At 67.7% G+C, this 85,579-nt stretch carries 85 protein-coding genes (1 of these 85 only partly in view); 32 read left to right on the top strand and 53 right to left on the bottom strand.

Features of this window, described 5'->3' with window-relative positions; genetic code table 11:
* On the bottom strand, window positions 1-441 hold a 441-nt coding region (locus tag ACTIF2_RS19885), incomplete at its 3' end, for a saccharopine dehydrogenase family protein (protein WP_439498848.1).
* A gap of 117 nt (window positions 442-558) precedes the next feature.
* On the opposite strand from ACTIF2_RS19885, the gene ACTIF2_RS19880 reads away from it, so the two are divergent.
* Both ACTIF2_RS19880 and ACTIF2_RS19875 read left to right on the top strand, forming a co-directional pair.
* On the top strand, window positions 559-990 hold the full coding sequence (locus tag ACTIF2_RS19880; protein ID WP_439498847.1) for an Lrp/AsnC family transcriptional regulator: 432 nt from the start codon (window positions 559-561) through the stop codon (window positions 988-990).
* Window positions 991-1,078: 88 nt separating this feature from the next.
* Window positions 1,079-1,306, top strand: a complete 228-nt coding sequence (locus tag ACTIF2_RS19875; protein WP_439498846.1) for a transcriptional regulator — start codon at window positions 1,079-1,081, stop codon at window positions 1,304-1,306.
* Between the two features lie 189 nt (window positions 1,307-1,495).
* Here ACTIF2_RS19875 and ACTIF2_RS19870 read toward each other — a convergent pair whose 3' ends face one another.
* Both ACTIF2_RS19870 and ACTIF2_RS19865 read right to left on the bottom strand, forming a co-directional pair.
* Complete coding sequence (locus ACTIF2_RS19870; RefSeq protein ID WP_439498845.1) at window positions 1,496-2,110, bottom strand: alpha/beta hydrolase; 615 nt, start codon at window positions 2,108-2,110, stop codon at window positions 1,496-1,498.
* A 64-nt stretch (window positions 2,111-2,174) separates the two neighbouring features.
* Window positions 2,175-3,107: a ring-cleaving dioxygenase gene (locus ACTIF2_RS19865; RefSeq protein WP_439498844.1), complete on the bottom strand. Its 933-nt coding sequence runs from the start codon at window positions 3,105-3,107 to the stop codon at window positions 2,175-2,177.
* A 187-nt stretch (window positions 3,108-3,294) separates the two neighbouring features.
* Here ACTIF2_RS19865 and ACTIF2_RS19860 point away from each other — a divergent pair, with 187 nt between their 5' ends.
* Complete coding sequence (locus ACTIF2_RS19860; RefSeq protein WP_439498843.1) at window positions 3,295-3,720, top strand: DoxX family protein; 426 nt, start codon at window positions 3,295-3,297, stop codon at window positions 3,718-3,720.
* Between the two features lie 86 nt (window positions 3,721-3,806).
* The gene (locus tag ACTIF2_RS19855; RefSeq protein WP_439498842.1) at window positions 3,807-4,739 is read left to right on the top strand and encodes a LysR family transcriptional regulator; all 933 of its coding nucleotides are present in this window, start codon (window positions 3,807-3,809) and stop codon (window positions 4,737-4,739) included.
* Window positions 4,740-5,027: 288 nt separating this feature from the next.
* Here the strand turns inward: ACTIF2_RS19855 and ACTIF2_RS19850 are convergent, their stop codons facing one another.
* A complete protein-coding gene (locus ACTIF2_RS19850; protein ID WP_439498841.1) occupies window positions 5,028-5,531 on the bottom strand; it encodes a YciE/YciF ferroxidase family protein in 504 nt (167 codons plus the stop codon).
* 180 nt (window positions 5,532-5,711) lie between these two features.
* Here ACTIF2_RS19850 and ACTIF2_RS19845 point away from each other — a divergent pair, with 180 nt between their 5' ends.
* Window positions 5,712-5,873 carry a hypothetical protein gene (locus tag ACTIF2_RS19845; protein WP_439498840.1) on the top strand — a complete coding sequence of 54 codons (162 nt, stop codon included), beginning with the start codon at window positions 5,712-5,714 and terminating at the stop codon, window positions 5,871-5,873.
* A gap of 24 nt (window positions 5,874-5,897) precedes the next feature.
* Here the strand turns inward: ACTIF2_RS19845 and sugE are convergent, their stop codons facing one another.
* The 7 genes from sugE to ACTIF2_RS19810 all read right to left on the bottom strand — a co-directional run bounded on the left by sugE (window position 5,898) and on the right by ACTIF2_RS19810 (window position 10,689).
* Window positions 5,898-6,212, bottom strand: a complete 315-nt coding sequence (gene sugE / locus ACTIF2_RS19840; RefSeq protein ID WP_439498839.1) for a quaternary ammonium compound efflux SMR transporter SugE — start codon at window positions 6,210-6,212, stop codon at window positions 5,898-5,900.
* A 177-nt stretch (window positions 6,213-6,389) separates the two neighbouring features.
* Window positions 6,390-6,950 (bottom strand): MerR family transcriptional regulator, encoded by a 561-nt coding sequence (locus tag ACTIF2_RS19835; protein WP_439498838.1) that lies wholly within the window; start codon window positions 6,948-6,950, stop codon window positions 6,390-6,392.
* Window positions 6,947-7,261 carry an integration host factor subunit alpha gene (locus tag ACTIF2_RS19830; protein ID WP_439498837.1) on the bottom strand — a complete coding sequence of 105 codons (315 nt, stop codon included), beginning with the start codon at window positions 7,259-7,261 and terminating at the stop codon, window positions 6,947-6,949. The genes ACTIF2_RS19835 and ACTIF2_RS19830 overlap by 4 nt, the downstream gene beginning before the upstream one ends.
* A gap of 187 nt (window positions 7,262-7,448) precedes the next feature.
* Window positions 7,449-8,426 (bottom strand): beta-ketoacyl-ACP synthase III, encoded by a 978-nt coding sequence (locus ACTIF2_RS19825; protein WP_439498836.1) that lies wholly within the window; start codon window positions 8,424-8,426, stop codon window positions 7,449-7,451.
* Window positions 8,427-8,437: 11 nt separating this feature from the next.
* The gene (plsX, locus tag ACTIF2_RS19820; RefSeq protein ID WP_439498835.1) at window positions 8,438-9,493 is read right to left on the bottom strand and encodes a phosphate acyltransferase PlsX; all 1,056 of its coding nucleotides are present in this window, start codon (window positions 9,491-9,493) and stop codon (window positions 8,438-8,440) included.
* A 106-nt stretch (window positions 9,494-9,599) separates the two neighbouring features.
* On the bottom strand, window positions 9,600-10,160 hold the full coding sequence (locus tag ACTIF2_RS19815; RefSeq protein WP_439498834.1) for a YceD family protein: 561 nt from the start codon (window positions 10,158-10,160) through the stop codon (window positions 9,600-9,602).
* A complete protein-coding gene (locus ACTIF2_RS19810; protein ID WP_439498833.1) occupies window positions 10,150-10,689 on the bottom strand; it encodes a ubiquinol-cytochrome C chaperone family protein in 540 nt (179 codons plus the stop codon). Before ACTIF2_RS19810 ends, ACTIF2_RS19815 begins: the two co-directional genes overlap by 11 nt.
* 113 nt (window positions 10,690-10,802) lie before the next feature.
* On the opposite strand from ACTIF2_RS19810, the gene ACTIF2_RS19805 reads away from it, so the two are divergent.
* Window positions 10,803-11,306 carry an outer membrane protein assembly factor BamE gene (locus tag ACTIF2_RS19805; protein ID WP_439498832.1) on the top strand — a complete coding sequence of 168 codons (504 nt, stop codon included), beginning with the start codon at window positions 10,803-10,805 and terminating at the stop codon, window positions 11,304-11,306.
* Window positions 11,307-11,378: 72 nt separating this feature from the next.
* Here the strand turns inward: ACTIF2_RS19805 and ACTIF2_RS19800 are convergent, their stop codons facing one another.
* The 14 genes from ACTIF2_RS19800 to ACTIF2_RS19735 all read right to left on the bottom strand — a co-directional run bounded on the left by ACTIF2_RS19800 (window position 11,379) and on the right by ACTIF2_RS19735 (window position 24,050).
* A complete protein-coding gene (locus ACTIF2_RS19800) occupies window positions 11,379-12,296 on the bottom strand; it encodes a DMT family transporter (RefSeq protein WP_439498831.1) in 918 nt (305 codons plus the stop codon).
* A gap of 200 nt (window positions 12,297-12,496) precedes the next feature.
* Entirely contained in the window at window positions 12,497-14,653 is a 2,157-nt protein-coding gene (locus tag ACTIF2_RS19795) for a sodium-translocating pyrophosphatase (protein ID WP_439498830.1), read from the bottom strand.
* A gap of 372 nt (window positions 14,654-15,025) precedes the next feature.
* Window positions 15,026-15,823: a (S)-ureidoglycine aminohydrolase gene (gene allE / locus ACTIF2_RS19790; RefSeq protein ID WP_439498829.1), complete on the bottom strand. Its 798-nt coding sequence runs from the start codon at window positions 15,821-15,823 to the stop codon at window positions 15,026-15,028.
* Between the two features lie 74 nt (window positions 15,824-15,897).
* A complete protein-coding gene (locus ACTIF2_RS19785) occupies window positions 15,898-17,103 on the bottom strand; it encodes an MFS transporter (RefSeq protein ID WP_439498828.1) in 1,206 nt (401 codons plus the stop codon).
* A gap of 41 nt (window positions 17,104-17,144) precedes the next feature.
* Window positions 17,145-18,143: a thiamine-phosphate kinase gene (gene thiL / locus ACTIF2_RS19780; RefSeq protein WP_439498827.1), complete on the bottom strand. Its 999-nt coding sequence runs from the start codon at window positions 18,141-18,143 to the stop codon at window positions 17,145-17,147.
* Between the two features lie 7 nt (window positions 18,144-18,150).
* Window positions 18,151-18,618: a transcription antitermination factor NusB gene (gene nusB / locus ACTIF2_RS19775; protein ID WP_439498826.1), complete on the bottom strand. Its 468-nt coding sequence runs from the start codon at window positions 18,616-18,618 to the stop codon at window positions 18,151-18,153.
* Window positions 18,615-19,124, bottom strand: a complete 510-nt coding sequence (gene ribH, locus ACTIF2_RS19770) for a 6,7-dimethyl-8-ribityllumazine synthase (RefSeq protein WP_439498825.1) — start codon at window positions 19,122-19,124, stop codon at window positions 18,615-18,617. The genes nusB and ribH overlap by 4 nt, the downstream gene beginning before the upstream one ends.
* 40 nt (window positions 19,125-19,164) lie before the next feature.
* Complete coding sequence (locus ACTIF2_RS19765; RefSeq protein ID WP_439498824.1) at window positions 19,165-19,806, bottom strand: riboflavin synthase; 642 nt, start codon at window positions 19,804-19,806, stop codon at window positions 19,165-19,167.
* Window positions 19,806-20,936: a bifunctional diaminohydroxyphosphoribosylaminopyrimidine deaminase/5-amino-6-(5-phosphoribosylamino)uracil reductase RibD gene (gene ribD, locus ACTIF2_RS19760; protein ID WP_439498823.1), complete on the bottom strand. Its 1,131-nt coding sequence runs from the start codon at window positions 20,934-20,936 to the stop codon at window positions 19,806-19,808. The genes ACTIF2_RS19765 and ribD overlap by 1 nt, the downstream gene beginning before the upstream one ends.
* Window positions 20,929-21,426: a transcriptional regulator NrdR gene (nrdR, locus tag ACTIF2_RS19755; RefSeq protein WP_439498822.1), complete on the bottom strand. Its 498-nt coding sequence runs from the start codon at window positions 21,424-21,426 to the stop codon at window positions 20,929-20,931. The genes ribD and nrdR overlap by 8 nt, the downstream gene beginning before the upstream one ends.
* A gap of 9 nt (window positions 21,427-21,435) precedes the next feature.
* Window positions 21,436-21,891 (bottom strand): PIN domain-containing protein, encoded by a 456-nt coding sequence (locus ACTIF2_RS19750; RefSeq protein ID WP_439498821.1) that lies wholly within the window; start codon window positions 21,889-21,891, stop codon window positions 21,436-21,438.
* Window position 21,892: 1 nt separating this feature from the next.
* Window positions 21,893-22,141: a hypothetical protein gene (locus ACTIF2_RS19745; protein ID WP_439498820.1), complete on the bottom strand. Its 249-nt coding sequence runs from the start codon at window positions 22,139-22,141 to the stop codon at window positions 21,893-21,895.
* A gap of 56 nt (window positions 22,142-22,197) precedes the next feature.
* Entirely contained in the window at window positions 22,198-23,493 is a 1,296-nt protein-coding gene (gene glyA, locus ACTIF2_RS19740) for a serine hydroxymethyltransferase (protein WP_439498819.1), read from the bottom strand.
* Between the two features lie 110 nt (window positions 23,494-23,603).
* Window positions 23,604-24,050, bottom strand: coding sequence for a helix-turn-helix domain-containing protein (locus ACTIF2_RS19735; protein ID WP_439498818.1), 447 nt, complete (start codon window positions 24,048-24,050; stop codon window positions 23,604-23,606).
* A gap of 68 nt (window positions 24,051-24,118) precedes the next feature.
* Between ACTIF2_RS19735 and ACTIF2_RS19730 the strand changes: the two genes are divergently transcribed.
* Window positions 24,119-25,327, top strand: coding sequence for an MFS transporter (locus ACTIF2_RS19730; protein ID WP_439498817.1), 1,209 nt, complete (start codon window positions 24,119-24,121; stop codon window positions 25,325-25,327).
* A 183-nt stretch (window positions 25,328-25,510) separates the two neighbouring features.
* A complete protein-coding gene (nhaA, locus tag ACTIF2_RS19725) occupies window positions 25,511-26,764 on the top strand; it encodes a Na+/H+ antiporter NhaA (protein WP_439498816.1) in 1,254 nt (417 codons plus the stop codon).
* Window positions 26,765-26,822: 58 nt separating this feature from the next.
* On the opposite strand, the gene ACTIF2_RS19720 is transcribed toward nhaA, so the two are convergent.
* From ACTIF2_RS19720 to ACTIF2_RS19705, 4 genes are all read right to left on the bottom strand, one after another.
* Window positions 26,823-28,064 (bottom strand): L,D-transpeptidase family protein, encoded by a 1,242-nt coding sequence (locus tag ACTIF2_RS19720; protein ID WP_439498815.1) that lies wholly within the window; start codon window positions 28,062-28,064, stop codon window positions 26,823-26,825.
* Window positions 28,065-28,367: 303 nt separating this feature from the next.
* Window positions 28,368-28,880, bottom strand: coding sequence for a transcriptional regulator LdtR (ldtR, locus tag ACTIF2_RS19715; protein ID WP_439498814.1), 513 nt, complete (start codon window positions 28,878-28,880; stop codon window positions 28,368-28,370).
* A gap of 206 nt (window positions 28,881-29,086) precedes the next feature.
* Entirely contained in the window at window positions 29,087-29,545 is a 459-nt protein-coding gene (locus ACTIF2_RS19710) for a DUF6163 family protein (protein ID WP_439498813.1), read from the bottom strand.
* A 3-nt stretch (window positions 29,546-29,548) separates the two neighbouring features.
* A complete protein-coding gene (locus ACTIF2_RS19705) occupies window positions 29,549-30,604 on the bottom strand; it encodes an enoyl-CoA hydratase/isomerase family protein (protein WP_439498812.1) in 1,056 nt (351 codons plus the stop codon).
* A gap of 184 nt (window positions 30,605-30,788) precedes the next feature.
* On the opposite strand from ACTIF2_RS19705, the gene hemB reads away from it, so the two are divergent.
* The 12 genes from hemB (at window position 30,789) to ACTIF2_RS19645 (ending at window position 42,130) form a co-directional block, all read left to right on the top strand.
* Window positions 30,789-31,862 carry a porphobilinogen synthase gene (gene hemB, locus ACTIF2_RS19700; protein ID WP_439498811.1) on the top strand — a complete coding sequence of 358 codons (1,074 nt, stop codon included), beginning with the start codon at window positions 30,789-30,791 and terminating at the stop codon, window positions 31,860-31,862.
* Between the two features lie 139 nt (window positions 31,863-32,001).
* Entirely contained in the window at window positions 32,002-33,339 is a 1,338-nt protein-coding gene (locus ACTIF2_RS19695) for a branched-chain amino acid ABC transporter permease (RefSeq protein ID WP_439498810.1), read from the top strand.
* A 12-nt stretch (window positions 33,340-33,351) separates the two neighbouring features.
* On the top strand, window positions 33,352-34,596 hold the full coding sequence (locus ACTIF2_RS19690; RefSeq protein ID WP_439498809.1) for a threonine ammonia-lyase: 1,245 nt from the start codon (window positions 33,352-33,354) through the stop codon (window positions 34,594-34,596).
* Between the two features lie 55 nt (window positions 34,597-34,651).
* Complete coding sequence (locus ACTIF2_RS19685; protein ID WP_439498808.1) at window positions 34,652-35,125, top strand: RDD family protein; 474 nt, start codon at window positions 34,652-34,654, stop codon at window positions 35,123-35,125.
* 73 nt (window positions 35,126-35,198) lie between these two features.
* Entirely contained in the window at window positions 35,199-35,948 is a 750-nt protein-coding gene (locus ACTIF2_RS19680; RefSeq protein ID WP_439498807.1) for an arginyltransferase, read from the top strand.
* A gap of 230 nt (window positions 35,949-36,178) precedes the next feature.
* Window positions 36,179-36,829: an RraA family protein gene (locus ACTIF2_RS19675; RefSeq protein ID WP_439498806.1), complete on the top strand. Its 651-nt coding sequence runs from the start codon at window positions 36,179-36,181 to the stop codon at window positions 36,827-36,829.
* Window positions 36,830-36,831: 2 nt separating this feature from the next.
* Complete coding sequence (locus tag ACTIF2_RS19670; protein ID WP_439498805.1) at window positions 36,832-37,146, top strand: UxaA family hydrolase; 315 nt, start codon at window positions 36,832-36,834, stop codon at window positions 37,144-37,146.
* The gene (locus ACTIF2_RS19665; RefSeq protein WP_439498804.1) at window positions 37,143-38,342 is read left to right on the top strand and encodes a UxaA family hydrolase; all 1,200 of its coding nucleotides are present in this window, start codon (window positions 37,143-37,145) and stop codon (window positions 38,340-38,342) included. The genes ACTIF2_RS19670 and ACTIF2_RS19665 overlap by 4 nt, the downstream gene beginning before the upstream one ends.
* Before the next feature lie 81 nt (window positions 38,343-38,423).
* On the top strand, window positions 38,424-38,807 hold the full coding sequence (locus tag ACTIF2_RS19660; protein WP_439498803.1) for a hypothetical protein: 384 nt from the start codon (window positions 38,424-38,426) through the stop codon (window positions 38,805-38,807).
* 36 nt (window positions 38,808-38,843) lie between these two features.
* Window positions 38,844-40,196, top strand: a complete 1,353-nt coding sequence (locus ACTIF2_RS19655; RefSeq protein ID WP_439498802.1) for a PepSY-associated TM helix domain-containing protein — start codon at window positions 38,844-38,846, stop codon at window positions 40,194-40,196.
* 207 nt (window positions 40,197-40,403) lie between these two features.
* A complete protein-coding gene (locus ACTIF2_RS19650; protein WP_439498801.1) occupies window positions 40,404-41,396 on the top strand; it encodes a DUF2336 domain-containing protein in 993 nt (330 codons plus the stop codon).
* A gap of 125 nt (window positions 41,397-41,521) precedes the next feature.
* Entirely contained in the window at window positions 41,522-42,130 is a 609-nt protein-coding gene (locus ACTIF2_RS19645) for an outer membrane protein (RefSeq protein WP_439498800.1), read from the top strand.
* A 124-nt stretch (window positions 42,131-42,254) separates the two neighbouring features.
* Here the strand turns inward: ACTIF2_RS19645 and parC are convergent, their stop codons facing one another.
* Both parC and recO read right to left on the bottom strand, forming a co-directional pair.
* Entirely contained in the window at window positions 42,255-44,501 is a 2,247-nt protein-coding gene (parC, locus tag ACTIF2_RS19640; RefSeq protein WP_439498799.1) for a DNA topoisomerase IV subunit A, read from the bottom strand.
* A gap of 234 nt (window positions 44,502-44,735) precedes the next feature.
* A complete protein-coding gene (recO, locus tag ACTIF2_RS19635) occupies window positions 44,736-45,464 on the bottom strand; it encodes a DNA repair protein RecO (RefSeq protein WP_439498798.1) in 729 nt (242 codons plus the stop codon).
* Window positions 45,465-45,530: 66 nt separating this feature from the next.
* Here recO and ACTIF2_RS19630 point away from each other — a divergent pair, with 66 nt between their 5' ends.
* Window positions 45,531-46,346, top strand: coding sequence for a hypothetical protein (locus tag ACTIF2_RS19630; RefSeq protein ID WP_439498797.1), 816 nt, complete (start codon window positions 45,531-45,533; stop codon window positions 46,344-46,346).
* A gap of 18 nt (window positions 46,347-46,364) precedes the next feature.
* Here the strand turns inward: ACTIF2_RS19630 and ACTIF2_RS19625 are convergent, their stop codons facing one another.
* Complete coding sequence (locus tag ACTIF2_RS19625; protein ID WP_439498796.1) at window positions 46,365-46,748, bottom strand: tautomerase family protein; 384 nt, start codon at window positions 46,746-46,748, stop codon at window positions 46,365-46,367.
* A gap of 116 nt (window positions 46,749-46,864) precedes the next feature.
* Here ACTIF2_RS19625 and ACTIF2_RS19620 point away from each other — a divergent pair, with 116 nt between their 5' ends.
* A complete protein-coding gene (locus ACTIF2_RS19620; protein WP_439498795.1) occupies window positions 46,865-47,716 on the top strand; it encodes a LysR family transcriptional regulator in 852 nt (283 codons plus the stop codon).
* A 130-nt stretch (window positions 47,717-47,846) separates the two neighbouring features.
* On the opposite strand, the gene era is transcribed toward ACTIF2_RS19620, so the two are convergent.
* The 4 genes from era to ACTIF2_RS19600 form a co-directional block, all read right to left on the bottom strand.
* A complete protein-coding gene (gene era, locus ACTIF2_RS19615) occupies window positions 47,847-48,758 on the bottom strand; it encodes a GTPase Era (protein WP_439498794.1) in 912 nt (303 codons plus the stop codon).
* Window positions 48,751-49,527 (bottom strand): ribonuclease III, encoded by a 777-nt coding sequence (rnc, locus tag ACTIF2_RS19610; RefSeq protein WP_439498793.1) that lies wholly within the window; start codon window positions 49,525-49,527, stop codon window positions 48,751-48,753. Before rnc ends, era begins: the two co-directional genes overlap by 8 nt.
* On the bottom strand, window positions 49,479-50,246 hold the full coding sequence (lepB, locus tag ACTIF2_RS19605) for a signal peptidase I (protein WP_439498792.1): 768 nt from the start codon (window positions 50,244-50,246) through the stop codon (window positions 49,479-49,481). The genes rnc and lepB overlap by 49 nt, the downstream gene beginning before the upstream one ends.
* A gap of 107 nt (window positions 50,247-50,353) precedes the next feature.
* The gene (locus ACTIF2_RS19600) at window positions 50,354-51,478 is read right to left on the bottom strand and encodes a mechanosensitive ion channel family protein (RefSeq protein ID WP_439498791.1); all 1,125 of its coding nucleotides are present in this window, start codon (window positions 51,476-51,478) and stop codon (window positions 50,354-50,356) included.
* Window positions 51,479-51,803: 325 nt separating this feature from the next.
* Here ACTIF2_RS19600 and aqpZ point away from each other — a divergent pair, with 325 nt between their 5' ends.
* Window positions 51,804-52,529 (top strand): aquaporin Z, encoded by a 726-nt coding sequence (aqpZ, locus tag ACTIF2_RS19595; protein WP_439498790.1) that lies wholly within the window; start codon window positions 51,804-51,806, stop codon window positions 52,527-52,529.
* A gap of 82 nt (window positions 52,530-52,611) precedes the next feature.
* Here aqpZ and ACTIF2_RS19590 read toward each other — a convergent pair whose 3' ends face one another.
* From ACTIF2_RS19590 to ACTIF2_RS19580, 3 genes are read right to left on the bottom strand one after another with little or no spacing between them, the layout of a single operon-like run.
* A complete protein-coding gene (locus ACTIF2_RS19590; protein ID WP_439498789.1) occupies window positions 52,612-53,673 on the bottom strand; it encodes a DUF2332 domain-containing protein in 1,062 nt (353 codons plus the stop codon).
* Window positions 53,670-54,083: a holo-ACP synthase gene (gene acpS, locus ACTIF2_RS19585; RefSeq protein WP_439498788.1), complete on the bottom strand. Its 414-nt coding sequence runs from the start codon at window positions 54,081-54,083 to the stop codon at window positions 53,670-53,672. Before acpS ends, ACTIF2_RS19590 begins: the two co-directional genes overlap by 4 nt.
* A 9-nt stretch (window positions 54,084-54,092) precedes the next feature.
* Window positions 54,093-54,845 (bottom strand): pyridoxine 5'-phosphate synthase, encoded by a 753-nt coding sequence (locus ACTIF2_RS19580; RefSeq protein WP_439498787.1) that lies wholly within the window; start codon window positions 54,843-54,845, stop codon window positions 54,093-54,095.
* Between the two features lie 226 nt (window positions 54,846-55,071).
* Between ACTIF2_RS19580 and ACTIF2_RS19575 the strand changes: the two genes are divergently transcribed.
* From ACTIF2_RS19575 to ACTIF2_RS19550, 6 genes are all read left to right on the top strand, one after another.
* Window positions 55,072-56,787 (top strand): ATP-binding protein, encoded by a 1,716-nt coding sequence (locus ACTIF2_RS19575; RefSeq protein WP_439498786.1) that lies wholly within the window; start codon window positions 55,072-55,074, stop codon window positions 56,785-56,787.
* Window positions 56,788-56,894: 107 nt separating this feature from the next.
* Window positions 56,895-57,287 carry a DNA-directed RNA polymerase subunit omega gene (gene rpoZ / locus ACTIF2_RS19570; protein WP_439498785.1) on the top strand — a complete coding sequence of 131 codons (393 nt, stop codon included), beginning with the start codon at window positions 56,895-56,897 and terminating at the stop codon, window positions 57,285-57,287.
* A 149-nt stretch (window positions 57,288-57,436) separates the two neighbouring features.
* Window positions 57,437-59,644 (top strand): RelA/SpoT family protein, encoded by a 2,208-nt coding sequence (locus ACTIF2_RS19565; protein WP_439498850.1) that lies wholly within the window; start codon window positions 57,437-57,439, stop codon window positions 59,642-59,644.
* Window positions 59,645-59,759: 115 nt separating this feature from the next.
* Window positions 59,760-60,344 (top strand): orotate phosphoribosyltransferase, encoded by a 585-nt coding sequence (gene pyrE / locus ACTIF2_RS19560; protein WP_439498784.1) that lies wholly within the window; start codon window positions 59,760-59,762, stop codon window positions 60,342-60,344.
* 168 nt (window positions 60,345-60,512) lie between these two features.
* Window positions 60,513-61,133, top strand: a complete 621-nt coding sequence (locus ACTIF2_RS19555; RefSeq protein ID WP_439498783.1) for a LabA-like NYN domain-containing protein — start codon at window positions 60,513-60,515, stop codon at window positions 61,131-61,133.
* 125 nt (window positions 61,134-61,258) lie between these two features.
* On the top strand, window positions 61,259-61,993 hold the full coding sequence (locus ACTIF2_RS19550) for a superoxide dismutase (RefSeq protein ID WP_439498782.1): 735 nt from the start codon (window positions 61,259-61,261) through the stop codon (window positions 61,991-61,993).
* A 182-nt stretch (window positions 61,994-62,175) separates the two neighbouring features.
* Here the strand turns inward: ACTIF2_RS19550 and smpB are convergent, their stop codons facing one another.
* Genes smpB through dapA form a run of 3 tightly spaced genes read right to left on the bottom strand, consistent with a single transcriptional unit; the run spans window position 62,176 to window position 64,240 of the window.
* Complete coding sequence (gene smpB / locus ACTIF2_RS19545; RefSeq protein WP_439498781.1) at window positions 62,176-62,649, bottom strand: SsrA-binding protein SmpB; 474 nt, start codon at window positions 62,647-62,649, stop codon at window positions 62,176-62,178.
* Complete coding sequence (locus ACTIF2_RS19540) at window positions 62,646-63,293, bottom strand: FMN-binding negative transcriptional regulator (RefSeq protein WP_439498780.1); 648 nt, start codon at window positions 63,291-63,293, stop codon at window positions 62,646-62,648. Before ACTIF2_RS19540 ends, smpB begins: the two co-directional genes overlap by 4 nt.
* A 53-nt stretch (window positions 63,294-63,346) precedes the next feature.
* Window positions 63,347-64,240 (bottom strand): 4-hydroxy-tetrahydrodipicolinate synthase, encoded by an 894-nt coding sequence (dapA, locus tag ACTIF2_RS19535; RefSeq protein ID WP_439498779.1) that lies wholly within the window; start codon window positions 64,238-64,240, stop codon window positions 63,347-63,349.
* Window positions 64,241-64,408: 168 nt separating this feature from the next.
* Here dapA and ACTIF2_RS19530 point away from each other — a divergent pair, with 168 nt between their 5' ends.
* Together ACTIF2_RS19530 and ACTIF2_RS19525 are read left to right on the top strand one after the other, a co-directional pair.
* Window positions 64,409-66,601, top strand: coding sequence for a lytic transglycosylase domain-containing protein (locus ACTIF2_RS19530; protein ID WP_439498778.1), 2,193 nt, complete (start codon window positions 64,409-64,411; stop codon window positions 66,599-66,601).
* A gap of 29 nt (window positions 66,602-66,630) precedes the next feature.
* Complete coding sequence (locus tag ACTIF2_RS19525) at window positions 66,631-67,524, top strand: alpha/beta fold hydrolase (RefSeq protein ID WP_439498777.1); 894 nt, start codon at window positions 66,631-66,633, stop codon at window positions 67,522-67,524.
* 5 nt (window positions 67,525-67,529) lie between these two features.
* Here the strand turns inward: ACTIF2_RS19525 and ACTIF2_RS19520 are convergent, their stop codons facing one another.
* The 6 genes from ACTIF2_RS19520 to ACTIF2_RS19495 form a co-directional block, all read right to left on the bottom strand.
* Entirely contained in the window at window positions 67,530-68,588 is a 1,059-nt protein-coding gene (locus ACTIF2_RS19520) for a hypothetical protein (protein ID WP_439498776.1), read from the bottom strand.
* 11 nt (window positions 68,589-68,599) lie between these two features.
* Complete coding sequence (locus ACTIF2_RS19515) at window positions 68,600-70,921, bottom strand: OmpA family protein (protein WP_439498775.1); 2,322 nt, start codon at window positions 70,919-70,921, stop codon at window positions 68,600-68,602.
* A 170-nt stretch (window positions 70,922-71,091) separates the two neighbouring features.
* On the bottom strand, window positions 71,092-72,444 hold the full coding sequence (locus ACTIF2_RS19510; protein ID WP_439498774.1) for a porin: 1,353 nt from the start codon (window positions 72,442-72,444) through the stop codon (window positions 71,092-71,094).
* 576 nt (window positions 72,445-73,020) lie between these two features.
* The gene (locus tag ACTIF2_RS19505) at window positions 73,021-77,346 is read right to left on the bottom strand and encodes a translocation/assembly module TamB domain-containing protein (protein ID WP_439498773.1); all 4,326 of its coding nucleotides are present in this window, start codon (window positions 77,344-77,346) and stop codon (window positions 73,021-73,023) included.
* A gap of 33 nt (window positions 77,347-77,379) precedes the next feature.
* A complete protein-coding gene (locus tag ACTIF2_RS19500; protein WP_439498772.1) occupies window positions 77,380-79,329 on the bottom strand; it encodes an autotransporter assembly complex protein TamA in 1,950 nt (649 codons plus the stop codon).
* A 250-nt stretch (window positions 79,330-79,579) separates the two neighbouring features.
* On the bottom strand, window positions 79,580-80,335 hold the full coding sequence (locus tag ACTIF2_RS19495) for a fumarylacetoacetate hydrolase family protein (RefSeq protein WP_439498771.1): 756 nt from the start codon (window positions 80,333-80,335) through the stop codon (window positions 79,580-79,582).
* A gap of 193 nt (window positions 80,336-80,528) precedes the next feature.
* Here ACTIF2_RS19495 and ACTIF2_RS19490 point away from each other — a divergent pair, with 193 nt between their 5' ends.
* Window positions 80,529-80,882: a VOC family protein gene (locus tag ACTIF2_RS19490; RefSeq protein ID WP_439498770.1), complete on the top strand. Its 354-nt coding sequence runs from the start codon at window positions 80,529-80,531 to the stop codon at window positions 80,880-80,882.
* Between the two features lie 247 nt (window positions 80,883-81,129).
* Here the strand turns inward: ACTIF2_RS19490 and ACTIF2_RS19485 are convergent, their stop codons facing one another.
* From ACTIF2_RS19485 to ACTIF2_RS19465, 5 genes are all read right to left on the bottom strand, one after another.
* On the bottom strand, window positions 81,130-82,047 hold the full coding sequence (locus tag ACTIF2_RS19485) for a dihydrodipicolinate synthase family protein (RefSeq protein ID WP_439498769.1): 918 nt from the start codon (window positions 82,045-82,047) through the stop codon (window positions 81,130-81,132).
* Window positions 82,048-82,099: 52 nt separating this feature from the next.
* Window positions 82,100-83,611, bottom strand: coding sequence for a tripartite tricarboxylate transporter permease (locus tag ACTIF2_RS19480; protein ID WP_439498768.1), 1,512 nt, complete (start codon window positions 83,609-83,611; stop codon window positions 82,100-82,102).
* A gap of 30 nt (window positions 83,612-83,641) precedes the next feature.
* Entirely contained in the window at window positions 83,642-84,130 is a 489-nt protein-coding gene (locus tag ACTIF2_RS19475; protein ID WP_439498767.1) for a tripartite tricarboxylate transporter TctB family protein, read from the bottom strand.
* Window positions 84,131-84,285: 155 nt separating this feature from the next.
* On the bottom strand, window positions 84,286-85,281 hold the full coding sequence (locus tag ACTIF2_RS19470) for a Bug family tripartite tricarboxylate transporter substrate binding protein (protein ID WP_439498766.1): 996 nt from the start codon (window positions 85,279-85,281) through the stop codon (window positions 84,286-84,288).
* Window positions 85,282-85,345: 64 nt separating this feature from the next.
* Window positions 85,346-85,579: the 3' portion of a 4-hydroxythreonine-4-phosphate dehydrogenase PdxA gene (locus tag ACTIF2_RS19465; protein WP_439498765.1), read on the bottom strand. 804 nt of this gene lie beyond the right edge of the window; only the last 234 of its 1,038 coding nucleotides appear in the window; its start codon lies off the right edge, out of view; the stop codon is at window positions 85,346-85,348.

Raw genomic sequence — 85,579 nt, 5'->3', positions numbered from 1 at the left:
CAGCTTCAGGCTGTCCAGCGAATCGAAGCCGCGGGCCAGGTCGGCCGCGACGATCGAGATGAAGCCCGGCGCCAGGCCGCATTGCGGGATGAGCGCCGCCTTGGCCGTCTTCGCGAGCTCCTTGACCCGCTTCGTGCTGGCGACATCCTCGGTCAGGTCGAGATAATGCACGCCGAGCGGGGCCGCAGCTTCCGCGATGCGGGTCGTCAGATCGTAGGGCGCGGCGCTGAGCACGGCGAAGCGGCCCTCGAGCAATGCCGTCAGCGCATCCTCGTCGCCGATATCGACCTGCCGAGTCGAGACATTGGCACTGGTCCGGATGCCGACGAGCTGGGCATTGGAGCGGTCGGCGACGGTGACGCGGTAATCCCCGCTGCCGCCGAGCAGGTCGGCGATGGTCGCGCCGATCTTGCCCGCCCCGATGACGACGACATCCTTCATGGCCCAGCTCCGTCTCTTGGTTGAGCCTATGCTCGCCGCGCCTTTCGTCGGATAGAAGCCATCAACACGACGATTCATATGGGAACTTACGGCGATATGCCGTAAGCTTCCGGCATTATGCCGATCGACCGGACCGACAGACAGCTCCTCATTCTTCTGACCGAGAACGCCCGCGCGCCAGTGGCCGAACTCGGGCGCAAGCTCGGCCTGTCGCGCACCACGGTGCAGAGCCGGATCGAGCGGCTCGAACGGCGCGGCACGATCACGGGCTATACCGCCCGCCTTTCCGACGAGCACGAGCGCGGCCAGGTCAAGGCGCATATCCTGATCACCGCCGTGACCAAGCTCGCACCCAAGGTCGAGGCCGAGCTGCGCCGCATCCCGGAGGTGCGGACCCTGCATTCGGTCAGCGGCCATTTCGACATGATCGCCATCGTGATCGCCCCCTCGATCGGCGAGCTCGACGAGTTGATCGACCGGATCGGCGCGCTCGACGGCGTCGAGCGGACGATGTCCTCGATCATCCTTTCGACCCGTGTCGAGCGCTGAGCCCGCGCACTTCCTGCGATCGCGGCTCGTATCCCGCCACAATCGCGCGTAAGCTGGCTGATGGGGCTAGAAGTGGCGGGAGAGTGAGATGGCAGGTGACGAACGTGGGCCACGCGCCTGGCATGACGTGCACAGCGTGCAGGAAGCGCCGCGCGAGAAGCAGAAATCGAGCGGGCGGATCGCGGCCGAAGAGGCCGCCGCGCGCAAGAAGATCGAGGCGCTGCGCGCCCTGAGGCTGGCGAAGGAGGCGGCGGAGGCCGAGAACCCGCCACCGCCGAAACCCGCAGGCCGCACCCGGAAGGCTACGACATCGTAGAGGTATCAATAGGCCGCGGAGGCCTGTCAAAGAAGGTATCGGCGCTCCCTGACGGGCTTCCATCAGCGTCATCCCGGGCAAGCGAAGCGCAGTCCCGGGATCCATCGTAAGACGCGACGCCCTACAATGGATCCCGGCGCTCCGCTGCGCTACGGCCGGGATAACGGCGTTTTTGGTGCCACGATCAGCTCACGCCAGCCAGCCGCGCAGCAATCCGACATCCGCCTGCGACAGGCCATGCCCGACCGGCAAGGTGCGATGCTCCACGGCCGCGCCATCATCCGCGAGCGTCGCGGCGAGGCGGGCCGCGTCCTCTTCCGCGACGATCGGGTCGAGCCCGCCCGAGAGCAGCAGCACGCGCTTGCCTGCGAGATCGGCCTTCGGCGGCTGCGCATAGGGCGACATCGCCCGCAGCAGCGCCGCGCCGGCCAGCACCTCGGGCCTGAGCAGCAGCAGGCTCGCGGCGATATTGGCGCCGTTCGAGAAGCCGAGCGCGGTCGGCGGCGCAAGGTCGTAGCGGGCCCTCGCCTCCTCGATGAAATCCGCCAGCTCATGGGTGCGGCGGCGCAGATCGTCCTCGTCGAGGACGCCCTCCGACAGCCGCCTGAAGAAGCGCGGCATCGTGCCTTCCAGCACCTGGCCGCGCGGCGAGAGCAGGCTCGCGCCCGGCGCCGCCATGCGGCCAAGAGGCAGCAGGTCGCGCTCGTTCCCGCCGGTGCCGTGGAGCAGCAGCAAGGGCGCGCCGGCAGCATCCGTGCCGGGCTCGAAGACGTGGATGAAAGGGGTGGTGGCAGCGGCGTGCATCACAAATCTCCTCAAACCGGGTGAACCGCCCTGCCCCGTCATGGCGACGCGGCAGGGCGGCAGGTCAGTTCAGCTCCGGCAGCACGGCCTCGATCTGGCTGCGCCTCGCCTCGTAGCGGGGCGGCAGCTTCAGCCCCTGGCCGAGGGTCTCGGGGGTCTCGTCGATGCCGAAACCCGGCGCGTCGGTCGCGATCTCGAACAGGACCTTTCCGGGCTCGCGGAAATAGACGGAGCGGAAATAGTTCCGGTCCCTCTGCTCCGTCGCCCGGATGCCGTGGTTCTCGGCGAGGCGGCGCACCATCTGCGCCTGCGCGGCGTCATCGGCCGCACGGAAGGCGATGTGGTGGACCGAGCCCGCCCCCTGGCGCGCCGGCAGGAAGCCGCCGGCGGCGCGCAGATCGACGATGCCGCCGAAGGGCGCGCCTTCCGCCCTGAACCGGGTCAGCGAACCGTCGCGCGCCACCTCGGCGAAGCCGAGGACATCGCTCAGGATCGCGCCGGTCGGGCCTGCATCGTCGATCAGCAGGCTGACGCCGTGGAAGCCACGGATCGCATGCTCGGCCGGAACGCCGGCGCCGGCCCAGGGCGGCTCCCCCGCGATGCCGGGCAGGCCGACGAGCGCAAGCCGCATCCCGTCGGGATCGCGGAATGGCAGCACGGTCTCGCCGAAGCGCTTCTCGGGCGCGTCATGGACGACGCCGAGCTCGACGAAGCGATGCGCCCAGTAGCCGATCGCGCCTTCCGGCACGCGGAAGGCGGTCTCCTGCGTCTCGCCGACGCCGAGCCGACCTGAAGCCGCATGCTCCCAGGGGAAGAAGGTCAGGATCGTGCCGGGCGAACCGGCCTCGTCGCCGTAATAGAGGTGATAGGTGCTCGGATCGTCGAAATTGACCGTCTTCTTGACCAGCCGCAGGCCCAGCACGCGTCCGTAGAAGTCGAGATTGCGGCGCGCGGGGCCGGCAATGGCGGTGACGTGATGAATGCCGTTGATCTGCATGATCCTTCTCCGGACAATGAGGCGGAGCGCCTCGTTCCCCGGCAAGATCGTATCGGCACGGCCAAAGCGCCAGCGCCTGATCATTGCATATAAGCAATATCAATCTTTGAAATTGACAATTTGCATTGCCTCAAGGAAAGATCATCCTTTCTCCCGAGACCAGCCCGGTCCCTTCGGAGATGCCACCATGATCGACACCCGCCTCGCGCCCTATGGCGCACTCGGCCTGCGCATCGCGCTTGGCCTGATGTTCATTGCCCATGCCTATCTCAAGCTCGCGATCTTCACCCCGGCCGGTTTCGCCGGCTTTCTCGGCCAGCTCGGCTTGCCCGGCTTCCTCGCCTGGCCGATCATCCTCGCCGAGTTCCTGGGCGGCCTTGCCATCCTGACTGGCTTCTATGGCCGGCTGGTCTCGCTGGCGCTGCTGCCGGTGCTGCTCGGCGCGCTGATGGTCCACGCCCCGAATGGCTGGCTGTTCACCGCCGCCAATGGCGGCTGGGAATATCCGGCCTTCCTGACCGTGACCGCGCTCGCCCATGTGCTGATCGGCGACGGCGCGCTGGCCTTGCGGCCGGTCGGGCTCGTCCGGCCCGGCGTTCCGGCCGCCGCCTGATGGCCGCCGAGGCCAAAGGCTCGTATCGCTCGCCGCCGCATGGCCCGCGCCATGACGGCGGCGGACGCATGAAAGGGATGCGGATGATGAGCGGCACGGCCAAGAGCCTCGCCTGGGACGATTTCCGGCTGATCAAGGCGATCGCCGAAGCGCGCGCCCTGCCGGCCGCGGCGACCCTGATCGGCCTCAACCACTCGACAGTCTTCCGCCGTCTCGGCCAGATCGAGGACGGTCTCGGCGTAAAGCTGTTCGAGCGGCATCGCAGCGGCTATGTGCCGACCCCTGCCGGCGAGGAGATGATCCAGCTGGCTGAGCGGCTCGACAGCGACATCACCGCCCTCACCCGCAAGCTCGCCGGCCAGGAGATCAAGCCCGCCGGCGAATTGCGCGTCACCACCAACGACACCTTGCTGGTCGACCTGCTGACGCCGGTCTTCGCCGCCTTCCTGCGGCAATGCCCCGATATCCGGCTCGACGTCCTGCTCAGCAACCAGGCGCTCAACCTGTCCAAGCGCGACGCCGATGTCGCGATCCGCGCCACCGACCAGCCGCCCGAGACGCTGGTCGGCCGCCGCGCAGCGCGCATCGCCTGGGCGCTCTACGGGCTCGCAAGCCGTTTCCCGGCCGAAGCCGCGACCGATGTCGCAGCCTTGCGAAACGAGAGTTGGGTCTCGCTCGGGGACCAGTTCGCCGGGCTGAAAGCCGTGCGCTACCTGCAGGACAACGTGTCGCCGGAGCGCATCGTCTACAAGGTCAACACCGTGCTCGGCCTGGCCGAGGCGATCGAGGCCGGCATCGGCATCGGTTTCGTGCCCTGCTTCATCGCCGACACCAAGCCGGCTCTCGTCCGCCTGGCCGCTCCCGATTCCGGCTTCGCCGCCGATCTCTGGCTCTTGACGCATCCCGACCTGCGGCATTCGCCGCGGGTGCGGCTGTTCCTGGATTTCATGGCGGCGGAGATCGGCAAGATGAAGCCGTTGATCGAGGGTGCCCGTCCCTTGCAGGCGCGCGGCGGTTGATAGGGGTGGCGGACTCGGCCCAGGATGGCCGCCAGATGCCGTGTCAGCGGCTGTGCCTGGCCGCCAGGAGGCTGAGCCACAATGCTTGGGGATTGGGGTTTCGTGTTTTGGATCGTGCTGGCCGGAATTCCGTTCGGCCTGGCTTTCGCAACCTTCTGGGCGCGCAGCCTGCGCAAGGGGCCCAAGGTGCCACCGGGGGACCCCGGCAACCCCACGTGATTCGACCCATAAGCCCCTCCAACAGACAGGGCCCGCGCCATGAGCGGCGCAGGCCCGTCCGATGCAGCCTCAGGCCGCCTTGCGGTTGACGCCCGATTCCGCCAGCTTCGTGAGCTTGCTGTCCGCAGCGAATTCCTCGTCGAGATTCTGCTGCAGCAGCGCCGCACAATCCTCTCGGCCGAGTTGCTTGGCCCAGGCCGCCAGCGTGCCATAGCGCGTGATCTCGTAATGCTCGACCGCCTGCGCGGCGGCGATGATCGCGGCGTCAGTGACCTGCTTGTCTTCGACCTCGCCGACGAGATCGTCCGCCTCCTCGAGAATGCCGTCGATGGCCGGGCAGTTCACCGCCTTCACCTCGGCGCCGTGCTGCCTGAAGACCTGCTCGAGCCGCTCGATATGGCCCTGCGTCTCGCCCCGATGGGCTTCGAGGCCCTGCTTGAGCTGCGGGTCCGTCGCCTTCTCGATCATCTTCGGCAGCGATTTGTGGATCTGCTTCTCGGCGTAATAGATGTCCTGGAGGGTGTGGACGAAGAGATCGTCCATCGTCTTGATATCCTTCGAAAAAAGGCCCATTCCGCTCTCCTGTCCCGATTATGTGGTTTGACAGGCCGGCCTCGCATCGAGCGAGGCGCTTCCCCATGGACCGAACGTGCCCGCCAGCGATCTGTTCCAGCTCGCACGACAAACGGCGCATAAAATGGGATGGCGGAGTAGGCACCGCGCGACAGGCTGGGCTAAGCTTGCACCATGGAGATGCTTGTCCCCCTTCTGATCGGCCTGACGCTGGTCTGGCTGATCGGCCGCGGCACGCCCTGGAACGCCAAGCTGCTGACGCTCGCCGTGACGCTCGCCGTGATCGTCATCATCGTTCTGCTCGAGAAGAGCGGCAACTGGCCGGACGCGTTCAGGCGTTGAACGAACGCGCCCGGCAGATGGAGTTCAGGCCGCCAGCTTCAGCCCGACGATCCCGGCGACGATGAGGCCGATGCAGGCCAGCCTGAGGGCGCCGGCCGGCTCCCCGAGCAGGAGGATGCCGAGCGTCGCAGTGCCGATCGTGCCGATGCCGGTCCAGATCGCATAGGCCGTTCCGACCGGGAGGGTCTTGAGGGCGAGGCCGAGCAAGCCGAGGCTCACCACCATGCTCGCCAGCGTGAGGGCCGTGGGCGTGAGACGGGTGAAGCCGTGGGTGTATTTCAGGCCGATCGCCCAACCGATCTCGAACAGTCCGGCGAAGAAGAGATAGAGCCAAGCCATGGCGGCGCTCCTTGGGAAAGGGGCGAGGTCGTCCACGCCTGGAGGGAAAGCGGCGCAGGCCACTGAGGTCGTCCTCGATGCCGATTTAGGCAGAGCGTGTGCCGAAAGGGAGATCGCGCCACGCCGCAGCGCCCTGCGCGCCGGTCATGCCGCGCCCGGACGGAGCCGGGATGCGCGTCACTGCGCGTCGCCGCCCGCCTGCGGCTGCAGCACGCCGCGCAGAACCCGCTGGCACTCCGCCAGTTCGGCGAGCGCCGCCTCGAGCAAGGCCAGTGCTTCGCCGTCGAGAGCCGGGGGCCGGGCCGGCGCGGCCTGGTCCGGATCGGGCATCCAGGGCGCGTCGTCATCGCCAGGCAGGTCCGCCATATGCGCTGCCGCCGGGGCGACCGGCGCAGCTGCAACGGGCGCCTGCGGGCCGATCGGCGCGCCGCGGCCGATCGCCTGGACATGGCGCGGACCCTGTTCCTTCAGGATCCGCTGCAAACCCTTGATGGTGTAGCCTTCGCCGTAGAGGAGCCGGCGGATGCCCTTCAGCAGGGCGACGTCGTCGGGCCGGTAGTAGCGGCGGCCGCCGCCGCGCTTGAGCGGCTTGATCTGGGCGAAACGTGTTTCCCAGAAACGCAGGACATGCTGGGGAATGTCGAGGTCTTCGGCGACCTCGCTGATGGTTCGGAACGCATCTGGGCTCTTGGTGTCCAATTCGGCCTCTAGGTTGCCGGTGTGGAACTCCAGACTCACTCCTCGTCGCCCTCGCCCGCATGTCCGTTGATGCGCGCCTTCATCACATTCGAAGGCTTGAACACCATCACGCGGCGCGGCTCGATCGGGACTTCGACTCCCGTCTTCGGATTACGCCCGATTCGCTCGCCTTTGTCGCGTACGACGAACGAGCCGAACGAAGATAATTTCACGTTCTCGCCGCGCGCGACCGCGTCGCAGATCTCGTCAAGCACGGCTTCGACGAGCTTGGACGATTCTGTCCGCGACAGACCGATCTTTTGGTATACAGCCTCGCACAAATCGGCGCGAGTGACCGTTTGCCCCGCCATTCATAGCCTCCAAGGCGTTATTGGCTGGCGGCCCAATCGCCTGCCCTTCGCCATTACGGACGCCGGACGCTATGCGTCCCGGCGGGCCGGGTCAATCCTCGAACGACCATTCTGTTGAAATCTCGGTAGAAACACCGGAAAAATCAGGACAAATCGTCACAAATGCGCGGATTTTCCGCGCCGGGAATCACCAGCGGATCAGCGCCGATCCCCAGGTGAAGCCGCCGCCCATCGCCTCGATCAGGACGAGCTGGCCAGGGCGGATCCGGCCATCGCCATGCGCCTGCGCGAGCGCCAGCGGAATGGAGGCGGCCGAGGTGTTGCCGTGCTTGTCGACGGTCACCACGACCCGGTCCTCGTCGATGCCCAGCTTGTGGGCCGTGGCGTCGATGATGCGCCGGTTGGCCTGGTGCGGCACGAACCAGTCGATGTCGTTGCCGTTCAGGCCGGTCTCCTCGAAGGTGTGCCGGACGGTCTCTGCCAGATTGACGACGGCGTGGCGGAAGACCTCCTTGCCCTCCATGCGCAGGAAGCCGACCGTCTTGGTCGAGCCCGCGCCGCCATCGACATAGAGCTTGTCCTTGTAGCGCCCGTCCGAGCGGATATGCGTCGCGAGGATGCCGCGGTCGGCGAGCGTGCCCTCGCCCGCCTGCGCCTTGAGCACGACGGCGCCGGCGCCGTCGCCGAAGAGCACGCAGGTGGACCGGTCGTTCCAGTCGAGGATGCGGGAGAAGGTCTCCGCGCCGATGACCAGCGCCGCGCGCGCTCCGCCCGTCGTCAGGAACTTGTCGGCGGTGGCGAGGCCGAAGACGAAGCCGGAGCAGACCGCCTGGAGATCGAATGCGGCGCCGCCGGTGATGCCGAGATCGGCCTGGATCTGGGTCGCGGTCGCGGGAAAGGTGTGGTCGGGCGTCGCCGTCGCGACGATGATCAGGTCGATCTCGGAGGCGTCCATGCCGGCATCAGCCAGCGCCGCCTGGGCCGCCTTGAGGCCGATGGCCGAGGTCGTCTCGTCATCCGCGGCGACATGGCGCTGGCGGATGCCGGTGCGCTGCACGATCCATTCATCGGTCGTGTCGACGCGCTGGGCCAGCTCGGCATTGGTGACGATGCGCTCCGGCAGATAGGAGCCGCATCCGCAAACCACAGATCGCAGAATGGACAAGTATGTGATCCCTATTCGACGGCGGCAGCCTGGGGCGCCGTCTCCGGCGGCGCCGAGGCCGCCACCATTTCGCGCAGCTTCGCCATCAGGTCGTCGCGCGCCATTTCATAGGCCAGTTCCGTCGCGCTGGCGAAGCCAATCGCGTCGGTGCCGCCATGGCTCTTGATCACGATGCCCTCGAGCCCGAGGAAGACGCCGCCATTGACCTTGCGCGGGTCCATCTTGTCCTTCAGCGCGGCGAAGGCGCCGCGCGCAAAGATATACCCGATCTTGGCCATCAGCGAACGGCCCATCGCGGCGCGCAGATATTCGCCGATCTGGCGCGCGGTGCCTTCGGCCGTCTTGAGGGCGATGTTGCCGGTGAAACCCTCGGTCACCACGACATCGACCGTGCCCTTACCGAGATCGTCGCCCTCGACGAAGCCGTGATAGTCGAGATGGGGCAGATTGCCCTCGCGCAGGATGCGGCCAGCCTCCTTGACCGCCTCGACGCCCTTGATCTCCTCGACGCCAACGTTCAGCAGACCGACGGTCGGCCGATCGAGGTCGAAGACCACGCGCGCCATCGCGGCGCCCATGACCGCGAGATCGACCAGATGGCGCGCATCGGCGCCGATCGTCGCGCCGACATCGAGCACGACGCTCTCGCCGCGCACGGTCGGCCAGAGCGCGGCGATCGCCGGCCTGTCCACCTGCGGCATAGACTTCAGGCAGAATTTCGACATCGCCATCAGCGCGCCGGTATTGCCGGCCGAGACCGTGACGTCGGCCTCGCCGGTCTTGGTCGCGTCGATCGCCCGCCACATCGAGGATTTGTAGCGGCCATAGCGCAGCGCCTGGCTCGGCTTGTCGTCCATCTTCACCGAGACATCGGTGTGGTGGAAGGTGGTGGCGGCCTTGAGCTTGGGATGGGCGTCGAGCAGCGGCAGGACCAGCGCCTCGTCACCGAAGATGACGAAGCGCGCATCGGGCCGGCGTTCGAGCGTCAGCGCAGCGCCGGGGATGACGATGGCGGGGCCGTGATCCCCGCCCATCGCATCGAGCGCGATTGTAACCGGTCGTGTCATGAGGCGATGGTTGATCCCGGGGGCCTTCCCCGAACTGGGGCGCAGCGCTGCGGCGCCGGACAATAGCGACTTGGCGTTCCGCCGCAAGCCATTGCCGAAAAACGCGTCATTCGCCGCGCTTGAGCTTCGCCAGCACGGCGAAGGGCGATTCGAGCGTCGGGTCGCCGGCCTGGGAATCGAAGCTCGCGCCGGGCTTGCGCGGATAGGGATCGAGCGCGAGCGCCAGGAATTCGAGCGTGATCGCGCCGAGGTCGATGACGCCGTCGATGATCGCCTCGGGCGGATCGTCCTCGTTGAAACGGACCTCGATGTCGATCTCGCCGTCCTCAGCGTCCGCCTCCTCGCGATTGGCGGCGGCAAGGGCTTCGGCCTCGGGCAGGAAGTCGAGCCTGACCGGAACCTTCAGCTTCACCGGGAAGGGCTCGAGGGTGACGATGCAGGTCTGGTGCAGTTCGGCGACGATCTCGCCTTCGAGCTTCACGCGCTCGCCGTTGCGGGCGAGCTCGTAGCGCGCGTCGAGCGATTCGACCGACGCGACGTCGAGGCTGCGCGCGATGCGCGGCAGCGCCTCACCTTCGGCAGCGACGCGGATCTGCGTGCCACGCGGCTTGACGGTCTCGACCCGGACCGGATGGCTCAACGGCAAGGCGCGGGCTTCAGACGCCATCGTCATTCTCTCGGAAAGCGGGAAAGAGCGCTTCCTGCTTCAGAATTGCGTCAAGATCGAGCCCGGCCAGCGCAGCCTGCGCACGCCGGACATAGGCCGCCAGCGCCGGCGCGCCCTCGCCCGGACTGGCATTGCGGCGAAGCGCATCGACCAGTTGCTCGGAATCGTCCGCGGCGAGCGCCTTCTCATAGGCATTGAGGCGGCCATAGAAGCTCTGCGCGATCTTCTTCATGCGCTTGGGCACACCGATGTCGCTGATCCCGCCCTGCCGGAAGCCGAGCTCGAGATAGGAGAAACAGGCATCGACGAAATCCTGCGCCAGATCGCCGGCCGGAGCCGGCAATTCGCGCAGGCGCCGCAGAATCAGGAAGGCGTGGAGCGCCAGCGATTCGAAACGCCCTTCGAACGTGTCCGGGATCTCGCCTTCGAGATAAAGCGCAGGCCGGCGCGAGGCCGCGGCGACGCGGCCCAGCAGCGCCTCCACGGGCGCGAGCCGCTCCGCGCGCTTGCCGAACAAACCGAAGATCACGCGCGCCGCCTGTGCCTTGCCAAAGCCATGCTCGGGCGTTACGCCAACCGTGACCCGTTTGACAAGCGGCTTGGATACGCGTTCTGGCCCACTTTGCTCCTGGATTCGCCCGTATGACCGACACGACCCGCCGCGCGGCCCTCCTCGGCCTCCTCGCGACATCGTCTCTTGCGCTCGCCGGCTGCGGCGCGGACCGCGGCGGTTTCGTGCTTCCGACCTCGTCGGGGTTGAACGAGGAATACACGCGCGGCTTCGTCATGGACGACCGGCAGATCTCGCAGGTGAAGATTGGCATGGACGTGCAGCAGGTCCTGACCTTGCTCGGCACGCCCTCGACCACCTCGACGGTCGGCAACCGCACCTTCTACTACATCAGCCAGAAGGTTCGCCGGCGCTTCCAGTTCCAGGAGATGAGCGTCATCGACCAGAACGTGCTGGTGATCTATTTCAACAAGTCGTTCAAGGTCGAGCGCATCGCCAATTACGGCCTGCAGGACGGCGTGATCTTCGACTTCATCAGCCGCACCACCATCACCGGCGGCGAGGAGCAGAGCTTCGTGCGCAACCTCTTCCGCGGCGTGACCAAGTTCAATCCGCTCGGTGGCCTAGGCTCCTGAGCAGACAGCGCGAACGCGCAAGACGATGCAAAAGCCCCGCGGCGGCGGGGCTTTTTGATTCCGGCCAAGCGCTCAACCCGCCTTTCGCTCCGGCAGCGTCATCGCGACCACGCCGATCACGACCAGCGCCAGTCCCGCCCACGCGGTCGGGCTGAGCCGCTCGCCGAGGAAGACGATGCCGATCGCCACGCCGACCGGCACCCGCAAATAGGACACTGCGGTGGCGCCGACCGGGCCGAGCGTGCGGATCAGCCGGAAATAGATGGCGAAGGCGAGCGCGGTCGAGAACGCTGCCAGCATCAGCAGCGCCACGAGCGATTCGTGCGACGGGTTCAGCGTCCAGGGCCGGTCGACGGCGAGCGCGACGGGCGTCAGCAGCGCGGCGCCACAAATCAGCGAGCCGGCGGCCGGCATCAGCGGATCGAGGCCGGTGAAGTTGCGGCCGAACAGGGCGGCGCAGGCATAGCAGATCGTGGCGAGCACGATGGCGAGCTGCGCGACCAGTTCGCCGCCGAAGCCATTGAACGCCTGCATGCCGACGACGAGCGTGATCCCGGCAAGGCCGAACGCGACGCCAAAGGCCTTGCGCAGGTCGACCTTCCCGCCCCGGGCGACCGCCAGCGTGATCAGGAAGACGAAGACCGGGGTCGTCGCGTTCAGGATCGCCGCCAGCCCGGCATCGACGCTGCGCTCAGCCCAGGCGATCAAGGTGAAGGGCACGACGCTGTTGAGGCAGGCCTGGAACAGGAACTTCTTCCAGGTCGCGCGGTCACGCGGCAGCGCCAGGCCACGCCAGCGGATCACGACCAGCAGGATCGCGCCGGCGACAAGCGTACGGCCGGCGATCAGGGTCAGCGGCGGGATCGTTTCCACGCCGATCTTGATGAAGGTGTAGGAGCCGCCCCAGAGCGTCGCCAGCACGAGCAGCAGCGCAAGCTCGACGGCGTGACCGGATTTGGCGGCGGGGGCGGCGGCGGCCTGGGTCGTCATGATGTTCTCCTGCGGTGGGAGGGACCATGACATGGCCGGCGGTTCGGAACTTGCAGGAACGCTACGGTCCCGGCCGTAGCTTCAGAGGCTGATTCAAGACGCCGTCAGCTTGAATCAACAGAACGACCCAAGTGACTGCGTGACAACGAAAACCCCGCGGATCGCTCCGCGGGGTTGAGAGGCATGCGATGCCGGCGGGCTCAGGAATGAGCCAGGATCGCCAGCAGCAGCAGCGCGATGATGTTGGTGATCTTGATCGCGGGGTTCACCGCCGGGCCGGCGGTGTCCTTGTAGGGGTCGCCGACGGTGTCGCCGGTGACCGAGGCCTTGTGCGCCTCGGAGCCCTTCAGGTGCTTGACCCCGTCCTTGTCGACGAAGCCGTCCTCGAAGCTCTTCTTGGCGTTGTCCCAGGCGCCGCCGCCCGAGGTCATCGAGATGGCGACGAAGATGCCGGTGACGATCACGCCCATCAGCATGGCGCCGACGGTCGCGAAGGCCTGGTTCTTGCCGGCGATGGCGTTGATCACGAAGAAGGTCACGATCGGCGCGAGCACTGGCAGCAGCGAGGGAATGACCATTTCCTTGATCGCGGCGCGGGTCAGCAGATCGACGGCGCGGGCATAATCGGGCCGCTCCGTACCCGCCATGATGCCGGGCTTCTCCCGGAACTGGCGACGGACCTCCTCGACGACCGAACCGGCAGCGCGCCCGACCGCGGTCATGCCCATGCCTGCGAAGAGGAAGGGGATGAGGCCGCCGAGCAGCAGGCCGACGACGACGAAGGGGTTGGACAGCGAGAAATCGACGGTGACGCCCTTGAAGTACTGGAACGTCGTCGACCCCGCCTTGTTGGCCTCGGCGACGAAGAAGTTCAGGTCCGAGGTATAGGCGGCGAACAGCACCAGCGCACCGAGACCGGCGGAACCGATCGCGTAGCCCTTGGTGATCGCCTTGGTGGTGTTGCCGACCGCGTCGAGCGCGTCGGTCGAGTGGCGGACCTCCTTGGGCAGTCCGGCCATTTCGGCGATGCCGCCGGCATTGTCGGTGACCGGGCCGAAGGCGTCGAGCGCCACGACGACGCCGGCGAGCGCCAGCATGGCGGTGGTTGCGATGGCGATGCCGAACAGGCCGGCGAGGCCATAGGAGACGATGATGCCGGCGATGATCACGATGGTCGGCAGCGCCGTCGATTCCAGCGAGACCGCGAGGCCCTGGATGACGTTGGTGCCGTGGCCGGTGACCGAGGCCTGGGCGATCGAGACCACCGGGCGCTTGCCGGTGCCGGTGTAGTATTCGGTGATGACGACGATCAGCAGCGTCACCGCGAGGCCGACGACGGCGCAGGCGAAGAGCCCGCCCGAGGTGAAGCTGACGCCCTGCGTCGTCGTGAACGAGGCCGCGAAGCCACCGAACATCAGGTAGTTGACGGCCGCGATGGCAGCGACCGAGAGCACGCCGGCGGCGATGAAGCCCTTGTAGAGCGCGCCCATGATCGACTGGTTGGCGCCGAGCTTGACGAAGAAGGTGCCGATGATCGAGGTGACGATGCAGGCCGCGCCGATCGCCATCGGGTAAAGCATCATGGTGCCGAGCGTGGCCTGGCCGGCAAAGAAGATCGCCGCCAGGACCATGGTCGCGACCAGCGTCACCGCATAGGTCTCGAACAGGTCGGCGGCCATGCCGGCGCAGTCGCCGACATTGTCGCCGACATTGTCGGCGATCGTGGCGGGGTTGCGCGGGTCGTCCTCGGGGATACCGGCCTCGACCTTGCCAACAAGGTCGGCGCCGACATCGGCGCCCTTGGTGAAGATGCCGCCGCCGAGACGGGCGAAGATCGAGATCAGCGAGGCGCCGAAGCCGAGCGCCACCAGCGAGTCGATGACGGTGCGGCTCGACGGCGAGAAGCCGAGAACCGAGGTCAGGACGCCGTAATAGACCGCGACGCCGAGCAGGGCGAGACCGGCGACCAGCATGCCTGTGACCGCGCCGGCCTTGAAGGCGACGTCGAGCCCGTCACCCAGCGACTGCATCGCCGCCTGGGCGGTGCGCACATTCGCCCGCACCGAGACGTTCATGCCGATGAAGCCGGCGGCGCCGGACAGGACCGCGCCGATCAGGAAGCCGATGCCGACCCATTGGCCGAGCAGATAGGTCAGCACCACGAACAGGACGACGCCGACCATGGCGATCGTGACATATTGGCGCTTCAGATAGGCCTGCGCGCCTTCAGCCACCGCGCCGGAGATTTCCTGCATGCGCTGGTTGCCGGCATCGCGCTTCATCACATCGCCATAGGCCCATAAGCCGTAGGCGATCGAAAGCGCACTCAATACTATGATGATGAGCAAGGCTGACATTCGGGTTTCCTGACCTCGAGCTTCCGTCCGACGGGGCTTCAAGGCCCCGATCACATTCGGTTTCTTGGGCCCTGAGACGAAAAAGACGGGTCGAGGGAATCGCACCCGCGTCGTGCATCGCCAGTACCGGCCAACTTTCTGCCAAGGTTTCGACAGAATCGCAAACGCGGCGGCTGACAAAACCGCACGAATGTCAGGCAGGCGGGACGCTGTTCGACCCGCCGCGCATGATCGTGAGCAGGCGGCTTCGCAAGAGCACGCGCCGATCAGATTGCGCAGCAATCAGATCGGATCACGCGTTCTCTCTATCAATAGTTTTAGAGACGGATTCGCCGATCAGGTTGATTCAACCTGATCGGATCCGGCTCTAGGTCAGAGCGCGACGTCGCGATTGACGTTCTTGTAGAGCAGATAGGATGCGTCGCCGAAACCGGTCGGATAAAACTGCTGCGGACAGAATCCGCCCATCCAGATGAAGTCGCCGGTCCAGATCTCGTGCCATTCGGTGCCGAGGAAATAGAGGCCCTGCCCTTCCATCATGTAGAGCCCGTGCTCCATCACATGGGTCTCGACATCGGGGAAATAGGCGCCGGGCTTGAACCCCATCAGGTTCATCTCGAAATCGAAGCGCATGTCGCCGCGCGGCAGCAGGAACTGGAAGCCGCGTCCGTCCATGCCGGTATGGTTGGTGACCGCAACCTCGTCGCGATGCGACAGGATCGGATCCGGCTGCGGCAGGCCGATCGCCTCGTAGCGCTTGCGCAGGCCGAGCACGCGCAGCTGCTCCGAGCCCGTATTGCGAAGCGAGAAGGCCGTTCCGGGCGGAACATAAGTGAAGCTGCCCGGTCGCAATTCCACGGCCGGGGCATCGCCGATGGCGAAGCGGCCATGGCCTGAGAGCACGTAGTAGAAATGCTGGATGCCCTCCTCGCGGAACGGCTCCGGCATGCCGCCCTTCGGCTCGATCTCCAGCAGATATTGGGCGAAACGTGCGCCGAGCACCGGCGCGGCGAGGACGCGCACGACCGTGTCGTCGAAATGCGGCAGGCGGCTGACCAGCACGCCTTCGGGCGGCATGAAGGCGTAGTTCGGCCGCACCACCCCGCGATTATGGCCGATCGCCCCTGGAGCGGGCCGGCCTGGAGTCGCGGGGAGCTGGTGCGGGCGCATGGGAAAGCCTTTCGTCGGCGGGCCTGGGGACTGCCGGTGATCTTGCCGGCTCGATCACGGCGAGGAAAGCCGCGTCAGGCGGGCCGCGCATGCTTTTGCAGGCCTTGCCAGGCGACGAGGGCGAGCGCCACCGCGACGGGCGGGAAGACCAGCCAGTTGACGCTGTCCCAGCCGCCGGTGTTGAGCAACCCGCCGGCCGAGAAAGAGGCAATGGCGACCGAGCCGAAGACCAGGAAATCGTTGGCGGCCTGGACCTTGACCCGTTCCTCGGGGCGGTAGCAGTCGGTGACCAGCGCGGTCGCGCCGATGAAGCCGAAATTCCAGCCGATTCCGAGGAGGATCAGCGCGATCCAGAAATGCGCGACGCTCAGGCCGTTCAGCCCGACGATCGCCGCGGCCGCGGTCAGGATCAGTCCTGCCGCCGTCACCTTCTCCTTGCCGAAACGCGCGATCAGCCGGCCGGTGAAGAAGCTCGGCCCGAACATTGCGAGCACGTGCCACTGGATGCCGAGCGCCGCCTCGCCGACGCTGTGGCCGCAGCCGACCATGGCGAGCGGAGCGGCCGTCATCACGAAGCTCATCAGCCCATAGGCGACGAGCGCGGCCGTGACCGAGGCGATGAATTTCGGCTGGCGCACGATCTCGGAGAGCGGCCGACCACCGGAGGATTTCACCTGCGCGACCGGCGGGGCGCGCAGCCGCAGGACCACACCGACCGCCAGCAGGGCGAGCAGGCCCTGCGCCAGGAAGCTCGCGGCGAAGGGCGCGTCCGGCGTCAGGTCGCGCGTCCAGTAGACCGATTGCGGGCCGATGACGCCGGCCGCGAGCCCGCCGAACATCACCCAGGAGATGGCGCGCGGCTTGAAGCTCTCGCTCGCCGTATCGGCCGCGGCGAAGCGATAACTCTGCACGAAGGCGCCGTAGAGCCCGCACATGAAGGTGCCGATGCAGAACAGCCAGAACAGGCGGGTGCTGGCGCCGGCCGCTGCGATGCTGGCGGCGAGCGCGCCGGTCAACGCGCCGATCAGGTAGCCGCTGCGCCGCCCCAGGCGGCGCATCAGGATCGCGGCGGGAATGACGCCGGCGGCGATGCCGAGCTGCATCAGGCTGACCGGCACGGTCGCGAAAGTCTTGTCGGTGACGAGGCTGGCGCCGACGATGCCGCCGAGCGAGATGACGATGGCGGGGTTGGCGCCGCCGAGCGCCTGGGCGCAGGCCAGCACGAGCGCATTGCGCTTCGCAAGCGCGTCGCCTTCGGCCATCGAAACATGCTGGTTCATCGCATAAGCCGCCGTGATCGGGCGGCCATGGCGGGCAGCCCTCAGAAATGGGTGAAGGAGCCTTGCGCGAAGAGCCGCGCCCTGCCCGCTTCGAGATAGCGCACCGTCCCCTCCTGCGAGGTGACCCGGCCGATCGGCGCAAGCCCGAGGCCCGCCCGTTCGGCCGCAGCGGCCAGAGCAGGATATTCCCTTTCAGAGGCCGTGCAGAGAATTTCGTAGTCGTCCCCGCCGGTCCAGGCCAGTTCCGCCAGAGCAGGGTCGGCCATGATCGCGGCGCGGGCCGCGTCCGAGAGCGGCACGGTGTCGAGATCGATCTCGGCGCCGACGCCGGATGCCGAGAGCAGCTTGGCGAGGTCCCCGACGAGCCCGTCCGAGACGTCCATCGCCGCAGAGGCGTGAAGCTGCAGCGCTTCGGCGAGCACCAGGCGCGGGCGCGGGTGCAGATAGCGCTCGGTGAGATGGGCGCGGGCGGCCTCGCCCAACCCGGCGACCCAGTCCGGCCTGCCGGGGGCATGGACCTTGAGGCCCAGAGCGCCGTCGCCGATCGTGCCGGAGACGAGGACGAGGTCGCCCGACTTGGCGCCGGAACGCCTGACCATCCGCCCGGCCGGAACGCTGCCGAAGGCGGTGATCGACAGCGTCAGCGGCCCGGAGGTCGAGACCGTGTCGCCGCCAATGAGCGGGCAGCCACCCGCCTGCGCCTCCTGCGCCAGCCCGCCGGCGAAATCCGCGAGCCAGTCCGGCGTCCAGTCCTTCGGCAGGACGAGCGTCAGCACGAAACCGTCGGGCTTGGCGCCCTTGGCGGCAAGGTCGGAGAGATTGACGGCGAGCGCCTTGCGCGCGATCGAGGCCGGCGGATCGTCGGGCAGGAAATGCACGCCGGCGACGAGCGCGTCGGTCGTAACCACCAATTCGTAGCCGCGCGCCGGCCGCAGCAGCCCGGCATCGTCGCGCAGGCCGAGCCCGCCCGGGCCGGCGATCGGCGCGAAATAGCGGGCGATCAGCTCGAATTCGCCGGGACGTTGCGAATCGCCGGCCATGTCAGGTTCAGGCCGCCGGCGCGTCGAACTCGTCGGCGCGGAAATCGCGCGCCAGCTTGTCGAGCACCGCGTTGACCATGCCGATCTCCTCGCCCTCGTAGAAGGCACGCGCGACCGCGACATATTCGGAGATCACGGCACGGGCGGGAACATCCTTGCGGAAGGCGAGCTCATAGGCGCCGCCGCGCAGGATGGCGCGCACCACGGCCTCGACCCGCTTCAGCGGCCAGCCGGCGGCGAGAACCTCGTCGACGGAACGGTCGACCAGCCGCTGCTCGCGCACGACGCCGCCGAGCAGGTCGCGGAAAAAGGCGATCTCGGCCTTGGGGAGCTCGATATCCTCGACCTCCTTGCCGATCCAGAAGGCCTCGAACTCGGCCATCGCCTCGAGCACGCCACGCCCGCCGATCTCCATCTCGTAGAGCGCCTGCACGACCGAAAGCCGCGCGCCGCGGCGCATCTCCGCCCGGCTCATGAGGATTTGTCCGCGAGCGAGCGCTTGTAGCGCAGCACGGCCAGCGCCGCTTCCGCCGCGCCGCCGCCCTTGTCCATCTCGGAGCGGTTGGCGCGGGCCCAGGCCTGCGCCTCGGTCTCAACGGTGAGGATGCCGTTGCCGAGCGGCATGGCATAGGCGACCGAGATGTCCATCAGGGCGCGCGAGCTTTCGCCGGCGACGATGTCGTAATGGCCGGTCTCGCCGCGAATGACGGTGCCGAGCGCGATGACCGCCTCATAGGGGTCGACCGCCTCGTCGGCGGCGCGCAGGCCGATGACGATCGCGGACGGGATTTCGAGCGCGCCGGGAACGGTGACGACATCGACGCGGCACTCGGCCTTGTCGAGCACGGCGAGCGCGCCTTCGAGCAGTTCGTTGGCGAGATTGTCGTAAAAGCGCGCCTCGACCACGAGCACGCGCGCGCCCTCCACGGGGGCGGCGGAAGTTGCGGCCTCATCGGCCGAGATCTGCCGGGGTCCGGCCATCGTTCTTGTCCTTGTCGCGAAGTGAGGGCGCTGGTTAGCCCTACCGGCGCGCCTCCGCAAGCCGCGCGGCGTAGCGCGCCATCAAATCGACCTCGACATGCACGGAATCGCCCTGCTTGCGCTCGCCCCAGGTGGTGACGCTGAAGGAATGCGGGATCAGCAGGACGGTGAAGACGTCGTCCTCGACGCTGTTGACGGTGAGCGAGGTACCGTCGAGGCAAATCGAGCCCTTGCTCGCGATGAAGGAGGCCAGGCCCTGCGGCGCGCGGATGTGGAAACGCGCCGTCGCACCCCAGGGCTCGTCGGGATCGGCCGCGATCGGCTCGACCTTCAGGATCGTGCCGACGCCATCGACATGGCCGGTGACGAGATGGCCGCCGAGCTCGTCGCCCATCTTGAGCGAGCGCTCGAGATTGACATGGGTTCCGGGCGCCCAGTCGCCGACCAAGGTCTTGGACAGCGTCTCGGCCGCCGCCTCGGCCTGGAAGACGCAGCCCGGCTCGCCATCCTCGCGAGGACGCAGTCCGGTCACCGTCAGGCAGACCCCGGCGCAGCAGATCGAGGCGCCGATCTCGATGCCGGCGGCCTCGAAGGGGCTCGCGATGGCCAGGCGCTTCAGGCTCGGCCCCTTGGCCTGTGCCTCGACGACGGTGCCGATGGCGGTGACGATGCCGGTGAACATCAGGCGATCCTCTCATAACGCTCGAAACGGTCGTGACCGATCGCGCCCGCCTCCGCAAGCCGATAGAGATCGGGATCGGCCAGCAGGCCGGCAAGGGCCGAGCGCACGGCGACGACGCCCGGCTCTCCGAGCGCTTGGGGCGAGGTCGAGACGATGACCTCGTCCGCGAGCCCCGCCAGCGCCAGTTTCTCGCCGATCGTCGGCCCGCCTTCGGAAAAGACACGCGTGATGCCGCGCGTCGCCAGCAGCCTGAGCGCCTCGGCAAGGTCGAGATGTCCGTCCGCCCCGGCGGAGACACGCATGACCTCGACGCCTGCCGCGACCAGCCTGGCCTCCTGCTCGACGGGGGCCGCCTCGGTGGCGATCACCCAAAGCGGAACCTCGCGCGCCGTGCGCACCAGCCGCGAGGCCAAAGGCAAGCGCAGCGCCGAATCGAGGATGACCCGGACCGGCGAGCGGTTGGCCATGCCGGGTAGGCGCACGGTCAGCATCGGATCGTCGGCGAGCACGGAGCCGATGCCGAGCATGATCGCATCGTGATGGGCGCGCTGGAGATGGACCCAGGCGCCCGCCGCCGGGCAGGACACCGCGATCGGCCCGCGCGAGGCCGTGCCGGCGAAGCCGTCCGCCGTTTGCGCGACCTTGAAGGTCACCATCGGCCGCCCCTGCGTGACCCGCAGGACATGGCCGCGATGGGTCCGCTGCGCCTGCGCCTCCAGCACCCCCGTCGTCACCTTGAGGCCGGCCGTCCGCAGCAGCGCGAAGCCGAGCCCGCGAAACAGCGGATTGGGATCGGCCATGGCGGCGACGACGCGGGTGACGCCGGCCAGGATCGTCCGCTCGACGCAAGGGGTCGCAGCGCGGATCGTGCGATGCGAGCAGGGTTCGAGCGTGACATAGAGCGTGCCGCCGACGGCCGCCTCCCCGGCCCGGTCGAGCGCGTTCGCCTCGCCATGCGGCCGACCGCCGATCTGGGTATGGCCGCGCGCGACGATGACCAGGCCATCGGGCGTGTCGCGGGTGACGATCGCGCCGACGCACGGATTCGGCCAGGTCGTGCCCTGCCCGCGCGCGCCATAGTCGAGCGCCTGCTGCATGAAGGCGCGATCGCGCGCGCTCTGGTCAGTCATCTTTGCGGGCGGGCGGGGCTGCCGTAACGGCCTCGATCTCGTCGGCGCTGAGCTGGCCCAGGAGCTCCTCGAAATCGCGGGCCTCGCGGAAATTCTTGTAGACCGAGGCGAAGCGGACATAGGCGACGTCGTCGAGCGATTTCAGCCCTTCCATGACGAGCTCGCCAATAGTCGAGCTCGAGATCTCGCCCTCGCCCGAGCTTTCGAGCTGCCGGACGATGCCGTTGACCATGCGCTCGATGCGTTCGGGCGCGACCGAACGCTTGCGCAGCGCAACCTCGACCGAGGTCTGGAGCTTGTCGCGGTCGAAGGCGGTGCGCCGGCCGGAGCGCTTGACCACCGTCAGTTCGCGCAACTGCACGCGCTCGAAGGTGGTGAAGCGGCCGCCGCAATCGGGGCAGACCCGGCGGCGGCGGATCGAGGCATGATCGTCGGTCGGACGGGAGTCCTTCACCTGGGTATCGAGCGAGCCGCAATAGGGACAGCGCATGGCGGGCTTTCAGTTTATTGGCTTGATGGTTTCGCGCACCAGAGCGGCCCGCAGGTTGGCACTCGACCATGATGGCCAGCCGGTCCCAGCAAAATCGCGGTCGTGGGACCAGATATCCGCTTCCGCCAGCCAAGCCAATGCCAGAACATGCGCGTCCGCTGCACTGCCATTCCGCGACGCGGGAGCGAGCATCAGGGTTTTCGCGGCCTCGGGCAACAGACTGGCGTAATCGCTCTCGGCCACGACGACGAGAACCTCGACCAGTTTGGGAGCCAGCAGGGCAGATGGGTGCCCTTGTTCGACCAGGCGACTAGCCACCGTTTCGATTTCCACCACCGCCTGCTCTGAGATCGCGAGGAGCCGGCGTCGACCGACGAACTCCAGGGCGTCGCCGGTTCGCAAGCCAAGTGCAGAGCTCAGGACGATGTTGGCATCGACAATCAGAATTCGCGACGGTGGCCGCACGTCAGCCTTCGCGCTCTTCCAGTTGCCGCTCGAGCGCCGCTGTTTCCTCCGGCGAGCGGCGCTTGGCCAATTCGCGCGATGTCTTCAGCAAATCAGTGACGTAGGCGGCCGGGTCGCGCGTCACGCTGCGCGCTCCCGCGGCGGGCGAACCGACGGCATCTTGCAGCACGTCGGCGCCTATGGCCGGCAAGGTTTTCAGCCCCGCCACCGCCATGCGTTGCAACTCTTCGATCCTGGTCGTCTTCATCATCGTCGACCCTCGCTACCTCCAACCGTAGCATAAGCTGGTGACGATGCAGAGACGCCTCAATAGATCGGGAAGCGTGCCGTCAGCTCGTGCGCCTTGGCCTTGACCGCCTGCTCGACCGCGGCATTGCCCTCTTCGCCATTGGCCGCGAGCCCGTCCAGCGCCTCGGCGATCAGCTCGCCAACGCGCTGGAACTCGGCGACGCCGAATCCGCGCGATGTCGCGGCCGGGGTGCCGAGACGGATGCCGGAGGTGACCATCGGCTTTTCCGGGTCGAAGGGGATGCCGTTCTTGTTGCAGGTGATGTGGGCGCGCCCGAGCGCGGCCTCGGCCGCCTTGCCGGTGATCTTCTTGGAGCGCAGGTCGACCAGCATCAGGTGGTTGTCGGTGCCGCCGGTGACGAGATCGAAGCCCTTGGTCTTCAGCGTCTCGGCGAGCGCCTTGGCGTTCTCGACCACGGCGCGGGCATAGATCTTGAACTCGGGCTGCAGCGCCTCCTGGAAGGAGACGGCCTTGGCGGCGATGACATGCATCAGCGGCCCGCCCTGCAGGCCCGGGAAGACGGCCGAGTTGATCTTCTTGGCGATCGCCTCGTCATTGGTCAGCACCATGCCGCCGCGCGGACCGCGCAAGGTCTTGTGCGTGGTGGTGGTGACGACATGGGCATGCGGGAACGGCGAAGGATGTGCGCCGCCCGCCACCAGCCCGGCGAAATGGGCGATATCGACCATGAAATATGCGCCGACCTTGTCGGCGATCTCGCGGAAGCGGGCGAAATCCCAGTGGCGGGCATAAGCCGAGCCGCCGGCGACGATGATCTTGGGCTTGTTCTCGACGGCGAGCCGCTCGAGCGCCTCGTAATCGATGATCTGGTCGACGACGCAGACGCCATAGGGCACGACCTTGAACCATTTGCCCGACTGGTTGACCGGGGCGCCATGGGTGAGATGGCCGCCGGCCGCGAGATCGAGGCCCATGAAGGTGTCGCCGGGCTGCATCAGCGCCATGAACACGGCCTGGTTGGCCTGGCTGCCCGAGTTCGGCTGGACATTGGCGAACTGGCAGTCGAACAGCCGGCAGGCGCGCTCGATCGCCAGCTTCTCGGCGATGTCGACGAACTGGCAGCCGCCATAGTAGCGGCGGCCAGGATAACCCTCGGCATATTTGTTGGTCATCACCGAGCCCTGCGCCTCGAGCACGGCGCGCGAGACGATGTTCTCCGACGCGATCAGCTCGATCTCGTCGCGCTGGCGGCCGAGCTCGAGCTCGATCGCGCGGGCGATCTCGGGATCGGCATCCGCCAGCGAGGCGGCGAAGAAGGAGTTGGAGAGATGCTTTGCGGCGGCTTCGGTCATATCCGGCTCCTGAAGAATGCGGCGGCCGATCGCGGCCCAGCCCCGTCGCGGCGTCCTATCATGCGGTCATGGGGCTGTCCAAGCGCTAGATGGTGCAGGCTGCGCCGGGATCACGGTCGCCGCGCGACCCTGGCCGGTCCCTTGCGCGAAACCCGGGACACGGAGCGCCGGCCCGACGCCGCCTTCAGGAGCTTGCGGAAGCTCGGGCACTCCAGATGCGACGGGGCGCGGCAATCGGCGACATGGCGCAGCGCATCGCGCAGCACCCGCAGATCGAGGATCTGCCGCTGCAATTCCCCTGCCCTGGCGTGGAGCTGGTCGCGGGGGATCTCGGGCCGGCCGTCTCGCCCGAACATGCTCGCGATCTCGGTCAGCGAAAAGCCGGCAGCCTGTCCCATGCGGATCAGCGACAGCTTCAGGAGCACATCGCTATCGAACTGCCGCCGCAAGCCGCTTCGCCCCAGCGACCTGATCAAGCCGATCTCCTCGTAATAGCGCAGCGTCGAGGGCGGCAGATCCGCGCGATTCGCAACCTCGCCAATATCGAGAACAGACATGCTTGACCTCAAGTCAACTTGAACTCGTACACTCTGCCGAAGCAATGATTTCGGCAAGAGGAAAAACCATGGAAACTGTTTATGACGCGCGGCCGCGGCCGGTCTGGCGGGAGCCGCGCGCCATCGCGCTGCTGATGGCAGCGTCGCTCACCACGATGGCGAATGCGACGATCAGCCCGGCGCTCCCCGGACTCGAACGCCTGTTCGCGGATGATCCCAACGCCGCGATGCTGACGCGCCTGCTGGTGCCGGCGCCCTCGCTCAGCGTCGCCATCTGCGCACCCTTTATCGGGCTCGCGGCCGACAGGATCGGGAGACGCCCGCTGCTGCTCGCGGGGGTGATTCTGTTCGTCGTTTCGGGATGCGCCGGCCTGGTCCTTCCGGACCTTCCGTCGATTTTCCTGAGTCGCCTCGTCCTCGGTGTTGCCGTCGCCCTGATCATGACGGCCCAGACCGCGCTGATCGGCGATTATTTCATCGGCGACGAGCGCAACGCGCTGACGAGCCTGCAGATTTCGGCCCGGAATTTCGGCGGGCTGATCTTCATCCTGCTCGCGGGCTGGGCCGCGGCCAATTCGCCGCGCCTGCCCTTCGCCATCTACGGTCTCGCCGCAGCATTTTTGCCGTTGATGTGGCGGGTGATCGTCGACCCGCCGCGACGGTCGCGAGCGGGCGGCGCAAGGCCGGCGGAGGGCGCCGAAGGGCCTCGGTCCTGGCGCGCCCTGCTCCTTCTTCTGGCGCTGCTGCAAGCCGTCACCAACATGATCTTCTTCGTCATGCCGACGCAGCTGTCGTTCTTCTTCGAGGCGAAAGGGCTTGGCGGCGCGGCCCTGACCGGCTCGGCGCTGGGCGTACTGATGTTCTCGGGCGGCAGCGTCGCGCTGCTCTATCCCCGCATTCAGCGAATCACCGGTCGGCTGGGCATTTTCGCTCTGGGTTACGGCGCCATGGCGCTGGGCTTCCTGTTGCTGATGCTTGCTCCGGACGCTCGGCTCGTCTTCGGCGCCGCCGCGGCGGTCGGGGCCGGCTACGCGCTGGTCTCGCCGAGCTTCGTCGCCCTTGCATTGACCCTGGCACCGCTGCGCGATCGCGGGCTGGCTGGCGGTGTCTTGACCGCTTCGGTCTTCATCGGCCAGTTCTGCTCGCCCCTTCTCAGCACACCGTTGATCGCGAGCCAGGGCTATTCGGGGCTATTCCTGGATAGCTCGCTGCTTCTCGCAGCGATGGCCGTCACGGCTGTGCTGGGGCATGTCGCAACCCGGCTTCGCCGAGGTTAGAGCAAGTTAACCGATCGGATCCGGCTCCGGCCGGGAAAGGCTATGCGATTCAGCGCCGGGTCTGCTCTAATCGTCCGGCAGCGCTCTTTCGGCCAAGGGCTCGTGAGAGCGGGGCTGCAATCGAAAACGACATCGGAGCATCGCAGCAGGCCGGCGATGACGACCGGCAGGAGGAGGATCGGCGTGGCGCAGGATACCGACAAGATCGAGGTCGAGACTCCGGACTGGCCGCAGCGCCGCTCACCCCTGAAGGCGCTACTCGCCAGCGAGGCGGCAGGCGGCATCCTGCTGATGGCCGTGGCGGCGCTCGCGCTGGTCATCGCCAACTCGCCGGCGGCGCCGGCCTATTTCAAGCTGCTGGGGACCTATGTCGGGGGGCTCAACGTCCTGCACTGGGTCAATGACGCGCTGATGGCGGTGTTCTTCCTGGTCGTCGGGCTCGAGATCAAACGCGAATTCATCGAGGGCCAGCTCTCGACCTGGTCGCGGCGGGCGCTACCCGGCATCGCGGCGCTCGGCGGCATGATCGCGCCGGCGCTGATCTATCTGGCGCTGACGCAGGGCGACGCGGTGGCGATGCGCGGCTGGGCAATTCCGGCAGCGACCGACATCGCCTTCGCGCTCGGCGTCCTCGCCCTGCTCGGCCCGCGGGTGCCGGTCTCGCTCAAGATCTTCCTGACCGCGCTGGCGATTCTCGACGATCTCGGCGCGGTCGCCATCATCGCGCTGTTCTACACGAGCGACCTGTCGCTGCCGATGCTCGGCCTCGCCGGCCTGAGCATCGCGGCGCTCGTGGTGCTCAACCGGCTCAACGTCGCGCGCCTCTGGGCCTATCTGGCGATCGGCGCCCTGCTCTGGTTCTTCGTGCTCAAGTCGGGCGTGCATGCGACGCTCGCCGGCGTCGCGCTGGCGATGACGATTCCGCTGCATGGCGGGCGCGGCGAGGAGAGCGACGAGCCGGAGCATTCGCCCCTACACATGCTCGAGCACAAGCTGCACCCCTGGGTGTCCTATCTGATCGTGCCGATCTTCGGCTTCGCCAATGCCGGCGTCTCCTTCGCCGGGATGTCGCCTGCGAGCCTGCTCGCCCCGGTGCCGCTCGGCATCGCGCTCGGCCTGTTCATCGGCAAGCAGGTCGGCGTCTTCGGCTTCGCCTGGCTGGCCGTGAAGACGGGGCTCGGCACCATGCCGGCCAAGGCGAACGCCGCCCAGCTCTATGGCGTCGCCCTGCTCTGCGGCATCGGCTTCACCATGAGCCTGTTCATCGGAGTGCTGGCCTTTCCGGGCAATCCCGAGCTCGGCGACGCCACCAAGATCGGCGTGCTGCTCGGCTCGGTCGTGTCCGCCGTCATCGGCGCCATTGTGCTGAAGTTGTCGGGCACGCCGGAGACCCAGCCGGCCGAACGGCGGGACGTGGCTCCGCGCATCGCGTCATGAAAAAGGCCCCGGACCGATCGGTCCGGGGCCTTGGTTCAAGCGGCAGGCGCCAGGCGGCTCAGGTATCCTGCTCGTTCGGCAGTTGCGCGACCGGGGTCGGGCCCAGGCCATCCTTGTTGTAGATGTCGTCGCGGAACTGGACGCCGCCATCGGGCGTCGCCCACGCGGTGACATAGACCCAGTAGCAGGGCACCGGATTGGCGATGCGCGCGTTGACGCGCTCGCCGGACTGGATCACCTCGTCGATCTTGGCGCGGTCCCAGCCGGGCGTCTCCTTGAGCAGCCAGGCGATATAGTCGCGCACGTTCTGGACGCGGATGCAGCCCGAGGAGACGAAGCGGTAGTCGTCGCCGAAGATGCCCTTGGCCGGCGTGTCGTGCATGTAGACGCCGTGCGGGCTCGGGATGTTGATGCGCACGAAGCCGAGCGAGTTGAACTCGCCGCCGGGGTCCTGGCGGAAGGTGTAGCGCGTCGCCTCGTCGGAATTCCAGTTGACGCGCTCGGGCGCGATCTCGCCGGAGGGCCCGATGATGCGGATCTTGTTCTCGGTGAGGTAGCTCGGCTCCTTGCGCATCTTCGGGATCAGATCCTTGCGGATGATCGAAGCCGGCACGGTCCAGGTCGGGTTGAAATTGATCTCGGGGATCTTGGTCTGCAGCAGCGGCGACTGCCGATCGATCTTGCCGACGCCGGCGGCATGGCGCGTCGCGACATGGCCGTTCTCGACGGTCTCGACCGAGGCGGCCGGGATATTGGCGACGACATAGCGGTTGCCGAGATTGCCGGCCCAGGTGCGCAGCCGCACCACATTGGTCTCGAGCTGGCGGATGCGCCGGTCGATCGGCACGTTGAGGGCGGCGATGGTGGCGCGGTTGACCGCACCCGTCGTCGACAGGCCCATGCGCGACTGGAAGCGGCGCACGCCCGCCTCGACATAGGAATCGTAGACGCTGCCGGTGCCTGCGGCGTCGTCTAGGTCACCAGTGATGATCAGCCGCTGGCGCAGGGCGGTGACGCCGGGGCCGCGCGAACCGACCGCGAGCTTCTCGCTGAGCTGCACCATCGGCCAGCCGCCCCGCGTCGCCAGGTCACGATAGGCCGCGATGGCCTGCTCGGTCGCGTGCAGGCTTTCGGGCGACAGCGTCGGGGTCGAGGAGCGCAGCGCAGCGCGGCTTGCGCCGGCATCATAGCCCTGGCGCCATTCCGCCTGCTGAGCCCAGGCTGGCGCGGTCGCGGCCGTGGCTGCGCCCGAAAGCAGCGCCAGCACGGTTTCACGGCGGGTCAGGCTGAAATTCGACATCGTTCCCCTCATTCCTCGCGCTCAGAACTGGGCTGCGCGCCCATGCGCCACACAACAGTAACCCCGGCTCCGCCCTGGAAGGCGGCCCGGCTGCATGCGACGATCCAATACCACGGTTAACGTCTCGTGATGAGCGAGGCGTTTTTAGGGCAATGGCAGCGGAGGGGAAGTCTCGCCTGCAAATCAGCGCCCAGCGTCGCCGATTTGCAACGGGCAGGGGCGCGTCGATGCTCCCGCTTCGGGCGGGAGCATTCGGGTCGAGGCGAGAAAGCTGCGCCGGTCCCCCGGCGAAACCGTGGGAAATCAGAGCTTGTAGCGGATCTGGTCGGTCCAGAAGCGCTCCAGCCGCAGCAGGGCGTTGTTCATCCGCTCGAAATCGTCGGCGGCGATCCCGCCGATCTGCTCGACCGTCTGGACATGCTTGTCATAGACGCCCTTCACGAGATTGTGCACCTCGCGGCCCTTCTCGGTCAGGCTGATGCGGACCGAGCGACGGTCGATGCGCGACCGGGCATGGTGCAGGAAGCCGAGCTCGACCAGCTTCTTGACGTTGTAGGAGACGTTGGAGCCGAGATAGTAGCCGCGCGTCCTGAGCTCGCTGGCGCTCAGCTCGGCATCGCCGATATTGTAGAGCAGCAGCGCCTGCACGCTGTTGACGTCGTCGCGGTTGCGACGCTCGAACTCGTCCTTGATGACGTCCAGAAGGCGCCGATGCAGCCGCTCGACCAAGGTCAAGGACTCAAGGTAAAGTGGCTTCACCTTCAGTTGAACTTCTTCCGACTGCAAAGGAGCCGAAGTCTTTACGCTCGCTTTCATGGTATATCCTGCCTGTTGGATATCGGTCAGGATTTTTCTCCCGATCCGCTTCTGAGAAACACCATAGGCGGCGCGGATGAAAACGAGTTTAAATATCAGGATGAATCGGAGATTTACCCCTTTGGGTGAATCCTAAGTGAAGCCAGAAACGCTTAAGCTAAAGCGTTTGTTACCGCGGCGCGGCGCATTCGAGGGACGACAAGCGCTCAGGTTTCCTCGTTTTCCGCCGCCCAGGTCGCCAGGAAATAGGCCGCCATCAGCGCCACATAGGTGCCGATCAGATAGGGCGTGATCGGCAGGAGCCGGGGGAAGAAGAAGCCGAGCAGGAGCTGGCTGACGGCGGCCAGCAGCCAGAGCACCCCGCCCCAGGTGCTGGTCAGCCAGAGCCCGACCGCGGCGACGAGATCGATGACCGCGAAATAGACCGTGATCGCCTGGAAGCTGAGAAGCTGCGACTCGAAGGGCGTCTGGCCCTCCATGCCGATGCCGAAGATCACCGCCCAGGCCATCAGCCCCTTGGCCATCCAGGCCAGCGAGAGCAGGCGCAGGAGCCAGACGAGGATCAGCCGCCAGCGCGTCAGCCCGCGCTTCTTGCCGCTCGGCCCGGCCGAGCTGACGACGCGCTGCCCCCGCAACGGCTCGGCATCTCCCCTCCCCAATCCCATGGCTCAGCGCTCCAGCACGAGTTCGTCGGCGCCAAGGGGAGCGAAATAGCGCGCGATCTCGTCGGGCTCGATCGCATCGAGCGTGGCGGGCTGCCAGCGCGGGGCATGGTCCTTGTCGATCACCACCGCACGCACGCCCTCATAGAACTCGTGGCCGCGCGCGATACGCGAGACGATGCGGAACTCGGTGCGCATCGCATCAGTGAAATCGAGACCGGCGCCGCGCCGCATCTGCTCGAAGGCGATCGCGACGCTGGTCGGCGATTTCACGCTCAGCGTCTGCAGCGTCTTGGCGGCGAAGCCGTCGCCCTCCGCAGCCTTGCGTGCGAGGCGCTCGCGGATCGCCGCGAGGTCGGGCGCAGCGAAGCAGTCGGCGATCGTCGCGCGATTGGCGGCGAGCTTTTCGGGGCCGGGGTCCTGGGTGAAGCCGGCCAGAATGTCGTCGAGCGCGGCGCGCCCGGTGAGCGCATCGGCCAGTTCCGCCATCCGCCCGCTCGGCACGGCGTGCGTGGCGAGGCCGAGCGCCAGCGCATCGGCCGCGCCGACCCGGTCGCCGGTCAGCGCGAGATAGATGCCGGCGGCGCCCGGCAGGCGCGGCAGCGCGTAGGTCGCGCCGACATCGGGGAAGAAGCCGATGCCGACCTCGGGCATGGCGAAGAGATAGCGCTCGCCGGCGATGCGATGGCTGCCATGCAGCGAGATGCCGACGCCGCCGCCCATGACGATGCCGTCGATGAGGGAGATATAAGGCTTGGGGTAGTGCTTGATGCGGTCGTTGAGGATGTATTCCTCGCGCCAGAAGGCCAGCATCTCGTCCTGGCGCCCGGCGCGGCCGAGATCGTGCAGCTCGCGGATGTCGCCGCCGGCGCAAAAGGCCTTCTCGCCGGTGGCCGAGACCACGACGCGGGTCACTTGCGGATCATGCTCCCAGGCGTCGAGCGCGCGCGCCAGCTCGCGGACCATGCCGAGGCTGAGCGCATTCAGCGCCTTGGGGCGATTCAGGATGACGACGCCGGCCGCGTCCCGGATTTCGCAACTGATCTCGTGTTCCTGCGACATGCCGTGCCCGTTCGTCGGAATGAGGTCCGGTTCTGGGCCGGGCGCCGCGCGCTTGTCAACGCGCGAGCTTGCACCTCGCCGATCGCGCCGTTGCGACCATCCACCTCTGTTTTGGAACGGTTCCGATGTGCTAAGCATCCCGGCAAAGGATCAGGCATCGGCGCCCGACGGGCGGAGGCATTCCATGGCATCTCGGGTTGTACGGCCCTTTCCGGCCCCCCTGTCGCGGCAGGACGAGGCGCCAGCGGTCGGTGTGCGCAGTGCGGATTCGCTCAGCCTGACCCGGCGCATGCGGCGCAACCGCAAGGCGGACTGGTCGCGCCGGCTGGTGCGCGAGTCGGTGCTCACCACCAACGACCTGATCTGGCCGATCTTCCTGGTCGATTCGTCGCAGGCGCGATCCGCAGTCGCCTGGATGCCCGGCATCGACCGCCTGAACATCGAGGAGGCGGTGCGCCAGAGCGCCCATGCGGCGAGCCTGGGCATCCCGGCGATCGCGCCCTTCCCCTATGTCGAGAAGAGCCTGCGCGACGCGACCGGTTCCGAAGCGCTGAACACGAGGAACCTGATGTGCCGCGCGGTGCGCGCCATCAAGGCCGAGGTTCCTGAGATCGGCATCATTTGCGATGCGGCGCTCGACCCCTACACCTCGCATGGCCATGACGGGGTGATGGCGGGCGAGACGGTCCTGAACGATGCCAGCGTGCGCATCCTGACGCAGCAGGCCCTTGCCCTGGCCGATGCCGGCGCCGATGTGATCGCCCCCTCCGACATGATGGACGGGCGCGTGGGCGCGATCCGCTCGGCCCTGGACGAGGCCGGTTTCGAGCTGGTCCAGATCATGGCCTATGCCGCCAAATATGCCTCGGCCTTCTATGGCCCCTTCCGCGACGCGATCGGCACCAACGCCACCCTGATCGGCGACAAACGCACCTATCAGATGGACCCGGCCAATTCCGACGAGGCGATCGCCGAGGTCGCGCTCGATCTCGAAGAGGGCGCCGACATGGTGATGATCAAGCCGGGAATGCCCTATCTCGACATCATCGCCCGGGTGAAGGACCAGTTCCGCGTGCCGACCTTCGCCTACCAGGTCTCGGGCGAATACGCGATGATCCAGGCGGCCGCCCAGAACGGCTGGCTCGACGGCGACAAGGCGATGCTGGAGAGCCTGACCGCCTTCAAGCGCGCCGGCGCCGACGGCGTGCTGACCTATTTCGCGCCGCGCGTGGCGGAGACGCTGAAGGCGGCCGTCTAGCGACGTCATTGCGAGGAGCGTAGCGACGAAGCAATCCAGGGGCCGTCGAGCGGGCGGGCTGGATTGCTTCGCTTCGCTCGCAATGACGATCTCGGCTCGTGAGTTTCAACCCGCCCCGTCCCGCGCTAGCGTCTGCGCGATGCGCCCTCTCCTGCCGCTCCTGATTCTGCTCGGCCTGGCCCTCGCCGGCTGCGGCGAGCGCTTCGACACGGACCAGACGCGGCTCTGCCGGCAGGCGATCCCGCCCTTGAACCCGCCGGGCGCGCGCATCGCGATCGAGCGGGTGACCTCCGGGCCGCGCAGCAATGTCCTGCGGATCTTCTATCGTGTCGAGATCGGCGCGGGGCCGGCCCGGCAGCGCCTGATCGACTGCCTCTTCGCCGGCGAGGGCATGAGTCTGCAGCGCGGCGCTCTCATCGGGGTGGCCGCGGATGGGCGGCCGATGAGCGACGCGAGCTTCTACCTGCTCAGGCGCTTCTATCTCGAGAACCGCGAGGAGCCGCCGCCCGATCCCGGCGCCAAGCGCCTCGAGGATCTGCCGCAGCTACCCTCCGCCCTCGCCTACGGCCTGCAGCAGGGCCTCAGCGCCCTGCCCTCGGCCGCCATCTATGCGCTTCTCGCCTCGGCCTATGCCCTGATCTACGGCCTGACCGGGCGCATCGTCCTGAGCTTTGGCGAGTTTGCGGCATTGGGGGCGCTGGCCGCCGTCGTCGGGGTCGCGCTGCTGGTCTCCGTCGCGCTGTCGACGCCGGTCACCGGCCTGCTCGTCGCCTTTGCGGTCGCGATGCTGGTCACGGCCTTCCACGGCTTCGCCATGGGCCGCTTCGTGCTGCGCCATCTCGAGCGGGCCAACGGCCAGCAGATGCTGATCGCCACGATCGGGCTCGCCATCGGCCTCTCCGAATATCTGAGGCTGGCGCAGGGGCCGGACCTGCGCTGGCTGCCGCCGGTCTTCAACGAACCCTGGGCGCTGGCGCGAGCCGGCAGCTTCGTGGTGACCGCGACGCCGGTCGGGCTGGCGCTCGCAGCGGCGGGACTGGCCGCGGCGGCAGGGCTCGTGCTGCTGATCCGCTGGTCGGCCTTCGGGCGCGCCTGGCGCGCGGTCTCGGACGATGCCCGCACGGCCGCGCTCTTCGGCATCGATGCGCGGGCGGTGCATGACCGGGCGCTGATCCTCGCCTGCGCGGCCTGCGGCGCGGCCGGCGTGATCGTCACCGCGATCTATGGCGGCATGGGCTTCGCCGGCGGCTTCACGCTCGGCCTGAAAGCGCTGGTCGCGGCCATTCTCGGCGGCATCGGCTCGGTCGCGGGCGCCTGCCTCGGCGGGCTGAGCATCGCCTTGTTCGAGGTTATCTGGTCCTCGACCATGCCGCTCGAACAACGCGACATCGCCGTCTATAGCTTGCTCGCCGTGGTGCTGATCCTGCGCCCCGGCGGTTTCTTCGGCGACGGCGCGCTGGCGCCTCGCCAGGTCTGAACGGAATCCCTAATGAGCGAGCCTTTCGCGATCACTCCCGCCGATATCGATGCAGCCGCGCGCCGGATCGAGGGCCATGTCCTGCGCACCCCGCTGGTGCCGGCGCCGCGCCTGTCCGAGCTCACCGGCGCGACCGTCCTGGTGAAGCACGAGAACATGCAGGCGACCGCCTCCTTCAAGGAACGCGGCGCGGTCAACAAGCTGCTCGGCCTGACCGAGGCCGAGAAGGCGCGCGGCGTCATCGCCATGTCGGCCGGCAACCATGCCCAGGCCGTGGCCTATCACGCCCGGCGCTTCGGCATCCCGGCGACGATCGTGATGCCGGAGACGACGCCGCTGGTGAAGGTCGAGAACACGCGGGCGCATGGCGCGCGCGTCGTGCTGCATGGCGAGACGCTCTATGAATCGGCGCAGCGCGCGCGGGAACTGGCGGACGCCGAGGCGCTCGTCTTCGTGCACCCCTACGACGACGCAGCCGTCATGGCCGGCCAGGGCACGGTCGCGCAGGAAATGCTGGCGGATGCGCCCGATCTCGACATGCTGATCATCCCGCTCGGCGGCGGCGGGCTGATGGCCGGAAACGCCATCGCGGCCAAGGCGCTGAAGCCGGAGATCGAGCTGATCGGCGTCGAGGCCGCGCTCTACCCATCCTTCTTCAACGCCGTGAATGGCGAGGACCGGCCGATCGGCGGCGCGACGCTGGCCGAAGGCATCGCGGTCAAGACCGTCGGCCAGCAGACCCTGCCGATCGTCTCCAGCCTCGTCTCCGACATCGTGCTGGTCGGCGAGGATTTGATCGAGCGCGCGGTCAACGCCTATGCCAGCCTGCAGCATTCGCTCGCGGAGGGCGCCGGCGCCGCCGGGCTCGCGGCGATGTTCAAGGAGCCGGACCGCTATCGCGGCCGCAAGATCGGCCTCGTGCTTTGCGGCGGCAATATCGACACCCGCCTGCTCGCCGCGATCATGGTGCGCGAGCTCGAGCGCGAGAACCGCATCGCCGCCTTCCGCCTCACCGCCAGCGACCGGCCGGGCCTGCTCGGCAAGGTCGCGAGCCTGCTCGGCGAGCAGGGCGCCAATATCCTCGAGGTCAGCCACGGCCGGCTCTTCCTCGACGTGCCGGCCAAGGGCGTGACGCTCGACGTCACCGTCGAGACGCGCGGCGAAGCCCATACCAAGGCGATCGAGGACGCGCTACGCACCGAGGGCTTCCTGCCGCGCCGCATCCTGCCGCGTGGTCTTGCGGAACAGGATCGCTGATCAAACATTATGGCGGAGGGCGAATTTCCGCCTGGACAGAGGATATGACCCTTCGATGAGCGACCGCAGCTACGAGCGTCCCGCGATCACGCCGATCGAGCAGCGGCCGCTGCAGAATGTCAGCGGCGTGCTGGGCTCGCGCCTGTTCGCCTGGATCGGCGACATCATCGTGCTCTTCATCCTCGGCTGGATGGTGTTTTTGGCGCTGATCTTCCTCGGCATCGTCACCTTCGGGGCGACCTGGCTGCTGCTGCCGATCGCGACGGTCGCGACCGCGCTCGGCTATGCAGCTCTCACGATCGGCGGCCCGCGGCAGTCGACCTGGGGCATGCGCATGGCAGGCCTGAAGGTCGAGACGGTCAATGGCGGCCGGCCGGACGGGCTCGCCTCGGCCGTGCACGCGCTGCTGTTCTATGTCGCGGCCGGCACCGTGGCGCTCTGGTTCCTCGACATCCTGTGCGGCTTCGTGCGTACCGACCGCCGGCTCGGCCACGACATCCTGACCGGGCTCGTGGTAGTGCGGAATTGACGACCGCCCGGCTTGTTGCCGGCGGCTCTGCTGCTACATTGACGGTCCAGATCGTTTTCGGAGCGATGCGAACGTGACGCGACCGTTGCGGGATGCCCCGCAATTCTATCTGACGTCACCGACCTCCTGCCCCTACCTGCCCGGGCGCGAGGAACGCAAGGTGTTCACGCATCTTGTCGGCGGCCGGGCGCGCGACCTCAACGACGTGCTCTCGCAGGGCGGCTTCCGGCGCTCGCAGAGCATCGCCTATCGGCCGGCCTGCGAAACCTGTCGCTCCTGCATCTCGGTCCGTGTCTGCGTCGACGATTTCCGGCCCTCGCGCGGGTTCCGGCGCGTGCTCTCGCGCAACAGCGACCTGATCGGCGAAGAACTGCCGCCGCAGCCGCGCTCCGAGCACTATTCGCTGTTCCGCAGCTATCTCGACGAGCGCCATCCCGATGGCGGCATGGCGACGATGTCGGCGCTCGATTTCGCGATGATGATCGAGGACACGCATGTCCAGACCAGCCTGATCGAATACCGTCGGCGCGGTCCCGACAGCGGCTTCACCAGGCGCGGCGAGGGCGATCTCTTCGCCATGGCGCTGACCGACCGGCTGAATGACGGGCTGTCGATGGTCTATTCGGTGTTCGACCCGGCGCTGGAGGCGCGCTCGCTCGGCACCTACATGGTGCTCGACCATATCGAGCGGGCCCGCAAGCTGGGCCTTCCTTACGTCTATCTCGGCTATTGGGTCGAGGGCTCGCCGAAGATGGCCTACAAGGCCCGCTTCCTGCCGCAGGAGCGACTGTCCCCCCAGGGCTGGGAACGGGCGGAAGACTGATCTAAACCGATTGAAACGCATCCGCGCCGCGCGAAAAACGCGCTTGCGGCCATTTCCATGCCGCCGCACTCTGGCGCTGGAGCATCGGACCGAAAAGTGGAATCCACTTTTCGGAATAATCCGATGCTGAACCAAGAAAAGGGATCGCCACTTTGCGTCCGGTAGGACGCACGGCGATCCAAGGGCCCGCGCGGCAATCCCTGCCGCGTCAGAGGCCAGCCGGAGGAACCATGAGCGAGCAACTGACCGAGCGGCTGGAGCGCTGCTATACCGGGATCATCCATGACGTGATGCGCGCCATGGGCCTCAGCGACTTCACCCTGCCGCCCGAGCTCAGGCCGCTCCTGCCCGGCCGGAAGCTCGCCGGCCCGGCCTTCACCGTCGAGGGCAAGACCGACCCCGGCTTCGACGCTCATGAGACGCTGCTCGGCTGGACCGGCCTGCTTTCGCGCGCCAAGCCCGGCCATGTCTGGGTCTGCCAGCCCAATACCGATCAGGTCGCGCTGATGGGCGAGCTCTCGGCCGAGACGCTGAAGAACAAGGGCGTGCGCGGCTGCGTCATCGACGGGCTGTCGCGCGATACCGAGTTCATGATCGAGATGGGCTTCCAGGCCTATTTCCGGGCCTATACGCCGCGCGACATCGTCGGCTTCTGGCTGCCCAAGACGATCGACGAGCCGATCAAGATCGGCGAGGTCTGGATCCGGCCGGGCGACTACATCCTCGGCGACCGCGACGGCGTCGTGCGCATCCCCGTCGAGGTGATCGAGGAGGTGCTGGAGAAGGCCGAGACCGCGATCTCGACCGAGAACAAGGTGCGCACCGCGATCCTCGCCGGCACCGACCCGCAGGAAGCCTATCTGCAATTCGGCAAGTTCTGACGATGACCCATGATCAGCGGCTGATCCTGCTCGACCCGCGCGACAATGTCTTCGTCGCGCGGACGCGGCTGCCGGCCGGGGAGACGGTCGAGACCGGTGCCGGCCCGGCAGCGCTCGACCGCGACATTCCGCTCGCCCACAAGATCGCCCGACGCACGATCGCGCCGGGCGAGAAGATCCTGAAATACGGCGCGCCGATCGGCGTCGCAACAGAAGCCATCGCGCCCGGCCAGCATGTCCATGTTCAGAACATGAAGAGCGACTACACCCCGACCTATCATCTCGAGGACGAGCGCAAGGCGGGAGCGACACAATGATGGGGCTTCGCGGCTATCTCCGCTCCGACGGGCGCAAGGGCATCCGCAACACCGTCGCGGTCGCCTATCTGGTCGAATGCGCCCACCATGTCGCGCGCGAGATCGCGCTGCCCTGGCGCGAGAACGGCGTCCATGTCATCGGCTTTCCGGGCTGCTACCCCAACGGCTATGCCGAGACGATGATGGAGCGGCTCTGCACGCATCCCAATGTCGGCGCGGTGCTCTTGGTCTCGCTCGGCTGCGAGAGCTTCAACAAGTTCGCGCTGGAACGGGTGGTGCGCGCCTCCGGCCGGCCGGTGAAGACGCTCATCATCCAGGGCACCGGCGGTACGCGCGCCTCGATCAGGGAGGGTCGCGCCTGGGTCGAGGCCGAGCGCGAGCGGCTCGACGCGCAGGACACCGTGCCGATGGCAGTGAGCGAGCTCGTCGTCGGCACTGTCTGCGGCGGTTCCGACGGCACCTCGGGCATCACCGGCAACCCGGCGGCGGGGCGCGCCTTCGACCAGCTCATCGCCGAAGGCGCCGCCTGCATCTTCGAGGAGACCGGCGAGCTGATCGGCTGCGAGCACATCATGGCCGCGCGTGCCATCACGCCGGAGCTCGGCGTCGAGCTGGAGAAATCAGTGGCGAAGGCGGCGCGCTATTATGCGACGCTGGGCTACGGCTCCTTCGCGGCAGGCAATGCCGAGGGCGGGCTCTCGACCATCGAGGAGAAATCGATGGGCGCCTATGCCAAGTCCGGCGCCTCGCCGATCTCGGGCCTGATCAAGCCCGGCGACATCCCGCCCCATGGCGGGCTCTATTTGCTCGACGTGGTGCCGGATGGCGAGGTCCGCTTCGGCTTTCCCAACATCAACGACAATGCCGAGATCGCCGAGTTGATCGCCTGCGGCGCGCATTGCGTGCTGTTCGTCACCGGGCGCGGCTCGGTCGTCGGCTCGGCGATCTCGCCGGTGGTGAAGATCTGCGCCAATCCCGAGACCTATCGCCGGATGAGCGACGACATGGATGTCGATGCCGGCCGCATCCTCGAGGGCCGCGCCGGACTCGACGAGGTCGGCAGCGAGATCCGCGACCTCGTCGTCTCGCTGGCGCAGGGCGCACGCACCAAGTCGGAAGAGCTCGGCCACCAGGAATTCATCCTGACCTATAAGAGCTTCGAGCCGCTCGGGCCTGCCTGCCTGCCGGCGGCGTGACCAAAGGGCGCGGAGGCTGCACCGAGCGGAGCGGTTGACCGGCAGCCTGCCGCGCCTTAGCGCAAGGGCATGGGCGGGACAGTGAAGCGATCGGGCTGGGGACGCGGCATCATCGCCGTTACCTGCGCCTATGCGCTGATCTTCAACGCCATCCTGCTGGCGCTCGGTGCCGGACTTGTGGCCGCGCCCTCGCCCTTCCCGCAGCATGTGCTTTGCGCGCCCGGCGGCTCGTCCGAGCCGTCCGCTCCGGCGGGGCAAGGACAAGAGCAAGACCAGAGCAAGAGCTGCTGCGCGCTGGGCTGCCTCGCCAATGCGGCCGGCACCCCGCCGCCCGCCGCATCCGCCCTGCCCCGACGCCTCGGCTATGCCGCCGCAGCGACATTCTTCCATCCCCCCGCCACGGTCGCCGCGACCGGCGGCATCGCCTATCCGCTCGGCGCCCGCGCGCCGCCCGTCCTGTCCTGAAGCCGGTTTCCTTCCCTTCAGCACAGGACATTCTCAATGACGACCGTCTCATCGGCGGAGGCCGCGCCCGCACGCGCGACCCCTCGTGCCGCCTCCTTCTACCGCGCCGTCTGGCGCTGGCATTTCTATGCCGGGCTGCTGACGCTGCCCTTCCTGATCCTGCTCGCGGTCACCGGCGGGCTCTACCTCTTCCGCGCCGAGATCGACGGCCTGATCCATCGCGATCTGAAACGGGTCGAGATCCGGTCGGATGCCCCCGTGGCCGCGAGCAAGATGGTCGAGAACGCGCTCGCCGCCTTCCCGGGCCAGGCCGTGAAATTCGTGCCGCCGGAAACGCCGGCCTCGGCGGCGGAGGTGACCGTCCGCGACGCCGCCGGCGCGCGCAAGGTCGTGCATGTCGACCCCTATGACGGGCGCGTGCTCGGACAGATCCCCGACAAGGGCACGGTGATGTGGATCGTGCGGCAGATCCACAGCCTCGCCTATTTCGGGCCGGTCGCGAACGGGGTGATCGAGATCGTCGGCGGCTGGTCGATCCTGCTGGTCGGGACCGGGCTCTATTTGTGGTGGCCGCGCGGGCGCAAGGGCGGCGTGGTCTCGGTGCGTGGCGATGCCGGCAAGCGCATCTTCTGGCGCGATCTCCATGCCGTCACCGGCGCCTTCGCCGGCTTCTTCATCGTCTTCCTGGCGATCACCGGCATGCCCTGGTCGGTGCTCTGGGGCGACCAGGTCAACCGCTGGGCCAACGGCAACAACTTTGGCTATCCCGCCGGCGTGCGCGTCGCCCTGCCGATGTCGGACGAGCATCTGCACCATGCCGGGCCGACCTCCTGGTCGCTGGAGCAGGCGCGGGTGCCGGAATCGGTGGCGAAGGCGGCGGCGCCGATCGGGCTCGACGCGGCGGTGGCGAAGTTCGACGGGCTCGGCCTGGTGCGCGGCTATGCGGTCAACCTGCCGAGCGGGCCGGCCGGGGTCTATACCGGCTCGGTCTATCCGAAGGACCTTTCGCGCCAGCGCGTGATCCATCTCGACCAGTATAGCGGCGAGCCGCTGATCGACATGTCCTTCGCCGATTACGGCCCGCTCGGGAAATGGCTCGAATGGGGCATCAACGTGCATATGGGCCAGGAATTCGGCCTGGCGAACCAGCTCTTCATGCTCGCGGTCTGCATCGCGATCGTGCTGCTCGCCGTCTCGGCCGGGATGATGTGGTGGAAGAGGCGGCCTGCCGGGTCGCTCGGCGTGCCGCCGCTGCCGCCCGAGCGGCGCACGCTCTATGGCGTCCTCGCCATCCTGGCGATCGGCGGGGTCGTCTTTCCGCTCGTCGGCGCCTCGCTGGTCGTCATGCTGGCGCTCGACCGGCTGTTCTGGGCGAAGGCCGAAGCCTAAAGCAGCGCAATCGGATCTTGGCGGATCGATACACAACCTTAGGTGTATTGATCCGCATTTTCGACCAATGCGTGCAATCGCACGATAAGCCACGAAATACGCGAGCCGTTTAAGACTAAATCAAATCCCGTCACGGCAGGGTGCCGGCCTGACCTGACGCCTTCCGGGGGGCACATGCTGGATTCCTTGACGCGGATGCCCTCCGGGATGTCCTCGGAGTCGCGTCGGCAGTTGCTCAACGCCGTCACCGATCTCTTCCTGCTCGACCAGGATCCGAGCGAACCGGCCAAGGCTGATTACGGCGAGATCGCGCTGCGCTCGCTGCCCCATCTCGGCGGCGAAGACCGGAAGGCCTATGCCGATCAGGTCGCCTCCGTGCCGAGCCTGCCGCGCCAGGTCGCGGTGACGCTGGCCGGCGACACGGATGCCGAAGTCGCGCGCCTCGTGCTGAAACTCTCGCCGGTGCTGACCGACACCGACCTCGCCGCCATCGCGGTCAGCCAGTCGCAGCAGCATCTCGTCGCGATCGCAGAACGGGCGCGGCTTTCCGAAGGGCTGACCGACATCCTCGTCACGCGCGGCGACCGCGACGTGCTGCAGACGGTCAGCAGCAACGAGGGCGCGCAATTCTCCGACAAGGGTTTCGATACGCTGCTCGCGCGCGGCGGCGGCGACGCGGAGATCGGCAATGCGCTCGTCAGGCGCTCCGACCTCAATTCGGCCCGGGCCAGCCGTGTGCTGCGCATCGTCGAGGGGCTCAGCGTCGGCAGCGGGCTCTGGTCGAAGCCGGCGGACGAGGCTGCGACCCTGGGGCGGCGCGCGCGCCAGCAGCGGCTGGAGGTCAAGCTCCTGCTCACCGAGCTCGCCGCAGGGAAACGCAGCCTCGACGACGTGCTCGTCATGCTCGCCGAGGAAGACCGCGCCTACCATCTCGCCGAGACGCTCGCGCAGACGGCCGACATCACCAACGAACAGGCGCTGCGCGTGCTGCTCCAGCGCGATGTCAGCGGCATCGCCGTGACCTGCCGTTCGCTGAATGTCGGCATCGAGGCCTTCAAGGCGCTGCTCGACCTGCGCGCGCGGCGGCTGCTCTTCGCGTCGCAGGACATCGAGACCGAGCTGAAGGGCTATGCCAATCTTGACGCGGCGACGGCCGAGCGGACGATGCGCTTCCTCAAGCTCAAGACCAGGATCGCGTAGGCTGCACGATCCCGTGGGCGCGCAAGATCGCGTAGGCTTGAACCGGCTGCGGCCACAAATCCGCGACATTCCCGCGACCTTCTGCTAGCCTGACCGCAAGGTTCGGCTGCAAGGATGCCTTCGACGTGAGATTTCTCCCTCTCTCCGCCGCGCTCTGCACTCTCGCCCTCAGCGCCGGCGGCGCGAGCGCGCAGGCCCTCCTGCCCTTCACCGGCTTCGCCACCCTGCCCTCCTTCGCCTGGTCGGAGCCGACGCTGGCGCCCGGCGGCGTCAAGTGGGAGGGCTCCTATGCCCGCATCTCGAGCGGCTTCCAGGTCACGAGCTCCAAGCGCTTCGGCAGCTCGGCCGGCCCGACCATCGGGCTCGAAGGCGGCAAGATGTGGCGCGACGGCGATTTCGTCTACGGCATCGTCGGCGCCCTCGAATTCGCACCGGCCATCGGCGGCTACGGCACGCCGAGCTTCGGCAATGTCGCCTATACGCGCGATATCGCCGGCGCCTTCCAGTTCAAGGCCGGCGTGCTGGCGACGCCCGACGTGCTGCTCTACACCAAGGTCGGTCTGAGCGCGGCCAACGAGACCTGGCGCTTCGGCGCCTCGCCGTTCAACTCGCCCTTCGACCGCAGCCAGATCGCTGTCCGGCCGGAGGCGAGCGCCGGCATCGAGTGGGCGGTGACCAACAACCTGACGCTCGGGCTCGAAGTCAGCGTGGTCGGGCAGGAGATCCGGCGCTGAGCTTCAGAGATCGATTCAAGCCGTTGGCGGCTTGATTCAAGGTCGCGGCTTAACGTCTTGAAAACGCGTCATTCTCGGGCGGATTGATCCCGCGCCTTCCCTTCTCCCGCAGGGGGGAGAAGGCTCACCCCCCGAACCTGTTGTTCTTCGGGAAGCCCTTGGGCGGCAGCCTGCCGGCCTCGGCACGATGGCCGAGCCAGTCGATCAGCTCGGCCGCCGGCACGGTCCAGGTCCGGTTGGAGGTGTCGAGCCAGGTCAGCCCTTCCGCCAGCGCGAAGACCTTGGCGTCCGAGACGCCGCCATCCTTGTAGCGCTGCAGCCGAACGCCCTTGCCGCGCGCCATCTCGGCGACCTCGGAGATGGGGAAGCAGAGCAGCTTGCGGTTCTCGCCGATGATCGCGACATGGTCGCCCTCGGCCGGGACGGCGAGCAGCGCCTTGACGGGGCTGGCGACGTTGAGCACCTGGCGCCCCTTGCGGGTATTGGCCACGACATCGTCGGTCGAGACGACGAAGCCGCGCCCGTCCGTGGTCGCCATCAGCAGCTTCAGGCCCGGCTTGTAGGCGAAGGCCGAGACGATGTCGGCCGTCTCCTCCAGCTCGATCATCAGGCGGATCGGATCGCCGAAACCGCGGCCGCCCGGCAGCTTGGAAGCCTCCAGCGTGAAGACCTTGCCGTTCGAGGTCAGCACCAGGACCTTGGCGGTGGTCTCGGTGAAGAAGCCGAGCTGGAGTGCGTCATCGCCCTTGAAGGAGAGCGTCGAGAGATCCTGGACATGGCCCTTGAGCGCCCGGATCCAGCCCTTCTTCGAGACGACCACGGTGATCGGCTCGCGCTCGACCATCGCCTGGGTCAGGTCGATACCAGTGGTGTCGGGCATGTCGGCGAAGGTGGTGCGGCGCTTGCCGATCGCGGTCTCGGGGCCGAACAGCTTCTTCACCTCGCGGATGTCCCAGGCGATCGTCTTCCACTGCGTCGCCTCGGAGGCGAGCAGCCCCTCGATCTGGCCCTTCTCGGTGGTCAGCTCGTCGAGCTCGGTCTTGAGCTGCATCTCCTCGAGCTTGCGCAAGGCGCGCAGGCGGGTGTCGAGGATGGCGTTGGCCTGGATTTCGCTGAGCTCGAAATAGCGCATCAGCTCGGTCTTGGGCTCGTCCTCCTCGCGGATGATTTTGATCACCCGGTCGAGGTCGAGATAGACGATCAGCAGGCCGCGCAGGATCTCGAGGCGCTTGTCGATCTGGCCGAGGCGGAAGCGCGAGCGGCGCAGCAGCACGTCGCGGCGATGGTCGAGCCAGGCGCGCAGGGCTTCGTTCAGTCCGAGCACGCGCGGCACCAGCCCGCCGGTCAGGACGTTCATGTTCATCGGGATGCGCGCTTCGAGCTCGGTGAGCCGAAAGAGCGATTCCATCATCAGGTTGGAGTCGACATTGCGGGCGCGCGGCTCGATGACGATGCGGATGTCCTCCGCCGATTCATCGCGGAGGTCGGCGACCAAAGGCAGCTTCCGCTCGTTGAGCAGCTCGGCGATCTTCTCGATCAGCCGGCCCTTCGAGACCATGTAGGGGATCTCGGTGACGACGGCGAGCCAGGTTCCCCTGCCCTGGTCCTCGACATGCCAGCGCGCACGGGTGCGGAAGGCGCCGCGCCCGGTGCGGTAGGTCTCAGCCATCGAGGCGCGGCTCTCGACGATGATGCCGCCGGTCGGGAAATCCGGACCGGGCACGAAGGTCATGAGCTGTTCGGAGGTCGTCTCCGGATGCTGGATCAGGTAGAGCGCCGCATCGCAGAGCTCGGCCGCGTTGTGCGGCGGGATCGAGGTCGCCATGCCGACCGCAATGCCCTGCGAGCCGTTGGCGAGCAGGTTCGGGAAGGCGGCCGGGAGCACAACCGGCTCCTCGTCCTCGCCATTGTAGGTCTCGCGAAAGTCGACCGCGTCCTCCTCGATGCCGTCGAGCAGGAGGCGCGCGACCTCGGTCATGCGCGCTTCGGTATAGCGGTAGGCGGCGGCGTTATCGCCGTCGATATTGCCGAAATTGCCCTGGCCGTCGACGAGCGGGTAGCGCTGGGCGAAATCCTGGGCGAGGCGGACCAGCGCGTCATAGACCGACTGGTCGCCATGCGGGTGGAACTTGCCGATGACGTCGCCGACGATGCGGGCGCATTTCTTGTGGACCTGACCGGGATCGAGCCTGAGCAGGCGCATGGCGTGCAGGATGCGGCGATGGACGGGCTTCAGCCCGTCGCGCGCATCCGGCAGGGCGCGGTGCATGATGGTGGAGAGCGCATAGGCGAGATAGCGCTCCTCGAGCGCCGATTTCAGATCGATGCGCTCGGTCTCGTCCTCCGGCGGCGGATCGACCGGTTTACCCATGGGATTCTACCTAAACCTTCTCTCGGACAGCTCTCGCAGCCCTCATCCTGAGGAGCCGCGTAGCGGCGTCTCGAAGGATGGTCCAGTGCTCTCTGAAACATCCTTCGAGACGCGACCTGCGGTCGCTCCTCAGGATGAGGGCTCGAGGCCGTCATACACCCGAATCACTTGGCATGACGATGCCGCCCCCGCACAAGCCGCGCAAAGCGTCATAGCGTCGTAACGGCCAAAAAGTCAGTGGATTCGTGCCGCAATCTCGATGAGCCGTGCCCGCTCGGGCGCCTCGCTCAGCCCGCGCGGCTCGAGGACATGGCGCTTGAGGAAGAAGCCGGTCAGCGCGAAGCCGGCGGCGATGTCGGCCGGCGCCGGCTGGCGCGCGCCCTGGCCCTCGCTGAGGAAGGCCGGCAAGGGCAGCAGCCTGTCGAGATAGGGCTGGGCAGCGGCCCGGCTGACCGCCTTGCCGGATTTCGGCGAGACATGGCTCAGGTCCTCGTTCGCGCCGGTGACAGCGCAGCGCACCAGATCGAGCCCGAAGCCAAGTTCGGAGAGCATCGCGATCTCGAAACGGACGATCAGCGCCGGCGCGAGCGACGGCTCGTCGAGATGCTCGACCAGCACCGACAGCGCCTCGTGCAGCCCCGGATGCGGATCGCGCTCCGGCAGGAGCCGCAGCAGCGCCGAGATCGTGGCAAGCCCGTAGAGTGCGACGGGGGCTGCCATCAGCCTCGCCGCATGCGATGTCAGGAGCTCGATCCTGTATTCGCCGAGATGCTCGTCGAGCCGCGCCCGCCAGGTCAGCGCTACCGCATTGCCCGGCTGGAGAACCGGCTGCACCTTGGTCGAGCGGCCGCCGCGCACGAGGCCGAGATGGCGGCCGTGGTCGCGCGTCATCACCTCCAGGATCACGGCGCTCTCGCCATGCTGCCGGATGCCGATGATCGTGCCCTCGTCGCGCCATTCCATGAATAGGGATTAAGCCGAAGCGCGCGGCGGTTCCAGAGCGGGCGCGGTTGCGGCTATGATCGCGCGATGACTCTGCCTATGCCCGCCAAGGCCGCCCTGCTCGCCGTCGCGCTCTGTTCCAGCGCCTGCACGGAAGCGGCCGCGGACAAGACCCAATCGGACCTCACCATCTTCATCGGCGGCGATCTGCTGGCGAAAGGCGGTGTCGTCTTCATCCATCCGATCCCGGTGCCGGAGGAGCGCTGGGGCATGATCGTCGCGGAGGAGAACCGCACCCTGCCGCCGCCGGACGGGCTGAAGCCGATCGCGGAGGGCGGCAAGCGGCTGACGGTGACGATCGAGAGCCAGGCTAGCCATGTCCAGTTCCTCTACCCGCAGGGCGAGGGCAAATACACCTTCCGCTTTCGGCCAATGCCCGATGCAGACGAGGAGCTGAAGAAGAATACCGGCACGGGGCTGCTCACCATCGGCGGGGTGAACATGGAGGACGGCCTCGGGTCGGCCATGAGGTTCGGCTTCACCGGCCTGCGCGATTCCGGCCGGCAGATCATGCAGGTGGGGCGCAAGGGGACGGACGGGTTGATAGGGCGCACGCTCGTCGCCGCGATCGAGCACCCGCAGCCGGAGCTGGAAGAAACGCCGGACTGCATGACCCGCAGCGCGACCAGCACCTGCGGCTACGACGCGGCGCAATGGCGCCGGATCGCGGCGCGCTGGGAGAAACAGCGAATCGCGAGCGAGTGGGAGCAGCGCCGCTTCAAGGCGCTCGACGCCTGCTATCGCGGCGCAGAGTGGAAAGGCCGCAGCGGCGGCCATTGCGACCTGAAGAGCACTGAGGGCGCGGACCCGATCATCTACGAGTATCGCGACAGGCAGCGCTGATATCGCTGCGATCCTCGATCACGCGACATATTGCGCGATGCCGCCGCCGAAGGACCAGTCCTCACGCTTGACCTCGACCAGGTTGATGAAGATGTCGTCGGGCTTCAGCCCGGGCTCGCGGCGCAGGTTCTCGGCGATCTTGGCATAGAGCGCCTTCTTCTGGGTGACGCCGCGGGTATTGGCGACGAAGAGCTGGATGATGACCAGCCCGGCCGTCCGGCTGAAGCCGAAATACCGGGCGTTGAAGACGAACTCGTCGGCGTCATGCTGATGCACGACGGCGAAGAGATCGTCCTCCGGCACCTCGAAGGTCTCGCGCAGCGCGCGGTAAACGCCGTCGACAATGGCGGCGGGCTCGGAGGCGGGGCGGCCGCGCCTCATGGAAATACGGATCAGGGGCATGATGGGTCTCCGGTTCAGGCGGGGCACTCCGCCTCGCCGTCCCGAACAAGCTAGCGCCTGGCGTTACATCGTAGTAGCGTATTACTGATGATATCAAAGATACGGATATTAGATCTATGATCACCGCCTCGCTCGATATCGATGCAGTGGCCGCCTTCCTTGGCGCCGCCGACCTGCGCAGCTTCACGCGCGCCGCCGAGGCGCTCGGGACGACGCAATCGCTGGTCAGCACGCGGGTGAAGCGCCTGGAGGAGGTGCTCGGCCATGTCCTGCTCCAGCGCCACCCGCGGCTGGTGCGGCTGACGAGCGAGGGCGAGCGTTTCGTGCCGGCGGCGCGCGAGTTGCTGGCGGCGCATGGCAAGGCGCTTTCGGCCTTCACCACGGCGCCCGAGCGGATCGCCGTCGGGATCAGCGAACAGGCGGTCGGCGCCGAGATTCCGGCCGTGCTGGCGCGGCTCTCAGCGCATGACCCCGGCATCGTCATCAATCTCAGGATCGAACCGTCGCGGGCGCTCGAGGAAGCGTTCGAACGAGGCGAGCTCGACGTCGTGATCGTCCGCCGCTTTGCCCCGGGGCGAACGGGCGAGGTCTTGCGCGACGACGCCCTCGGCTGGTTCGCGGCGGACAGCCTGACGCGGCAGGAGAACGGGCCGCTGCCCCTGATCAACCTGATCGCCGAATGCGGCCTGCGACGGCTCGGTATCGACGCGCTCGACCGCGCCGGCATCGCCTGGCGCGAGGCCTTCATCGGCGGCGGCATGGCGGCCGTCGCCGCCGCCGTGCAGGTCGGGCTCGGCGTCTCGCCGCTGGCGGCGCGGATCGCGCCTGCCGGCACGGTCGATGTCGGACCGCAGTGGGATCTGCCGGCGCTCGGCGCCACGCAGGTCGTGCTCAGGAGCAACGTCTCGACACCGCGCGCAAACGCCTTCGTCAGGGAGTTGGCGGCGGCGTTTCGAGGCTCGCGCTGACTGACGGCGTCATCCCGGGCGACCGAAGGGAGACCCGGGATCCATGCCCGAGCGCGTCCGATACAGGTTCAGGCATGGATCCCGGCTCTGCGCTGCGCTCCGGCCGGGATGACCTGCTCGCAATAGCGACTCACCCCTTAGGAAACTCCAGCCCCATTTCGCGATAGCGTTCCGGATCGTCGCTCCAGTTCTCGCGGACCTTCACGAACAGGAAGAGATGGACCTTGGCCTCGGCGGCCTCGGAAATCTCGACGCGGGCCTTCTGGCCGATCGCCTTGATGGTCTGGCCGCCCTCGCCGAGCACGATCTTCCGCTGGCCCTCGCGCTCGACATAGATCGTCTGCTCGATGCGCACCGAGCCGTCGGGCCGCTGCTGCCAGCTCTCCGTCTCGACGGTCGAGCGATAGGGCAATTCATCATGCAACCGCTCGAAGATCTTTTCGCGGGTGATCTCGGCAGCGAGGAAGCGCAGCGGCGCGTCCGAGATCTGGTCTTCCGGATAGAGCCAGGGGCCGAGCGGCAGCCGGCTCTCGAGCCAGGTCAGGACGTCCTTGACGCCATAGCCGGTCAGCGCCGCGACCATGAAGGTGGTCTCGAAGCTGGCGCGCCCGTTCACCTGCTCGGTGATGGCGAGCAGCTTCTCCTTGGCGACCGTGTCGATCTTGTTGAGGATCAGGAACTTGGGCTGCTTCAGCTCGGCGAGCTTCTCCAGCAGCCTGGTGTTCTCCTCGTTGTCGAAGCGCTCGACATCGATCAGCACCCCGGTCAGGTCGGCATCGGTGGCGCCGCCCCAGGCGCTCGTCACCATGGCGCGGTCGAGCCGGCGCTTGGGCGCGAAGATGCCGGGCGTATCGACGAAGATGACCTGCGCGGCGCCCGCGAGCGCGATGCCGCGGACCTGCGTGCGCGTGGTTTGGACCTTGCGCGAGACGATCGAGATCTTGGCGCCGACGAGCTGGTTCAGCAAAGTCGACTTGCCGGCATTGGGCGCGCCGATCAGCGCGACGAAACCGCAGCGCGTCGGCGTATTCGGCTCAGCCATTCTCGCCTCCCATGGTTTCGCTCCAGAGCCCCTCGCGGCGCAGGAAGGTTTCGGCCGCGGCCTGTTCCGCCAGGCGCTTGGACGGGCCTTCGGCCTCGGCATCGGCGAGGCCGGCGATGCGGGCCGCGACCCGGAAGATCGGCGCGTGATCGGGGCCCGAACGACCGCGCTCGCTATAGGTCGGCGTCGGATAGCCACGTCCCTGGGCCCATTCCTGCAGCACGGTCTTGGCGTCGCGCAGCGGCCGCACCGGCTTCAGCAGGCGCTCCCCGAAGCCGCGCTCGACGAGGCCGCGGGCCGCGGCATAGCCGCCGTCGATGAAGACCGCGCCGATGATCGATTCGCAGGCATCGGCGAGGATCGCCTTGTTCTTGCGGGCGCCGCCGAGGATCTCGCCCTCGCCGAGACGCATGAAGCTGCCGAGGTCCCAGGCGGTGGCGACCTCGGCGCAGGTCTCCTTGCGCACCAGGTCGGCCAGGCGCCGAGACATATCGCCCTCCTCGGCCTGAGGATAGCGCACGAACAGCATGTCGGCGATGCTCAGCCCGAGCACGCGGTCGCCGAGGAATTCCAGCCGCTGGTAGCTGCCGAGCCTGGAGCCTTCGGCGCTCATATGGGTCAGCGCGGTTTCGAGAAGCGACCGATCTGCGAAGACGTGGCCGAGCTTCGCCTCCAGCCGCGCGAGGTCGGGATTCTTGCGCCCGCTATCGCCCGGCTTCGTCACTTGATCGTCGAGAACAGGCGGTTCCAGCGCACGGTCCAGGGCCATTCCCAGAGGCGCCAGGCCGACGCGCCATCGTCGATCGAGAAGAAGATGATCTCGGCGCGGCCGACGAAATTCTCGAAGGGCACGAAACCGACGCTGCGATCACGCGAGTCGAGCGAGTTGTCGCGGTTGTCGCCCATCATGAAGAAATGCCCCTCGGGGACGCGGAACAACGCCGTATTGTCGAAGGTGCCGGTGTCGCCCTCGCGCTCGATGATGTTGTGGCTGACCCCGTTGGGCAGGGTCTCGCGATACTGGATCACCGGGGTACTGCGGCCCCAGTTGTCGGTGGTGGTGTAGTCGGCGATGCGCTCGCGCTTCACCGGCTGGTTGTTGATGTGGAGGATGCCGTCGATCATCTGGATGCGGTCGCCGGGCAGGCCGATGACGCGCTTGATGTAATCGGTGGAATTGTCGGTCGGCAGCTTGAAGACCGCAATGTCGCCGCGCTTCGGCTCGGCCGCCCAGACCCGGCCGTTGAACAGCGGCGGGCTGAAGGGCACCGAATGCTTGGAATAGCCGTAGGTGTATTTCGAGACGAAGAGATAGTCGCCGATCAGCAGCGTCGGGATCAGCGAGCCCGAGGGGATGTTGAAGGGCTGGAACAGCAGGGTGCGGATGACCAGCGCGATGAGCAGCGCCTGGACGACGACCTTGATCGTCTCGAGGATGCCGCCTTCGTCCTTGGCCGTCTTGCTCTTGATCTCGGCGTCGTTGGCCACCCGGGGCGCTCCTTCATCGGTTCCGAGGCGCGGCATAGCGGAATGTGCGGCCCGGGACAACGCGATATCAGCGCACATCATGGCGCCAGCAGGGCCACGCCGGCTCGTCAGGTCAGCGGCGTCACGGCCAGCGAGGCCAGCACCGGCCCGCGTGCATCGCCGCCCTGCTCGCTGCGCAGGCGGGGCAAGGCGCCTGGATGATCGCTCTGCAGGAAGGCGATCACCTTCTCGCGAACCTCGCAGCGCAGGTCGAATGTGCGCGCCGAGGTGCCGGCGCTGACCAGGATGCGCACCTCCATGGTCGATTGCCGGAAATCGGTGACCTGGACATTGACGACGCGGCCGTCCCAGAGCCTGGAGCCGCGGGCGATCTCCTCGACCTTGGCGCGCAGCGCGTCGATCGGCGTCGTGTAGTCGAGATAGATCATCACGGTGCCGATCAGGGCCGAGCTTTCCCGCGTCCAGTTCTGGAACGGCTTCTCCATGAAATAGCTCAGCGGCAGGATCAGCCGGCGCCAGTCCCAGAGCCGGATGACGACATAGGTCGAGGTGATCTCCTCGACATTGCCCCACTCGCCCTCGACGAGGAGTGCATCGTCGATCCGGATCGGCTGCGTCACCGCGAGCTGGATGCCGGCGAAGATGTTCTTGAGCACCGGCTGCAGCGCCAGGCCGACCACGAGGCCCGCCGCGCCGGCCGAGGCGAGCAGGCTGACGCCGTATTGCCGGACGCCGTCGAAGGTCATCAGCACCGCCGAGAGGCCGATGACCACGATCGCGATCTCGCCGACCCGCTGCAGGATCCGCGTCTGGGTGACGTGCTTGCGGGCGAGGAGATTGTCGTCCGCGTCGAGCTTGAAGCGGCGCAGATAGACCGTCGTCCAGATATGCAGGACCGTCTTGGCGATCCAGCCGACGAGCAGGATGAAGCAGAGCAGCAGGATGTGGCGGATCAGCCCGGCCTGCACCGGCGAGAGCGGCGCGACGCTGGCGGCGAAGGAGAGCCCGAGCGTAATCACCGTGAAGCGCGCCGGCCCGAAGGTGCGCGAGACCAGCGAGCGCCAGAACAGATCCATGCCGGCGACGAGCCGCGTCATGATCTCGTAGGCGATCCGGTGCATCAGCAGGGCCGCGGCCAAAGCAAGCCCGAAGAGCGCCACGCTGACGAACCAGGCGGGAAGCCAGGACAGCTGCGTCTCCAGGGCTTCGATCGCGTCTTCCACTCCGGTCATCACCGTCTCCGCTGCGCTCCGCGGTGGCTCACCGGAGCGTGTGCCCGATCCTTGCAAGGGGAAGGTGCCAATAGTTTGGCCCGCTAGAGCCGGATCCGATCAGGTTGACTCAACCTGATCGGTGAATCCGCCTCTAAACTCTAGATAGAGAACGCGTGATCCGATCGGATTGCTGCGCAATCTGATCGGCGCGTGCTCTGGTCAGTCCCGGCGCCGCCCGTGTAAAATGCCCGCCAAAAGCGGGGAGCGCCCCTGCGTCAACGCGATTGACGGCTCAAAAGGCGAGGTTCACACATATCGCGTCGCAACTTTTGGGGGAATCAGCATGAGTACGAAGAAGTATGCTGCCGAGGCGATCGGCACATTCTGGTTGACCTTCGCCGGCTGCGGTAGCGCTGTCATCGCTGCAGGTTTCCCGCAGGTCGGCATCGGCCTGCTCGGCGTCTCCCTCGCCTTTGGTCTCACCGTCGTGACCATGGCCTATGCCATCGGCCACATCTCGGGCTGCCACCTCAATCCCGCGGTCACCGTCGGCCTCGCGGCCGGCGGGCGCTTCCCGACGAGCCAGGTCCTGCCCTATATCGTCGCGCAGGTCATTGGCGCCGTCGTCGGCGCCGGTGTCCTTTATCTGATCGCCAAGGGCGCGCCGGGCTTCGACCTCGCCAAGGGCTTCGCCTCGAACGGCTATGGCGAGCATTCGCCCGGCCAATACAGCCTGCTCTCGGGCTTCCTGGTCGAGGTCGTGATGACGATGATGTTCCTCTTCATCATCATGGGCGCGACCCACGGCAAGGCACCTGCCGGCTTCGCCCCGCTCGCGATCGGCCTCGGGCTCTGCCTGATCCATCTCGTCAGCATCCCGGTGACCAATACCTCGGTCAATCCGGCGCGCTCGACCGGCCCGGCGCTCTTCGTCGGCGGCTGGGCGCTTCAGCAGCTCTGGCTGTTCTGGGTGGCGCCGCTGATCGGCGGCGCGCTCGGCGGCATCGTCTATCGCTGGCTGAGCGCTGAGCCGGAAGGCCAGGTCGTCGGCACCGCTCCGGCCGAATAGTCCGGCAGACCTAGATATTCCTGCAGACCGCCCGCCCTTTGGCGGGCGGTTTTGTTCTGGAGTGGGCGTCGCCGAGGTTGGCTCAGCGCCATTCGACCCAGCGGCCGTGATAATCGGCGCGGCCGAGATCGCGCTCGCCGCCATCCGGCCAGCATGTCAGCGTTACCGCAGCGCTGCCGGACGTGCCGTCCGGCTCCATCCGCAGCCAAGCCAGCGGCCTCTCGCGCGTCGCAGCCGCACCGGCCCGCGCCATGGCCGAGGCGATGCGCTGCTTGGTCTCGTCGGGCATGTATTGCCACATGATCGTATGCATCAGCATGCGGGTCCGGCCGGCCGGGGCGTCTTCGGACAGGCGCGCCTCGACCCATGCTGCGGCATCGGCCCGCTCGACGCGCCAGGGCATCAATGCGGCGGCGTCGAAGGCCGCTTCGGTGACGCGCAGGCGATCGGCCTGGTCGGGCCAGATATAGGACAGCACCCGCGCCCGGTCGGCGGGCTTCGACGGGTCGAGCGGGTTGAGGTCGCAGGCGCGGCGCGCCACGACCGACAGCCCGGCCTCTAGCGGCGGCGGCGCGCCCCGCCATTCGCTGCGGATCACGACCGGCGCCGCCTCCTCGCCCCAGCGTCCCAGACCGAGCTCGTAGCGGTAGCGCTCGAAGCCGAGATTGAGGCCGGCGCTGGCGCCGATCTCCAGAAGTTCCAGCGGCAGGCCGGTCTCGCGGGCGACGACGAGCGCGCCGCCGAGCAGGGCGGCGCAGCGCTTGACCTCGTTGGTCTGCGGCGCGCTGTCGAGATAGGCGGTCAGGAAGCGGTCATGTCCGGCGAGCGCGGCGCTCAGCCCCCGCCACAGCGCCTCCGGCCCGGCCTTGGCCGGCGGGTACAGAGCCTGAAGCTCCGGCGCGCGGCCCGAGCGCGCGAGCGCGTTGAAGGCGCCGGCCGCCCGCAGCGCCAGAGCATCGGTGCGCGGGTCGCCTTGCCAGCCGAGGGCGCGCCGCCCGAAATCGCTCGTATCGTCGAGCCGCTCCGCCATGAGTTCGCAGAACAGGGCGGTGAAGGGCGAGCCGAGCATCAGGCAGGCTTCCACCTGCCCCCTGAAAATCGCGCGGGCCCGCTCCTGCGTGCCGGTATCAGGGCCGTCCGTCACCCCCGATGTCCCGCCAGCGGCCGCGCCTCGATCACCACGAAGGCCTGCGCGAGGGGCATGTCGTCGGTCAGCGAGACATGCACGAAGGCCTCATGGCCAGGCGGCGTCATCGCCACGAGGCGCGCGGCGGCGCCGCCGGTCAGCCGCATGGTCGGCCGGCCGCCCGGCAGGTTGACCACCTCCATGTCGCGCCAGAACACGCCAAGCCGCATGCCGGTGCCGAGCGCCTTGGAGCAGGCCTCCTTGGCGGCGAAGCGGCGGGCATAGGAGGCGGCGCGGGTGGCGCGGCGGTCAGACTTGACGCGTTCGCCTTCGGTGAAGACGCGATGGGTGAAGCGCTCGCCGAAGCGCGCGAGCGATTTCTCGATGCGGCGGATGTCGCAGAGATCGGAGCCGATGCCGAGGATCATGGCTCCGGTCTACTTGGCCGCGCGCCCCTCGTCCATCGCCGCCCGCATCCGGGCGATCGCTTGTTCGAGGCCGACGAAGATCGCCTCGCCGATCAGGAAATGGCCGATATTGAACTCGACGAAAGCCGGAACGCGCGCGAGTTCGCGCGCCGTGTCGTAGTCGAGGCCATGACCGGCATGGACCTCGAGACCAAGCGACGCCGCAAGCGCCGCCCCCTCGGCAAGACGGCGGAGCTCGGCGTCGGCCCTGGCGCGCTCGCCATCGGCGACCGCATGACACCAGGTGCCGGTATGCAGCTCGACCACCGGCGCGCCGAGCCTCACCGCGGCGCGGATCGGCGCCGCGTCAGCCTCGATGAACAGCGAGACGCGGCAACCGGCCGCCGCGAGCTTCGCGATCGCCGGCGCCAAGGCGGCCTCCTGGCCGACGACGTCGAGCCCGCCCTCGGTGGTGCGCTCCTCGCGCTTCTCCGGCACCAGACAGGCCGCATGCGGCTTGAAGCGCTCCGCCAGCGCGATCATCTCGGCGGTCGCGGCCATCTCGAAATTCAGCGGCACGGCCAGTTCGGTGGCCAGGCGCTGCATGTCGGTATCGCGGATGTGCCGGCGGTCCTCGCGGAGATGCGCGGTGATGCCGTCGGCTCCGGCCTTGACGGCGAGATGAGCGGCACGGACGGGATCAGGCCAGGCGCCGCCACGCGCGTTGCGCACCGTGGCGACGTGATCGATGTTCACGCCCAGTCGCAACCGGTTCTTCGTCATCGCAAGCCCCTCGCCTTCCCGACGTGAATAGCCCCGCGGCGCCCGCGGCTCAAGGCAAGGAAATTGATCGGGCGGACCACGTTCGCTGATGGATGCTGCGCGAGCTTTCCGGGGTTTCTTCGCAATTTGGTAACCGCGCCGCCAAACCGTTTTCGCCGGGAAACCAATCTTAAGCGCCGCTCGCTAGTTTCACGGGTCACAAGAACCCGTGAGAGGCGCTCCTTCCGTGCAGCTTGCCGTCAACAAAGGCCCGTTCGAGACCGACATCGTGCCGGAACGCCGCGATGTCGCGCAGGTCGCCGACCGGTCGATCGGCCGCGTGCTCGCCTGCAACGGCGCACGCGCGACGATCGGCACCACCTTGCCGCGCAGCGGCACGCCCGGACCCGACACCTGGACGATCGGGCGGATGATCTCGATCAATCTCGGCCGCAGCCGCATCGTCGGCATCGTCTACGAGATCAGGGCGGTCAAGGAGAGCTGGGACGAGCAGGCCGACAATGCCGTCCATATCGATGTCGAGCTGCTCGGCGAAGTGCTCGATAACGAGGGCGGACGGCCCTATTTCCAGAACGGCATCACGACATACCCGGCGATCGGCGCGATTGCGCACCGCATCCGTGCCGGCGACCTCGCGCTGGTGCATGATCTCGGCGCCCGGACCGGCGTCGCCATCGGCCATCTGACGCAGGACGCCACGATCCCGGCGACGGTCTGCATCGAGGATCTGCTCTCGCGCCATTTCGCGCTGGTCGGCACCACCGGCGTCGGCAAGTCGAGCGCGGTGGCGCTGTTGCTGCGCAAGGCCGTCGCCGCCCGGCCGAAGCTCAGGGTGCTCATCCTCGACCCGCATAACGAATATGCCCATGCCTTTCCCGACAAGGCGGTGACGGTCGATGCGCAGAGCCTCGACCTGCCGTTCTGGATGTTCCGGCTCGAGGAATTCGCCGATGTCGTCTTCAGGGGCCGGCCCGCGCCCGACGAGATCGACATCCTGCGCGAGATCGTCGCCGCAGCGCGCGCCCGCTATCGCGCGCCCTCTGCCCAGGACCTGACGCGCGATCTCGGCACCTCGCTGCTGAAGCGCCCGCTCGATCCGAACGCGCCGCGCGACACGGCGCCGAAGCCCGGCGCATCAGGCGACACGCCCGTGCCCTACCGGATGACCGACGCCTTCGCGGTGATCGACGAGCTGACCGGCCTGCACGAGATCCGCTATCCGCGGGCGGCGCTGCGCTCCCTGAAGGTCAGGCTCGAGGCGCTCTATGGCGACCCGCGCTACCATTTCATGTTCGCGCGGGCGAACCTGGTCGAGAGCATGGCGCCGGTGATCGGCCAGATCTTCCGGATTCCCCAGCATGGCCGGCCGATCTGCGTGTTCCAGCTCGCCGGGCTGCCGGCGGACGTGGTCAACTCGGTGGCCTCGGTGCTGTCGCGGGTCGCCTTCGACCTCGCGATGTGGAGCCAGGGCAGCTTTGAGGTCCTGCTGCTCTGCGAGGAAGCCCATCGCTATGTACCGGCCGACCAGGCGCTCGGCTTCGCGCCGACCCGGCAGGCCATCGCCCGGATCGCCAAGGAAGGCCGCAAATACGGGGCCTATCTCGGCGTGGTCACGCAGCGGCCGGGCGAGCTCGACCCGACGATCCTGTCGCAATGCTCGACGATCTTCGCGATGCGGCTGGCCAATGACCGCGACCAGCAGATCATCCGCTCGGCCATCGCCGACGCCTCGACCAGCACGATCAGCTTCCTGTCCTCGATCGGCAACCGCGAGGCGATCGCCTTCGGCGAGGGCGTGGCGACGCCGATGCGCATGCGTTTCGCCGAGCTTGCCCCGCATGAACTGCCTGCCATGGCGGGCGCCTCGGTCCAGGATGGCGCCGGCCGGCGCGAGCCCGGGCTGGAGGAACTCGTCAACCGGATGCGCGGCGGAAGCTGGTAGAACGCGCGAGCTTCCGTCAGCAAAATCTTGCATCGGCCGGGCTTTGCCTGTAAGGCCGCTCACAATCATTCTTTCCCTGCATCGCCAAGATCAGAAGGAGCCGCGCCATGGCTCGCGTCACCGTTGAGGATTGCATCGACAAGGTCGAGAACCGCTTCGAGCTGGTTCTGCTGGCCAGCCATCGTGCCCGCATGATCGCCTCGGGCTCCTCGATTCTCGTTGCCCGCGACAACGACAAGAACCCTGTGGTCGCGCTGCGCGAGATCGCCGACGAGAAGCTCACGCCGGACGACCTCAAGGAAGACCTGATCCACTCGCTGCAGAAGCATGTCGAGGTCGACGAGCCGGAAGCCGACACGGTTCCGCTGCTGACCAGCGGCCAGCCGAGCGCGGCGACGCCGGACTCGGAGGTCCAGTTCGACCGCATGAGCGAGGACGACCTGCTGCGCGGCCTCGACGGCCTGGTGCCTCCGACCGAGAGCGCCGACGACGAGGACTGAACCAAAGCGTTCACCAGCCTTTGCTAAAGCCCGGCCATGCCGGGCTTTTTCATGCCCGCTCCCCGCAGTTTCGCCTTGCCGCCCATGGATGCCGTGTCGATATTGAACCATTGCGATCTTCGGCAGGCGGTACAGAGGCCCGCATGGGCATGATGCGGCAATATGAACTCGTCGATCGGGTCAGGAGCTATAATCCGAATACGGATGAGGACCTGCTCAATCAGGCCTATGTCTATGCCATGCGCGCGCATGGCACGCAGAAACGCGCCTCCGGCGACCCGTTCTTCGCCCATCCGCTCGAAGTCGCGGCGATCCTGACCGACCTCAAGCTCGACGACGCGACCATCGTCGCAGCCGTGCTGCACGACACCGTCGAGGACACCGCCGCCACCCTCGAGGAGATCGAGGGCATGTTCGGGCCGGATATCCGCCGGCTGGTCGACGGCCTGACCAAGATCAAGAAGCTCGACCTGGTCTCGAAGAAGGCAGCGCAGGGCGAGAATTTCCGCAAGCTCCTGCTCGCCATCGCCGATGACGTCCGGGTGCTGCTGGTGAAGCTCGCCGACCGGCTCCACAACATGCGCACCCTGCATTTCGTGCCGCCGGAGAAGCGGCTGCGCATCGCCGAGGAGACCGCCGAGATCTACGCCCCGCTGGCCGGCCGCATGGGCATGCAGGAGCTGCGCGAGGAGCTCGAGGAGCTGGCCTTCCGCCATATCAAGCCCGAGGCGCATGCCACGATCAGCAAGCGGCTCGAGGAGGTGACCGAGCGCGAGGGCCAGGTCATCAGCGCGATCGAGATCGACCTGAAGGAGAAGCTCGCCGCGCGCGGCATCCATGCCGAGGTCGCCGGCCGGCGCAAGCGGCCCTACTCGATCTGGCGCAAGATGGAGCGCAAATCGGTTTCCTTCGAGCAGCTCTCCGACATTTTCGGCTTCCGCGTCATCGTCGACGAACTGGAGGATTGCTACCGGGTGCTCGGCGTCGTGCACACGACCTGGCCGATGGTTCCGGGCCGCTACAAGGACTACATCTCGACGCCGAAGCAGAACGACTACCGCTCGATCCACACCACCGTGGTCGGGCCCGGTCACAGCCGCGTCGAGCTGCAGATCCGCACCGACACGATGGACCGCATCGCCGAATACGGCATCGCGGCCCATGCCCATTACAAGGACGGCCGCACGACCGAGATCTCCGGCGCCGCCGACGAGAGCCGGGCCTATCAGTGGCTGCGCCGCACGGTCGACCTGCTGGCCGAGGGCGACAATCCGGAGGAGTTCCTCGAGCACACCAAGCTCGAGCTCTTCCACGACCAGGTCTTCTGCTTCACGCCGAAGGGACGGCTGATCGCGCTGCCACGCGGAGCGACGCCGATCGACTTCGCCTATGCCGTCCATACCGATGTCGGCAACACTGCCGTCGGCGCCAAGATCAACGGGCGGATCGCGCCGCTGCTCACGGAGCTGCAGAACGGCGACGAGGTCGAGATCACGCGCGCCGAGGGCCAGGCCCCGCCCGCGGCCTGGGAATCGCTCGTCGTCACCGGCAAGGCGCGCGCCGCGATCCGCCGGGCGACGCGCACCGCGGTGCGCCGGCAATATGCCGGGCTGGGGCGGCAGATCCTCGAACGCGCCTTCACCCGGGCGGAGCGCCCCTTCAGCGACGAGAAGCTCAAGGCCGCGCTGAAGCGGCTCGCACGCACGGCGGTGGACGACGTGCTGGCAGCGGTCGGCCGCGGCGAGATGTTCTCCGGCGACGTGGTCAAGGCGGTCTATCCCGATCTCGAACCGGAAAAGCGCTCCGCCGCCGACGCCAAGGCCGCCAGCAACGGCAAGGGCTGGTTCGAGCTGCGCAAGGGCGACAATCTCAAGTTCAAGCTCCCGGGCGAGACGCCGGGCGCCAACGCCATCCCGATCCGCGGCCTCGGCGGCGACCTGCCAGTGCGTTTCGCGCCGGATGGCGGAGCAGTGCCGGGAGACCGCATCGTCGGCATCCTGACGCCCGGCGAAGGCGTGACGATCTATCCGATCCAGTCCCCCTCGCTCGCGGCCTTCGACAACGAGCCCGACCGCTGGCTCGACGTGCGCTGGGACCTCGACGACAAGGTGCCGCAGCGCTTTCCGGCGCGCATCGCGCTGAACTCGATCAACGAGCCGGGCTCGCTCGCCCAGATCACCACCACGATCGCCGAGCATGACGGCAATATCGACGCGGTCGCGATGGTCAGGCCCAATCCCGATTTCACCGACGTCACCATCGACCTCACGGTCTGGGACCTGAAGCACCTCTCCGCGATCATCAGCGAATTGCGCGAGAAGCGGGTGATCAGCCGGGTCGAACGCGTCGTCGGCTGAGGCGCCTTCCACAGCCGGCCTCCCTCCCCCGGCTTGAATCGCGCGGCGTTCCGGCGCACAAGCACCCGCCTGTGCTTGCCGCCGGGCGATCCGCAACCCGATCCGCGAGGCAGAGATGACCGACAACGAGGTTCTGGCCGAATTCCGCGATGCAGGCGCACTGCTCGAGGGCCATTTCATCCTGTCTTCCGGGCTGCGCAGCCCGGTCTTCCTGCAAAAGATGTTCATCTTCCAGGACCCGGTGCGCACCGAGCGGCTGTGCAAGGCGCTCGCCGCCAAGATCGAGGCTGCCTTCGGCGCGATCGACTATGTCGTCTCGCCGGCGGTCGGCGGCATCGTGCCGGGCTACGAGACCGCGCGCCATCTCAAGGCCAAGGCCGTCTTCGTGGAGCGCGAGAACGGCCAGTTCACCTTGCGCCGCGGCTTCACGATTCCCGCCGGGGCGCGGGTCGTGATGGTGGAGGACATCGTCACCACCGGCCTGTCCTCGCGCGAATGCCTGGCCTCGATCGCGAAAGAGCCCGGAAAGGTGCTCGGCGCGGCCTGCCTCGTCGATCGCTCGGCCGGCAAGGCCGATCTCGGGGTCGAGCTGGTCAGCCTGATTTCGCTCGATATCCCGGCCTATGCGCCGGATGCGCTGCCGCCCGAGCTCGCGGCCATTCCGCCGGTCAAGCCGGGTAGCCGGGGCCTCAGCGCCTGAGGGCCATCTTGGCCTGAGGGCGCTCTTGCAAGCTGATCGCGCGACGCCACATTACAGCCATGGGATCGCTTCGAGTCCGGCGGTCATTCGACATTGTTAGACCGCTATCTTTCCTGATTTTCTTATTTGAACTTTTTTTGAGTCGCGTTTTTTCCAGGAGTCATTGCCATGGTGGCCGACCCGCGCACCGCGCTTTTCATCGATGGCGCCAACCTTTACGCCACCTCGAAGCAGCTCGGCTTCGACATGGACTACCGACGGCTCCTCAAGGAGTTCCAGTCGCGCGGAAACCTGATCCGGGCCTTCTATTTCACCACTTTGGTCGAGAGCGAGGAATATTCCTCGATCCGGCCGCTGGTCGACTGGCTCGACTATAACGGCTACCGGGTCATCACCAAGGCGGCAAAGGAGTTCACCGACGCGACCGGCCGCCGGCGGGTGAAGGGCAATATGGATATCGAGCTCGCGATTGAGATGCTCGAGCTCGCGCCGCATCTCGACCAGATCTACCTGTTCTCCGGCGACGGCGATTTCCGCCCCCTCGTCGAGGCGGTCCAGCGCAAGGGCGTGAAGGTCTCGGTGGTCTCGACGATCACCACCAACCCGCCGATGGTCTCGGACGAGTTGCGCCGGCAATGCGACGAATTCATCGACCTGTCGCAACTGATGCCGAAGATCGGGCGCGACCCGGCCGAGCGCTCGGCGCGCACGGCGCCGGCATCGCCCGGGCATCCGGGGCTGGAGCGCCGCTACGGCATCCGCCAGGGCGACGAGACCGTCGAGAGCTGAACGGCGCGGAGCCGCTGACGAAAGGTCAGCGGCTATGCTAGGACAGATTCGGCACGGCTCCCGGTCGAACTTTCCGCATCCCGACCGGTTGGGCTGTGACACTCATCGCAACGGGAGGCTTCATCGTGCATCGCCGTCATTTCCTCACCGGGCTCGCCGCCGGCTCCACCGGCGCTTTCGTGATCGCCCGACCGGCGCTGGTCCTGGCGCAGGCAGCGCCCGCTCCCGCGGCGCCCCCGCCTCCCCCGACCTTCACGCTGCCTCCGCTCGGCTATGCCTATGAGGCGCTGGAGCCGAATATCGACACGGCGACGATGCGCATCCACCACACCGCGCACCATCAGGCCTATGTCAACAACGCCAATGCGCTGGCGAACCAGTGGGACGGACTGAAGACGACGCCGATCGAGACCGTGCTCGCCGATCTCGCCGCCGTGCCCGAGAACGTCCGCACCGGCGTGCGCAACAATGTCGGCGGCCACTGGAACCATACGTTCTTCTGGGAGCTGATGACGCCCGGCGGCGCGCAGCAGCCTTCGGCCGAGCTGAAGAGCGCGATCGAGGCCTCGCTCGGCTCGACGGTCGATCTGGTGACGAAACTGAACGCCGCTGCGATGGGCCGCTTCGGCTCCGGCTGGGCCTGGCTCGTCGTCGACAAGGACAAGAAGCTCGCGATCGTCTCGACGGCGAACCAGGATACGCCGCTCGAGCTCGGCGCCAAGGCCGTGCTCGGCGTCGATGTCTGGGAGCACGCCTATTACCTGAAGCACCAGAGCCGGCGCGCCGACTATCTCACGGCCTGGTGGAAGACGGTGAACTGGGACAAGGCCAATGCCAGTTTCAAGAAGGCGATGGGATAGCGACGGTCCTCGAAGCGCACGTCATGCTCGGGCTTGACCCGAGCATCCCATGCCGCATCTCGTCCTGAGATTCTCGGGTCTGCGCTTCGCTCCGCCCGAGAATGACGCCCGATGAGAAGCACTTCCCTCATCCGACCCGGCTTCGCCGGGCCACCTTCTCCCCCTCGGGGAGAAGGATAAGCTCACCCGCCGGTCTTCATGATCCGCGCCTTGTCGCGATTCCAGTCGCGGGTCTTCTCGGTCTCGCGCTTGTCGTGCAGCTTCTTGCCCCTGCCGAGGCCGAGCTCGACCTTGGCCCGGCCCTTCTCGTTGAAATAGACCTTGAGCGGGATGACCGTGTAGCCCTCGCGCTGGATCGCGCCCATCAGCTTGTTGATCTGGCGGCGGTGCAGCAGCAGCTTGCGCGGCCGCTTGACGTCGTGGTTGAAGCGGTTGGCCTCGAGATATTCCGGGATATGGGCGTTGAACAGGAAGAGCTCCGTGCCCATCGGCCCGGCATAGCTCTCCCCGATCGTCGCCTTGCCGCCGCGCAGCGACTTGATCTCGGTGCCCTGCAACGCGATGCCGGCCTCGAGCGTCTCGGTGATCTCGTAATTATAGCGCGCCTTGCGGTTGTCGGCCGCAAGCCGGTAGCGCTCGGGGTCGGGCTTGCTCATGCCTGCGAACCGAATCCGTACGCCTTTACCAGCCCCGCCATCGCCTGCGATTCCGATTCAGGTTGAGCGCTCAAGCCGTTGAGAACGCCGAGCTTGTCGGCTTCCTGACGGTTCTGACTGAGCTTGAACTTGCCGGCAATGGCCGCGATCTCGATCTCGATGCCGACGATGCCGCGCGTCTGCGCCGCGATGAAGGGCTCGGGCGCATCGGAGACCGACCAGGGCTCGGCGCGCGGCGCCTCCTGCTGGCGCGTCAGCGATTCGAGCTGGGCGCGCAGCCACTCGCCATCCTCGATGGCGCGAGCGGAACCGCGGACCTGCACGGTGACATAGTTCCAGGTCGGCACGACCTTGCCGTGCTCCTGCTTGGAGGCGTACCAGGCCGGCGTGACATAATGCTCGACGCCGGTGAAGACGACGAGCGTCTCGGCGCCGGCGGCGATCGCCTTCCATTGCGGGTTCGGGCGCGCCAGATGCGCGCGCAGCACGCCCTGCTCGCCGAGCTCGGGATGCAGCACGAAGGGCACGGGATTGGCGAGAAGCCCGTCGGCGCCGGCCGTCACCAGCGTGGCGAGCGGATTAGCGCGGATGACGCCATGCAGCGCCGCGCGGTCCTCGACCTTGAAATGGCTCGGTTCGTACATCGTCGTATCCCCGACGCGTTGCCGGGGCGACCGGACGAACGCAATTCCCTTATCTAGGCATTCAACAGGCCGGCGTGAACCATGGCCTCGCGGATGACCTTGCCGGTCGGCGGCGTCACCGGCATCAGCGGCAGGCGCAACTCCTCCTCGACGCGGCCGAGCAGCTTCAGGCCATGCTTGGCGCCCGCGAGGCCCGGCTCCTTGAACACCGCATCATGCAGCGGCACGAGCCGATCCTGGATTTTCAGCGCGCCGGCATAGTCGCCCTTGAGCGCCGCGACCATCAGGTCCGAGCAGAGTTTCGGCGCGACATTGGCGACGACCGAGATGCAGCCATGGCCGCCGGCCGCCATATAGGCCAGCGCCGTCATGTCCTCGCCCGAGAGCTGGATGAAGTCCGGCCCCATGGCATGGCGCTGCTGCGAGACGCGGGCGAGATTGGCGGTCGCATCCTTGACGCCGGCGATGTTCTTCAGCTCGTAGAGCCGGGTCATGGTCTCGACCGACATGTCGACCACCGAGCGCGGCGGGATGTTGTAGATGATGATCGGGATGCCGACCGCGTCGTTCACCGCCTTGAAGTGCTGGTACATGCCCTCCTGGGTCGGCTTGTTGTAATAGGGCGTCACCACCAGCAGCGCCTGGGCGCCGGCCTTCTCGGCATGGGTCGCGAGGTCGATCGCCTCGGCCGTGTTGTTGGAGCCGGCGCCGGCGATGACGGGCACCCTGCCCTTCACCGCGTCGATGCAGATCTCGACGACCTTCTTGTGCTCGTCATGGCTGAGGGTCGGGCTTTCGCCCGTGGTGCCGACCGGCACGAGACCGTGGCTGCCGCTCTCGATCTGCCAGGCGATCAGCGCGCGCAAGGCTCCCTCATCGACCCGGCCGCCTTTGAAGGGCGTCACCAGGGCCGTGAGTGAGCCGGTGAAAGGCGCGTGCTTGGTCATGATTAAGACGTCCTGCGGCGATATCCGTTAGAGCGGGCGACAGACATAACCCCTTGCATGGCACGCGGAAAGCCGGCAATTCATCAAAAATCGTGTGCTCGATGGTTAAGGCTTCATCAAGACCCTTCACCGACCATCGCTGATCAACGCCTATCCGGGGGACCCGCCATGACATGGCTGCCTGCCTCTCGACGGCTGATTGCATTGGCCGTTCCCGCTCTTGTCGTCATGGCCAGCACCCGCGCCGCCGATGACGGCCGCCAAGTCCAGCAGCAGGAGCGGACGGCCCATGTCGCCGCCGCCAGCAATGCGGCGGCAAGTGATGTGGCGGCACGTGATGTGGCGGCAAGCGTCGTCCCTGACAGCGTCGCCCCAGCAAGCACCCCGGCAAGTGTCGTGACGGCGAGCGTCGAAGTCGAAACCACCGCCGCGCTTCCGCCCTTTCCCAACGATCAACTGCGTCTCGGCGAGAATCTCGATCTCGACACGGTGAAGGCCGCCGTCGAGGCCTATCGGCGCGGCGCGACTGCGGAGGGCGACGCGCTCGCCGCCGGCATCGACGACCGCGCGGCGCGCGCGATGCTGGAATGGGCCGCCATCCGCATGGGCGGCGGCATCGGCTTTTCCCGGATCAACGCGTTCCTCGAGGCCCATCCGAACTATCCCGCGACGGCGCCGTTCCGCCGCCGCGCCGAGGCCGCCCTGATCGCCGAGAAGAAGAGCATGGCGACGGTGCGCGCCTTCTTCTACGCCCAGCAACCGCTCAGCCCCGTCGGCCGGGTGGCGCTCGCATTGGCGCTCAAGGCCGAGGGGCGCGGCGACCAGGCCGCGGCGCTGATCCGCGAGAGCTGGCGGCGCGACCATTTCGGGCAGGCGCTGGAAACCCTCGTGCTGAACGCATTCGGCGACAAGCTGACGCCGGCCGACCATCGGCTGCGCACGGAGCGCTATCTCTTCCGCGAGAATGCCGGCGCTGCCTTGCGCAATGCGGCGCGGGTCTCGACCGACTATGTCGTGCTCGCCAAGGCGCGCCTCGCCAGCGCGCAGGCGAAGCGGCCGATCGCGCCCAAGTTGATCGACGCCGTGCCGGCCGCCATGCGCAGCGACATCTCCTTCTCCTTCCTGCAGGCGCAGCAGGCCAGGCGGGCCGACAAGCCGATCGAGGCCGCCGCAGCGCTCGCAAAGGCGCCGCGCGACCCGGCCCTGCTGGGCGATGGCGACGGCTGGTGGACCGAGCGCCGGCTCGTCGCCCGCGAGTTGCTCGACGAAGGCGACGCCGCCAAGGCCTACGAGGTCGCGGCCGGCCACGGAGCCGAGGACGATGCCGAGCGCATCGACGCCGATTGGCATGCCGGCTGGATCGCGCTGCGCTTCCGCGACCAGCCCGGGCTCGCGCTCGCCCATTTCGACGAGGCCGCGAAGATCGCCGGGACGCCGATTTCCGCGGCGCGCGTCGCCTATTGGCAAGGTCGCGCGCTGGAGGTGATCGGCAAGGGCGAGGAGGCGAAGGAGGCCTATGCTCGCGCCGCTGCCCACCCGATCGCCTATTACGGCCAGCTCGCCCGCGCCAGGCTCGGCCTGCCCGACCTGCCCTTGCGGAGTTCGGCGGCGGCCGCGCTGGCGCATCTGCCCGGCCATCAGGGCGTCAGGCTGCTTTACCGGATCGGCGCCCGCGATCTCGCCGCCACGATGCTGAACGACCTCGCCCAGCGCCTGCATACGACACCGGCGCTGGAGGCGGTGGCGGAGCTGGCGAGACGTGAAGGCGATATCCGGGCGCTGCTGAGCGTCGGCAAGGCGGCGCTGCAGCGCGGCTTCCCGCTCGACAATGCCGCCTTCCCGACCTTCGGCGTTCCGGATTTTCCAGTGCTCGGAGACCCGATGGAGCGGGCCATCGTCCATGCCATCGCGCGGCAGGAAAGCGCCTTCGATCCCGCCGCGGTCTCGCATGCGGGCGCGCGCGGCCTGATGCAGATGATGCCGGCAACGGCGAAGGAGACGGCGCGCCGCGCCAACCTGCCCTTCGACCTGCCGCGGCTCGGCCAGGACGCGCTCTATTCGGCGCAAATGGGCGCTGCCCACCTCAACGACCTGCTGAAGGACTGGCGCGGCTCCTACATCCTGACCTTCGCCGCCTATAATGCCGGCTCCGGCAATGTGAAGAAATGGATCGCGGCCTATGGCGACCCGCGCAAGCCGGAGGTCGACGCCATCGACTGGGTCGAGCGCATCCCGTTCTACGAGACGCGCAACTACGTCCAGCGCGTGATGGAGAACCTGCAGGTCTACCGGCAGCGGCTCGACCAGCGCACCGCCTATCTGATCGACTGGGACTTGAAGCGCGGCGGCGCGAGAGAGTAATCCAGTTCTGGGCGTCGGCGGGGGAATGGATGGATTCTGAAAGCGGTTTCCGCTCCCTCTTCGTCAGCGCGCGGGACGGGCTCAGGCTGCATGCCCGCGATTACGGCCCGCTCGCCTCGCCCGCCCTGCCGGTGATCTGCCTGCCGGGCTTTGCGCGCACCGCCGCCGATTTCCACGAGCTCGCTCTGGCGCTGTCCCAAGGCGAGGCCGGGCCGCGCCGCGTGCTCGCGCTCGATTATCGCGGGCGCGGGCGCTCCGGCTATGACAGCTACTGGGCGAATTACGACATCCGCGTCGAGCTCGACGACATGATGCAGTTCCTCGCCGCCGCCGGGATCGAGGAGGCCGTCTTCGTCGGCACCTCGCGCGGCGGGCTGCTGACGATGGCGCTCGCCGCGGCGCGGCCGGCGATGATCCGGGGCGCCGTGCTCAACGATGTCGGCCCGGTGATCGACGCGCGCGGGCTCCTGCGGATCAGGGGCTATGTCGGCAAGCTGCCGAGCCCGCGCAGCTATGCCGAAGGCGCGGAGATCCTCAAGCGCCTGTCCGATCAGCAGTTCCCCCTCTTCGGCGACGCCGAATGGGAGATGATGGCACGCCGGACCTGGACCGAGCGCGACGGCCATTTCGTCACGGATTACGACCCGAACCTGATGAAGGTGCTGGAAGAGCTCGACCTCGAGACGCCGTTGCCGGTGCTCTGGAGCTATTTCGCCGGCCTCGACGGCGTGCCTGTGTTGGCGATCCGCGGCGCCAATTCCGACCTGCTTTCCGACGAGACCCTGCGCGAGATGGGCAAGCGCCACCCCGATTGCGAGACCTTCACCGCCGCGGGCCAGGGCCATGCGCCCTTGCTCGGGCCGAAGGACATGGTCCGGCGCATCGGCAAGCTCGTGGCCAAGGCCGAGAAGCGCGCGGCCTGACCGGCTCAGCCGTCCGTCTGCGAGCGGCCGGCCTTGATGGCGCGCGAATGCGCGGTTTCACCGCCATTGGCGAGGATATCGGCGTCCTCGCGCCATTTCTCGCTGATCCCGCGCCCCGGAACGCCCGAATAGGCCGAGGCGAACCGAATCTCCGCGTCGCGCAAGGCTGCGATCTGGTCGAAATGCCAGAGGCCGAGATGATTGAGGCTGGCCGCGATGGCGGGTCCGATGCCCTTGATCAAGGTGAGGTCGTCCGGCTTGCCGTCCCTGGCGGCGGGCAGCGTGTTCTGCGGCCGCTCGCCCTCGAAGCCGCTTTCGGACATGTCGGCGACATTGCCCTGCCCGCCCGTGCCGTCGTCGCGCGAGGAGGCGACACGGCCGGCCCTGGCACGCGCGGAAAACTCGGTCTCGCCGCCCACGGCGAGCGATTTGGCCTGAGCGACCCAGTTCTCCCGCTCGATCCGGCCGGGAAAGGCGAGATAGCTGCCGACCCATTCGACATTCTCCGGCGTCCAGGCCGCGATCTGGTCGAAATGCCAGATGCCAAGCCCGTGCAGCCGGCCCTCGTTCTGGCGGCCGATGCCCTTGATCAGCTTGAGATCGTCGGATGTGCCGCCGCGCGCCGCCGCGAACCCGAGCGGCCGCTTGCCCGGAATCAGATCCTCGCCCTCGACCTTGGCGGCCGGCCGGGTGTCGCCCAGGACGGCGCCCTCGCTGGAAACGCTCTGCGACGGCAGCGGCGCCATGGTGGGCTCATGCAAGCCCGCCGCCGGTGCGGCCGTCGCATCGGAGCGTCTCAGGGTCCGTATCAGGCAGGCCAGGCAGCAGCCCGCGAGATAGGCTGCCACATGGAGCAGCGCCGTCTCCAGCCAGAGCGCCGGCATGCCGTTCACCGCCTGGAGCCAGACCAGCGCCGCAACCAGCGCCCAGGCCGCGGCGACATAGGGGATCGGCCCGGCCCAGAACCGGAACTTGCCGCCGGTGCAGGTGATCCAGCCCATTACGAGCCCGATCGCGAAGGCTGCGAGCAGGAACCAGGCGAACTGGATAGCCAGATAGAGCATGCCAGCGCCCCCTATTTCGCGACGGTGAACTGGACGCGGCGGTTCTTGACCTTCGCCTCCGGCTCGCTGTGGGGGACGAGCGGTCGCTCGACGCCAAAACCCTTCGCCTCGAGCCGGCCGGCCTCGATGCCGCGACTGACCAGCTCGTCGCGCACCCGCCGGGCGCGCCTGTTCGAGAGATCGAGATTGTCGAACCCGTAGCGTTCGCCGTCGAAATTGGCATGCCCCTCGATCGTGACGCGCGCCTGCGGGCATTGCTTCAGGATCGTCGCGGCATCCGTGATCGCCTCCTCGGTGGTGGCGTCGAGATTGACCACGGCCGTGCCCTGGCTGAACAGGACCGAATGGCGCCCGGTCAGGCTGTCGAGCTCGTTCTGGCAGGTATTGGGGGGATCGATGACGCAGCCGGTCTGGCGCAGCCCGATTTCCGCCTGCCCCGTGAAGCCCGACGGCAAGCCGGTCGCCGCGCTCGTCTCGACCTCGGTCTTGATCAGTTCGCGGCAGGTCAGGCCCTGAATCTCGACCCGCGTGTCGAGCAGGCGCGCGCTGCCCAGATCGAGCCTGAGAAGGTCGCTGACCGCGGTCTTTGCCGCAGCCGCGAACCCTGTCGGAGCACCGGGCACAAGGCGCGTCTCGTCGGTGACCTTGCCCTGCAAGGGCGAGCCTTCCAGCATCGTCAGAATGGCCGTGCGCGCCTGCGCATCGGGCAAATATCCGGACAGGCCGATACCCGAGCGGTCGACGGCGATCGTCAAATCGTAGGGACGCAGGCTGACCGCGGCCACGGCCTGACCTGGCCCGAGCGTGAGCCCGCCCGGCAGGGGCTGCCGCTTCAGCGCCGCATCGAGCGCACGCCAGCCGGCCTCGTCGGCGACGGCGCCGGCGATCGCGGCACGCGCGCCCTCGATCGAGACCGTTCCGCTGCTCATCTTGCCGAGCAGATCCAGCAGAAAACCGGTTGCCGCGGCGAAATCCGGCGTATCGCGCAGATTCGGCTCCGCCGTCATCCTGTCCTCGACAGCAGCGGCGCCCGCGGCTCCACGCGCCACTTGCAGGACCGCGCTCCGTGCCGCCTCGTCGCGCACGAGGCCACCGAGCACGACGCCCTGTTCGCTTTTCTCGGCCCGCCAGCGCAACGGAACTGCGGCAGCCTGGGACGAGGAAGACGGTGTCGCAGCGCCTCCCCTCGTTCCATTTGCATTGGTCTCCGCCGGCGCGTTCGGCCGTGGCGCCTGGCCCGGCGTCGCCGGCGGCGGAACCAGTGTCGGGATTTCCGGCGACGCCGGCATCGGGGGCGGCGCCGGCGGACAGGAGATCGTCGCTTGGGCGACCGAATCCGGCCCGTCCGCCTGGGCGATCTGGAGGCGGAGGGCTTCGCAGGCCTCGAAATCCGTTGGCCCGGCGCCGCTGAGCCGGTAGTCGCCCGCCTCGATCTCGGCCTTGCCGCTGCGCAGCCTAGCAAGGTCGGCGATCGCGCGCGCGACCTTGGCCGGGAATGCGCTCGGCTCGCCAAGCGCCGGCTTGGTCTGGTCCTCGATCCGGGCCGGCTCGGGGAAGCTGCGGCGCAAGGCTGCGGCAGCCTGCTGCTTGGCCTCGTCGGATGGGTAGAAGCCGGTGACGCTGACCGCGCCCTCGGCACTCTTTTCGGCGGCCCAGCGATAGGGCGCGATGGTCGGCGGGTCGAGGGAACAGTCGACCGCGCTGAAGGCCCCTTGTGCCAGGCTCGCGCCACGGGCCTGCAAAGCGAGGAAATCGTCCGGCGTCTTCGCCTTGCCCTCGATACAGAAGCGCGTGTCGTCGAGAGCGACCTTTCCGGCCGAAAGCCCCGCCAGTTCGGCGACGATGCTCTTTGTCATGGCGGAGAAGCCCGCGGGGGCTCCGAAGGCGAGCATCTGGCGGTCGTCGATGCGCAAACCGGGGAGCGCGGCGCCCGCGGCCGCGACATTCGCCATCGCGGTCGTCTCGTCGGGGACGAATCCGCTCAGCGTGACGGCATCGTCCTCGCGCGAGGCAGCCCAGCTATAGGGCTTCTGCGCCACCACTTGCGACAACCCACCCAGGGCGCGGCGCACGCCGAACTCGCCACGCAGCTGCACCATCGCTTTCGCAGCGCCGTCCGCCGAAGCGGCCTCGCCATTGATCGAGACGTCGCGCCCCGACACGCGCGCCATGATCGGCCTCGCACCGGGCGCCTCGCCGGCCGCCTGCGCCGCCACCGCCATGGCACGGCGAGCGACATCCTGCTGGACGGCGTCGCCAAGGGAGAGATTGCCGGCGCTCCAGAGCAGGGCGAGCGGCACCAGGCCCCATAACCAATTTGCCGGCTGCGCCATCGCCTACCCCTGAAAACCCGGCTCATCTGTCCGCCGGACGTCGCTCCCAACGGCCAAGTCAGTCCGGATGACATCATCATGTCAAGCATGACGCCCGAGCTAACCCGCGAAACCCAAACGAAAAAAGCCCCGGGTTTCCCCGGGGCTTCCGACTAGGATCGGAGAACCGATCAGAAGTCGCGCTGGATGCGCAGACGACCCTGGAAAGCGTCGTCCGACTTGATCAGCTGGCCAAGCGGGCGGCCAGCAGCCTGGATGCGGTTCTTGATCTCGGTGCGAGCGTAGAGAACTTCCACGCCGATATCGAGACCAGCAACCGGCGACCAGATCAGGTTCGAACCGATGCGGATTTCCTCGGGATCCTGATTCGAGGCGAAGCCGATGTTGTTGGAATAGTCGAGCTTCGAGTACGAACCATAGACGGCCTGACGGATGGTCGGGGTCCAGTAGTGCAGCAGGCCGGCGGTGATCGCGTAGCCCTTGGTCAGCTTGATACGGCCGAAGGCGTCGACAGTCGAATCGGCGTTGCCGAACAGGAGACGGCCGATGCTGCTGCTCGAGCCCCAGGTCGACTGCTGGCTGTTGCCGCCGTAGCCGAGATAGGAGATGCCGCCCTCGGTGTAAGCAGCCTGCAACCACAGCTCGTCGCCAGCGGCGAGCATGGGCAGGTTGATCTTGACACCAGCCTGGATCGCGAAGCCGGTCTTGTCGCCGGTGATCGGGAAGCCACCAACAAATTCACCGCCACGCGCGTTACGCTGGAACACGGCGCCCGACAGCTGAGCCGAACCCCAGCCCTGCGTCACGTTCAACGCACCGATGACATCCGGATAGTCCGAACCGCCAGCAGTGTAGGGGCCGAGAACCTCACGCTCCGCACGATCTTCCAGCGACAGGGTCGCCGAGAAGCCCGAACCGAAGGTCGCGGTATAGGCCAACAGGTTGGCGGAGAGGTCCGAGCCGCGGATCGGGCCGTAGTTCAGCGCGTCAGCGTAGAAGTCGAAGAACGACTGCGCGCGACCGGCGGTGATCGGTCCGAACTGGATGAAGGCCTTGTCGAGCTGCGAGTTGGCAACGCCGATGCGCCGGCCGTTCGGATCGAGCACGCCCTGACCGCCGCGAACGTCGGTGAACTGCGGGCCGGTCGAGTTGACACCCTGGCCATACGAGCCGTTCGAGACGGTCATCTCGTAACGAATGAAGGTGCGCAGCGTGCCGTAGCTGGTGGCGGTGCGGGCGTCGATGTTCAGACGACCACGAGCGCGCATGCCGTACTGGTCCTGGGTATCCAGACCCGGACCATTGAACCGCTGCTGAACGATATACTCAGCGCGGACACGACCACCGACGCGAAGGCAGGTATCGGTGCCCGGGATGTAGAAGAAGCCTGCGCCATAGGCGGAGCAGACGCGAACGTATTCGACCGGAGCGGCCTTCCGCGAGGGAAGATCGGCGGCCTGAGCCCCGGCGACCGCGGCGATGCCGGCGGCGGAACCGAGGAGGAGGCTCTTAACGAGCTTCATTGGTAACCTCCAAAAGAGTTTCGAGACCCTCGGGCTTCAGCGTGTTCTTGACGACCGGCCCCAGGAGACCAAACCGGCGAACCCGCCTATCCCGGTCTTTCGCCCGCGTCCCTGAACCATTCAGAGGCGAAGACGAAAAACAGCGACCGGGAACGTCCCGACGCATCACCACCATACGAATGCCGGATTGCCGATCAACCGCGATCACGCCGCCGCGAGGTCCGGGGGGGTGCTTTGGAACCCGGTGTTGCAGGCGCGCCACGCTTTGAGGGGCGAAATTTACCAGCCGTTAACCGCACCGGCCGGATCGGCCCCGCAAAGGCCTCCGAAGCCACGGAATCACAGGTGGATCGAATCGTCGGCCTGCACATGGCGGTCGAGACCTTGTCTTCAGATCGAAACGTACGTCATCCCGGCCGGAGCCCTAGGGTCCGGCCTTTGGCCGGCCCAAGGATAAACTCCGCGTAGCGCCGGGATCCATCGTAGAACGCCGAGCCTTACGATGGATCCCGGATCTGCGCCGCTACGCGGCTTGTCCGGGATGATGGAGGTTCTGTTCCATCAGGGCAGCACGCCTCAGTATTCCCACTCCGCCCCGACACCGACGGCGGCGCTGCCATCGGCCCCGGTCTCGGCCTGGATCTTCAGCCGCTTGGTGACGTCGATGCCGACCGAGACGCCGCTATCCTCGGGCTTGGCGCCGGCCTTCACGCCGACCGAGACATTGTCGCCGATATAGCGCGAGACGCCGACCGTCGGCCCGCCGGCGCCGACCTGGATGTCGAGATTGTCGACGCCGAGCGATTTGCGCAGCCGCTCGAACGAATCGTCGCCACCGCCGCCAGCGAACTGCGCCGCCGTCTGCGCCAGCTGCAGCGCCTGGAAGGGCGAGAGCGAGCCGGAGGCGCGGGCGAAGAGCAGGCGCGACAGCACCTCGTCCTGCGGCAGCTCGGGCTGGGAGGTGAAGGCGAAGGCCGGCTGGTCGGCCGGGCCGGTCACCAGGATGCGTGCTGTGACGTCCGAGGCGCGGGTCTCGGCGACGAAATCGAGCTCGGGAATCACGCCGCCGGCGAAGGTCAGGCGGCCGCGGCTGAAATCCAGCCGCTGGCTGAGCACCGAGAGGCGGCCACGGCGCATGTCGAAGCCGCCGTCGAGCACGGGCGAGGCCAGCGTGCCGCCGACGCGCAGCTCGCCGCCGAGCTCGGCGTCGATGCCACGGCCGCGGATGAAGACGCGATTCGGTGCCGAGACGGTGATGGCGAGGACAGCGTCGAAGGCCGGGGCCGGGCGGCCACCGCGTTTTCCGGCCGGCTTTTGGGCCTTGCGCTGCGCGGCGAGGCGCGCCGCCGCCGTGCCCTTGGCGTTGACATGGCGGATGCCGTCGACGGGCCGCAGCGTCGCCGGGAGCCGGTCGGGAACCGTGACGTCGAGCGAGACGACATCGACGCGTCCGCCGATGCGCGGGTGCTGCGCCAGCGGCCCGGAGAGCTCGAGATCGAGATTGGAGACCGCGGTCACGATGCCGCTCGAGACGAGCTGCGCCCGATTGCCCTGGAGCCTGATGCTGCCCGGGAAACCCGCCGCCGGATCGACGCGCACCTGCCCCGAGGCCGAGAGCGTGCCGCCATTGGGCGCACGCGCCACGGCGCGCTCGATCGTCAGGTTCTCGCCATTGGCGGCGATGCGCGCCTCGATGCCGGTCAATCGCACGCCCTGGAGCGCGTCGGTGAAGCTGCCATTGGTGAAGTTCGCCGCCCCGCTCAGGCGCGGTGCAGCGGCGGTGCCGCCGGCGCGCAGGTCGAGCGCGAGCGAACCGGTCACGCGCTGGCCCTGGGCCGCGATCATGGCGTTGGCGAGCGCCGCATCGACCCGCCCCTGTGCGGCGAGATCGAGCGCGCCGGTGGCGCTGAGCGGCGCGGTGCCCCGAATCGTCAGATTGGCGCCACGCCCGGCAGCGATCGATGCATCGACACTGGTCTGGCGACCAGAGAGGCGGCCATTGCCGCTGATCTCCACCGGCGGCAGGCCGGCACTGCGCGTTTCCGGCGTCACCAGCCGGGCGATGCGAAGCTGCCAGGGCCCGGTCAGCGCGTCGGGCTTGCCCGATATCTGCGCCTCGGCGTTGAGCGTGCCCGAGATGTCGAGCTTCGGCGCGGCGAGCCGTGCGGCCGAAAGCGGCACATCGCGCGCGATCACGCGCAGATCGAGCGTCTCGCCGGCCCGCCCGTCGACGCTCAGGCGGCCGCCGTCGATGGCGAGCGCCAGATTGCCGATCTCGACGCCGCCGGCCGGGAAACTCAGCGAGGCCGGATTGGCGAGCGCGATGCGCCTGCCGTCGCGGCGCGCCTCGAAGGAGGCGATGTCGAGCCGCAGCGGATCGCCCGGCACCAGCGAGCCCGCGCCGTTGAGATTGAAGCCGCGCGCATTGGCCTTGAGCGTGAAGGCGCTCGCGTCCGTGCCGCCCTTCGATTCGAACCGGATCGCGCTGATTGGCTCGCCCGCGATCACTGCCCTGTCGACCGCGACCAGCGCGTCGATCGCCGGGCGCCCATAGAGATCGGCAGCGCCCACCGTCGCGTCGAGCTTCTCGAGCGACACGCCGGCGGCATTGATGCGCGAGCCCTTCGCCTCGAGATCGAGATTCTGCCGGCCCTCGACCAAGGCCAGCTTGAGGTCGGCATCGAGCTGGCCGCCGAGCTTGGTCAAGGCCAGCGCCGAGAGGTCGTCGAGATTGCGCGCGGCCAGCGTCAGATGGCCGGCGGCGCGCTGCGCGGGATCGAGCGTGAGATTGCCGTTGAGCTTGACCGAGCCGATGGCGATGTCGAGCGCGGACAGGTTCCAGCCGTCATCGGGCAGCCGCGCGAGCTGGAGCGAGCCCGTTGCAGGCTTGCCCTCGATCTCGCCTGCCAGCGTCGCGCGGGTGTCGAGCGCGCCCTGGAGGTCACGGATCGTCGCATCGATGGCGAGGCGCGGGATCGGGCGGCCGAGCGCGGTCGCATTCGCGATCGCGGCATTGAGCGTCGCGTCGAGACGGTTCTGCGGGCCTGAAAGCTGCAAGGCGACGTCGCCCTTGCCGGAGAGGCGCGGATCGGCGCGCTTGAGATCGGGCAGCGCCACGGCGGCGCGGAGGTTCGAGCTTTGCGGACCGATTCCGCCATCCGCGGTGAAGGCGACATGCTGGCCCGCGAGCTTCAGGCCGCCAACGGTGACGCCGCCACCCGCCACAGTGCCGACGCGCCCGGCGAGCGTCACGGTTCCGGCCAGCAGCCGGTCGAGCGCGGCCTCACCGGTGCCGAGCCGTTCGGCCCGGCCGTCGAGCACGGCCGAATAGAGGTTCCGGCGCGGGACGCCGTCGACATCGGCGGTCAACTCGCTTCGACCCGAAAGCGTGCGGCCGGCGAGAGCGCTCAGTCGCGACAAGTCGGGCAAGACCGCGCGGGCCTGGCCGAGGACGCGGTCATTGCCGAGGCGGCCCTTGTAGTCGACCTCGACGCCGGACATGGCGAGCCGCAAGGTCTCGAACTCGGCGCTGCCCTGCCCTTCGCCGGTGCCCCGGAGGGTGAAGACGATGCGATCGCCAACGATGCGGGCGAATTTCGGATCGGCGAGCTCCACCCCCGTCGCCTCGCCGTCGGCGACGAGCGCGATGCGGGTATCGGCGTTGCCGATGGTGCCGTTCGGCGTCGCCGTGAAGCGCATGGTCAGCTTGCCGAGCTCGCCCGCCGGCACGCGGGCATCGGCGGCGTCGAGCGAGGCGACGACGCGCGGCCCCATGGCCGGGCCCGAGATCGTCGCGTCGAAGGCGAGCTTGCCGATCTCGGCATCGGCGGCAACGGTCCGGCCATTGGCGTTCGGAACAGCCCCGGCCGTGACGCGGAAATCGAGGGTCTTGTCGGCGCCGTAGCGGCCGCGGATGTCGAGCCGCGCCAGCGCCGAGACCAGCGCCAGGTTGCGGACATCGACGGCGCCGTCGTCGACGAATCCGACCGTGCCGTCGAGCCTGGTCGAACCGGCGAAGACCGGGGCGACCGGAGGCGGCATCAAGCCCTCGATGCGCGCGTCGAGCGCCAAGGCGAGGTTCCGGCCATTCCCGGTCCGGGATAGATTGGCGGAGCCCTGCGCGCCGATGGTCTCGCCGGCGGTGAAGGTCAGGTTCGAGCGGAACGAATCGAGCGGACCGTCGCCGTTGAGATCGAGCTTGACGGGCGGCTGGTCGGGCAGCCCGGCAAGGCGCGCGATCAGGCCGCCCTGCGGCTCGTCGACCTTGGCGGCGACCTGCAGCCGCGTGGTCTGCGGCACGAAGCCGAGTCGGACGGTGAATTCGCCGGGCGCATCGAGCCGGCGCGCCTCCAGGCGCAGCGAAAGCCCTTCCGATGGCGCCCCCAGCGACGCCGCGCCGGTCGCGCCGAGCCGAGCGGGGACGCCGAGCAGCGGCTCGCCGAGCGCAAGCTCGCCGAGCTGGAAGGCCGCGATATTCACCTTGACCGGCAGCTCGGGCAGGATCGGCTGGTCGCTGACCGTAGCCGCGGCGGCCGGATCCGGAATCGGCTTGCGCAAGACCTCGAGCTTGCCGATCTCGAGCCTGTCGACCTCCAGCCGGCCGAGCAGCAAGGCGGTCCGCGTCCAGATCAGCCGGACTCTGTCCACCCTGAGCCAGGCGCCGTCGCGATCCGACAGCACGACGTCGCGGATGGTCGCGTCGGAGGAGAGCGCGCCTTCGACCGCGCCGATCGAGACCTGGCTGTTCGGCGTCGACAGCGCCCGCGAGATCAGGTCCGCCAGCACGCCGCGGTCGTTCTGGGCATTCTGGGCGAAGCCGCCGAAACGGGCCGAGACGACGAGCCCGGCCACGAGCAACAAGGCCAGGAGCGCCAGGCGCTGAAGGGTGAGCCGGTTCTTCATCAGAAAGCTCTCATCATCAGAAGGCTCCCTCCATTAGAAGGCCTGCCCGATGCTGACATAGACCGCGACCGGCTTGTCGCCCTTGCGCCCATTGAGCGGGGCGGCGACATCGAGCCGGATCGGTCCGATCGCCGTATAATAGCGCAGGCCGAGGCCGGCCGACATGCGCAGCGTTTCCTTGAAGTCGGGGAAGCTCGATTCGAAGGCCGTGCCGGCGTCGAAGAACGGCACGACGCCGATCGTGTCGGTGATCTTGATGCGCGCCTCGACCGAGCCCTCGAACAGGCTGCGCCCACCGGTCAGCCGCCCGAGCGGACCGAGCGGCGAGAGCGTGCGATAGGCGTAGCCGCGCACCGAGCCGCCGCCGCCGGCATAGAAGCGCCGCGTCGCCGGGATGTCGTCGAGCCCGGCGCCGACGATCGAGCCGAAGCCGATCCGGCCGGCCAGCACGTAGCGCGCATCCTCGTCGAGCGCGTAATAGGCCGAGACCGCCGCCTTGGTCTGGACGATGCCGACGGTCGAGCCGAGGAAGGTCGGATAGGGCGTCACCGAGGCGGTGGCGCGAATGCCGCGGGTGGGATCGAGCAGGCTGTCGGTCGAATCGTATTTCACCGAGAGCGGGATGCCGACGAGGGTGTAATCGACCTGGCCGAGCACGTCGCTGGTCTGGCCGCGCTCGACCTCGATGCCGGCCTGGACCGAGAAGGTGTCGCTGAAGCGCCGGCGGATCGCCGTCGTCACATTGGCGTAGCGGGCGGTGTAGCCGCCATAGCGATTGGTGCCGACGCGCTCGCGGGTTCCCATCCCGTCGAGCAGCCAGTCGTAGCGGCTACCGTTCAGCGCCGGCTTCATGAAGCTGAACGAGAAGCGCGCGCCGATATCGGATTCCTCGAAATCGCCGAATCTCTGGATCTTGGTGCCGTCGATGCGCGGGGCGAAGAAGATGTCGGCCTCGAGCCGAAGCCGCTCGGCGCCGCCGAACAGGTTGCGGTGCTCCCAATAGGTCTTCACCGCCGGCCCGTCGATCGTCGAATAGCGGGCCGAGAAGCCGATCAGGCGCTTGGGCCGCTCGGTCACGTCGACGAAGATCGGCAGGTTGCCGCGGGCGTCGAGCGCGTCCGCCTCGCGGATGCGGGCCGAGCCGATGGCCGGGATCGTCGTGATCGACTTGCGCGTATCGGCCAGCGCCTTCGGCGAATAGGGATCGCCCGGCTCCAGATAGATGAAGGAACGGACGACATGCGGCGGCACATCGACCGTCTCGCCGATCGTGACATCGCCGAAGCCGGCGACCGGGCCGGGCTCGACGACATAGGTCACGTCCATGATCTTGGCGGCATGGTCGACGACGGGCCTGAGCTCGACGATCTTGGCGAGCGGGCGCGACTGGTTGCGCAGATGGTCGACGAGCGCGGCCTGGGCGGAGCGCAAGGCGGCCGAGGTCGCGGGATCGCCCTGCTTCAGGCGCGAGACCTTTTGCGGATCGGCTATCGCGCCGCCGCTGCCCCTGCCCTGCTCGCGAACGGCGATATTGCGCAGCTGGAAGAGCGGCCCGGGCGCGACCTTGACCGTGATCGGAGCCGGATCGCGATTGCGATGGGCTTCGAGCGCGCGAACCAGTCCGGCGCCAGGCTCGGAACCCTCCCGCAGGCCGACGCCATCGACGACGATCGTGACATCCGCGTTGAAATAGCCCTGCGACCAGAGCGCATCGACCAGCGGGTTGAGATCGGCCGCCATGCGGCGGGCCAGCGTCTCGCCGTCCGGCGGCGCATCCTGCCTCAGACGATAGAGCAGCGAGGCGTCCTGGAGCGTCCGCGTCAGCGCCTTGGCGTCGTCGACGTCGCCGAGATCGAACTCCAGCTTGTAGGGCAAGGTCGTCGCGCTGACGTCCGGCGGCTTCTCCTTCGAGCCGAACAGGCCGAACACGTCCAGCGACGAGAAATCGAAGGCCTCGGCCGGCAGCGGCTGGACCGCAAGCATTGCGGCGAAAGCGTACCCGCTCCCGCCTGCAATCCCACGCACCTTACGCCGCCACGCCCGCATCAACCCTCCAACGCAACAGAACTAAGACATGCGGAATGAGATGTTTTTGTGATCAGGCCGCAGCTTGACCACATTTCACTTCGTTCAGGGCGTCTCTGATTCAGCCATTTATCGGCCGAATTGCCTCGCCCGACATGGGAGAGGCAAAGCTATTCGAGACGAAGCTCAGCGCTCGCGCATTAAGAATTCATGCAAGAGCGAAGGAAATCGCGGCCAACGGATCGAGCCTTACGATCACGGGGCCGAGCGTTGGCGCAAGCACGCCGCCACAAAGGCTGCCGGTGGTGATGACCTGGCCGGCGACGAGGCCGCCGAGCGCGCTTTCGCTCTTGCGGTTGGCCCAGGCCAGGACCGGGGCGAGCGGGTCGCCATTGGCATGGACTGCCGGCTTGTCGTGCAGCACGTCGCCGTCGAGCTCGACGGTGCAGGTCAGGTCGCCGATCTCGTCGAAAACCTCGAAGGGCACGTCCTGGCCGATGAGATAGCCGCCATGGCCCAAGCCGTCGGCGAGCCAGAGCGGAAACGGCACCTGCGTCCAATCGGCGATGCGGCTCTCGACGATCTCGACGCCGACGCAGGCGCTGTGGCAATGCTCCAGCAGCTCGGCGCGGCTATAGGGCTTGCCGGGACGGCGCGGCATGTCGCGGCCGAGGCGGATCGCGAGCTCGATCTCGACCCGGAGTTCCGCGCCCGGCACCGAGCGATAGGTGTCGCCCGGCTTCAGGAAGGGGCCGGGCATCAGGCCGACGATCCCGCGTCCGTCCGAGATCGAGACCTTCCAGCCCTGGTGGGCATAGCCCATGTCGCTGCTGACATCGGCCTGCACGGTCATGGCCGATTCGAGATCGGCGGGTACCGGCAAGGTCTCGATATCGACGAGGCTGCGGCTGCGGCGGGCCCGGACGAAGGCATCGCGCAAGGAGGTTTCGGTCGTCGTCGGCATGCGTTTCGTCCCTGTCGTGATAAGCTGTCGGTCGCGCCATGGTGCGCAGGAGGCCCGGCGCTTGCCAAGCTGCTACAGCAGCGGGGCGCCCGCCAACAAGATGCACAAGGACACAGCCGGGCCGCATCCTGCTGCCAGCGCCTGACCATGGGCTCGGCTTCAATCGCCTGTCCGACAGCAGAAGGAGAACATCGTGAGCGCTTCGCCGAACGACCAGCGCATCGACTATGTCGAGTTCAACGTGGCCGATCTCGGCCGGGCCCGGGACTTCTACGCGGCCGCCTTCGGCTGGACGATGACGGATTACGGGCCGGAATACTGTGCCTTCGCCGATGGCAGGCTGGACGGCGGCTTCACCACGCAGGGCACGCCCAAGCCGGGCGGGCCGCTGGTCATCCTCTATGCCGACGACCTCGCCGCGACGCAGGCGAAGATCGAGGCGGCCGGCGGCCGGATCGTCAAGCCGGCCTATGACTTTCCCGGCGGACGGCGCTTCCACTTCACCGACCCGGACGGCTACGAGCTCGCGGTCTGGACGAAGGCATGAGACGAAAGAATTCGCCGGCAAATAATGGGTTTTTCTGCTAGGATCGTTCCCGCAATCGTGGAGGCGACCATGCATGCCGTCATAGAGTTGCTATCGGCCTGGACCTCCTGGCTGTCCCGGATGCTTCTGGTGACACCGGAGTTCATCACCAAAGATCGACGAGGCAACGTGCCACCGCCGTCCGGCGGCATCGGAGCCTATTGACGATCGCTGCCCGCCTTAGAGACGGGCAGCATTGGCGCCTGGGCTATTTGCCCCAGCGCAGCGCCAGCGGATCGAGTTCGCGCGCGAGCTCGATCAGGCCCTCGCGCGTCTTCGGATGCAGCGGCGTCAACGGATGGCGCACGGCCTCCGACTTGATCACGCCGCCCTCCTTCATCACCGCCTTGGCCGAGCGCAGGCCGCATTGGCGGTTCTCGTAATTGATGATCGGCAGCACGCGGGCATAGAGCGCCGCCGCCTGCTTGCGGTCGCCCGCGGCATGGGCGGCGAGGATCGGCTTGATCAGGTCCGGGATCATCGCGCTGGTCATGGTGCCGGTGGCGCCGGCGTCGAGATCGGCCATCAGGGTGATCGCCTCCTCGCCGTCGAAGGGGCCGGCCACGGCCGCGCCGCCGGCCTCGATCAGGGCGCGCAGCTTGTTCGCCGTGCCGGGTACCTCGATCTTGAAATAGCGCACGAGCGGCACCTCCTTCGCCAACCTGACCATGAAGGGCACGGTCATGGTGACGCCGGAGAGCGGGGCGTCCTGCAGGATGATCGGAATCCCGCAGGCATCGGCGACGATCTTGAAATGCTCGATCATGCCCTGCTCGTCGGCCTTGAGCAGCGCGCCGTGATAGGGCGGCATCATCATCAGCATCTTGGCGCCGGCATCGGCCGCGGCCCTGGCGCGCTGCGCCGCGATCCGCGTCGAGAAATGCGAGGTCGTGACGATGACCGGCACGCGCCCGGCAACCTGCTCGAGCGAGAGCCGCATGACCTGGTCGCGCTCGGCATCGGTCAGCAGGAACTGCTCGGAGAAATTTGCGAGGATGCAGATGCCGTCGACCCCCTGGTCGACCATCAGGTCCATGGCGCGCTTGTTGCCCTCGATGTCGAGGTCGCCATTGTCGTGGAAGATGGTCGGCGCGATCGGCAGGATGCCCTTGTAGGGTTCGGTCATGGCCAGGCTCTGTCTTTGCGTGGAAAGGGAAGGGCTTCACGTGTGACCGGGATCAGACCGGGTGCGCGGCCGCGCGGCCACGCAGCCGGCGCGCGGTCGCGCCGACCAGCGGCAGCAGCAGCAGTGCGAAGCCGATCGCCATCAGGGTCGAGACCAGCGCGTTCGACCAGAAGATCGAGAGCGAGCCCTGGCTGAAGATCATCGACTGGCGGAAGGCGTCCTCGGCCTTGTCGCCGATGACCATGGCGAGGATCAGCGGCGCGATCGGATAGTCGAGCTTCTTGAAGAGATAGCCGACGATGCCGAAGATCAGCGCCAGCCAGATGTCGAACTCCTTGGTGGCGACGGTATAGGCGCCGATGAAGCAGATCATCACGATCAGCGGTCCCACGATCGAGAACGGGATGCGCAGGATCGAGGCGAAGAGCGGCACGGTCGCGAGCACGACGATGACCGCGACGACATTGCCGAGATACATCGAGGCGATCAGGCCCCAGACGAAATCCGGGCGCTCGATGAACAGCATCGGGCCGGGATTGAGGCCCCAGATCATCAGCCCGCCCATCATCACGGCGGCCGTGGCCGAGCCCGGAATGCCGAGCGCCAGCATCGGCAGCATCGCGGCGGAGCCGGCGGCGTGGTCGGCCGTCTCGGGCGCGATCACGCCCTCCGGCTCGCCCTTGCCGAACTTGGCCGGATGGCGCGAGGAGCGCTTGGCCATGGCGTAGCTCATGAAGGACGCAGCCGTCGGACCGCCGGGCGTGATGCCCATCCAGATGCCGATCGCGCTGGAGCGCAGCAGGGCCAGCCAGTAGCGCGGCAGCTTCGCCGCCGTCTTCAGCACGTCGGTGATGCGGACCTTGGCCGAGACGCCGTCGAACCGCAGCCCCTCCTCCATGGTCAGCATCAATTCGCCGATGCCGAACAGGCCGATGACGGCGATGAGGAAGCTGACGCCGCCGAGCAGCACGTCGAACTCATAGGTCAGCCGGACGCTGCCCGAGACGGAATCCATGCCGATCGAGGCGAGCGCGAAACCGACGCCCATCGCGACGATGGCCTTGAAGGGCGAGGCGCCGCCGAGCCCGATGAAGCTCGCGAAGGTCATGAAATAGACGGCGAAGAATTCCGGCGAGGAGAAGCGCAGCGCGAATTTCGCGACCCAGCCGGAGAGCAGCGTGATCAGGATCACGCCCATCATCGCGCCGAAGCCGGCCGAGAGGAAGGCGAAGGAGAGCGCCTCGGTCGCCCTGCCCTGCTTGGCCATGGGGTGGCCGTCGAATGTCGTCGCGACCGATGACGGCTCGCCCGGGATGTTGAACAGGATCGAGGTGGTCGAGCCGCCGAACAGCGCTCCCCAATAGAGCGAGGTCAACAGGATGATCGCCGAGACCGGGTCCATCGAGAAGGTCAGCGGCAGCATCAGCGAGACGCCGTTGGGCGCGCCGAGGCCGGGCAGCACGCCGACCAGGATGCCGAGCAGCACGCCCGCCATCATCAGCAGGATATGGTGGGTGGTGAGCGCGACCGAGAAGCCGTGCATCAGGGAGGCGATGTTATCCATGAGGCGGCACCGATCCGGAAAACGGGGTGATCAAAGGCCGATGGCCCGCTCGAGCGGGCCCTTGAGCAGGCCGATCTGGAAGAACTTCTCGAAGGTCACGTAGAACACCAGGATGGTGCCGAGCGCGGCCGCGAGCGAGACCAGCCAGCCATAGCCGCCCTGGAAGCGCATGGCATAGACGAGGTACACGGCCGTCGCGACATACATGCCCAGCGTGACGCTGACGATGACGAAGGCGAGCAGCGGCAGGAAGAAGGCGACGACACGGCCGGCCTGCTCCCGATCGAGGAAGATCTCCTGCAGGCTTCCGCTGCCGGCAAGACGCTTGCCCAGCGTCACGACGAGCGTACCGAGGCTCGCGAGCGCGACGAGCAGGCCGGTGTAGAACGGGAACGCGCCAGGCTCCGGGCCGGATGAATCCCAGCCGATGCCGAATTCGAGCGCGCCGTAGACGATGACGAGGCCGAAGGCCATCGTCGCCACCGCCATGGCGGATTCGGCCCAGAAGCGGGTGATCATGGCAGCCTCCTCCAGCGAACGGCTTGGCGCCGTCTCTTCGACATCAACGCCGTCGTCCCGGCAGTGGTGAACGGCCGGGACGACCAAACCAAATCAGGCATCGCCCGTCCCCGGGGCGGCCGAGGCCGCTCCGGAACCGGACTTGGGATGGCTGCTTACTTCACCACCCAGCCTTCTTCCTCGAAGACCTTCTTGTTCGCGGCTTCGTCCTTCGCGACGAAGTCGGCGAAGTCCTTGCCCTTCATGAAGCGCCCGGTCTGCGAGGTGCGGGTGACGAATTCCTGCCATTCCGGCGTCTTGCTGACCTTCTCCAGCACGTCGGCATAGAAGGCCACGGCATCGGCCGGGACATCGGCCGGCAGCCAGACGGTGCGCGGCATCTGGAAGGTCTCGAGCGGCAGCCCGGCCTCCTTGCAGGTCGGGATGTCGCCCCAGCCCTTGCCGTCATGGACCGGCTCGCCCTTGGCGAGGCGCACGGGCGAGAAGACGCAGAGCGGCTTCACCTGCCCGGCCTTCCACTGGCCGATATTCTCGTTGGGGTTGTTGACGTTGGAATCGACATGGCCGCCGGCGAGTTGCACGGCCGCGGCGCTGCCGCCCTGGAAGGGGACATAGATCCATTTCACGCCGGCGGCGTCCTGGATCATCGAGGTCAGCGTCTGGTCGGTGTCCTTCGACTGGCTGCCGGCCATCTTGAAGGTGCCGGGCTTGGCCTTGACCGCCTCGATATAGCTCTTGGCGTCGGCATAGGGCGCCTGGCCGTTGACCCAGAGGATGAACTCGTCGAGGGCGAGGCCGGCCACCGGCGTCAGGTCGGTGAGCTTGTAGCCGAGCTTGGCGACATAGGGCAGCAGATAGGCGTTGTTGGTGCCGAAGATGACCCGGTTCGGGTCGCCCTTGCCGGCCTTGCCGTGGATATAACCCTCGGCGCCGCTGCCGCCGCCCTTGTTGACCACCACGATCGGCTGATCGAACAGCTTGTGCTTGGTGATGATCGACTGGATGACGCGGGCGAAATTGTCGGTGCCGCCGCCGGCGCCCGAGGTGACGACGAACTCGACCGGCTTGGTCGGCTGCCAGGCCTGCGCCGCGTTGGCGCCGGCGAGGCTGAAGGCCGCCGCGATACCGGCCGCAATGCTCAAGGACTTCATGGGTCTCTCCCTGGTTGATGGCTGTCGGGCGGCTTCTGTCGTGACCGCCTTGCCGGGTCCGTCTTCAGGCCGCCGCCTTGCGCGCGGCCCTTCCTTCATTCGCCATCTTGATGGCGAGGCCGAGCGCGGCGCGGGTGGCGCCGAGATTGGCGACGCCCTTGCCGGCGATCTCGTAGGCGGTGCCATGCGCCGGCGTGCAGATCGGGAACGGGAAGCCGCCGATCAGCGTGACGCCGCGGTCGAAGCCGATCAGCTTCATCGCGATCTGGCCCTGGTCGTGATACATCGTCAGCACGGC

The sequence above is a fragment of the Allobosea sp. genome, assembly GCF_051860145.1.
Lineage (GTDB): Bacteria > Pseudomonadota > Alphaproteobacteria > Rhizobiales > Beijerinckiaceae > Allobosea.
Note: the sequence above shows the minus strand (reverse complement) of the source record. Positions and strands in the feature narration are given on the sequence as shown.

Bases quoted from the DNA above. Each gene is read 5' to 3' on its own strand.
- ACTIF2_RS19710 (WP_439498813.1), bottom strand. From the start codon at position 29,545: ATGGGATTGGGGAGGGGAGATGCCGAGCCGTTGCGGGGGCAGCGCGTC.
- ribH (WP_439498825.1), bottom strand. From the start codon at position 19,124: ATGGCCGGACCCCGGCAGATCTCGGCCGATGAGGCCGCAACTTCCGCC.
- ACTIF2_RS19505 (WP_439498773.1), bottom strand. From the start codon at position 77,346: ATGAAGAACCGGCTCACCCTTCAGCGCCTGGCGCTCCTGGCCTTGTTG.
- ACTIF2_RS19880 (WP_439498847.1), top strand. From the start codon at position 559: ATGCCGATCGACCGGACCGACAGACAGCTCCTCATTCTTCTGACCGAG.
- ACTIF2_RS19530 (WP_439498778.1), top strand. From the start codon at position 64,409: ATGACATGGCTGCCTGCCTCTCGACGGCTGATTGCATTGGCCGTTCCC.
- ACTIF2_RS19520 (WP_439498776.1), bottom strand. From the start codon at position 68,588: ATGCTCTATCTGGCTATCCAGTTCGCCTGGTTCCTGCTCGCAGCCTTC.
- ACTIF2_RS19475 (WP_439498767.1), bottom strand. From the start codon at position 84,130: ATGATCACCCGCTTCTGGGCCGAATCCGCCATGGCGGTGGCGACGATG.
- ACTIF2_RS19720 (WP_439498815.1), bottom strand. From the start codon at position 28,064: ATGTCGAATTTCAGCCTGACCCGCCGTGAAACCGTGCTGGCGCTGCTT.
- ACTIF2_RS19540 (WP_439498780.1), bottom strand. From the start codon at position 63,293: ATGTACGAACCGAGCCATTTCAAGGTCGAGGACCGCGCGGCGCTGCAT.
- rpoZ (WP_439498785.1), top strand. From the start codon at position 56,895: ATGGCTCGCGTCACCGTTGAGGATTGCATCGACAAGGTCGAGAACCGC.
- ACTIF2_RS19495 (WP_439498771.1), bottom strand. From the start codon at position 80,335: ATGCCGACGACGACCGAAACCTCCTTGCGCGATGCCTTCGTCCGGGCC.
- ACTIF2_RS19500 (WP_439498772.1), bottom strand. From the start codon at position 79,329: ATGCTTGCGGTCCAGCCGCTGCCGGCCGAGGCCTTCGATTTCTCGTCG.
- pyrE (WP_439498784.1), top strand. From the start codon at position 59,760: ATGACCGACAACGAGGTTCTGGCCGAATTCCGCGATGCAGGCGCACTG.
- ACTIF2_RS19870 (WP_439498845.1), bottom strand. From the start codon at position 2,110: ATGCACGCCGCTGCCACCACCCCTTTCATCCACGTCTTCGAGCCCGGC.
- dapA (WP_439498779.1), bottom strand. From the start codon at position 64,240: ATGACCAAGCACGCGCCTTTCACCGGCTCACTCACGGCCCTGGTGACG.
- ACTIF2_RS19670 (WP_439498805.1), top strand. From the start codon at position 36,832: ATGACCCATGATCAGCGGCTGATCCTGCTCGACCCGCGCGACAATGTC.
- allE (WP_439498829.1), bottom strand. From the start codon at position 15,823: ATGCGCCCGCACCAGCTCCCCGCGACTCCAGGCCGGCCCGCTCCAGGG.
- ACTIF2_RS19785 (WP_439498828.1), bottom strand. From the start codon at position 17,103: ATGAACCAGCATGTTTCGATGGCCGAAGGCGACGCGCTTGCGAAGCGC.
- smpB (WP_439498781.1), bottom strand. From the start codon at position 62,649: ATGAGCAAGCCCGACCCCGAGCGCTACCGGCTTGCGGCCGACAACCGC.
- ACTIF2_RS19730 (WP_439498817.1), top strand. From the start codon at position 24,119: ATGGAAACTGTTTATGACGCGCGGCCGCGGCCGGTCTGGCGGGAGCCG.
- sugE (WP_439498839.1), bottom strand. From the start codon at position 6,212: ATGGCTTGGCTCTATCTCTTCTTCGCCGGACTGTTCGAGATCGGTTGG.
- ACTIF2_RS19655 (WP_439498802.1), top strand. From the start codon at position 38,844: ATGACGACCGTCTCATCGGCGGAGGCCGCGCCCGCACGCGCGACCCCT.
- ACTIF2_RS19800 (WP_439498831.1), bottom strand. From the start codon at position 12,296: ATGACGACCCAGGCCGCCGCCGCCCCCGCCGCCAAATCCGGTCACGCC.
- ACTIF2_RS19665 (WP_439498804.1), top strand. From the start codon at position 37,143: ATGATGGGGCTTCGCGGCTATCTCCGCTCCGACGGGCGCAAGGGCATC.
- hemB (WP_439498811.1), top strand. From the start codon at position 30,789: ATGGCATCTCGGGTTGTACGGCCCTTTCCGGCCCCCCTGTCGCGGCAG.
- acpS (WP_439498788.1), bottom strand. From the start codon at position 54,083: ATGATCCTCGGCATCGGCTCCGATCTCTGCGACATCCGCCGCATCGAG.
- ACTIF2_RS19600 (WP_439498791.1), bottom strand. From the start codon at position 51,478: ATGACCGGAGTGGAAGACGCGATCGAAGCCCTGGAGACGCAGCTGTCC.
- ACTIF2_RS19705 (WP_439498812.1), bottom strand. From the start codon at position 30,604: ATGTCGCAGGAACACGAGATCAGTTGCGAAATCCGGGACGCGGCCGGC.
- ACTIF2_RS19625 (WP_439498796.1), bottom strand. From the start codon at position 46,748: ATGCCCCTGATCCGTATTTCCATGAGGCGCGGCCGCCCCGCCTCCGAG.
- nusB (WP_439498826.1), bottom strand. From the start codon at position 18,618: ATGAGCCGGGCGGAGATGCGCCGCGGCGCGCGGCTTTCGGTCGTGCAG.
- ACTIF2_RS19845 (WP_439498840.1), top strand. From the start codon at position 5,712: ATGCTTGTCCCCCTTCTGATCGGCCTGACGCTGGTCTGGCTGATCGGC.
- ACTIF2_RS19650 (WP_439498801.1), top strand. From the start codon at position 40,404: ATGTCCTCGGAGTCGCGTCGGCAGTTGCTCAACGCCGTCACCGATCTC.
- plsX (WP_439498835.1), bottom strand. From the start codon at position 9,493: ATGACACGACCGGTTACAATCGCGCTCGATGCGATGGGCGGGGATCAC.
- ACTIF2_RS19830 (WP_439498837.1), bottom strand. From the start codon at position 7,261: ATGGCGGGGCAAACGGTCACTCGCGCCGATTTGTGCGAGGCTGTATAC.
- aqpZ (WP_439498790.1), top strand. From the start codon at position 51,804: ATGAGTACGAAGAAGTATGCTGCCGAGGCGATCGGCACATTCTGGTTG.
- ribD (WP_439498823.1), bottom strand. From the start codon at position 20,936: ATGACTGACCAGAGCGCGCGCGATCGCGCCTTCATGCAGCAGGCGCTC.
- ACTIF2_RS19525 (WP_439498777.1), top strand. From the start codon at position 66,631: ATGGATTCTGAAAGCGGTTTCCGCTCCCTCTTCGTCAGCGCGCGGGAC.
- ACTIF2_RS19620 (WP_439498795.1), top strand. From the start codon at position 46,865: ATGATCACCGCCTCGCTCGATATCGATGCAGTGGCCGCCTTCCTTGGC.
- ACTIF2_RS19555 (WP_439498783.1), top strand. From the start codon at position 60,513: ATGGTGGCCGACCCGCGCACCGCGCTTTTCATCGATGGCGCCAACCTT.
- ACTIF2_RS19510 (WP_439498774.1), bottom strand. From the start codon at position 72,444: ATGAAGCTCGTTAAGAGCCTCCTCCTCGGTTCCGCCGCCGGCATCGCC.
- ACTIF2_RS19485 (WP_439498769.1), bottom strand. From the start codon at position 82,047: ATGACCGAACCCTACAAGGGCATCCTGCCGATCGCGCCGACCATCTTC.
- ACTIF2_RS19855 (WP_439498842.1), top strand. From the start codon at position 3,807: ATGAGCGGCACGGCCAAGAGCCTCGCCTGGGACGATTTCCGGCTGATC.
- era (WP_439498794.1), bottom strand. From the start codon at position 48,758: ATGGCTGAGCCGAATACGCCGACGCGCTGCGGTTTCGTCGCGCTGATC.
- ACTIF2_RS19765 (WP_439498824.1), bottom strand. From the start codon at position 19,806: ATGTTCACCGGCATCGTCACCGCCATCGGCACCGTCGTCGAGGCACAG.
- ACTIF2_RS19875 (WP_439498846.1), top strand. From the start codon at position 1,079: ATGGCAGGTGACGAACGTGGGCCACGCGCCTGGCATGACGTGCACAGC.
- ACTIF2_RS19865 (WP_439498844.1), bottom strand. From the start codon at position 3,107: ATGCAGATCAACGGCATTCATCACGTCACCGCCATTGCCGGCCCCGCG.
- ACTIF2_RS19815 (WP_439498834.1), bottom strand. From the start codon at position 10,160: ATGGCGTCTGAAGCCCGCGCCTTGCCGTTGAGCCATCCGGTCCGGGTC.
- ACTIF2_RS19690 (WP_439498809.1), top strand. From the start codon at position 33,352: ATGAGCGAGCCTTTCGCGATCACTCCCGCCGATATCGATGCAGCCGCG.
- recO (WP_439498798.1), bottom strand. From the start codon at position 45,464: ATGGAATGGCGCGACGAGGGCACGATCATCGGCATCCGGCAGCATGGC.
- ACTIF2_RS19860 (WP_439498843.1), top strand. From the start codon at position 3,295: ATGATCGACACCCGCCTCGCGCCCTATGGCGCACTCGGCCTGCGCATC.
- ACTIF2_RS19580 (WP_439498787.1), bottom strand. From the start codon at position 54,845: ATGACGAAGAACCGGTTGCGACTGGGCGTGAACATCGATCACGTCGCC.
- parC (WP_439498799.1), bottom strand. From the start codon at position 44,501: ATGGGTAAACCGGTCGATCCGCCGCCGGAGGACGAGACCGAGCGCATC.
- ACTIF2_RS19685 (WP_439498808.1), top strand. From the start codon at position 34,652: ATGAGCGACCGCAGCTACGAGCGTCCCGCGATCACGCCGATCGAGCAG.
- ACTIF2_RS19695 (WP_439498810.1), top strand. From the start codon at position 32,002: ATGCGCCCTCTCCTGCCGCTCCTGATTCTGCTCGGCCTGGCCCTCGCC.
- ACTIF2_RS19805 (WP_439498832.1), top strand. From the start codon at position 10,803: ATGACCGACACGACCCGCCGCGCGGCCCTCCTCGGCCTCCTCGCGACA.
- ACTIF2_RS19630 (WP_439498797.1), top strand. From the start codon at position 45,531: ATGACTCTGCCTATGCCCGCCAAGGCCGCCCTGCTCGCCGTCGCGCTC.
- rnc (WP_439498793.1), bottom strand. From the start codon at position 49,527: ATGGCCCTGGACCGTGCGCTGGAACCGCCTGTTCTCGACGATCAAGTG.
- glyA (WP_439498819.1), bottom strand. From the start codon at position 23,493: ATGACCGAAGCCGCCGCAAAGCATCTCTCCAACTCCTTCTTCGCCGCC.
- nrdR (WP_439498822.1), bottom strand. From the start codon at position 21,426: ATGCGCTGTCCCTATTGCGGCTCGCTCGATACCCAGGTGAAGGACTCC.
- ACTIF2_RS19735 (WP_439498818.1), bottom strand. From the start codon at position 24,050: ATGTCTGTTCTCGATATTGGCGAGGTTGCGAATCGCGCGGATCTGCCG.
- thiL (WP_439498827.1), bottom strand. From the start codon at position 18,143: ATGGCCGGCGATTCGCAACGTCCCGGCGAATTCGAGCTGATCGCCCGC.
- ACTIF2_RS19565 (WP_439498850.1), top strand. From the start codon at position 57,437: ATGATGCGGCAATATGAACTCGTCGATCGGGTCAGGAGCTATAATCCG.
- ACTIF2_RS19850 (WP_439498841.1), bottom strand. From the start codon at position 5,531: ATGGGCCTTTTTTCGAAGGATATCAAGACGATGGACGATCTCTTCGTC.
- ACTIF2_RS19795 (WP_439498830.1), bottom strand. From the start codon at position 14,653: ATGTCAGCCTTGCTCATCATCATAGTATTGAGTGCGCTTTCGATCGCC.
- ACTIF2_RS19480 (WP_439498768.1), bottom strand. From the start codon at position 83,611: ATGGATAACATCGCCTCCCTGATGCACGGCTTCTCGGTCGCGCTCACC.
- ACTIF2_RS19515 (WP_439498775.1), bottom strand. From the start codon at position 70,921: ATGGCGCAGCCGGCAAATTGGTTATGGGGCCTGGTGCCGCTCGCCCTG.
- ldtR (WP_439498814.1), bottom strand. From the start codon at position 28,880: ATGAAAGCGAGCGTAAAGACTTCGGCTCCTTTGCAGTCGGAAGAAGTT.
- ACTIF2_RS19675 (WP_439498806.1), top strand. From the start codon at position 36,179: ATGAGCGAGCAACTGACCGAGCGGCTGGAGCGCTGCTATACCGGGATC.
- ACTIF2_RS19745 (WP_439498820.1), bottom strand. From the start codon at position 22,141: ATGATGAAGACGACCAGGATCGAAGAGTTGCAACGCATGGCGGTGGCG.
- ACTIF2_RS19470 (WP_439498766.1), bottom strand. From the start codon at position 85,281: ATGAAGTCCTTGAGCATTGCGGCCGGTATCGCGGCGGCCTTCAGCCTC.